Annotated in this window: 113 protein-coding genes, 1 pseudogene and 1 other annotated feature (2 of these 115 running past the window's edge); of the genes and pseudogenes, 109 read left to right on the top strand and 5 right to left on the bottom strand. The window is 41.9% G+C overall.

Going from position 1 to position 115,343, the window contains the following annotated elements; all coding sequences use genetic code 11:
* A protein-coding gene (locus tag UP17_RS07205; RefSeq protein ID WP_061462312.1) for a nucleotidyltransferase crosses the window boundary here: on the bottom strand, positions 1 to 502 show its 5' portion. 704 nt of this gene lie to the left of the window's left edge; the window shows 502 of its 1,206 coding nt (coding positions 1-502); it begins with the start codon at positions 500 to 502; the stop codon falls past the left edge of the window.
* Positions 503 to 720: 218 nt separating this feature from the next.
* Between UP17_RS07205 and UP17_RS07210 the strand changes: the two genes are divergently transcribed.
* The 4 genes from UP17_RS07210 to UP17_RS07225 all read left to right on the top strand — a co-directional run bounded on the left by UP17_RS07210 (position 721) and on the right by UP17_RS07225 (position 3,094).
* Positions 721 to 1,242 carry a YceD family protein gene (locus UP17_RS07210; RefSeq protein WP_061462313.1) on the top strand — a complete coding sequence of 174 codons (522 nt, stop codon included), beginning with the start codon at positions 721 to 723 and terminating at the stop codon, positions 1,240 to 1,242.
* A gap of 65 nt (positions 1,243 to 1,307) precedes the next feature.
* Complete coding sequence (rpmF, locus tag UP17_RS07215) at positions 1,308 to 1,481, top strand: 50S ribosomal protein L32 (RefSeq protein WP_034313929.1); 174 nt, start codon at positions 1,308 to 1,310, stop codon at positions 1,479 to 1,481.
* A 70-nt stretch (positions 1,482 to 1,551) separates the two neighbouring features.
* The gene (locus UP17_RS07220; RefSeq protein ID WP_250211773.1) at positions 1,552 to 2,394 is read left to right on the top strand and encodes an enoyl-CoA hydratase/isomerase family protein; all 843 of its coding nucleotides are present in this window, start codon (positions 1,552 to 1,554) and stop codon (positions 2,392 to 2,394) included.
* Between the two features lie 79 nt (positions 2,395 to 2,473).
* Positions 2,474 to 3,094 (top strand): RsfA family transcriptional regulator, encoded by a 621-nt coding sequence (locus tag UP17_RS07225; protein WP_061462314.1) that lies wholly within the window; start codon positions 2,474 to 2,476, stop codon positions 3,092 to 3,094.
* Positions 3,095 to 3,136: 42 nt separating this feature from the next.
* Here UP17_RS07225 and UP17_RS07230 read toward each other — a convergent pair whose 3' ends face one another.
* Positions 3,137 to 3,625, bottom strand: a complete 489-nt coding sequence (locus UP17_RS07230; protein WP_061462315.1) for an N-acetyltransferase — start codon at positions 3,623 to 3,625, stop codon at positions 3,137 to 3,139.
* Between the two features lie 467 nt (positions 3,626 to 4,092).
* On the opposite strand from UP17_RS07230, the gene UP17_RS07235 reads away from it, so the two are divergent.
* The 8 genes and pseudogenes from UP17_RS07235 to UP17_RS07265 all read left to right on the top strand — a co-directional run bounded on the left by UP17_RS07235 (position 4,093) and on the right by UP17_RS07265 (position 11,983).
* The gene (locus tag UP17_RS07235; RefSeq protein ID WP_061462316.1) at positions 4,093 to 4,977 is read left to right on the top strand and encodes a 2-dehydropantoate 2-reductase; all 885 of its coding nucleotides are present in this window, start codon (positions 4,093 to 4,095) and stop codon (positions 4,975 to 4,977) included.
* Between the two features lie 4 nt (positions 4,978 to 4,981).
* Positions 4,982 to 5,374, top strand: a complete 393-nt coding sequence (locus UP17_RS07240) for a DUF3397 domain-containing protein (RefSeq protein ID WP_061462317.1) — start codon at positions 4,982 to 4,984, stop codon at positions 5,372 to 5,374.
* A gap of 109 nt (positions 5,375 to 5,483) precedes the next feature.
* A complete protein-coding gene (gene bshC, locus UP17_RS07245; RefSeq protein WP_061462318.1) occupies positions 5,484 to 7,112 on the top strand; it encodes a bacillithiol biosynthesis cysteine-adding enzyme BshC in 1,629 nt (542 codons plus the stop codon).
* Between the two features lie 308 nt (positions 7,113 to 7,420).
* A pseudogene (locus UP17_RS27395) lies at positions 7,421 to 7,607 on the top strand (IS5/IS1182 family transposase); the annotation flags it as partial.
* 414 nt (positions 7,608 to 8,021) lie between these two features.
* Positions 8,022 to 8,453, top strand: coding sequence for a division/cell wall cluster transcriptional repressor MraZ (mraZ, locus tag UP17_RS07250; protein ID WP_061462319.1), 432 nt, complete (start codon positions 8,022 to 8,024; stop codon positions 8,451 to 8,453).
* Between the two features lie 52 nt (positions 8,454 to 8,505).
* Complete coding sequence (gene rsmH, locus UP17_RS07255; protein WP_061462320.1) at positions 8,506 to 9,438, top strand: 16S rRNA (cytosine(1402)-N(4))-methyltransferase RsmH; 933 nt, start codon at positions 8,506 to 8,508, stop codon at positions 9,436 to 9,438.
* A gap of 32 nt (positions 9,439 to 9,470) precedes the next feature.
* A complete protein-coding gene (ftsL, locus tag UP17_RS07260) occupies positions 9,471 to 9,827 on the top strand; it encodes a cell division protein FtsL (RefSeq protein ID WP_061462321.1) in 357 nt (118 codons plus the stop codon).
* Positions 9,828 to 9,829: 2 nt separating this feature from the next.
* Positions 9,830 to 11,983: a penicillin-binding protein gene (locus tag UP17_RS07265; RefSeq protein WP_081108752.1), complete on the top strand. Its 2,154-nt coding sequence runs from the start codon at positions 9,830 to 9,832 to the stop codon at positions 11,981 to 11,983.
* 145 nt (positions 11,984 to 12,128) lie between these two features.
* Here UP17_RS07265 and UP17_RS07270 read toward each other — a convergent pair whose 3' ends face one another.
* The gene (locus tag UP17_RS07270) at positions 12,129 to 13,487 is read right to left on the bottom strand and encodes an IS1182 family transposase (RefSeq protein ID WP_061462322.1); all 1,359 of its coding nucleotides are present in this window, start codon (positions 13,485 to 13,487) and stop codon (positions 12,129 to 12,131) included.
* 382 nt (positions 13,488 to 13,869) lie between these two features.
* On the opposite strand from UP17_RS07270, the gene UP17_RS07275 reads away from it, so the two are divergent.
* From UP17_RS07275 to pyrE, 35 genes are all read left to right on the top strand, one after another.
* Positions 13,870 to 15,792 carry a stage V sporulation protein D gene (locus tag UP17_RS07275; protein WP_061462323.1) on the top strand — a complete coding sequence of 641 codons (1,923 nt, stop codon included), beginning with the start codon at positions 13,870 to 13,872 and terminating at the stop codon, positions 15,790 to 15,792.
* A 158-nt stretch (positions 15,793 to 15,950) separates the two neighbouring features.
* Complete coding sequence (locus UP17_RS07280) at positions 15,951 to 17,423, top strand: UDP-N-acetylmuramoyl-L-alanyl-D-glutamate--2,6-diaminopimelate ligase (protein WP_061462324.1); 1,473 nt, start codon at positions 15,951 to 15,953, stop codon at positions 17,421 to 17,423.
* 89 nt (positions 17,424 to 17,512) lie between these two features.
* A complete protein-coding gene (mraY, locus tag UP17_RS07285) occupies positions 17,513 to 18,490 on the top strand; it encodes a phospho-N-acetylmuramoyl-pentapeptide-transferase (RefSeq protein WP_061462325.1) in 978 nt (325 codons plus the stop codon).
* Positions 18,491 to 19,843 carry a UDP-N-acetylmuramoyl-L-alanine--D-glutamate ligase gene (gene murD, locus UP17_RS07290; protein WP_061462326.1) on the top strand — a complete coding sequence of 451 codons (1,353 nt, stop codon included), beginning with the start codon at positions 18,491 to 18,493 and terminating at the stop codon, positions 19,841 to 19,843. It abuts the gene before it with no gap.
* A gap of 156 nt (positions 19,844 to 19,999) precedes the next feature.
* Complete coding sequence (gene spoVE / locus UP17_RS07295) at positions 20,000 to 21,106, top strand: stage V sporulation protein E (RefSeq protein ID WP_061462327.1); 1,107 nt, start codon at positions 20,000 to 20,002, stop codon at positions 21,104 to 21,106.
* 359 nt (positions 21,107 to 21,465) lie between these two features.
* Positions 21,466 to 22,374: a UDP-N-acetylmuramate dehydrogenase gene (murB, locus tag UP17_RS07300; protein WP_061462328.1), complete on the top strand. Its 909-nt coding sequence runs from the start codon at positions 21,466 to 21,468 to the stop codon at positions 22,372 to 22,374.
* 137 nt (positions 22,375 to 22,511) lie between these two features.
* Entirely contained in the window at positions 22,512 to 23,294 is a 783-nt protein-coding gene (locus tag UP17_RS07305) for a cell division protein FtsQ/DivIB (RefSeq protein ID WP_061462329.1), read from the top strand.
* Positions 23,281 to 23,973: a DUF881 domain-containing protein gene (locus UP17_RS07310; protein ID WP_081108753.1), complete on the top strand. Its 693-nt coding sequence runs from the start codon at positions 23,281 to 23,283 to the stop codon at positions 23,971 to 23,973. The genes UP17_RS07305 and UP17_RS07310 overlap by 14 nt, the downstream gene beginning before the upstream one ends.
* Positions 23,974 to 24,015: 42 nt before the next feature.
* The gene (locus UP17_RS07315) at positions 24,016 to 24,726 is read left to right on the top strand and encodes a DUF881 domain-containing protein (protein ID WP_061462331.1); all 711 of its coding nucleotides are present in this window, start codon (positions 24,016 to 24,018) and stop codon (positions 24,724 to 24,726) included.
* Positions 24,726 to 25,091 (top strand): small basic family protein, encoded by a 366-nt coding sequence (locus UP17_RS07320; RefSeq protein ID WP_061462332.1) that lies wholly within the window; start codon positions 24,726 to 24,728, stop codon positions 25,089 to 25,091. Before UP17_RS07315 ends, UP17_RS07320 begins: the two co-directional genes overlap by 1 nt.
* A 260-nt stretch (positions 25,092 to 25,351) precedes the next feature.
* Positions 25,352 to 26,650 carry a cell division protein FtsA gene (gene ftsA / locus UP17_RS07325; RefSeq protein ID WP_061462333.1) on the top strand — a complete coding sequence of 433 codons (1,299 nt, stop codon included), beginning with the start codon at positions 25,352 to 25,354 and terminating at the stop codon, positions 26,648 to 26,650.
* 44 nt (positions 26,651 to 26,694) lie between these two features.
* Entirely contained in the window at positions 26,695 to 27,852 is a 1,158-nt protein-coding gene (ftsZ, locus tag UP17_RS07330; protein ID WP_061462334.1) for a cell division protein FtsZ, read from the top strand.
* 519 nt (positions 27,853 to 28,371) lie between these two features.
* Positions 28,372 to 29,298 carry a sigma-E processing peptidase SpoIIGA gene (gene spoIIGA / locus UP17_RS07335; RefSeq protein WP_061462335.1) on the top strand — a complete coding sequence of 309 codons (927 nt, stop codon included), beginning with the start codon at positions 28,372 to 28,374 and terminating at the stop codon, positions 29,296 to 29,298.
* Positions 29,299 to 29,357: 59 nt separating this feature from the next.
* Complete coding sequence (gene sigE, locus UP17_RS07340) at positions 29,358 to 30,077, top strand: RNA polymerase sporulation sigma factor SigE (RefSeq protein ID WP_053345247.1); 720 nt, start codon at positions 29,358 to 29,360, stop codon at positions 30,075 to 30,077.
* A gap of 150 nt (positions 30,078 to 30,227) precedes the next feature.
* Positions 30,228 to 31,007, top strand: a complete 780-nt coding sequence (gene sigG, locus UP17_RS07345; RefSeq protein ID WP_061462336.1) for an RNA polymerase sporulation sigma factor SigG — start codon at positions 30,228 to 30,230, stop codon at positions 31,005 to 31,007.
* A 231-nt stretch (positions 31,008 to 31,238) separates the two neighbouring features.
* Entirely contained in the window at positions 31,239 to 31,508 is a 270-nt protein-coding gene (locus tag UP17_RS07350; RefSeq protein WP_061462337.1) for a YlmC/YmxH family sporulation protein, read from the top strand.
* A gap of 55 nt (positions 31,509 to 31,563) precedes the next feature.
* On the top strand, positions 31,564 to 32,391 hold the full coding sequence (gene pgeF, locus UP17_RS07355; RefSeq protein ID WP_061462338.1) for a peptidoglycan editing factor PgeF: 828 nt from the start codon (positions 31,564 to 31,566) through the stop codon (positions 32,389 to 32,391).
* A gap of 2 nt (positions 32,392 to 32,393) precedes the next feature.
* Positions 32,394 to 33,065 (top strand): YggS family pyridoxal phosphate-dependent enzyme, encoded by a 672-nt coding sequence (locus UP17_RS07360; protein ID WP_061462339.1) that lies wholly within the window; start codon positions 32,394 to 32,396, stop codon positions 33,063 to 33,065.
* A 21-nt stretch (positions 33,066 to 33,086) separates the two neighbouring features.
* A complete protein-coding gene (locus tag UP17_RS07365; protein ID WP_061462340.1) occupies positions 33,087 to 33,551 on the top strand; it encodes a cell division protein SepF in 465 nt (154 codons plus the stop codon).
* Between the two features lie 6 nt (positions 33,552 to 33,557).
* On the top strand, positions 33,558 to 33,824 hold the full coding sequence (locus tag UP17_RS07370) for a YggT family protein (protein WP_034313862.1): 267 nt from the start codon (positions 33,558 to 33,560) through the stop codon (positions 33,822 to 33,824).
* Between the two features lie 135 nt (positions 33,825 to 33,959).
* A complete protein-coding gene (locus UP17_RS07375) occupies positions 33,960 to 34,733 on the top strand; it encodes a YlmH family RNA-binding protein (protein WP_061462341.1) in 774 nt (257 codons plus the stop codon).
* A gap of 85 nt (positions 34,734 to 34,818) precedes the next feature.
* Positions 34,819 to 35,334 carry a DivIVA domain-containing protein gene (locus tag UP17_RS07380; protein WP_061462342.1) on the top strand — a complete coding sequence of 172 codons (516 nt, stop codon included), beginning with the start codon at positions 34,819 to 34,821 and terminating at the stop codon, positions 35,332 to 35,334.
* Positions 35,335 to 35,397: 63 nt separating this feature from the next.
* Positions 35,398 to 35,640, top strand: a binding site (T-box leader).
* 87 nt (positions 35,641 to 35,727) lie between these two features.
* On the top strand, positions 35,728 to 38,496 hold the full coding sequence (gene ileS, locus UP17_RS07385) for an isoleucine--tRNA ligase (RefSeq protein WP_061462343.1): 2,769 nt from the start codon (positions 35,728 to 35,730) through the stop codon (positions 38,494 to 38,496).
* Between the two features lie 223 nt (positions 38,497 to 38,719).
* Positions 38,720 to 39,190, top strand: coding sequence for a signal peptidase II (gene lspA / locus UP17_RS07390; protein WP_061462344.1), 471 nt, complete (start codon positions 38,720 to 38,722; stop codon positions 39,188 to 39,190).
* Positions 39,183 to 40,100, top strand: a complete 918-nt coding sequence (locus UP17_RS07395; RefSeq protein ID WP_061462345.1) for an RluA family pseudouridine synthase — start codon at positions 39,183 to 39,185, stop codon at positions 40,098 to 40,100. Before lspA ends, UP17_RS07395 begins: the two co-directional genes overlap by 8 nt.
* A 193-nt stretch (positions 40,101 to 40,293) precedes the next feature.
* Positions 40,294 to 40,839 carry a bifunctional pyr operon transcriptional regulator/uracil phosphoribosyltransferase PyrR gene (gene pyrR, locus UP17_RS07400; RefSeq protein ID WP_061462346.1) on the top strand — a complete coding sequence of 182 codons (546 nt, stop codon included), beginning with the start codon at positions 40,294 to 40,296 and terminating at the stop codon, positions 40,837 to 40,839.
* Positions 40,840 to 41,015: 176 nt separating this feature from the next.
* Positions 41,016 to 42,305, top strand: coding sequence for a solute carrier family 23 protein (locus tag UP17_RS07405; RefSeq protein ID WP_061462347.1), 1,290 nt, complete (start codon positions 41,016 to 41,018; stop codon positions 42,303 to 42,305).
* 202 nt (positions 42,306 to 42,507) lie between these two features.
* Positions 42,508 to 43,443, top strand: coding sequence for an aspartate carbamoyltransferase catalytic subunit (locus UP17_RS07410; RefSeq protein WP_061462348.1), 936 nt, complete (start codon positions 42,508 to 42,510; stop codon positions 43,441 to 43,443).
* Positions 43,406 to 44,692 carry a dihydroorotase gene (locus UP17_RS07415; protein WP_061462349.1) on the top strand — a complete coding sequence of 429 codons (1,287 nt, stop codon included), beginning with the start codon at positions 43,406 to 43,408 and terminating at the stop codon, positions 44,690 to 44,692. The genes UP17_RS07410 and UP17_RS07415 overlap by 38 nt, the downstream gene beginning before the upstream one ends.
* Positions 44,689 to 45,795 (top strand): carbamoyl phosphate synthase small subunit, encoded by a 1,107-nt coding sequence (locus tag UP17_RS07420; RefSeq protein WP_061462350.1) that lies wholly within the window; start codon positions 44,689 to 44,691, stop codon positions 45,793 to 45,795. The genes UP17_RS07415 and UP17_RS07420 overlap by 4 nt, the downstream gene beginning before the upstream one ends.
* Positions 45,774 to 48,980, top strand: coding sequence for a carbamoyl-phosphate synthase large subunit (gene carB, locus UP17_RS07425; RefSeq protein WP_061462351.1), 3,207 nt, complete (start codon positions 45,774 to 45,776; stop codon positions 48,978 to 48,980). Before UP17_RS07420 ends, carB begins: the two co-directional genes overlap by 22 nt.
* Positions 48,977 to 49,756 carry a dihydroorotate dehydrogenase electron transfer subunit gene (locus UP17_RS07430; protein ID WP_061462352.1) on the top strand — a complete coding sequence of 260 codons (780 nt, stop codon included), beginning with the start codon at positions 48,977 to 48,979 and terminating at the stop codon, positions 49,754 to 49,756. The genes carB and UP17_RS07430 overlap by 4 nt, the downstream gene beginning before the upstream one ends.
* Positions 49,753 to 50,694 (top strand): dihydroorotate dehydrogenase, encoded by a 942-nt coding sequence (locus UP17_RS07435; protein WP_061462353.1) that lies wholly within the window; start codon positions 49,753 to 49,755, stop codon positions 50,692 to 50,694. Before UP17_RS07430 ends, UP17_RS07435 begins: the two co-directional genes overlap by 4 nt.
* Positions 50,666 to 51,382: an orotidine-5'-phosphate decarboxylase gene (gene pyrF, locus UP17_RS07440; protein ID WP_061462354.1), complete on the top strand. Its 717-nt coding sequence runs from the start codon at positions 50,666 to 50,668 to the stop codon at positions 51,380 to 51,382. Before UP17_RS07435 ends, pyrF begins: the two co-directional genes overlap by 29 nt.
* A complete protein-coding gene (gene pyrE, locus UP17_RS07445; protein WP_061462355.1) occupies positions 51,376 to 52,011 on the top strand; it encodes an orotate phosphoribosyltransferase in 636 nt (211 codons plus the stop codon). Before pyrF ends, pyrE begins: the two co-directional genes overlap by 7 nt.
* A 53-nt stretch (positions 52,012 to 52,064) precedes the next feature.
* Here pyrE and UP17_RS07450 read toward each other — a convergent pair whose 3' ends face one another.
* The gene (locus UP17_RS07450; RefSeq protein WP_061462356.1) at positions 52,065 to 53,786 is read right to left on the bottom strand and encodes an Rqc2 family fibronectin-binding protein; all 1,722 of its coding nucleotides are present in this window, start codon (positions 53,784 to 53,786) and stop codon (positions 52,065 to 52,067) included.
* Positions 53,787 to 54,191: 405 nt separating this feature from the next.
* On the opposite strand from UP17_RS07450, the gene UP17_RS07455 reads away from it, so the two are divergent.
* The 17 genes from UP17_RS07455 (at position 54,192) to spoVM (ending at position 72,217) form a co-directional block, all read left to right on the top strand.
* Positions 54,192 to 56,870, top strand: coding sequence for a calcium-translocating P-type ATPase, SERCA-type (locus tag UP17_RS07455; RefSeq protein ID WP_061466018.1), 2,679 nt, complete (start codon positions 54,192 to 54,194; stop codon positions 56,868 to 56,870).
* A 154-nt stretch (positions 56,871 to 57,024) separates the two neighbouring features.
* Positions 57,025 to 57,900, top strand: a complete 876-nt coding sequence (locus tag UP17_RS07460) for a YicC/YloC family endoribonuclease (protein ID WP_061462357.1) — start codon at positions 57,025 to 57,027, stop codon at positions 57,898 to 57,900.
* 55 nt (positions 57,901 to 57,955) lie between these two features.
* Positions 57,956 to 58,219 (top strand): extracellular matrix/biofilm regulator RemA, encoded by a 264-nt coding sequence (remA, locus tag UP17_RS07465; protein WP_034313813.1) that lies wholly within the window; start codon positions 57,956 to 57,958, stop codon positions 58,217 to 58,219.
* A 10-nt stretch (positions 58,220 to 58,229) separates the two neighbouring features.
* Complete coding sequence (gene gmk / locus UP17_RS07470; protein WP_061462358.1) at positions 58,230 to 58,844, top strand: guanylate kinase; 615 nt, start codon at positions 58,230 to 58,232, stop codon at positions 58,842 to 58,844.
* A gap of 3 nt (positions 58,845 to 58,847) precedes the next feature.
* Positions 58,848 to 59,054 (top strand): DNA-directed RNA polymerase subunit omega, encoded by a 207-nt coding sequence (gene rpoZ / locus UP17_RS07475; protein ID WP_061462359.1) that lies wholly within the window; start codon positions 58,848 to 58,850, stop codon positions 59,052 to 59,054.
* Between the two features lie 262 nt (positions 59,055 to 59,316).
* Positions 59,317 to 60,525 carry a bifunctional phosphopantothenoylcysteine decarboxylase/phosphopantothenate--cysteine ligase CoaBC gene (gene coaBC / locus UP17_RS07480; protein ID WP_061462360.1) on the top strand — a complete coding sequence of 403 codons (1,209 nt, stop codon included), beginning with the start codon at positions 59,317 to 59,319 and terminating at the stop codon, positions 60,523 to 60,525.
* Positions 60,526 to 60,531: 6 nt separating this feature from the next.
* Positions 60,532 to 62,943, top strand: a complete 2,412-nt coding sequence (gene priA / locus UP17_RS07485) for a primosomal protein N' (protein ID WP_061462361.1) — start codon at positions 60,532 to 60,534, stop codon at positions 62,941 to 62,943.
* A gap of 95 nt (positions 62,944 to 63,038) precedes the next feature.
* Entirely contained in the window at positions 63,039 to 63,524 is a 486-nt protein-coding gene (def, locus tag UP17_RS07490) for a peptide deformylase (protein ID WP_061462362.1), read from the top strand.
* Complete coding sequence (gene fmt, locus UP17_RS07495) at positions 63,521 to 64,480, top strand: methionyl-tRNA formyltransferase (RefSeq protein ID WP_061462363.1); 960 nt, start codon at positions 63,521 to 63,523, stop codon at positions 64,478 to 64,480. The genes def and fmt overlap by 4 nt, the downstream gene beginning before the upstream one ends.
* Entirely contained in the window at positions 64,467 to 65,819 is a 1,353-nt protein-coding gene (gene rsmB, locus UP17_RS07500; RefSeq protein ID WP_061462364.1) for a 16S rRNA (cytosine(967)-C(5))-methyltransferase RsmB, read from the top strand. The genes fmt and rsmB overlap by 14 nt, the downstream gene beginning before the upstream one ends.
* Entirely contained in the window at positions 65,819 to 66,913 is a 1,095-nt protein-coding gene (rlmN, locus tag UP17_RS07505) for a dual-specificity RNA methyltransferase RlmN (RefSeq protein WP_061462365.1), read from the top strand. The genes rsmB and rlmN overlap by 1 nt, the downstream gene beginning before the upstream one ends.
* A gap of 4 nt (positions 66,914 to 66,917) precedes the next feature.
* The gene (locus UP17_RS07510; RefSeq protein ID WP_061462366.1) at positions 66,918 to 67,667 is read left to right on the top strand and encodes a Stp1/IreP family PP2C-type Ser/Thr phosphatase; all 750 of its coding nucleotides are present in this window, start codon (positions 66,918 to 66,920) and stop codon (positions 67,665 to 67,667) included.
* A gap of 5 nt (positions 67,668 to 67,672) precedes the next feature.
* Positions 67,673 to 69,703, top strand: coding sequence for a Stk1 family PASTA domain-containing Ser/Thr kinase (gene pknB / locus UP17_RS07515; protein WP_061462367.1), 2,031 nt, complete (start codon positions 67,673 to 67,675; stop codon positions 69,701 to 69,703).
* A gap of 23 nt (positions 69,704 to 69,726) precedes the next feature.
* Entirely contained in the window at positions 69,727 to 70,608 is an 882-nt protein-coding gene (gene rsgA, locus UP17_RS07520) for a ribosome small subunit-dependent GTPase A (protein ID WP_061462368.1), read from the top strand.
* 1 nt (position 70,609) lies between these two features.
* Positions 70,610 to 71,257: a ribulose-phosphate 3-epimerase gene (gene rpe, locus UP17_RS07525; protein WP_061462369.1), complete on the top strand. Its 648-nt coding sequence runs from the start codon at positions 70,610 to 70,612 to the stop codon at positions 71,255 to 71,257.
* 102 nt (positions 71,258 to 71,359) lie between these two features.
* Complete coding sequence (locus UP17_RS07530) at positions 71,360 to 72,013, top strand: thiamine diphosphokinase (RefSeq protein WP_061462370.1); 654 nt, start codon at positions 71,360 to 71,362, stop codon at positions 72,011 to 72,013.
* A 123-nt stretch (positions 72,014 to 72,136) separates the two neighbouring features.
* Positions 72,137 to 72,217, top strand: coding sequence for a stage V sporulation protein SpoVM (gene spoVM / locus UP17_RS07535; protein ID WP_034313769.1), 81 nt, complete (start codon positions 72,137 to 72,139; stop codon positions 72,215 to 72,217).
* A 204-nt stretch (positions 72,218 to 72,421) separates the two neighbouring features.
* On the opposite strand, the gene rpmB is transcribed toward spoVM, so the two are convergent.
* Positions 72,422 to 72,610, bottom strand: coding sequence for a 50S ribosomal protein L28 (rpmB, locus tag UP17_RS07540; RefSeq protein WP_034313767.1), 189 nt, complete (start codon positions 72,608 to 72,610; stop codon positions 72,422 to 72,424).
* A 253-nt stretch (positions 72,611 to 72,863) separates the two neighbouring features.
* Between rpmB and UP17_RS07545 the strand changes: the two genes are divergently transcribed.
* From UP17_RS07545 to fliI, 45 genes are all read left to right on the top strand, one after another.
* Complete coding sequence (locus UP17_RS07545) at positions 72,864 to 73,226, top strand: Asp23/Gls24 family envelope stress response protein (protein ID WP_061462371.1); 363 nt, start codon at positions 72,864 to 72,866, stop codon at positions 73,224 to 73,226.
* A gap of 19 nt (positions 73,227 to 73,245) precedes the next feature.
* Positions 73,246 to 74,916, top strand: a complete 1,671-nt coding sequence (locus tag UP17_RS07550) for a DAK2 domain-containing protein (protein WP_061462372.1) — start codon at positions 73,246 to 73,248, stop codon at positions 74,914 to 74,916.
* Between the two features lie 224 nt (positions 74,917 to 75,140).
* The gene (gene sdaAB, locus UP17_RS07555; RefSeq protein WP_061462373.1) at positions 75,141 to 75,803 is read left to right on the top strand and encodes an L-serine ammonia-lyase, iron-sulfur-dependent subunit beta; all 663 of its coding nucleotides are present in this window, start codon (positions 75,141 to 75,143) and stop codon (positions 75,801 to 75,803) included.
* A 37-nt stretch (positions 75,804 to 75,840) separates the two neighbouring features.
* Positions 75,841 to 76,725, top strand: coding sequence for an L-serine ammonia-lyase, iron-sulfur-dependent, subunit alpha (gene sdaAA / locus UP17_RS07560; RefSeq protein ID WP_061462374.1), 885 nt, complete (start codon positions 75,841 to 75,843; stop codon positions 76,723 to 76,725).
* Complete coding sequence (gene recG / locus UP17_RS07565) at positions 76,722 to 78,773, top strand: ATP-dependent DNA helicase RecG (protein WP_061462375.1); 2,052 nt, start codon at positions 76,722 to 76,724, stop codon at positions 78,771 to 78,773. Before sdaAA ends, recG begins: the two co-directional genes overlap by 4 nt.
* Positions 78,774 to 78,891: 118 nt before the next feature.
* Positions 78,892 to 79,449 (top strand): transcription factor FapR, encoded by a 558-nt coding sequence (gene fapR, locus UP17_RS07570; RefSeq protein ID WP_061462376.1) that lies wholly within the window; start codon positions 78,892 to 78,894, stop codon positions 79,447 to 79,449.
* 24 nt (positions 79,450 to 79,473) lie between these two features.
* The gene (gene plsX / locus UP17_RS07575; RefSeq protein WP_061462377.1) at positions 79,474 to 80,463 is read left to right on the top strand and encodes a phosphate acyltransferase PlsX; all 990 of its coding nucleotides are present in this window, start codon (positions 79,474 to 79,476) and stop codon (positions 80,461 to 80,463) included.
* 24 nt (positions 80,464 to 80,487) lie between these two features.
* Positions 80,488 to 81,435 carry an ACP S-malonyltransferase gene (gene fabD, locus UP17_RS07580; protein WP_061462378.1) on the top strand — a complete coding sequence of 316 codons (948 nt, stop codon included), beginning with the start codon at positions 80,488 to 80,490 and terminating at the stop codon, positions 81,433 to 81,435.
* A complete protein-coding gene (fabG, locus tag UP17_RS07585) occupies positions 81,432 to 82,175 on the top strand; it encodes a 3-oxoacyl-[acyl-carrier-protein] reductase (RefSeq protein WP_061462379.1) in 744 nt (247 codons plus the stop codon). The genes fabD and fabG overlap by 4 nt, the downstream gene beginning before the upstream one ends.
* A 57-nt stretch (positions 82,176 to 82,232) precedes the next feature.
* Positions 82,233 to 82,466: an acyl carrier protein gene (locus tag UP17_RS07590; protein ID WP_034313729.1), complete on the top strand. Its 234-nt coding sequence runs from the start codon at positions 82,233 to 82,235 to the stop codon at positions 82,464 to 82,466.
* 264 nt (positions 82,467 to 82,730) lie between these two features.
* Positions 82,731 to 83,471, top strand: a complete 741-nt coding sequence (gene rnc / locus UP17_RS07595) for a ribonuclease III (RefSeq protein WP_061462380.1) — start codon at positions 82,731 to 82,733, stop codon at positions 83,469 to 83,471.
* A 24-nt stretch (positions 83,472 to 83,495) separates the two neighbouring features.
* On the top strand, positions 83,496 to 87,059 hold the full coding sequence (gene smc, locus UP17_RS07600; RefSeq protein WP_061462381.1) for a chromosome segregation protein SMC: 3,564 nt from the start codon (positions 83,496 to 83,498) through the stop codon (positions 87,057 to 87,059).
* 25 nt (positions 87,060 to 87,084) lie between these two features.
* Positions 87,085 to 88,101 (top strand): signal recognition particle-docking protein FtsY, encoded by a 1,017-nt coding sequence (ftsY, locus tag UP17_RS07605; protein ID WP_061466019.1) that lies wholly within the window; start codon positions 87,085 to 87,087, stop codon positions 88,099 to 88,101.
* 228 nt (positions 88,102 to 88,329) lie between these two features.
* Entirely contained in the window at positions 88,330 to 88,662 is a 333-nt protein-coding gene (locus UP17_RS07610) for a putative DNA-binding protein (RefSeq protein ID WP_061462382.1), read from the top strand.
* Positions 88,663 to 88,673: 11 nt separating this feature from the next.
* Positions 88,674 to 90,014 carry a signal recognition particle protein gene (ffh, locus tag UP17_RS07615; RefSeq protein ID WP_061462383.1) on the top strand — a complete coding sequence of 447 codons (1,341 nt, stop codon included), beginning with the start codon at positions 88,674 to 88,676 and terminating at the stop codon, positions 90,012 to 90,014.
* Between the two features lie 153 nt (positions 90,015 to 90,167).
* The gene (rpsP, locus tag UP17_RS07620; protein WP_034313715.1) at positions 90,168 to 90,440 is read left to right on the top strand and encodes a 30S ribosomal protein S16; all 273 of its coding nucleotides are present in this window, start codon (positions 90,168 to 90,170) and stop codon (positions 90,438 to 90,440) included.
* Positions 90,441 to 90,453: 13 nt separating this feature from the next.
* On the top strand, positions 90,454 to 90,684 hold the full coding sequence (locus tag UP17_RS07625) for a KH domain-containing protein (RefSeq protein WP_048684915.1): 231 nt from the start codon (positions 90,454 to 90,456) through the stop codon (positions 90,682 to 90,684).
* Positions 90,685 to 90,907: 223 nt separating this feature from the next.
* On the top strand, positions 90,908 to 91,294 hold the full coding sequence (locus UP17_RS07630) for a YlqD family protein (RefSeq protein ID WP_061462384.1): 387 nt from the start codon (positions 90,908 to 90,910) through the stop codon (positions 91,292 to 91,294).
* Positions 91,295 to 91,304: 10 nt separating this feature from the next.
* Positions 91,305 to 91,823: a ribosome maturation factor RimM gene (gene rimM, locus UP17_RS07635; protein WP_061462385.1), complete on the top strand. Its 519-nt coding sequence runs from the start codon at positions 91,305 to 91,307 to the stop codon at positions 91,821 to 91,823.
* Positions 91,823 to 92,557, top strand: coding sequence for a tRNA (guanosine(37)-N1)-methyltransferase TrmD (gene trmD, locus UP17_RS07640; protein ID WP_061462386.1), 735 nt, complete (start codon positions 91,823 to 91,825; stop codon positions 92,555 to 92,557). Before rimM ends, trmD begins: the two co-directional genes overlap by 1 nt.
* Before the next feature lie 130 nt (positions 92,558 to 92,687).
* Positions 92,688 to 93,035, top strand: coding sequence for a 50S ribosomal protein L19 (gene rplS, locus UP17_RS07645; RefSeq protein WP_034313702.1), 348 nt, complete (start codon positions 92,688 to 92,690; stop codon positions 93,033 to 93,035).
* A gap of 215 nt (positions 93,036 to 93,250) precedes the next feature.
* Positions 93,251 to 93,811, top strand: a complete 561-nt coding sequence (gene lepB, locus UP17_RS07650; RefSeq protein WP_061462387.1) for a signal peptidase I — start codon at positions 93,251 to 93,253, stop codon at positions 93,809 to 93,811.
* A gap of 17 nt (positions 93,812 to 93,828) precedes the next feature.
* Positions 93,829 to 94,701: a ribosome biogenesis GTPase YlqF gene (gene ylqF / locus UP17_RS07655; protein ID WP_061462388.1), complete on the top strand. Its 873-nt coding sequence runs from the start codon at positions 93,829 to 93,831 to the stop codon at positions 94,699 to 94,701.
* A gap of 188 nt (positions 94,702 to 94,889) precedes the next feature.
* Entirely contained in the window at positions 94,890 to 95,675 is a 786-nt protein-coding gene (locus UP17_RS07660) for a ribonuclease HII (RefSeq protein ID WP_061462389.1), read from the top strand.
* A 5-nt stretch (positions 95,676 to 95,680) separates the two neighbouring features.
* Positions 95,681 to 96,100 carry a hypothetical protein gene (locus tag UP17_RS07665; protein ID WP_155727267.1) on the top strand — a complete coding sequence of 140 codons (420 nt, stop codon included), beginning with the start codon at positions 95,681 to 95,683 and terminating at the stop codon, positions 96,098 to 96,100.
* On the top strand, positions 96,078 to 96,374 hold the full coding sequence (locus UP17_RS07670) for a hypothetical protein (RefSeq protein ID WP_061462391.1): 297 nt from the start codon (positions 96,078 to 96,080) through the stop codon (positions 96,372 to 96,374). Before UP17_RS07665 ends, UP17_RS07670 begins: the two co-directional genes overlap by 23 nt.
* A 9-nt stretch (positions 96,375 to 96,383) precedes the next feature.
* Complete coding sequence (locus UP17_RS07675; RefSeq protein ID WP_061462392.1) at positions 96,384 to 96,599, top strand: hypothetical protein; 216 nt, start codon at positions 96,384 to 96,386, stop codon at positions 96,597 to 96,599.
* Between the two features lie 8 nt (positions 96,600 to 96,607).
* Positions 96,608 to 97,315 carry a hypothetical protein gene (locus UP17_RS07680; protein WP_061462393.1) on the top strand — a complete coding sequence of 236 codons (708 nt, stop codon included), beginning with the start codon at positions 96,608 to 96,610 and terminating at the stop codon, positions 97,313 to 97,315.
* Positions 97,316 to 97,563: 248 nt separating this feature from the next.
* Complete coding sequence (locus UP17_RS07685; protein ID WP_061462394.1) at positions 97,564 to 97,836, top strand: EscU/YscU/HrcU family type III secretion system export apparatus switch protein; 273 nt, start codon at positions 97,564 to 97,566, stop codon at positions 97,834 to 97,836.
* A 493-nt stretch (positions 97,837 to 98,329) separates the two neighbouring features.
* Positions 98,330 to 99,490 carry an ADP-forming succinate--CoA ligase subunit beta gene (gene sucC / locus UP17_RS07690; protein ID WP_061462395.1) on the top strand — a complete coding sequence of 387 codons (1,161 nt, stop codon included), beginning with the start codon at positions 98,330 to 98,332 and terminating at the stop codon, positions 99,488 to 99,490.
* Positions 99,491 to 99,508: 18 nt separating this feature from the next.
* Entirely contained in the window at positions 99,509 to 100,411 is a 903-nt protein-coding gene (gene sucD / locus UP17_RS07695; protein ID WP_061462396.1) for a succinate--CoA ligase subunit alpha, read from the top strand.
* A gap of 131 nt (positions 100,412 to 100,542) precedes the next feature.
* Positions 100,543 to 101,409 carry a DNA-processing protein DprA gene (gene dprA, locus UP17_RS07700; RefSeq protein WP_061462397.1) on the top strand — a complete coding sequence of 289 codons (867 nt, stop codon included), beginning with the start codon at positions 100,543 to 100,545 and terminating at the stop codon, positions 101,407 to 101,409.
* Positions 101,410 to 101,675: 266 nt separating this feature from the next.
* Positions 101,676 to 103,751, top strand: a complete 2,076-nt coding sequence (gene topA / locus UP17_RS07705) for a type I DNA topoisomerase (protein WP_061462398.1) — start codon at positions 101,676 to 101,678, stop codon at positions 103,749 to 103,751.
* A 414-nt stretch (positions 103,752 to 104,165) separates the two neighbouring features.
* Positions 104,166 to 105,473, top strand: a complete 1,308-nt coding sequence (gene trmFO / locus UP17_RS07710; RefSeq protein WP_061462399.1) for an FADH(2)-oxidizing methylenetetrahydrofolate--tRNA-(uracil(54)-C(5))-methyltransferase TrmFO — start codon at positions 104,166 to 104,168, stop codon at positions 105,471 to 105,473.
* Positions 105,474 to 105,532: 59 nt separating this feature from the next.
* Entirely contained in the window at positions 105,533 to 106,435 is a 903-nt protein-coding gene (gene xerC, locus UP17_RS07715; protein WP_061462400.1) for a tyrosine recombinase XerC, read from the top strand.
* Positions 106,436 to 106,455: 20 nt separating this feature from the next.
* Positions 106,456 to 106,983 (top strand): HslVU peptidase proteolytic subunit, encoded by a 528-nt coding sequence (gene hslV, locus UP17_RS07720; RefSeq protein WP_054396900.1) that lies wholly within the window; start codon positions 106,456 to 106,458, stop codon positions 106,981 to 106,983.
* Between the two features lie 12 nt (positions 106,984 to 106,995).
* Entirely contained in the window at positions 106,996 to 108,405 is a 1,410-nt protein-coding gene (gene hslU / locus UP17_RS07725; RefSeq protein WP_061462401.1) for an ATP-dependent protease ATPase subunit HslU, read from the top strand.
* 103 nt (positions 108,406 to 108,508) lie between these two features.
* Complete coding sequence (codY, locus tag UP17_RS07730) at positions 108,509 to 109,288, top strand: GTP-sensing pleiotropic transcriptional regulator CodY (protein ID WP_053345318.1); 780 nt, start codon at positions 108,509 to 108,511, stop codon at positions 109,286 to 109,288.
* Positions 109,289 to 109,978: 690 nt separating this feature from the next.
* The gene (gene flgB, locus UP17_RS07735; protein ID WP_061462402.1) at positions 109,979 to 110,374 is read left to right on the top strand and encodes a flagellar basal body rod protein FlgB; all 396 of its coding nucleotides are present in this window, start codon (positions 109,979 to 109,981) and stop codon (positions 110,372 to 110,374) included.
* A complete protein-coding gene (gene flgC / locus UP17_RS07740; protein WP_208857049.1) occupies positions 110,374 to 110,832 on the top strand; it encodes a flagellar basal body rod protein FlgC in 459 nt (152 codons plus the stop codon). The genes flgB and flgC overlap by 1 nt, the downstream gene beginning before the upstream one ends.
* Before the next feature lie 23 nt (positions 110,833 to 110,855).
* Positions 110,856 to 111,164 (top strand): flagellar hook-basal body complex protein FliE, encoded by a 309-nt coding sequence (gene fliE / locus UP17_RS07745; RefSeq protein WP_061462403.1) that lies wholly within the window; start codon positions 110,856 to 110,858, stop codon positions 111,162 to 111,164.
* A gap of 95 nt (positions 111,165 to 111,259) precedes the next feature.
* Positions 111,260 to 112,849 (top strand): flagellar basal-body MS-ring/collar protein FliF, encoded by a 1,590-nt coding sequence (fliF, locus tag UP17_RS07750; RefSeq protein WP_061462404.1) that lies wholly within the window; start codon positions 111,260 to 111,262, stop codon positions 112,847 to 112,849.
* A gap of 13 nt (positions 112,850 to 112,862) precedes the next feature.
* Complete coding sequence (gene fliG / locus UP17_RS07755) at positions 112,863 to 113,882, top strand: flagellar motor switch protein FliG (protein ID WP_061462405.1); 1,020 nt, start codon at positions 112,863 to 112,865, stop codon at positions 113,880 to 113,882.
* Positions 113,875 to 114,654: a flagellar assembly protein FliH gene (gene fliH, locus UP17_RS07760; RefSeq protein WP_061462406.1), complete on the top strand. Its 780-nt coding sequence runs from the start codon at positions 113,875 to 113,877 to the stop codon at positions 114,652 to 114,654. Before fliG ends, fliH begins: the two co-directional genes overlap by 8 nt.
* On the top strand, positions 114,644 to 115,343 hold the 5' portion of the coding sequence (gene fliI, locus UP17_RS07765) for a flagellar protein export ATPase FliI (RefSeq protein WP_061462407.1). The gene runs 620 nt beyond the window's last position; the window shows 700 of its 1,320 coding nt (coding positions 1-700); it begins with the start codon at positions 114,644 to 114,646; its stop codon lies beyond the right edge, outside the window. The genes fliH and fliI overlap by 11 nt, the downstream gene beginning before the upstream one ends.

A 115,343-nucleotide genomic window follows, 5' to 3' on the forward strand; every position in this document is an offset into this window, starting at 1 on the left:
CCTTTCCAAGAATATTATTAGGCTTCGTCAAATCCAGTGCCGCATCGCCATTGGTGATCGATCGATAGGCCTTGGCAGCACTGGACGGATAACTATTACCGGCATCCATGTACGATTTAATGGCGGCATCGAATGCAGCGGAATTATCCGTAAGAATTCTATGGGCGGTGATGAATGGTTCAATTCTGCCATCCTCACTTCCGAAGCAAAAAGAATCACAGCCAAGGGATTCCAAAAGAGAGATAGATCCTTTTGCAAATATCTCCGCCTTCTGTGTTGCAAAAGCATAGGGAAGCTCGATGACTAGATCTATGCCGCCATTCAAGGCCATTTCGGCACGTGTCCACTTGCTGACGATAGCAGGCTCGCCACGTTGTAAAAAGGGTCCACTCATAACTGCCACAACAATATCTGCCCCTGTTTTTTCTCTACTTTCTCTTGCATGTAAAACATGTCCATTATGAAAAGGGTTATATTCGACAACTAAACCGCAAGCTTTCATTCGTTCACCTCAGAGAAAAACTTTGTATTTTTTCAACTTAGTGCTAAAATAGTATTTCAAGTAAAATTACTATAATGATTCGTCTTGATTTTTTGTTTGAAAAGATTCTTAACCATGGATAATCAGTTAGGATGACTACATTATAGTGTAAAGAAAAAATATTGACAAACTTATAATTGAAAGCTATAATTATTTTTGTTGCCTTGAGGTGATTTCATTTGAAATGGACAATTAGTCAACTTCAAAAAATTCGGGACAAAGATTTACGGTTTGATGAACTGGTGGATGTCTTAGACATTAGAGAAAGAGACCCGCAAATTCGCGATGTTTCTCCGATTAGAGTAGCAGGAAGAGCTGATATAGGCTCTACCGAGATTACTTTTCACTTGCATCTTTCAGGTGAATTAACATTACCTTGCTCCCGAACACTGGTAGACGTTAAATATCCGATTGATATTGATACAAAGGAAACCTTTCTTTTAAAGGCAGATGGCACTGATTTCTACGGAGATGATGTCACTGTTGTGGAAGGTGACGTTGTAGACCTTATACCGGTAATTAAAGAAAATTTATTGCTAGAAATTCCGATGCAGGTTTTTTGTGAGGATGTCGATTCAAACGAAGCTGCTCCTCAATCTGGGAAAGACTGGGCTGTTATTTCTGAAGTAGAAAATGAGCATAAGGTTGATCCGAGATTTGCAAAGCTTGCCGACTTTTTTGACAACAATAAAGAATCTTGATTGGAACGAAAAATCGCTAATCCGATTTTTCCAGCTTTTTTATATTTTTTAAGGAGGTGGGAATAATGGCTGTACCTTTTAGAAGAACGTCGAAAACTGTAAAAAGAAAACGTCGTACACACTTCAAGCTTCAAGTACCTGGTATGGTAGAATGCCCGAGCTGTGGTGGAATGACTCTTTCACATCACGTTTGTAAAGAATGTGGAACATATAAAGGAAAAGAAGTTGTCGCAAAATAATTTCTTGACCTACTTGAGAGCTTTGCTTTCTTGATGCAACACGCTAAAAAAAGCGCAGAGATATATCTCTGTGTTTTTTTTACAAATTTATTTGGCAGAATATTTAGAATCATCTATATTCGATGATGATTTTGGAGAAGGTGAATATGTGTATCAGATGATTAAGGTTGAAAAGGATATACGCGGTATCATGAAGATCCTAATTAATAGACCGGAGAAAAGGAATGCCGTGAATTATCAATTGATGGACGAACTTAAGTCGATATTGTCAAAAGCGGCACACGATGACGAAGTTAAGTTACTGGTCCTGACAGGGGCGGGCTCTGAGGCATTCTGTTCAGGTGGGGATTTAAGTGAATTTCAGGATTTGCATACAGAAGAAGAAGCCTTTACTATGTTATCGAAAATGGGTGAAATACTTTATACACTAGCAGTTTTTCCTAAACCAACATTTGCGCTCATCAACGGAAGCGCAGTCGGCGGGGGATGCGAAATAGCGACAGCTTGTGATTTCAGATTGGCAAAGAGCGGAGCTAAGCTAGGATTTGTACAAGGAACTCTAGGAATCACGACTGGCTGGGGCGGAGCTTCACTTTTGCTTGAAAAAATACCAGAGCAAAAAGCGCTGAAGCTATTATTGGATGCAAAAATACATAAAGCTGAGGAAGCAAAGGAATTTGGTTTCGTAGATGAGATAGTCGGAGAAGGATTGGATGGGTGGGAGAAGTTCGCAGAAGATTTTCTTCGCCATGAGACAGGGGTATTGATGGCTTATAAAAGATTGCTTGTCCATAAATGGGAGTATAGCGGGCTTAGAGGAAGGATGGATGCGGAAATCCGGGAATGTTCTAAACTGTGGGCGAGTGATGAGCATCATGATGCAGTTGGCCGTTTTTTAAATAAGAAAAAATAAATATTACCCGCTCTATATATCTTCTATCTTTCCTAGCATGTGCATATTATGAATTAAAACTTGCTAAGGAGGTAGAGAGATGTCGATTGCGAGACAAGATGCATGGACTCACGATGAAGATTTGTTGTTGGCTGAAGTGGTACTAAGGCATATACGGGAAGGCAGTACACAATTAAAGGCTTTTGAAGAAGTGGGGAAACAATTATCGAGGACATCGGCTGCATGTGGATTCCGTTGGAATTCATTTGTAAGGAAGCAATATAAATCAGGGATTGAGCTGGCGAAAAAACAAAGGAAAGAACAGGTGGTCAATGATCCTGATTTGGAAAGGGATTCCGTTCCAGTGGTGGAAAATAACACTATTGAACAAAAATCGCCCCAGGAGGAAGAAAAAGAATCTATCACCCTCCAGGAAGTTATATTATATTTAACCAAAATGGATGAATTTTTTCAGCTTGAAAATAAGGAAAAAGAACGGATTTTTGAGCAGTCCCTATTACTTGACCGGGAAAATGGACGATTACTGGAAGAGAATTCACTGCTTAAAGAAAACTTGAAAGCGGTAGAGGAAGATTATCGTGCGTTAATGCAGATTATGGAGCGGGCAAGAAAGCTTAGTGTGCAAGAAGATGAAAAAACGAATCCGAAGGTGAGTTTTCAAATGGATAAGAATGGCAATTTGGAAAGGGTAAGTAAATAGAAAATGCGGGTGGGAAAATCCGCCCGCATTTTCTATATTTCCTTATTCTTGTGTATCTACTTCTTTATTTTCTTGTTTGTCAAATGGGCTCCAAATCAGTGGGTTTTCTCCAAGGTCCCTTTCCATATCATAGGAAACTGCAGAAAAGCCCATTTTTTTCCAAAAGTCTTGTGAATGGACTCTTGGGTTGGTTTTGATAGGCATGTTCAGGCTTTTAGCGAATTCGACTAAAGCTTTTCCATACCCCTTTTTCTGATAGTTAGGCAGGACTTCAAGTTTCCAAAGAACAAGGAAGTCCCTTGAATTGTCAAAATACTGGTCAAATTTAGCGCTTCTTTTATACAGGCTCATCCGTGCTACAAGTTTGTCGCCATAAAAGATTCCATAAAAAGGTGACTGGCTGTCATTTTCAATGATGTTACCCTCTAAATCATCTAGCATTGACAGTTCCTGTATCCCGTATTCTTTGAACTTTTTGAATTCCTCAAGCGTTTTAAAATTAACAAGTAATCGTTCCACCTTGTATTCCATAAAAAAGCTCCCCCTTAATTCTGATAAACCTCTTCCCATTACCCATTGAAAGTCATCCCACCGATCTTTACCATGTGGAATTCCAGCTAAAGGCTAAATCTAGTATGACATCGACAGATTTATCCTTGCTGACTAAATGCCTACAGCCTTTTATCCCCCGCCCATTCCCTTCGATTTCTCGATGGTTAAGATTGGGGGTATCTTTGTTCCTATATAGTCTAAAGAATGTAAGCTTTTCCTATATAATATACCATTAAATTATCGCTTGAAGAAGGAAATATATCTTCTAATGGGTATTTAAAATTCTTTTCATTGAATTCCATTGCGACCCTTGTTGATGGGCTGGGGAACTTCATTTAAGTTGATTAGCGGGGTTTTCCAAAGTTGTTGATGTGAAAATTGATGCAGGGTAAAAAGGATAATGTGTTAAAATAGTTAATATATTTCAAATAGTAAGGAAGGTTATTATGAGAATTGGAATCATTGGGGGAGGGGCCATCGGGCTGCTGTTTGCATCTCATTTGAGTGAAAACCATAGAGTGACTCTTTATACCCATACTGCGGAACAGGCCTCCATCATCAATCATGAAGGTATACGTCTTATTGTGGATGGTGAAAGCCGTCTGCTGGCAGGCATCGTTTCAAAGAGCTTGGATGAGGGGATTTCGGATGAGGATCTTCTTATAATGGCCGTTAAGCAATATCACCTGCCGCAAATACTGCCTAGGATCAATGATATCCAGGTTCCGTTGCTTTTCTTGCAGAATGGCTACGGGCATATTTCTTATTTGAAGCAGCTTCAATCCCAAGCCATCTATGTGGGGGTAGTGGAGCATGGGGCATTGAAACATGATTTGAATACCGTAGAACACACTGGATTAGGCATTACAAGGATCGCTTCATTTAAAGGGGAACTTGAACAACTCTCGTTAGTTAATGAAATGTTCGATCAATTCCCCTTCACTAAGAGTGAAGATTATCATACGATGCTGGTGGATAAGCTTGTCGTTAATTCAGTGATAAATCCATTAACAGCGATCCTTGCTGTGGAAAATGGCGGTCTAATCACTAATGCCTATTATTATCAATTGTTTCAAGCCCTTTTTGAAGAAATCTCTGGTATTTTGGAAATCCAAAATAGAACAGAGTCATTTGAACATGTGAAATCCGTTTGTATGGCGACAGCGGAAAATCGATCGTCGATGCTAACAGATTTAGAAAATGGCCGAAAAACGGAAATTGATGCTATTTTGGGTCATATCCTCTCGGAGGCAAAGAGTAAAGGGAAAAGTGATTGCCTGACGTCTTCTCTATATAAGATGGTCAAAGGAAAAGAGTCTCAGGGGGGATGAGAGTGTGCCGAACGTTGTTTCAAGCCTTGCCGCGATATTCATTACCTTGCCTTTCGTAGGGTATATACTTTTTTTTATAAGTGCCAAACAATTCACTGGAAACCATAGGCGCTCCGTTCAATTTGCTATGGACATGAGTACGCTGCTGTTCGTAATATCCGTCCATTATTTAATTATTACAATTTGGGATAAGCAAATTCTTTGGGTGATCATGCTCATCATGATCATCAACGCATTCGTGGTGGTCCTTGTCCATTACAAGGTGAAGGAAGAAATCATTTTCCGTAAGGTATTAAAGGGTTTTTGGAGAGTGAACTTCGCCTTCTTTTTCTTAGCTTATCTTCTGTTATTTTCCATTGGTTTAATTACAAGTATTACTAAGATATTGACTACATAACATAGAACATCGCATCAATTTTCTGCTGCTGGGCAACTTCTTTTGTTTTCTTAAACCGGAATGTTATACTCTAAAAAGAATTGTAGTTGCAGAGAAAGGGAGAACAGAAATGGAGATGAAAGATCTCGCGTTACCATCGTTAAACCGTTTTGCATCGGACTATTTACAAAACCGCCTTGAAACGGAAGATTATTTTCACTATGACTTGTCTAAGCCTGACATTTATCGCAATAGATATAATGAATTGATGAACCGCTCTTTTTTACGTGGTGAATTGTCGGATTACATACAACAATACATGTCTCGTCTTTCAAGCAGTGAGTCCGTTAAGGGAAATATTGAAAGGTTGCGCAGGGATGATTCCGTGGTCGTTATCGGAGGACAGCAGGCTGGGTTATTATCTGGTCCGCTGTATACCATTCATAAAGTGATTTCGGTCATTAAGCTTGCGGAAGAACAGGAAAAAGAACTAGGGCAGCCAGTGATTCCAGTTTTTTGGATAGCTGGAGAAGATCATGATTTAGCTGAAGTCAATCATGTTTATGTAATGAAAAACGGTAAACCCTACAAAAAAACCTATCCTTCCTATCAGCCGTATAAAACAATGGTTTCTGATGTGGAACTGGAAACGGAAAAGGCAGAGAAGTGGTTTGAAGAAATCATTGAAACATATGGTGAAACTGCCTTTACGAATAAACTTCTGATTGATATGAAAGAAACCATCAGGCAATCAAAAACCTTCGTCGATTTTTTCGCCCGGCTGATTCATGAATGGTTCAAAGAATATGGACTTTTACTAGTCGATGCGGGAGATCCGGAATTAAGGCGAATCGAGAGGGCCTACTTCGAATCGATGATCAATGAAAGTGAAAGGATTGCTGAAGTGGTCGAGGAACAGCAGTCATTCTTGCATGCTAAAGGGTATGCAAAAATGATAGAAATGGATAAACAGGCAGCGAATTTATTTTATTATGATCCAGAAAAAAAAGACCGATGTTTACTCGAACGTGTAGAAGGCGGTTTCAGCGGGAAAAACGGGGAGGTATCTTTTTCCAGGCAGGAACTCCTGCAGATAGCCAAAAACCATCCAGAACGATTAAGCAACAATGTCATTACACGCCCACTTATGCAGGAAATGCTTTTCCCTGTTTTGGCTTTCATTTCTGGGCCAGGGGAAATAGCCTATTGGGCAGAATTAAAACAGGCTTTTGAGCTGTTTTCCATGAAGATGCCTCCAATCATTCCTAGGTTAAACATCACGCTTGTGGAGCGCAGTGTCCATGCAGATCTTGAAGAAATGGAACTCAGTTTGGAAACTGTTCTGACTGAAGGAACCGCTAATGCAGTAAAAAGTTATCTCGATTCCGTGAAAGATGAGACGATTGACCAGCTGTTTGGGACGCTGAAATCACAGCTTGAAGAGAACCATGGAAAGCTTTTTGTCCGCGCTGTCTCTATAGATAGAGGACTTGAGCCAATGTTGAATAAAAACATTGAATTCATCCAAAAGCAACTGGATTTTATATATGGGAAAATTGGTGACCGTACAAAGGAACGTCATTCGGTCATATTGAAAAAATATGAACGGATAGCAAATTCGATGTATCCTCTTGGATCACCCCAGGAGAGGATTTGGAATGTTTTTTATTACTTGAATCTATATGGACCAGAGTTCGTTCGGGATATCATGAAATTGGAATACCGGTTCAATAATCAGCATAAATTGATTTTCATGTAGAAAAATCATCCGTTTGGGGAAAAGTGGTGGACTAATCATTTTGAATGAGGATTTCCACATCCCTATCTGACGGAGGGATTGAAAAATGGAAAAAAGACAGGCGTTAAAGCGAGGGCACTGAAAAAGTCCCTTCGGACCAATAGAGGTAGATTTTCTCGTTTATTCTGAGGAAATCTACCTTTTTTTGTTTTATAATCAAAGGTAATATATTTATGTGGGTGAGTACGATGATTCAAAAACAAATGTCTATGGTTTTTAGTCCATATATGGCCATTTATGATGTAGTGGTTTCAAAGGATAACGTGTTACGCAAGACCTATTCTGTAAGTATTAAATCCAATGAACATACAGAACAGTCTACATTCCGGGATAGGGAGTAGTATTTTAAAGAAAAATTAAAAGAACGTTATAAAATAGGAGCGAAAAACAGAATTGAAACAAAGACACGGGTATGATGTTGCAAAATCCTCGGGTCTACTTGGCATGGAATTATAAGGAGCAATGGCTATATTCACCGTTAACTTGAAAAGAATATTGAAATTAATGGCCTGAAAAAGTGACAAACAGAAGCAAAAAAAGACGATTTCCATTCAAGTATCGAATGAGAATTGTCTTTTTTTAGTTTGATTTACCGTACTAGTTAAAAAAGCGTGAGTTTTTCAGCAGCCTCGTTAAAGCCTGTCTTTTTTTTGGTTCCAGGGCACTTGACTGGCAGTACTTCGACAGAAATAGTGGGACTGCGTCTTAGTCTGAGTCCATTCGAGTGGAATGCAGGTTTCAATAAATAAATTGACTAAATAAACTTAAGTTGAAAAGAAGGTAATTTTTACTTGGAAGGAGAAAGTAAAAACAAGTGGAGAAAGGTGGGGGAATGTGGTACATTGAGATTAGAATGTGGGGGTAGTGGGTATGTTCATGGGAGAGTACCATCATAACATCGATATAAAGGGCCGTTTGATAGTTCCAGTGAAATTCAGGGACGATCTCGGGGAGCAATTTGTCCTTACCCGCGGACTCGATCAATGTTTATTTGGTTACCCTATGGAAGAGTGGAAGCTGCTTGAAGAAAAGCTTAAAGCCCTGCCTTTAACAAAAAAAGATGCCCGTGCCTTTACCCGTTTTTTCTTTTCTGCAGCTACAGAATGCGAAATTGATAAACAAGGGCGAATTAATATCCCCACGCCGCTTACTTCATATGGCCAATTGGAAAAAGAATGTGTAATTCTTGGTGTTACCAATCGTATTGAGATTTGGAGCAAATCCCTTTGGGAAAACTATTTTTCAGCTTCGGAGGATTCTTTCGCTGAGATAGCAGAAAATATGATTGGCTTTGATATTTAAAGCTGCCCTCAAAAATAGAGTCACTCAATAACTGATTGGAAGGATGTCTAGCATGTTTCAACATACAACAGTGTTATTAAAAGAGACGGTTGATGGATTGAACATCAAACCTGATGGAATTTATGTGGATTGTACTTTAGGAGGAGCCGGTCACAGCGAATACTTACTTTCACAGCTCTCTGACAATGGTAGGCTTTATGCTTTTGATCAGGACGAAACGGCAATTCGGAATGCTAAGGAAAAGTTGGAAAGATTTGGCGAACGCATTGTTCTTGTTCCTAATAATTTTAAATACTTAAAAGAAGAATTGAATGCCCGGGGAATCGAGAAAGTAGACGGGATTCTTTATGATTTAGGTGTGTCATCCCCACAATTGGATACACCGGAACGTGGTTTCAGTTATAACCATGATGCTCCTTTGGATATGAGGATGGACCAAAGTGCTGCCATTTCTGCCTATGATGTCGTGAACACCTGGTCATTCCATGATTTGATGAGAATTTTCTTTCAATATGGAGAAGAAAAATTTTCGAAGCAAATTGCCAGGAAAATTGAAGCGGCTCGTGAAATAAAACCGATTGAAACGACCTTTGAGCTTGTAGAACTAATTAAGGATGGGATACCGGCCCCAGCAAGGCGTAAAGGCGGACACCCTGCAAAACGAGTATTCCAAGCAATAAGAATCGCTGTGAATGATGAACTTGGTGTCTTTGAAGATTCCTTAGAGCAGGCCATATCGCTTTTGGATAAAGAAGGAAGAATATCTGTCATTACATTCCATTCTCTTGAAGATAGAATTTGTAAAACGGTATTTAAAAAAGCAAGTAGCTTGCCAGACCTTCCACCGGGACTTCCAGTTATCCCGGATGAATTCAAACCGCCTATGAAAATAATTACGAGAAAACCGATTTTACCTTCAGAAGAAGAATTGGAAGGAAATAATCGTTCCCGATCGGCTAAGCTAAGAATCGCCGAAAAGCAATAATTACAGAAAAAAATCAGTAAGGGGGAACATGAATGAGTTCCATAGCCAAAAAAATACAAGAACAGCAAAATGAAGACCAACAGCAGCAACAGACACATCAGACAGTGGTCATCCGTAAAGCGAAGATATCCATTGGTGAAGTTTTCTTACTATGTGCCCTTGCTATCATGGTTACTTTTATGGGAGTGAAAATAGTCTCTAATCAAGCGGACATTTATGAAACGAATAAAGAAATACAGCTAGTGGAAAATTCAATTGAAGAACAAGGAAAAGTGAATGATGATTTGAAAGTGCAGGTTGCTGAACTTAGTACATACGAAAGAATTTGGAAAAAAGCTGCAGCTCTAGGGTTCAAGTTAAATGAGAATAATGTGAAGGGTGTGCAGTGATAATGCAGAAACAAAAAAATATGAAGCATGGGGCAGCCGGATTATTTTTCTTATTCGGCCTGCTCTTTTTTGTATTAATCTGCCGCTTTTTGTATATTGAGGTGACTGGTACCGCAGGCGGGGAAGTACTTGCTTCGAAAATCGACAAGAAATATCAAAAAACACAGAGCATAAAAGCAAAAAGAGGTAGCATACTCGATACAAAAGGTGAAGTCATCGCCGAGGATACTTCCTCCTATATTTTAAGGGCTGTACTCAGTGAAAAGGAACCTGAGCATGTCAAAGATCCGGAGATGACTGCGAAAAAGCTTGCTAAATATATCGACATGGATGAACAGGACATCTATGAAAGGTTAACGAAAAAAAAGGCATACCAGGTAGAGTTCGGTAGTGCCGGCAAGGATCTGACTCAGGTCGTCAAGCAGAAAATAGAAAAATTGGAACTGCCGGGAATTACATTCGGAAGAACCAATAAACGTTTTTATCCTAATGGAATCTTCGCATCCCATCTGATTGGCTATGTAGAAAAAGATGAAAAAACGGGAGAAACGGCTGGTAAGTTCGGCATTGAAAAGTACCTCAATAAACAATTGCAGGAAACAAACGGGGAGCTGACATATGACAGTGACTCTTGGGGCTTCCTTTTGCCGGATACAAAGGAAAAGGTGGTTGCTCCGGATAATGGCAATGATGTCATGCTTACCATCGACAAGAAAATACAAACGCTCCTGGAAGATTCGATGAGCAAAGTGCAACAAAAATACGATCCCGAGGAAATCATAGCGATTGTTTCCAATCCCAAAACAGGGGAGATTATGGCGATGGGGCAAAGGCCTTCCTTCAACCCAACAACGAGAGTCGGGCTAACGGATACATGGCGTAACCTGGCTATTGAAGACTCCTTTGAACCGGGATCAACCATGAAAACATTCACCCTTGCCGCGGCTGTTGAGGAAGGGGTCTTTAATCCAAATGAAACTTTTGTTGCAGGAACTTATAAAGCGGGTTCAGGGGAAATTCATGATCATAGCGGAATCGAAAGAGGGAAGAGCATGACCTTTCTAGAAGGGGTTCAACGTTCTTCTAACGTCGCTTTTGCTACTCTTGCAATGGATAAGATCGGAGCGGATACTTTTCGTGAGTATTTGACAAAGTTCGGTTTCGATAAAAAAACTGGGATAGATTTGCCGAACGAGATAACCGGTAAAATTCAATACAAGTATAAGCTTGAAAAAGTTACCACTTCCTTTGGACAAGGTTCGACCGTTACGCCGATTCAACAGATCCAGGCTGCTTCCGCAATAGCGAATGACGGTAAAATGATGCAGCCGTACGTGATAAAAAGCATTTCCGATCAGGATACCGGAAAAGTTTTGAAAACGACAAAGCCGAAAGTGACAGGGGAACCGATTTCGGCAGAAACTGCAAAACAAGTCCGAGACTATTTGGAAACGGTAATTTCTGCGAAAAACGGAACAGGGAAAAAATATGCCATTGATGGATATGAAGTTGCAGGGAAAACAGGAACGGCACAAATTGCTGGTCCGACAGGTAAATATTTAGAAGGGAAGAATAACTATGTATTCTCCTTTTTAGGTATGGCTCCAAAAGATGACCCGGAGTTGGTCATGTATGTGGCGGTCAAGCAGCCGAAATTAGGTGTATCTTATGTCGGGGCTGATCCTTTGTCAGAGATATTTAACCCTGTCATGCAAAATAGCCTGCAATATCTGAACATAAAACCTTCTGATGTTAAAAAACAAAAAGCCAATAAAATCGTTGACTATACGAATCAAACCGAGAGTTCAGCGGTCAAAGAGCTGAAGGATCTTGGCTATGATGTAAGTACGATCGGAAGTGGGCGTAAAGTGCTCGATCAATCCCCGAAAGCCGGTAGTACCCTATTACAGGGTGAAAAAATAATCTTGAAAACCGAAGGGGAAATGAAAGTTCCTGAGATGAAGGGATGGTCCTTGCGCGATGTCATGAAATTAGCTAAGGTTGCAAAACTGGATCTGAAAACTACAGGAACTGGCTATGTGAGTAAACAGGGTATCGAAGCTGGGAAAAAGATGAAGGAAGGAGATACCTTCAATATTGAATTAACCCAGCCTAAAGCTGCAGAGGATATACCGAATAAAGAGAAAACAGAGTGATGATAAAGAGGGAATCCAAACGGATTCCCTCTTTCAGTTTGTAGACAAAAGGGGTTCGGAATTAAAAAATTCCGAACCCCTTTTTGAGATTCCCTTTGAATTTTTGCCTGAAGTTAGGAGATTGGGGCTCTACGAGCCCACTATGTTAGGCCATTTTTGGACCTCCCCATGTCCAATTGGCCATCTTCTTTAAATTAATGGCAGCGAAAGTAAGCATCGCCTGCATCGACAATTTTTTAAGTCCCCTTAAAGTTGTCCAACGCATACCATGCTTTTCTTTTGCATCTGCGAATACACGCTCAATCGTTTCTTTACGTTTCGCATATATAGTTTTTACATCTTGATGATGACGCAGATGATCTGCTTCTTCCACATATGTTTGCCAAATATGCCGTGTCACCACTTTTTGATGGTCTTTGCTTTCTGTACACTGAGATAAAAATGAGCATGCCGCACAAGTGTGTTTGGGTGATTTATACTCGCGATAGCCCTCTTTATTGGTTGTTGAGTACTTTAATAGCTCTCCCGAAGGACAAAGGTAACAATCAAAATGTTCATCGTATACATAGTCCTGTTTGCGGAAAAATCCTTCTTTGGTGCGAGGACGTGTATAAGGTAAAGCCGGTATGATTTCTTTGTTAAATAGGTAGCTTGTAATCGCTGGTGTTTTATAAGCTGCATCTGCGGCAACGGCTTCCGGTTTTCCAATTTTCTCAATCACTTGTTCAACTAGTGGCTCTAAGATCTGACTGTCATGTATATTTCCAGGTGTTACAATCGTTCCCAATACAAAACCGTTGCGGTCTGCGGCCGCGTGGAATGAATAGGCAAACTGTTTTGTTCGTTCATCTTTCACATAGTAGCCACTCTCAGAATCCGTTGTACTTTCTTTAATCTCTTTGGTCTCTTCTTTATCAAATTTATCTGATGGAAAAGGCTTCTTTCCATGGTTTTCACGATCTTGATTGATTTCTTCTTGAAGACGCCCTTGATACGCTCGTGTTTCTTTACGAACGATTTTCTTTTCAAATTTCCGTTTATTCGCACTGGCTTTCACATGTGTGGAATCCACGAAAACGTGTTCAGCACTTATTAACTTTTTATTAGCAGCTGTCATTAAAATGCGATAGAAAATCTGTTCAAACAGGTCTGTATCTTTAAAGCGTCGCTCATAATTTTTCCCAAACGTAGAGAAATGAGGTACTTTATCATGGAAACCATAGCCTAAGAACCAACGGTAAGCCATATTAGTTTCAACTTCTTCAATCGTTTTACGCATGGAACGAATACCGAAGGTATATTGAATGAATGTCAGTTTAACTAAAATAACTGGATCAATAATTGGGCGTCCTACCTCTGAATACATATCTTTCACCAAGTCATAAATGAAAGTGAAGTCAATGGCAGCCTCTAGTTTACGAACCAAATGGTTCGGTGGCACCAGTTGATCTAACGTAATCATTTCAAGTTGATCTCGCTGAATAGAATCATGTTTCGAAAGCATCCTCATCACCTCAAGTTTTAATACTTCTATTTTAAAACAAAAGCGACTCAGGGCAAAAGTGTTTATCTAAAAGATAAGACAAAGTTGATTGGAACGGAAGGTACGAGACTCCTGCGGGAAAAGCGCGTCTATGGGAGACCCCGCAGGCGAAAGCCGAGGAGGCTCCCCGACCGCCCGCGGAAAGCGAGTGCCTGGAGTGGAAATCAACGGCCAAATTGTCCAACTCATAAAAAATAGACAAACTCGATTTTCCTCGAGTTTGTCTACAGTCTGAAAGAGGGAATCCAAACGGATTCCCTCTTTATTTCTTTAAAAGTTTCTTAGTCTAGCATCGAGCAGACAAGCATATATTGAACCATGTATGAAATGGAGGTGCCTGTTTTTGCGTGTTTCGAATGTTACTGTCCGAAAACGGCTGGCAATCGCATTGGCAGTGGGTATCATTGTTTTTTTTATCATTGATGTCCGTTTGGGAATTGTACAATTTTATTTAGGGGATAAGCTGACGGGGCTGGCTAAAGATTCCTGGAGCAGGAATATTCCTTTTGAAGCTAAACGAGGTGAAATCCTGGATCGGAATGGTGTCGAGCTGGCAACGAATATTTCTGCCCCAACAGTCTATGTCATCCCAAGACAGATTGAGAATCCTGGGGAAACGGCGGAACAGCTTGCTTCAATATTGGATATGACAAAGGAAAAGGCTTATCAATGGCTAACGAAACAGGCGATGAGCGTCAGAATCCCGGAAGGCAGAAAGATATCTCACGAAAAGGCGAAGGAAATTAAAGCATTAGGGATAAAGGGTGTTTATATCGCTGAAGATTCAAAGCGTCATTACCCATTTGGTGAATATCTTTCGCATGTTCTTGGCTTTACGGGCTCCGATAATCAAGGGTTGATGGGAATTGAATTGTCTTATGATAAGGAACTAAGTGGGGAAAAAGGATTTGTTAAATTTTATTCCGATGCGAAAGGGAAAAGGCTCGAAAATATGGCCGATGACTATAAGCCCCCTGTTGATGGTGATAACTTGAAGCTTACGATCGATAGCAAAATCCAGACAATCGTGGAGAGGGAGCTCGATAATGCGGAGGCGACATATAACCCCGATGGTCTAATTGCCATTGCCATGGACCCGAATACAGGGGAAATATTGGCGATGTCGAGCAGGCCAACCTTTGACCCAGCTAATTTTCAAAATGTACCTTCAGAAGTGTATAACCGCAATTTACCAGTTTGGAGTATATATGAACCAGGTTCGACTTTTAAGATCATCACCCTTGCTGCAGCTCTGGAGGAAGGGAAGGTCGACTTACAAAAGGAACATTTTTATGATTCAGGACATGTGGAAGTGTCAGGTTCTACACTGCATTGCTGGAAAAGCGGAGGACATGGGGATCAAACTTTTCTTGAAGTCGTCGAGAACTCATGTAACCCTGGTTTTGTAGAATTAGGGAACCGGCTTGGTAAAGACAAGCTGTTTAAATATATAAATGATTTCGGGTTTGGACAAAAAACGGGAATTGATTTAACCGGAGAAGGAAAAGGAATCATGTTCAACATGGATCGAGTGGGTCCTGTTGAGCAGGCAACCACTGCATTTGGACAAGGTGTTGCCGTAACGCCCATTCAGCAGGTGACAGCGGTATCGGCGGCTGTGAATGGCGGTACGTTGTATACGCCCTATATCGCAAAGGAACTGGTAGATCCAAAAAATGGAGAAGTACTGATGCGAAAGACCCCGCAGGCGAAGAAAAAAGTAATTTCAGAAGCAACCTCGAAGAAAGTCCGAGAAGCACTTGAATCCGTTGTTGCTAAAGGGAGCGGTAAAGGAGCATTCGTGGAGTCGTACCGAGTCGGCGGGAAAACGGGTACAGCACAAAAAGCTGAAAATGGCCGATACCTTGAAAATAATTATATTCTCTCATTCATTGGTGTCGCTCCAGCGGATGATCCGCAAATCGTTGTCTATATAGCGGTGGATAATCCGAAAGGAACAGTGCAATTCGGTGGGGTCGTTGCTGCTCCGATCGTAGGGAATATCATGGAGGATTCACTTAGGGCCATGGGCATCAAGCCAAGAAAAAACCAGATTGAGAAGGAAACTGTTTGGACGGATCCTGTCATGGTTGAGGTACCTGACGTTGTGGGACTCAGCAAAAAAGAGTTGCAAACCCAGCTCATCGACCTTAAGCTGGATATTGCCGGCAATGGGGATAAAGTCATAAATCAAGCTCCGGATCCAGGTGTTAAAGTAAAAGAAGGGTCCACGATAAGAATTTATCTTGGCGAAAATACAGAATAAGTATAAAATAATATATGAATAGTTAAAGCGGCTGAAGAATCATCAGCCGCTTTGTTTACGGAGTCGTGATAACCCCGTATAATTGAAATTGGCTTCTCGACAAGCCAAGACTAATCACATATAATGAATCCTCAAATTAAGTTGAGAGGGATGGAAAAATGAAGCTTCACAAATTACTATCTTATTTACACTCCTTATTTACGTATGAAGGAGAAAATCCTGATATCACCTCCATTGAAAATGATAACCGTAAAGTCATAGACGGAAGTTTATTTGTTTGTATAAAAGGTTATACAGTCGATGGTCATGATTTTGCCCAATCTGCTGTAGAACATGGAGCTGCAGCAGTCATTGCAGAAAGGCCGCTCGATCTCGATGTTCCCGTGATCGTTGTCAGGGATTCAAGCAGGGCGATGGCAATGCTTGCCGATGCATTTTATGGCCATCCTACGCAAAAGATGCGCTTGATTGGAATTACAGGTACGAATGGAAAAACGACCACCAGTCACTTATTGGAAAAGATTTTCGAGGATCGAAATGAAAAAACAGGATTGATTGGCACGATGTATACAAAAGTTGCCGATACGGTATACGAAACTAAGAATACGACGCCAGATAGCGTTACACTGCAGAAGGCTTTTCATGAAATGGCCGAAGCGTCTGTTTCCACGGCCATTATGGAAGTTTCTTCGCATGCACTTGAGCTTGGTCGCGTCCATGGCTGTGATTATGATATTGCCGTTTTTACGAATCTCACACAGGATCATTTGGATTTCCATAAAACTATGGACAGATACAGGCAGGCAAAATCATTATTTTTCTCCCAGCTCGGCAATGCCTACATAGAAAACCGTCCAAAATATGCTGTTCTTAATGTTGATGATGAGGCAACAGCTGATTTCATTAAAGTGACCGCTGCTACAGTCGTTACATACGGGATAGACAAAGAAGCGGATATCAGGGCCAAGGACATAAAAATTGATGCAAATGGCACATCATTCACCTTGACAGCGGGCAAAGAGGAGCGTTTCATTCAGCTGAAGCTAATTGGTAAATTCAGTGTTTATAATGTTCTCTCGGCCATCTCAGCCGCTCTGTGCGCGGGTAACGATCTAGATGAGACCATTAGATCAATTGAGGATATAAAAGGTGTTGCAGGCCGTTTTGAGCTTATTACAGCAAATCAGTCCTTCCCGGTCATAGTTGACTATGCCCATACACCGGACAGTTTAGAGAATGTCCTAAAGACTGTTGGTGAGTTTGCTGAAAAGAAAATTTTTGTGATAGTGGGCTGCGGCGGGGACCGAGACAAGACAAAGCGTCCTATCATGGCCGAAATTGCATGCAGGTTGGCGACTGACCCAATTTTCACCTCGGATAATCCACGCAGTGAAGATGCTGCCCAAATCCTGCGGGATATGGAAGCTGGTGTAGCAGGCAAAGAATATACGGTTATCGAAGACCGCAAGCAGGCGATTAGTTATGCAGTTGCCAAGGCGGATGAGGGAGACGTTATTTTAATTGCTGGAAAAGGTCATGAAACATATCAATTGGTTGGTGACGAGGTGCTTCACTTCGATGACCGTGAAGAGGCAGAAAAGGCGATTCAAAGTCGTTTGGGTTCAGTATGAACCAGCGGTGAATTTGTCCCGTCAACAAACAAGAAATGACAACAAGCAGAATTTTATTTTGAATTGTGTTAGGAATGAGGGAGTAAGGAATGTTGGAACAAGTAATTTTTTATACGATTTTGGTGGCGTTTTTAGTAACCGTTCTTCTTTCGCCGGTTTTCATCCCGTTTTTACGAAGATTGAAATTCGGGCAAAGTATCAGGGAAGAAGGCCCACAATCGCATCTGAAGAAAACGGGAACACCCACAATGGGCGGTTTGGTCATATTACTATCTGTTACTATCGCTACACTTGTCATGACTTTTAAATTTTCGGAACCATCAACCGAAACTTATTTATTATTATTCGTTACATTAGGATTTGGTTTATTAGGTTTCTTGGACGATTTCATCAAAGTGGTGATGAAACGTAATCTAGGACTGACTTCAAAGCAAAAGCTGCTTGGACAAATTGTGATTTCGGTCATCTTTTACTTCGTCTTTAAGCAGACAGACCGTTTTAATCCTGAATTGACGATTCCAGGTACAGACTATGCTGTTGATTTTGGCTGGTTTTATCTCTTCATCGTTATTTTCTGGCTGGTAGGTTTTTCGAATGCCGTCAATTTGACGGATGGGCTTGATGGACTTGTCTCAGGCACATCAGCCATTGCTTTTGGTGCTTTTGCCATTTTGGCCTGGAGTCAGTCACAATATGATGTCGCTATATTTTCTGTTGCGGTTGTCGGTGCAGTACTAGGATTTTTGGTATTCAATGCCCATCCTGCAAAGGTATTCATGGGGGATACAGGTTCCTTGGCACTTGGAGGAGCCATCGCTACCATCGCCCTGTTAACCAAGCTTGAAATCCTCCTGGTAATCATTGGCGGAGTCTTCGTCATTGAGACCCTCTCTGTCATCTTACAGGTAGGATCTTTTAAAACGACTGGTAAACGTATTTTTAAAATGAGTCCGCTTCACCACCATTATGAGCTTTCTGGCTGGTCGGAATGGCGTGTCGTCGTGACTTTCTGGACAGTGGGGCTGCTGTGTGCGGTACTCGGAATCTATTTAGAGGTGTGGATATAATTGAAAGAGACTGCAAAGTATTCAGAGAAAAAGATATTGGTATTAGGATTGGCAAAAAGCGGAGTGATGGCAGCTTCGCTTCTACATAAATTAGGTGCTTTCGTGACGGTTAATGACATGAAGCCATTATCGGAAAATCCTGAAGCCCAAGGACTTCTTGAACAGGGAATCAAAGTCATCTGCGGAAGTCATCCGATTGAGCTACTTGATGAAGGTTTCGAGTTGATCGTGAAAAACCCGGGAATCCCCTATCGGAATCCTATTGTAAAAGGGGCATTGGAAAAAGGGATTCCAGTTATCACGGAAGTTGAACTGGCCTATCAGATCAGTGAGGCCCCTTTCATAGGCATCACTGGTACAAATGGAAAAACGACTACGACAACATTGGTATTCGAAATGTTGAAAATCGGTGAAAAATCCCCGCTTATTGCTGGAAATATCGGTACAGTCGCTTCTGGTGTTGCTGAAAAAGCAAAATCCGATGACTCGATCGTCATTGAATTATCATCATTCCAGTTAATGGGGATAGAGGAGTTTCGTCCTGAAATCTCGATCTTGACTAATCTGTATGATGCGCATTTGGATTATCATAGCTCCAAACAGGAATATGCAGAAGCAAAAGCTGCGATTACGAAAAATCAAATAGGCTCAGATTTCATGATTTTTAATGCAGATCAGGATGCCGTTTTATCCATGGCGAAAAAGACCAAGGCTGAACTTGTTCCTTTTTCAACTGAAGTGAAACATGAGAATGGCGCCTATGTTGAAGACGGTGCCGTTTATTTCCGAGGAGAAAAAGTCATTGATGTTTCTGAGATAGCCCTTCCTGGAAAACATAATTTGGAAAATGTGCTTGCAGCCATCTCGGCGGCCAAACTGAAGGGTGTCGCTAACGAAGCCATTCAGACTGTCCTAAAAACATTTTTTGGTGTGGAACACCGTCTGCAGTATGTAGCGACGATCGAAAACCGTAAGTTTTATAATGATTCGAAAGCGACGAACATCCTAGCTGCATCCAAAGCGCTAACATCCTTTACGGAACCTGTCATCTTATTGGCAGGCGGGTTGGATCGCGGAAATGAATTCGATGAGTTAAAACCGGCTATGAAAAATGTCAAAGCCGTGATAACTTTTGGCGAAACGGCAGAAAAAATTGAGCGGGTAGCCAAAGAAATAGGAATAGCGAATATAAAACGTGTCGATAATGTAGAAAAGGCCGTACCGGCAGCATTTGAATTTTCAAATGAAGGCGACTGCATTCTTCTCTCCCCTGCTTGTGCAAGCTGGGATCAATATAAAACTTTTGAGCAAAGAGGAGACATGTTTATGGAGGCCGTGCATAAACTTAAGTAAGAGCTTTCGCAAAAGAGAAGTGAACCTGCTTCTACGTTGACACCTTGGAAAAAAGCGATAATGAGCCGTTATTGCTTTTTTTTTGGCTAAAGTGCTGACAAGCAATCAGCATTGATGTTTATATTCGTACAGGCTCGAAAAACTTCCTCGAGGTGGATGTCCGTGCCATTAAAAAAATCGAATCCCGATCTTATTCTCATTATCGTCACCTTAAGTCTTTTGACCGTTGGATTAATCATGGTTTACAGTGCTAGTGCCATTTGGGCAACATATAAATTTGATGATTCGTTTTATTTTGCTAAAAGGCAGTTGCTGTTTGCCTGCGTTGGCGTCATAGCCATGTTTTTCATCATGAATGTGGATTATTGGACGTGGCGGACTTGGGCCAAGATTCTCATCATCATATGTTTCATTATGTTATTGGCGGTGCTTGTACCAGGTATAGGGATGGCAAGAAATGGATCGAGGAGCTGGATTGGTGTAGGTGCCTTTTCGGTACAGCCATCTGAGTTCATGAAACTAGCGATGATCGCTTTTTTGGCTAAGTTTTTATCCGAACGGCAAAAGCTGATCACCTCTTTTAAAAAAGGGATGCTTCCATCCTTGGGTTTAGTGTTTTTGGCATTTGGATTGATCATGTTACAGCCCGACCTTGGAACGGGAACGGTAATGGTAGGAACATGCATCGTTATGATTTTTATTTCCGGGGCAAAAATCAGCCATTTTGTCGGCTTGGGGCTAATAGGGGTAGTAGGTTTTATCGGCCTGATTTTGTCAGCGCCGTACAGGATAAAAAGGATCACATCTTTTCTCGATCCTTGGGAAGACCCTTTGGGCAGTGGCTTTCAAATGATTCAATCGTTTTATGCAATCGGGCCCGGTGGATTGTTCGGACTGGGACTCGGGCAAAGTCGCCAAAAGTTTTTCTATTTACCAGAACCGCAGACCGATTTCATTTTTGCCATACTTTCCGAGGAACTTGGCTTCATCGGAGGCTCTCTGGTCATATTGTTATTTGCACTCATGCTTTGGCGGGGCATACGGATCGCACTTGGTGCCCCTGATTTATATGGGAGCCTTGTAGCGGTGGGAATCATTGCAATGGTCGCCATTCAAGTGATGATCAATATAGGGGTAGTAACGGGATTGATGCCAGTTACGGGTATCACCTTGCCTCTTTTAAGTTATGGCGGTTCATCTTTGACACTTATGTTGATGGCGATCGGAGTGCTCCTGAATATTAGCCGTTATTCAAGGTTTTGACATCAGAAAAATATATGGTTGGCAAAGGGAAGCCCTGTTAAACGCAGGGTTTTCCTTTTTTTATTCTTACGATAAAAACCCTTGCAGGAAACTGATTTTGGAGGATACCTTGCCGGAAATTAGAAATAAATGAAATGCCGCTTAAATATTACCATGTATGAATGTGGGGGAATCCATAATAAATATTGGCAATACTGCTTTGTTTAGACTATAGTATAAGAGGGTTAGGCCGTACCGGGGCTTGCTTCTGCTCATTTTTCTGTTTAAAAGGTATTATCAATCTTGTAAAATAAATGACCTCATGTAAGAGGAAATGAAAATCATAACTTGGGATTTTTGGAACAACAAGGAGGTTTATCATGGATAAAGTGATAAAGCAATTAACTGAAATGAAAATCGGCAAAGTTCTTGAACGAGAACCGCTTGCGAATCATACAACTATGAAAATTGGGGGGCCGGCTGATTTATTCATCGTGCCATCATCCATTGAAAATATAGAAAAAACGATGCAGGTCATCAAAGAACATGGGATACCATGGAGGGCGATTGGCAGGGGCTCGAACTTACTTGTAAGTGATGGCGGAATTGAAGGTGCCGTACTTAAATTGGGTAAGGGACTTGATCATTTCGAGTTGAATGGCTGCGAGATTAAAGCGGGAGCTGGGGTGTCACTTGTCAGCCTTTCCGTTCAAATCAGTAAAAAAGGATTTGCAGGATTGGAATTTGCCAGTGGGATCCCAGGTTCGGTCGGCGGAGCTGTCTATATGAACGCTGGTGCGCACGGTTCCGATATGAGTGTAATCCTCAAGAAGGCGCATGTCCTTTTTGAAGATGGAACCCTAGCTTGGCTTTCGAAGGAAGAAATGGAGTTTTCATATCGAACCTCTCTACTTCAAAAGAAACGACCTGGAATCGTACTGGAGGCCATTTTTCAATTGACAGAGGGTAATAAAACCGAAATCGTTGAAAGAATGCAGAATAACAAGAATTATCGAAAAGAAACCCAGCCGTATAATCTGCCATGTGCCGGTAGCATATTCAGGAATCCACTCCCACATCATGCAGGTAAATTGGTGGAGAATGCCGGCCTGAAGGGACACTCGATTGGCGGAGCGCAGATTTCACCGATGCACGGAAACTTTATCGTTAACACAGGTACTGGAAGTGCTGCGGATGTTCAAGCCTTGATACAGCATGTGAAGGATACTGTGTATGATAAATTTGAAATTGAAATGGAAACAGAAGTGGAAATTATCGGCCGGAAATAGCAGAGGATTTATTCTTTATATCCAAATATTGTGTTATAATGTGATACCTTTTAAAGTTTATTAAAAACAAATTTTAAGTTTGTCTTGAATCGTACTGTGTCATAAACCATCCATTTTTTCAGGAAGAGGTGAATGGGATGGAAAAGGGAAAAATCGTTTCCATTGAGGACCGCATCCCGAAATTAAAACAATTAAGAAAAAGCAAAGCAAACAGGCGACTTGTTCTTTTGCTTTCCCTTTTCTTCATTCTGGTTGCTTGTGTGCTGTATTTCTTATCCCCGTTGAGCTACGTGAAATCCGTGCAGGTAGAGGGGAATCGTTATTTTACTTCCAAGCAGATCATTAAATTGAGTAAGGTGAAGAAGGATCAAAGCATCTGGAAGGTTGATACAGGGACCGCCGCCGCTAATATCAAAAAAAATAAGGAAATAAAAAGCGTACAGGTAACACCTGTATTTCCTAATTCCATTAAAATTACGGTTTCGGAACATAATAGGATGGCATATCTGTCCAATAATGGTAAGTTTGCTCCAATTTTGGAAAACGGGTCGGTTTTGGAGGAATTAGCAACAGGCGAAATTCCAGTATTTGCCCCGGTTTTAATTGGTTTCAAAGAGGGTAAAGCATTAAAGTTGCTTTTAGAAGAGCTGGACAAGCTTCCTGTCGAGATTCAGAATGCCATATCTGAAATTCATTATGCTCCAACCAAAACCGATGACTACCATATCGTCATGTTTATGAACGATGGGTTTGAAGTAAGTGCGACAAGCCGGACTTTATACGAGAAAATGATCCACTACCCATCGATTGTCAGCCAGTTGGATCCAAAGGTAAAGGGAGTCATTGATCTGGAAGTGGGTTCTTATTTTAAAGCATATGAAGACGCTGAACAAAAGGAAGGCACCAATGAGGAAAATTAATGGCAAACGGGTGGTCTTACCCCTAGTTTGCGTTGTTCTCGGATTTATGATTGCCTTCTCTTACAATCTGACCAAAGATGGTAAAGGAGTAGTGAAGGATAAAGCCTGGGATCAGGAATATGAGCTAAGGCAGCAACTGATCGAACAAGAGAAACAGAACAGGGATCTTCAGAATGAACTCCTTCAAAAGCAAGAAAATGTATCCAAAATTGAAAAAGACCTAGCGCAGGAAAAGCAGTTATTTTTCAATTTGGCCAAGGATACGGAAAAATACCGGATGTTTCTTGGAAAAGTGAAAGTGAAAGGCACAGGCCTTCAGGTGACTCTTGAAGATGGTACAGATATGGACTCAGAGGCCAATGTTAATAACTACCTGGTTCATGAACAGCATGTCTTCAAGGTCGTCAATGAACTATACATATCAGGTGCAGAGGCTGTTGCGATTAACGGTCAAAGGTTAAATCATGATTCTTACATAGTATGTAATGGGCCTGTGATCACAATCGATGGCCATCAGCATCCAGCTCCATTTATCATTTCTGCGATTGGGGACCCTGATGTCCTGGGTGCTTCACTGGACTTACCCGGTGGCATAAAGGAACAGCTTGTTAATGAGAATATTATCTTTACAGTGGAAAAGCAAAAGAATATCATTTTTGATCCAATTATTGGAGGGTGATTAGATCCCCGGATTCGATGAAAGATTGGTGAGAAGCTGGAAATGAAAAAAAAGCTTTCTTTTAGTTTGGTTACGTTGATTGCTGGCTTCATGCTCGCAATTCAATTCAATTTGGTGAATCACCCTGTCGTTTCCGATACAAGGGATATGTGGGAGCTGAAAAATGATTTATTGAAAGAACAGCAGACCCAGGCGGAATTAATAGAGGGTATCAGTAAGCTTGAGGGGAAAATTGCATCCTATGAAACAAAGAAAAATGAGAGTAAAGAGGAAGTATTACGTGACACCCTGACCGAATTAAAGACTGATGCAGGTTTGACTGAAATAAAAGGTAAAGGGGTAATCGTGTCTATACAGCCTATAAAAGAAGAAATCCTTCTTGGTAAGAGGATCGAGTATATTTCACCTGTATTGATCATTCGGCTCATAAATGAAATGTATAGGTTTGGCGCTGACGAAATTTCCATTTCAGGACAAAGGTATATTTCAACATCTGTTATTCGTGATATAAATGGGCAGCCGAAAATAGACGGATACCCTCTAGTTGATTACCCGGTCGAAATAAAGGCAATTACCGTTAATCCAACGAAATTGAAGCAGCGTATTGAAGGATCTGAACTTATGGATGATTTCTTTATAGATAATTTTGAAGTGCTGATTAAGGCACCTTCTGGTGAGTTGACATTGCCGGCCTACCAAAATGCTATTAATGTGGAACATATGGAACCCATTATGGATGGGGGGGAATCGTAATGTGGTTGCCAGTTTTTGGACTCTTGATTGGAATCACCCTTGGTTTTTTTGTGGATTTCGATATCCCCCATGAATATTCAAATTATCTCTCCATTGCCGTGCTTGCTGCTTTTGATACCTTATTTGGAGGCATAAGGGCTCATCTGCAAAACCTTTATGATGAAGTTGTATTTGTAACAGGATTCTTCTTTAATATTATTTTGGCCGCAGGTTTGGCTTTTCTAGGTGTACATCTTGGTGTAGACTTGTATTTAGCCGCAATCTTTGTGTTCGGCGTAAGGCTCTTTCAAAATATCGCCCTGATTAGAAGGATACTAATTGAAAAATGGTCCATTTCCCGGAAAAAGCAGAAAAAAAATCTATAATTTTAAAGGGAATTAAGTTGTAAATGACGAATAGTTTATGGCAGTATCTAGTTTAGAAATGATATCAGTTATGTTGAGAAGCGAACAATAAGCACTTGAAAACAGAAGAATCTACGAGTTTGTTTGGGAAATGATAAATGAACCGCATAATGAATTAGCGAGTTTTTGTAATCAGTTCTGTTATTTTATAATGAATAAGTCTTTAGATATAAAAATGTTATTCTACTAATACATGTAAAACCTGAAGGAGGTGCCATGGAATGAACAGCAACGAAATATACGTAAGTCTTGACATCGGTACATCCAGTGTAAAAGTTATCATTGGGGAAATGGTCAATGACACATTAAATATAATCGGCGTTGGAAATGTTAAATCAGAAGGGCTCAAAAAGGGTTCAATCGTCGGTATAGATGAAACCGTCCAATCCATTCAAAAGGCTGTCGAACAAGCAGAACGGATGATTGGGATGGAGATAACAAAGGTAATCGTCGGTATAAGTGGAAATCACGTGACGCTTCAGCCTTGTCATGGGGTAGTAGCGGTATCCAGTGACAATAAAGAAATTACTGAGCATGACGTTTTCCGTGTCAGGGAAGCGGCGGAGTTAATAACGATACCGTCCGACAGGGAAATTATCGACGTGGTGCCGATTCATTACAAAGTTGATGAACTTGATGAAATCAGTGATCCAAGGGGCATGATAGGTGTTCGGTTGGAAATGAGAGGGATTTTAATCACAGGTCTTCGGACAATTTTACATAATACGCTGCGTTGTGTGGAAAGGGCAGGGTTAGAAATAACCGATATCGCTCTTCAGCCCTTAGCCGCAGGTTCCCTTGTTTTATCCAAGGATGAAAAAGAACTTGGTGTGGCACTTGTCGATATTGGGGGAGGTTCCACGACTCTTGCAATTTTCGAACAAGGCTATTTACAATATACGTCTGTTATACCTATAGGCGGGGAAACACTTACGAAGGATCTTTCAATCGTTCTAAGGACAACGATGGAAGAAGCTGAGAAAATAAAGGTAAAGCACGGACATGCCTTTTATGATGACGCGTCTGAAGATGAAGTATTCCAAATACCGATCATCGGCAGCGACCAGCAGCAGCCCTGCAACCAGTTAATGCTTTCGGATATCATTGAAGCGCGTGTGACCGAAATATTCGAGTTGATTCAAGATGACTTGAGAAGACTTGGCTTCCAGGATATTCCGGGTGGTTTTGTGTTGACCGGGGGCGTAGTTAAGATGCCGGGAGTCCTGGAGCTTGCTCAATATGTGTTCCAAAACCGCGTCAGGACAGCTGAACCGAACTACATCGGTGTTAGGGAACCACATTATACGACAGCTGTTGGTCTGATTAAACACGCATGCAAGAAAGAGAGAATGCAAAAAAACACCGCTAATAAAACTCCTGTAGCAGCTGGACAAGCACAAGAAGATAATGACCAGCGCAGCCAAAAGGTTTCTCAGAAAAGCAAAGAGAACACGGCTAAAAACCAAGGTGAAAAAGGTGAATCTAAATTCAAAAAAATCCTGGGTTACTTTTTTGAATAACAATCATTAAGAATCGGGAATTTCGTCAAAATAGGAGGATTGTCATGTTGGAGTTTGATTCTAATTTAGAACAATTAGCAACGATAAAAGTAATAGGTGTTGGCGGCGGCGGAAACAATGCGGTAAACAGAATGATCGAGCATGGTGTACAGGGTGTCGAGTTTATTTCTGTCAATACAGACGCACAGGCACTTAATCTATCAAAAGCAGAAATTAAAATGCAAATCGGTGGGAAGCTTACACGCGGTTTAGGTGCAGGCGCCAATCCGGAGGTAGGAAAAAAAGCTGCAGAAGAAAGCAAAGAGCAGATTGAAGAAGCGCTTAAAGGTGCCGATATGGTATTCGTAACTGCTGGAATGGGCGGCGGTACTGGTACGGGAGCGGCTCCTGTCATCGCTGGCATTGCTAAAGATTTAGGGGCTCTTACAGTGGGTGTTGTTACTCGTCCATTTACTTTCGAAGGCCGAAAACGTGCAACACAGGCTCAAGGCGGCATTTCATCCATGAAGGAATCGGTTGACACACTAATCGTCATTCCGAACGACCGTCTTCTTGAAATCGTCGATAAAAGCACGCCAATGCTTGAAGCGTTCCGTGAAGCCGATAATGTTCTGCGTCAAGGGGTACAAGGGATTTCAGATTTAATTGCAGTTCCTGGTCTTATTAACTTGGACTTTGCCGATGTTAAGACCATCATGTCCAACAAAGGTTCCGCTCTTATGGGAATCGGGATTTCCTCCGGGGAAAACCGTGCAGCAGAGGCGGCAAAAAAAGCCATCTCCAGCCCGCTGCTTGAAACATCGATTGATGGTGCCCAAGGCGTACTGATGAATATAACAGGTGGAACGAACCTAAGTCTTTTTGAAGTCCAGGAAGCGGCCGATATCGTGGCTACTGCATCCGATCAAGACGTAAACATGATTTTTGGTTCGGTTATCAATGAAAACCTTAAAGATGAAATCGTTGTTACAGTGATTGCCACAGGCTTTAACGAGGTTGAAGCTTCAATAAGGCCTACTGGACGTCCCACACTCGGACAACAGCAGCAATCAAGACCTCAGGCACAACAAACGCCACAGTCAAACGTGAAGCGTGAAGTGAAGAGAGAAGAAGTCAATGAACAGCCTGCACGTAATGCTAATCAAGGTGAAGAGGCTTTGGACATTCCAACCTTCCTCCGTAACCGTAATAGACGTCGTTAATATCGACGTCATATGCCGTTCCCATTTGGGGACGGTTTTTTGCCGTTTAAAAGATGCATGCCTAAAAAAGCACTCGATTCCAAGGACTTTGGAATAATGGGACTTTTCTCGAGCGATTTCACTCGATTCCAAGGCCAGCTGAAATCTTAATAATAGCATCCTTGATTGATGTCTAAATGTCCCTATGCGGTGGAAGACCTGTTTCCACTGCATGATGGAGTATCTGGGGTAAGTACCCTCTTTTCGTTAAGCTTTCGTTCACTTTTCATACGTAAATGAAAAAAGAAAAGAGCATCGAGAAATTATTAAACTTTTATAACATAAATCGACAGAAGTAAAAGGGAGCAGGATAGACTCTAAGACAGTATTGAAAATATCAATAGCTGTTTTTCTACAAAAAGGGTAAAAATGACTGAAAAACTCTTAAGTTTTCAGTACAAAAAGTGACACACTTTCTTAGGGCAGGTACGCTATACTTTTTGCTAGTGGAAGGTTAGCTCTTAAAAGGAGGGTAGGTATTTGACCTTATATTTAGATGTGATCTGGTTATTGAATTGGTTATTTGATTGCCTCCTTTTATATTGGACCGCCATCATCCTCAAACGAAGGGTAGCTCTTTGGCGGGTATGCATCGGCGGGCTGATAGGCTCCCTCATTATCGTATTGGCATTCACTCCTTTTTATGCAATTGCCGACCGAGTGTACATGAAGATTTTAGTATCCCTGGTCATGGTGCTGGCAACCTTTGGGCTTAATAGGTTAAAACTTTTTATGAAATCGGTGGCCACCTTATATTTTGTGACGTTTTTATCGGGGGGAATCCTTCTTGGACTTCACTACCTATTTGAATTTCAAATCGTTTCCAAGGACCCTGGCCAATATGCAGGAATCAATCGTTTTGGTGACCCTGTCAGCTGGATATTTGTAATGATTGGCTTCCCGCTCGCTTGGCAATTTTCCAAGAGGACACTTGAAGGGATGGAGATGACAAAGCTTTCGCATGAACAAATGGTTTCGGTCTCGGTTAAAATTTCTGACTTTGAAGGTACGTTTCATGGATTGGTGGATAGCGGCAATCAATTATATGATCCGATTACACGTTCCCCAGTCATGATCATTTCACTTTCAGGCGGGGAAGCGGGAATTCCAGACGATATGCTAGAGCTCTTTAAAAACCCTGATAACCTGATTAGCCAGGAAGTACAGCCCGAGTATTCATGGACTGGTAGAATGCGTGTCATCCCTTTTAAAGTCGTTGGTCATGAACACCAGCTGTTAACCGCAATCAAACCGGATTACATTAAAATCTTAAAAGGAGAAAAAGAATATCATGTTAAGCAGGGTCTCGTATCGTTTACCTTTCAGCAACTCTCTCCCGACAATAGCTATCAATCTATCGTTCATCCGAAAATGTTAACCGGGATACCGGTGCAAAATGCCTCCTGAACTTTTTGATTCACTCTAAATTTAGACCCATAATCCGTTTATTAGAAGGGAGAATTATTTTGAAGAAATTCATTCTTCGGCTCACTTATTTTTGGTACAAACTATTGTTCAAGCTCGGATTGAAAACGGACGAAATATTTTATATAGGAGGGAGTGAGGCACTGCCACCGCCCCTTTCAAAGGAAGAAGAGGCAATACTGATCAATAAATTACCCAAGGGCGATGAAGCTGCACGATCGATCTTAATTGAACGGAATTTAAGACTGGTTGTTTATATTGCCAGGAAATTTGAAAATACGGGCATCAATATTGAAGATTTAATTAGCATTGGTACCATAGGTTTGATCAAAGCTGTGAATACATTCAATCCTGAAAAGAAAATTAAACTCGCTACATATGCTTCGAGATGCATCGAGAATGAAATATTAATGTATTTACGAAGAAATAATAAAATCCGTTCTGAAGTTTCTTTTGATGAACCCCTGAATATTGATTGGGATGGAAATGAACTTCTGTTATCCGATGTTCTTGGAACTGACGATGACATTATCACGAAAGACCTCGAGGCAAACGTTGACCGCAAGCTGTTGACGAAAGCACTTACGCAGTTATCCGAGCGTGAAAAACAGATAATGGAACTTCGGTTTGGACTTGCAGGCGGAGAGGAAAAAACCCAAAAGGATGTTGCCGATATGCTGGGGATTTCCCAATCTTACATTTCACGTTTGGAAAAAAGGATTATTAAGAGGCTTCGAAAAGAATTTAATAAAATGGTGTAAAAAAATAAAGTGGATAAATGCCAATTAAATCAATACTTTGGCAGCCATAATGAAAAATAATGGTGATTTTCAGTTCTAGCCATGTGCATATTTTTTCCTCCCGCGGAAATACTGTTTTTTGTACAGCGCTCCTGTGAGGAGGGAATAATTTTGTCTCGTAATAAGGTTGAAATCTGCGGTGTGGATACATCAAAATTACCGGTTTTAAAGAATGAAGAAATGAGAAAACTCTTCAAAGAACTGCAAAATGGCGATATTTCAGCAAGAGAGAAACTGGTAAACGGGAATCTTCGACTCGTTCTAAGCGTCATTCAACGCTTCAACAATCGGGGAGAGTATGTAGATGATCTATTTCAGGTAGGCTGTATAGGGTTGATGAAGTCGATAGATAACTTTGACCTAGGTCAAAATGTTAAGTTTTCAACGTATGCTGTACCGATGATTATTGGAGAAATCAGAAGATATCTTCGTGACAATAATCCTATTCGGGTATCCCGTTCTTTGAGAGACATCGCTTACAAAGCTTTACAGGTAAAAGAAAAGCTCATAAGCCAGACCCTTCGTGAGCCGACAGCTGAAGAAATCGCCAAGGTGTTGGAAGTACCTCATGAAGAAATTGTTTTTGCACTAGATGCTATACAAGATCCAGTTTCCCTTTTTGAACCGATTTATAATGATGGCGGGGATCCGATTTATGTACTCGACCAACTGAGTGATGAAAAAAATAAAGATAGTACCTGGATTGATGAGATAGCTATAAATGAAGGAATGAGACGGTTGAATGACCGGGAAAAAATGATCCTTCGCAAACGTTTCTTCCAAGGGAAGACGCAAATGGAGGTAGCCGAGGAAATTGGCATTTCACAAGCGCAGGTATCCCGATTGGAAAAAGCGGCAATCAAACAAATGAATAAAAATATCCAACAGTAGAAGCTGGACATGAGAAAAAGTTAGCTGAAGCGGGTAGGGCAAATGCCGATTACCCGCTTATCAGCAACTTTTCCATAGCGGCTTTTTTATTTTGTGAAAAACCCCTTTCAGAAGGGAAGTCATGAAATGAATGGACGTTTATTTATCGTATTCTTCATCCTTGAGTGAATCATGTCATATACATAGGAATAGGACCAACATCTATGATGAAATTTTGAGGAGCTGAGTGATGTGACCAGGATTTCCGAATTTCAAATTAAGGATATCGTCAATATAGCGGATGGAAAGAAACTAGGTAATATGTCAGATCTTGAAATCAATACGTCCACAGGGAAAATAGAGGCCATCATCGTTTCAAATGGAACAAGGCTAATGGGCTTCTTCGGCAGGGAACAGGATATAGTAATCCCATGGCGCAAAATAAAAAAAATAGGTGCGGATGTCATTCTTGTTGAACATCAGACAGTATTTCAAGCTGAGCTGAAAGATGAACGGTTTTAAAGGTACATGGCGCAATTATATGATACACTAGACTAAAAAATAAAGAGGTTAAAGGATGAAAGAGCCATTTGTTTTAATAAAAGACCAATATATGCTCATTGACAGCTGGAGACAACAAAATCTCCAGCTCGTAGCGGGCTTCACCACAAAGAATGGGGGAGTCAGTTCAGGGGATTTCCAAACATTGAATACCGGTTTTCATGTCAAGGATAAGCTTGAAGATGTCCAGGGAAACCGCAGGATTTTAGCCGATAAGCTGTTGTTTCCGCTTAATGAATGGGTAGGGGCCGAGCAGACGCATGAAACGAAAATCCATCATGTTACCGAACGCGATGGCGGGAGGGGTTCAATGGATTATGATTCAGCCTTTAAGGCAACTGACGGATTCTATACGAAGGATCAAAATGTTTTATTGACTCTTTGCTATGCGGACTGTGTGCCTTTATACTTTCTTGCTCCGGCACATGGTTTGATTGGGGTGGCACATGCCGGCTGGAAGGGTACCGTTAATGGAATTGCACGAAAAATGGTTGAGGCATGGCTAAATGAGGGTATAAAGGCAACGGAGATATTTGCTGTTATTGGGCCGTCGATTTGTTCTAAGTGCTATGTAGTTGATGCTAAAGTCATCGATTTAGTGCAGAATTTGCTGGTAGATAATGACGAAAAGCCCTATAATTTAATCAGTGAAGGACAATATCGATTGGATCTTAAGCAACTTAATGCATTGATTCTTCAAAAATCAGGAATTCCAAAAAGTCAGATCGACGTTTCATCATACTGTACAAGCTGTGATCATGAATTGTTTTTTTCACATCGCCGCGATAACGGAAAGACAGGTAGATTGATGAGTTTTATCGGTTGGAAGGAGGATTTAGGGTAACAGTGAAAGTAGTGGACAATTTAAAAAACATCGAAGAAAAAATAAATATAGCATGTGAAAATAGTGGCAGGGACCGTGAAGGTATAAAATTAATCGCAGTGACAAAATATGTTTCGGTCGAGAGAGCAAAGGAAGCATTGGAAGCGGGAATAAGCGATTTGGGTGAAAACCGTGACGAAGGGCTATTGAATAAATATGAAGTGCTGAAGGACAAGCCCAACTGGCATTATATTGGCTCCATGCAAACACGCAAAGTAAAAAATGTCATCGATAAAATTGCGTATATCCATTCATTGGATCGCATTTCTTTGGCAGAAGAAATTCAAAAACGTGCAAATGAGCCGATAAACTGTTTAGTGCAGGTGAACGTTTCAGGTGAAGAATCAAAACATGGCTTGAATCCTGAAGCGACAATGGATTTCATAAAAGGGTTATCTCATTTTGATAAGGTGAATGTTGCAGGATTGATGACGATGGCTCCATTGACTGATGATCAACAGGTTTTGCGGGAGTGCTTCCGGAAACTAAAGGGCATCCAGGCGGAGATACAAAATGCCGGTTTGAAGCATGCTCCCTGCACTGAATTGTCCATGGGGATGTCCAATGATTTCATGATTGCCATTGAGGAAGGCGCTACAATGATTAGGATTGGTACTGCACTTGTAGGCGAATAATTTTAAGGAGGTACGCTATAGATGTCATTCGTATCAAAATTTAAATCTTATTTCGCGCTGGATGATGAGTATGAGTACAAGGATGAAGAGTTGGAAGAAGAGGAGGCTGAACCTAAAGCCGTGAAGTCAGCTAAACAACAGCAGCCCGCTTCTGCAGGGAATAATACCAATCAGAATATCGTAAGTTTGCAAAGCGTACAGAAATCTTCTAAAGTAGTATTATTGGAGCCTCGAGCTTATGCAGAAGCCCAGGAGGTAGCTGACCATTTAAAAAATAGACGTGCAGTAGTTGTGAACCTTCAACGAATCCAGCATGATCAAGGAAAGCGAATCATCGATTTTCTAAGTGGGACTGTCTATGCAATCAGCGGGGACATCCAAAAAATCGGAACAGATATATTCTTATGTACCCCGGACAACGTCGATGTTTCCGGTAATATTACCGGCTTCGCCGCCGATGAGGAGTACGAAGAAGCGAGGTGGTAATGGTTAATGGGTTTAGTGCTTCAAGGTTTATATTATTTAATTGAAATTTATTCAATGGCATTAATCGTTTACATATTGATGTCATGGTTCCCCAACGCAAGGGAGACATCGATTGGTCAATTCCTGGAAAAGATTTGCGAACCGTATTTAGAACCGTTCAGAAAGTTCATACCGCCACTTGGCATGATTGATCTTTCACCGCTTGTGGCCCTGCTGGTGCTTAACTTTGCCAGCGGTTATGGAATCTATTACCTACAGACTTTAATAGGATGATCAACAACAATTAACCTGACATGCATATTACTACACAGTCGGAAAATTTCCGCTGTGTAGTAGCAACGAAGAACAATTTAATCAATTCCTTATGATCGACCATTAATTTGATAACTAAGGAGCATTTATTCAATCATGAGTATTTATCAGCATTTCAGGCCGGAGGAAAAAGATTTTATTGATCAGGCAATGAATTGGATCGATCAGGTCAAGAATTCCTACGCTCCGAAACTATCTGATTTTCTTGATCCGCGCCAGCAGGAAATCCTTACTTCCTTATTAGGGAATGATCCGGATGCAAAACTGCAATTTAATGGCGGGAGCGATTTCGTAGAGCGAAAGCGTGTGCTCATTTACCCTGATTATTACTCTCCTGAACCATCGGATTTCAATATCTCCTTATACGATATCTCCTATCCAAAAAAGTTTGTTACGCTTGAACATAGGCAAATACTTGGAACCTTGATGTCACTAGGGGTAAAACGTGAAAAATTTGGTGATATAATAGTGACGGAGGAGCATATTCAATTTATCGCTGCCGGAGAGATGGATTTATACCTCACAGGAAACCTGGAAAAAATAGGTAGCGCTTCCGTTTCAATCAAAAGGCTTCCAATCGAGAATATCATCCAAGTTAATGAAAAATGGGAAGAGCAAGTCACCACAGTCAGTTCCCTTAGGCTTGACAGTGTCCTATCGTCCGTCCTGAATATGTCCCGTCAAAAAACCCAGGCCTTGATAACATCAGGAAAAGTAAAGGTTAATTTCAAGCAAACGGAAAACGTCTCGGAAGAATGCCGTGAGGGTGATACACTTTCAATCAGAGGTTTTGGCAGATGTAAAATAGCTTCAATTGATGGGAAAACCAAGAAGGATAAGTGGAGAATCTCGTTAGGCAGACAAAAATAATTCAATATCAAGCAGGATTCATACATTTATTGTCGAATATAGAGTTTTAACATACTAGAGTAGAAACCGTTCTGGAGGTGCCGTAATGCCCTTAACCCCGATAGATATACATAACAAGGAATTTAACAAAGTATTTCGAGGGTATGATGAAGATGAAGTAAATGAATTTCTCGATCAGGTCATTAAGGATTATGAATTGATTTTGAGAGAGAAGAAAGAACTTGAGGATAAGCTGAACGAGACTTATGATCGTTTGGGACATTTTACGACAATCGAGGGTACACTTAATAAGTCGATTATTGTCGCACAAGAGGCAGCCGAAGAATTAAGGCGCAATGCCCAAAAAGAAGCGAAACTGATCATAAAGGAAGCAGAGAAAAATGCGGACCGGATCGTCAATGAGTCACTTGTGAAAGCAAGGAAAATAGCGATGGATATCGAAGATTTGAAAAAGCAATCCAAAGTATTCCGGACACGTTTTAAAATGCTTGTCGGAGCGCAGCTGGATTTGCTGGACAATGACGATTGGGACCATCTGCTGGATTATGAAGTAGATGCGACTGAAATAGAATTAAATGAGAAAGTGGAAGAGGAAATTTAAACGATTCCTTGACTTTGAACACTTTTTTCGCATATAATTTTTTAACAATACTATTCATTATGACATTAGACGATGACAGGGAAAGTAAATTCTTCACACACTTATTTTTAGCGAACCGGGGATGGTGAAAGCCCGGAATAAGCGAAGATATTGAAGATCACCCTTGAGTTCTGAGTTGAACCTGCTTTTGCAGAAAGTAAATGAAGCGTTTCATTCACGTTACGAATGCTCGAGAGGTTGGATTCACTTTGTGAATCTTTCTAACCAGGGTGGTACCGCGGGAAGCAAAGCTTTCTCGTCCCTTTTTTAGGGATGAGGGGGCTTTTTATTTTGGCCGGATATCAAGTCATCGGTTCGAATGAATTTTTATAAAGATGGATGGAGGATTTTATAATGGAATACAAAGATACCTTATTGATGCCTAAAACTGAATTTCCAATGCGGGGGAATTTACCGAAACGTGAGCCGGAAATCCAAGAAAAATGGAATGAAATGAACATCTATAAAAAAGTGCAAGAACAAACGGAAGGACGGCCTTTATTCATTTTGCATGATGGACCACCATATGCTAACGGCGATATCCATATGGGCCATGCAATGAATAAGGTTTTAAAGGATTTCATTGTCCGTTTTAAATCGATGAGCGGTTTTCAAGCACCGTATGTACCTGGCTGGGATACGCATGGGTTGCCAATCGAAACGGCATTGACAAAAAAAGGCGTGAAACGGAAAGAAATGAGCGTTGCCGAATTCAGAAAGCTTTGTGAAGAATATGCTTACGTTCAGATTAACAATCAACGTGAGCAGTTTAAGAGAATTGGGGTCCGTGGTGATTGGGATAATCCTTATATCACATTAAAGCCTGAATATGAAGCACAGCAAATCAAGGTCTTCGGTGAAATGGCGAAAAAAGGCTATATTTATAAAGGAAAAAAACCTGTTTACTGGTCTCCATCAAGTGAATCGGCCCTTGCCGAAGCTGAAATTGAGTATCAAGACAAACGTTCTGCATCGATCTATGTTGCTTTTGAAGTCACAGATGGCAAAGGTGTAATCGAAGAAGGCGTAAAGATCATCATCTGGACAACAACTCCTTGGACGATCCCGGCTAACCTTGGTATCTCATTGCATCCGCAATTAAATTACGTAGTAGTGGCTGTCGAAAATGAAAAATTCTTAATTGCCGAAGCGCTACTTGAATCGGTTACAGAAACTTTAGGCTGGGATAACCCGTCTATCTTGAAAACAGTAAAAGGGAGCGAGTTGGACCGCGCTGTTGCCAAACATCCTCTTTATGACCGCGAATCTTTAGTGATGTTGGGTGAGCACGTAACAACTGAAGCTGGTACGGGTTGTGTTCATACTGCACCTGGACATGGTGAAGATGACTTTATCATTGGGCAAAAATACGGCTTGGACGTACTTTGTCCTGTAGATGAAAAAGGGGTCATGACGGAAGAGGCAGGAGAATTTGCTGGATTATTTTATGATCAAGCTAATAAACCAATTACTGAAAAATTAACAGAAGCAGGCGCGTTATTGAACTTGACGTTCATTACACACTCTTATCCACATGACTGGCGGACGAAGAAACCAACGATCTTCCGTGCAACGGCACAATGGTTCGCCTCAATCAAAGACTTCCGCAGTGAACTTCTGGAAGCAATTGAAGAAACAAAATGGGTACCCGCTTGGGGTGAAACGCGCCTATTCAATATGGTCCGTGACCGCGGGGATTGGTGTATTTCCCGTCAACGTGCATGGGGCGTGCCAATTCCAGTCATTTATGCAGAAAATGGCGAGCCGATCATTACGGATGAAACCATCAACCATATTTCAAACCTATTCCGCGAACACGGTTCAAACATCTGGTTTGAGCGTGAAGCGAAAGATCTTCTGCCTGAAGGCTATACACATGAAGGCAGCCCGAATGGTATCTTTACGAAAGAAACGGATATCATGGATGTATGGTTCGACTCCGGTTCTTCTCATCAGGCGGTACTTGAAGAAAGAGACGACCTGCAGCGGCCTGCTGATCTTTATTTAGAAGGTTCCGATCAATACCGCGGCTGGTTTAACTCATCACTTTCAACAAGTGTTGCGGTCACAGGCAAAGCGCCATATAAAGGCGTGCTGAGCCACGGGTTCGCATTGGATGGCGAAGGTCGTAAAATGAGTAAGTCGATTGGGAACGTCGTCCTGCCATCTAAGGTCATGAACCAACTTGGTGCAGATATTTTACGCCTTTGGGTTGCTTCGGTGGATTACCAATCGGATGTCAGGGTTTCCGATCCTATTTTAAAACAAGTTTCTGAAGTGTACCGGAAAATCCGTAATACATTCCGCTTCTTGTTAGGGAACTTGGATGGATTCAATCCAGAAACCGATAAAGTGGCAGTCCAAGAATTACCTGAAGTAGACCGTTACATGCTAGTTAAATTGAATAAGCTGATCACACAATCGAAGCTAAGTTATGAAAATTATGAGTTTGCCACAATTTATAATATGGTCAATAATTTCTGCACACAGGATTTAAGTTCGTTCTACCTTGATTATGCGAAAGACATTCTTTATTGTGAAGCACCAAATGGAAAAGAGCGTTTGGCCATTCAAACGGTTCTTTACGAATCATTGGTCAGCTTAACGAAATTGGTGTCACCAATCCTCTCACATACAGCTGATGAAGTATGGGCTTTCATTCCGGGAGTGACGGAAGAAAGTGTACAGTTGACATTGATGCCTAAGGAAATTTCCATCGATGATGCTGAAATCATTGAAGAAAAATGGACTGCGTTCATGAATGTCCGTGATAATGTGCTGAAAGCATTAGAAGAAGCCCGGAACCAAAAAGTCATCGGAAAATCACTGAACGCAAAAGTGATGGTATATGTTAATGAAGAAACGAAGAATTTGCTCGATAGCATTAAGGAAAGCTTTGAACAGTTATTCATCGTTTCCGAATTTGAAATCGCTGGCAATGTTGCAAATGCCCCGGCAGAAGCGGTTAAACTAGAGGATATTGCGATCCTTGTCACAAAAGCAGAAGGTGAAACGTGTGAACGTTGCTGGAATGTTTCGAAAGAAGTAGGTCAAGTGGAAGAACATCCAACACTTTGCCCACGTTGTGCAACAGTCGTGAAGAAGCATTATGTGAATCAATAATTCCAAAAGGAAGGCCGGTCCCTTATGAAGGGACCGGCTTTTTTGTGGGAAATAGAACAGAAAGGGCTGTAAGCATCCTACATTAGGGAATGTTGACCTTTTCTTCATTATCCAGGTATTATCCGTACTATAAAAAACAGACTTCTGTTTTTCGTATTAGTTATTATTTCTAGTTTATGCTACAATTCAAAAGTGAAGATTTGATTAGTTTGGGGGAAAAAGTGTGTTTTATTATTTAATAGCCCTTTTGGTCATAGCTTTCGATCAGCTGACAAAATGGATGATTGTGCAAAAAATGGAGTACGGAGAAAGCATTGAAATTATTGAAAACCTTCTATATATCACCTCGCATCGTAATCGTGGGGCAGCATGGGGAATTCTACAAGGTCAAATGTGGTTTTTCTACATCATCACCATCGCTGTCATTATTGGACTTGTCTATTATATTCAGAAGATGGCGAAGGAAAGCCGTTTGCTTGGAGTTGCACTTGCTCTCATGCTAGGCGGTGCGATTGGTAATTTCATCGATCGTGTTGCTCGTCAGGAAGTAGTGGATTTCGTTCATACCTATATTTTCAGCTACAGTTTCCCGGTATTTAATGTTGCTGATGCTTCGCTTTCAATTGGTGTCGGATTGCTCGTGATTCATATGTTTTTAGAAGAAAAAAAAGCTAAGGAGAAAGATAATGGATAAAAGGTTATACAGCATCGATGAAACACTAAAAGGAGTTAGGATTGATAAGGCTCTTTCCACTTTGAATGAGGAATGGTCACGTACTCAGGTCCAGCAATGGATTAAAGATGACCATGTTTTAGTAAATGGCTCGGCTATAAAGACGAATTACAAAGCTATTCCTGGCGATACGATCGAAGTGACGATTCCTGAACTTGAGGAATTGGATGCAGTAGCAGAGGAAATGAATTTGGATATCTATTATGAAGATGCTGATGTACTCGTGGTTAATAAACCGAGCGGTATGGTCGTCCACCCAGCACCTGGACATGTATCAGGCACGCTTGTAAATGGCTTGATGGCTCACTGCAACGATCTTTCTGGAATCAACGGTGTGATGCGACCTGGAATCGTCCATCGAATCGACAAAGATACATCAGGTCTATTGATGGTTGCAAAAAATGATATGGCACATGAAAAACTTGTGCAGCAGCTTGTTGACAAAACGGTTACCCGTAAGTATCAAGCTGTAGTTCATGGAGTGATCCCTCATGACTTCGGAACAATTGATGCACCGATCGGCCGGGATAAAAAGGATCGCCAAAGCATGACTGTCACAGATTCAAATTCCAAAAATGCTGTTACACATTTCCGGGTCATTGAACGTTTCAATGACTTCACTTTGGTGGAATGCCAGCTTGAAACAGGCAGGACGCATCAAATCCGTGTTCACATGAAATACATTGGGTTCCCACTTGCCGGAGATCCGAAATATGGTCCGAAAAAGACCCTGAAATTAGATGGACAAGCATTGCACGCTGGTCTTCTGGGTTTCATTCATCCACGTACAAATGAGTATATGGAGTTCGAAGCTCCGATTCCGGAAGAGTTTGAAAATCTAATTAATCAATTGCGTAGAAGTAAGGATTGACAAATACGTTTTTCTGATATATTATAATAACAACTTAATAAGAACCTTTAACACAGTTCAGAGAGACTGAGAAGGAAACGGATGCGCAAATTGGGATAATTCTACCCATGGCGATAAAATCCTCATGCCTTCTTGGCATGAGGATTTTTTATTGAAGAAAACCAATCAGAAATAGGGAATCGGGGTGGCCGACATGTTGAATGAGAAAGCCATAGTACTTGATGAACAGGCCATTAGCAGAGCCTTGACGAGAATTGCCCATGAAATTATTGAAAAAAATAAGGGTATTGAAAATTGCGTCTTAATCGGGATCCGTACACGCGGGATTTTCCTCGCCGACCGGCTTGCAAAGCGCATCAATCAAATAGAAGGTAAGGAAATAGAGCTGGGTGAACTGGATATTACACTTTATCGCGATGACCTCTCGAAAAAGTCCAATGATGGGGAACCCGTAGTAAAAGGTTCAGACATTCCGGTCAATATCAGCAACAAGAAAGTGATTTTAGTGGATGATGTTCTTTTTACCGGCAGAACCGTTAGAGCGGCAATGGATGCTCTGGTGGATTTGGGAAGACCTTCGCAAATCCAGCTCGCGGTATTAGTTGACAGGGGACATAGGGAACTGCCGATACGTGCGGATTTCGTTGGGAAAAACGTTCCGACTTCCCAATCTGAAAAAATTACAGTTACTTTAACAGAAGTAGATGAAATAGATCAAGTCACTATATTAGAAAAATAAACAACATGAAAATTTCATAACCCTTTTAAAGACAGTCCAGAGAGGCTGGCAAAGGGAGTCAATCGGGAGAGTTGTGTCTATGTATAGGCATTCCGCCTTCTGAGAAACCCTCTTTGTATAAACTGCAAAGAGGGTTTTTGCAGTCTTGATGCAATTTTCATGAGGGGGATTCGGAAATGGAAGAAACAAAAAGGGACATCGTACTGGATGTCGAGGACGTGCCAAAGGCTGGCCAGTGGATAACGTTAAGCATCCAGCATCTGTTCGCCATGTTCGGAGCAACGGTACTGGTTCCATTCTTGGTTGGGTTAAGCCCGGCGGTAGCACTGGTTTCAAGCGGATTAGGAACACTTTCATACTTATTGATTACCAAAGGTCAGATTCCTGCATATCTCGGTTCATCTTTTGCCTTCATTACGCCAATCATTGCGGCAAAGGCTTTAGGAGGACCGGAAGCGGCCATGATCGGCTGTTTTTCAGCAGGGTTCATATATGGGATAGTAGCTTTGATTATCCAAAAAGTAGGATTGCGCTGGCTAATGAATTTGCTTCCTCCGGTTGTGGTTGGCCCAGTTATCATTGTAATCGGGTTAAGCCTCGCTGGAACGGCCGTGGACATGGCGATGTATGATCCGCAAAAAAATTACAGTGTCACTTATATTATAATAGCGCTAATAACTTTAGCGGTAACCATCATCTGCAACGTGTTCTTTAAGGGGTTCATTAACTTGATTCCTATATTAATGGGAATAATAGTTGGCTACAGCTGTTCAGCAGTTGCGGGAATTATAGATTATGAACCAATTAAATCTGCACAATGGTGGGAAATGCCGAAATTCATGTTTCCTTATATAACCTATACACCGACCTTCTCATGGGAAGTCATTGCGATCATGGTCCCTGTGGCCGTCGTCACTTTATCAGAACATATCGGGCACCAGATGGTACTGAGCAAAGTAGTCGGAAGGAATTTTTTGGAAAAGCCTGGTTTGCATCGCTCGATTTTAGGAGATGGGGCAGGAATCATGATTGGTTCCTTAATCGGTGGGCCACCGCTCACATCATACGGTGAAAATATTGGGGTCCTGACCATGACAAAGGCATTTAGTGTTTATATCATCGGGGGGGCAGCGTTAACTGCAATCATCTTTGGCTTTAACGGTAAGATTTCAGCAGTCATCAGCTCGATACCTACAGCAGTGATGGGCGGCATTTCCATCTTACTCTTCGGAATCATCGCATCAAGTGGCTTAAGGATGCTGATTGATAATAAGGTTGATTTTGACAAGAAAAGAAACCTGATGATAGCTTCAGTCATACTGGTGTTAGGAATCGGAGGCGCGTTTGTACAACTATCGAAAACAGTATCGCTTTCCGGCATGGCACTTTCAGCCATCGTCGGGATCCTTCTTAACTTGATTCTTCCGGACCGGGAAAAAATATCCGGAGACATCTTTGAAAAATAAGTGAAACTGCATCAAAACAATAGATCACCTTTTAAAAGAAGTCCAGAGAGGCTTAAAAGGGTGTTGCTATAAAGATGAATGAGAACGGGATAAAATGATGAACCATTCCTCGTACTCACAATTCTTTATGACCTACACCCTATCCTTAATGGCGGGGTGTTTTTTTATCCCCCGCATCACAAATGTGAAGGGAGCAGGATCGATGAAAATGTTATTTACGATGAATGAATTGACTATAACTGACATTGAAAAAATATTACATGAGGCTGAAGGATTTGCCAACGGATCTGGCTGGAATCCAAAACAGCAGACCACAGTTGCCAATCTGTTCTTTGAACCAAGCACACGAACAAAATCAAGCTTTGAAATGGCTGAAAGAAAACTGGGTCTTGAGGTCATTCCTTTTGATGCGGGTACATCATCCGTGTTAAAAGGGGAAACCTTATATGACACTGTTAAAACGTTCGAAGCAATAGGCGTCAATGCCTTGATCATCCGTCATGAGCAGGATAATTATTTTGACGAGTTGAAAGAGAAAATCGGTATTCCGATAATCAATGCAGGGGATGGATGCGGAAATCATCCAACCCAGTCATTACTTGACTTATTGACGATAAAACAAGAGTTTAAAAGTTTCGAGGGTCTGAAGATTGCGATAATCGGGGATGTGAGGCATAGTCGGGTTGCAAAATCGAATGCAGAAGCATTGACTCGTTTAGGAGCGAATGTCGTATTTTCAGGTCCGCCTGGATGGTTTGACAGAACCAACAGTTTAGGAAGATATGAAGACATCGATCAAGCGATGGCGACATCGGATGTAGTCATGCTGCTTAGAATCCAGCATGAAAGGCATATCGAAAAATACGACCAGGCAAATGGAGATTATCTGGAGAATTTTGGTCTGACCAAACAACGTGAAAAAAATATGAAACCGGGTGCGATCATCATGCATCCTGCACCAATAAACCGTGGTGTTGAAATAGACAGTGAATTAGTCGAATGCAGCCGCTCAAGAATTTTTAAACAAATGGAAAATGGCGTGTTCATAAGAATGGCCGTATTGAAAAATGTGCTTGAACAATCCGAAGGGGGAATCAACCATGAAAACTGTAATCAAAAATGGAGTATTGCTAGATAATCAAAATTCATTCAAAAAAGCGGACATTGAATTAGAAGGAAAGGTCATCACAAAAATCGGCGAGAACTTATCAACGGAAAATTGTAAGGTTGTTGACGCTGAAGGGTTACTTATTACATCAGGGTTTATTGACCTGCATGTCCATTTGCGCGAACCGGGCGGTGAACATAAGGAAACAATCGCAAGTGGAACGCTTGCAGCGGCAAGAGGCGGTTTCACTACGGTAGCGGCAATGCCTAATACAAGGCCAGTTCCTGATACAGTGGAAAATCTTGAAGCTCTTAACCGAAAAATTGAAGAAACGGCGCATGTCAGGGTCCTCCCTTATGCATCCATAACGATTAGGGAAGCCGGCAAGGAGTTGACCGACTTTTCTTCATTAAAACAAACGGGTGCTTTCGCCTTTACGGACGATGGCGTAGGAATTCAAGAAGCCGGGATGATGTTTGAAGCGATGAAACGGGCAGCCGCACAGGATATGGCCATAGTCGCTCATTGTGAAGATAATAGCTTGATCAATAAAGGCTCCGTCCATGAAGGAAGATTCTCAAAGGAACAGGGGATCAATGGAATTCCGTCAGTATGTGAAGCTGTACATATTGCCCGGGATATCCTCCTTGCGGAAGCGGCAAACTGTCATTATCACGTTTGCCATATATCCACGAAGGAATCGGTTAGAACGGTGAGGGATGCCAAACGTGCAGGTATTCGTGTCACAGCCGAAGTTACACCGCATCATTTATTATTGTGTGAAGATGATATACCGGGACTTGATACGAATTATAAAATGAACCCGCCATTAAGGGGTCGTGAAGATCGGGACGCGCTGATAGAAGGACTGCTTGACGGAACCATCGATTTTATAGCAACAGACCATGCACCGCATGCGGCTGAGGAAAAAGCGCAGGGAATGCAGCTAGCTCCTTTCGGAATAGTGGGATTGGAAACGGCCTTCCCGTTGCTTTACACCGAATTGGTTAAAAAGGGCGTCCTAACATTAAAGCAATTGGTCGATTTCCTGACGGTCAAACCAGCTGAAAGTTTCTCGCTTCCTTATGGAGAGCTAAAGGAAGGTGCTACAGCCGATATCGTGCTCATCGATTTGGAAACGGAAAAAGGAATTAATAATGAAGAGTTTGCTTCAAAAGGAAAAAATACACCTTTTAATGAAAAGAAATGTTATGGCTGGCCAGTCATGACGATTGCAGAAGGAAAAACAGTTTGGGAAAAAGGACGTGTTCAAGGATGAAAAGACAACTAATTTTAGAAGACGGTACGGTTTTCCTTGGGGAAGCATTCGGAGGGGACGTAGAAAAAATAGGTGAAGTCGTTTTTAACACAGGAATGACAGGGTACCAGGAGATTCTATCCGATCCATCTTATTGCGGTCAAATCGTTACACTTACGTATCCATTGATCGGGAACTACGGGATAAACCGGGATGACTTTGAATCCATAAATCCGGCGATATCAGGATTCGTCGTTAAGGAAACAGCAGAACTTCCTTCAAACTGGCGAAACCAATCATCTCTTGATGAATATCTGAAAATGAAGAACATACCTGGAATAAGCGGAATCGATACGAGAAAGCTGACAAGGATCATCAGGAAATCTGGTGCACTTAAAGGAGCGCTCTGCAATATCAATAAAGATGCCGAAGAGGTTGTTTCCCAATTGAGAGCAACGGTAATTCCTTCTAATCAAGTGAAACAGGTTTCAACAAAAACACCTTATTCAAGCCCGGGCAGAGGCCCGCGGGTAGTTCTTGTAGACTATGGCATGAAGCATGGGATTTTACGTGAGTTAACGAAGCGGGGCTGTGATGTCGTGGTTGTGCCTTATAACGTTACCGCTGAGGAAGTTATGCAATATCACCCAGATGGTGTGATGCTTTCAAACGGTCCTGGAGATCCGAAAAGTGTTCATGAAACGCTTGAAATGATTCGTACAATCCAAACGGAAGTGCCGTTATTCGGAATCTGTTTAGGACATCAATTATTCGCACTTGCAAACGGGGCGGATACGGAAAAATTAAAATTCGGTCATCGAGGCTCTAACCATCCGGTTAAAGACCTTCGTACCGGGAAGATATCCATCACATCTCAAAATCATGGATACACAGTTGAAGAGCTTTCCATTAAAAAGACTGATCTTATTGTGACACATACAGCATTGAATGACGATACGATTGAAGGGCTGCGCCATAAAAAATACCCGGCTTTCACCGTACAATATCACCCGGAAGCATCACCAGGACCGGAAGACGCCAACTACTTATTCAATGAATTCTTACAAATGATTGAAGCTGCAAACACCAAGGGGGAAAAAACATGCCAAAACGCACTGATATAAAAAGCATCCTAGTAATTGGTTCCGGTCCGATCGTCATCGGACAGGCCGCCGAGTTCGATTATGCAGGAACCCAAGCATGTATAGCCTTAAAAGAAGAAGGTTATCGAGTGATCCTGATTAACTCTAACCCGGCTACAATCATGACAGACAGTGAAATGGCCGATGCGGTTTATATCGAACCGATCACATTGGAATTTGTCAGCAAAATCATTCGTAAAGAGCGTCCAGATGCACTATTACCTACCCTGGGCGGACAGACTGGATTGAACATGGCAGTCGAGCTTGCCGAAGCAGGAATCCTTGAAGAATGCAATGTGCAAATTCTTGGAACGAAACTTTCCGCTATCCAACAAGCCGAAGACCGTGACCTTTTCCGTACCCTAATGAACGATCTTGGGGAACCAGTACCTGACAGCGACATAATTCATAATTTGGAAGAGGCTTATACATTCGTGGAACGAGTCGGTTATCCGGTCATTGTTCGTCCGGCCTTCACGCTTGGCGGAACAGGCGGTGGGATTTGTGATAACGAAGAGCAACTGATCGAGATTGTTGAGGGTGGCCTGAAAAGCAGTCCGGTTCACCAATGTCTGCTTGAGAAGAGCATTGCCGGTTGCAAAGAAGTGGAATATGAAGTGATGCGTGATTCCAATGATAATGCAATTGTCGTTTGTAATATGGAAAACTTCGACCCTGTAGGTGTCCATACAGGCGATTCAATAGTTGCCGCACCAAGCCAAACATTAAGTGACAGAGAGTATCAAATGCTTAGAAATACGTCTTTAAAAATTATCCGTGCCTTGAAAATTGAAGGTGGGTGCAATGTTCAGCTTGCGCTTGATCCGAACAGCTATCAATATTATGTCATTGAAGTGAACCCTAGGGTCAGCCGTTCGTCAGCACTAGCTTCAAAAGCAACAGGATATCCAATTGCGAAGCTAGCAGCAAAGATAGCAGTCGGTTTAACGCTTGATGAAATGATGAACCCCGTCACAGGCAAAACCTATGCGAGCTTCGAACCGGCACTAGACTATGTAGTTACGAAGATTCCGCGTTGGCCTTTCGATAAGTTCGAGAGCGCAAATCGCAGGCTTGGGACACAAATGAAAGCGACCGGAGAAGTTATGGCAATCGGCCGTACATTCGAAGAATCCATCTTAAAAGCTGTACGTTCCCTTGAAGCAGGTATATACCATCTTGAATTGAATGACGAGTTTGAGGATGGAAAAATAGAGAAGCGGATCCGAAAAGCGGGAGATGAACGGTTATTCTATATCGGCGAAGCATTAAGAAGGGGGAAAACGATCGAAACCATTCACGAATGGAGCCAGATCGATTTATTCTTCTTGCACAAGTTGAAAAAGATAATCGACTTTGAGAAGGAGCTTCAAGAACATTCTTTTGATCGTGAAGTTCTGCAAAAGGCTAAAGAACTAGGGTTTTCTGATAAAACGATCGCAGAAATTTGGGAAGTTCCCGAAATTGACGTCTATGAGTACCGGAAACAACAAGGGATCATCCCTGTTTACAAAATGGTCGATACATGTGCTGCGGAATTCGAATCGGAAACACCGTATTTTTATGGGACATACGAAGATGAAAATGAATCCATCGTTACTGAAAAGAAAAGTGTCATTGTCCTGGGGTCTGGCCCAATTCGTATAGGACAAGGTGTAGAGTTTGATTATGCGACAGTACATTCAGTATGGGCCATCAAAGAAGCGGGGTATGAAGCGATCATCATCAACAACAATCCCGAAACAGTTTCGACGGATTTCAGTATCTCCGACAAACTTTACTTCGAACCATTGACTCTTGAAGATGTCATGCATGTCATCGATTTGGAAAAACCAGAAGGGGTCATTGTCCAGTTTGGTGGACAGACGGCGATTAACCTTGCAGATGGTCTTGTTGAAAGAGGAGTGAAGATCCTTGGTACTTCACTTGAAGACCTGGATAGGGCGGAAAACCGTAATAAGTTCGAAAAGGCCCTTAAGGATTTAGACATTCCGCAGCCGAAGGGTAAAACCGCAACATCGGTTGATGAAGCGATCGTCATTGCTGAAGACATTGGTTACCCGGTATTAGTAAGGCCTTCGTATGTACTCGGGGGAAGAGCGATGGAAATCGTCTATAAACAAGAGGAATTACTGCATTACATGAAAAATGCTGTGAAGATAAATCCAGATCATCCTGTCCTGATAGATCGCTACTTAACAGGTAAGGAAGTCGAAGTCGATGGAATTTCCGATGGAGAAACGGTCATAATCCCAGGAATAATGGAGCATATCGAACGTGCCGGCGTCCATTCCGGTGATTCGATTGCAGTCTATCCGCCTCAAAATCTAACGGAAAAACAAAAAGAGGTAATCATAGACTATACGACAAGATTGGCAAAAGGCTTGAATATAATTGGTCTCTTGAACATTCAATATGTCATCAGCAATGAAGAAGTGTATGTCATTGAAGTAAATCCACGTTCGAGCCGAACCGTTCCATTCTTAAGTAAAATTACGAATGTGCCGATGGCTAACTTAGCCACCAAGGTCATCCTGGGCCACTCACTTAAAAGCCAGGGGTATGAATCCGGATTAGTGCCAGAACAAACTGGGGTCTATGTAAAAGTTCCGGTCTTCTCTTTTGCAAAATTAAGAGGTGTGGACATTTCACTCGGACCTGAAATGAAATCGACTGGTGAAGTAATGGGAAAAGATAGCACACTTGAAAAGGCTTTATATAAAGGGCTGGTCGCTTCCGGCTTCAAGATTGAGGGGCATGGTTCGGTATTATTGACGATATCTGATAAAGATAAGCAAGAAGCGCTTCTTTTAGCAAAACGCTTCCATAATATCGGTTTCAAGCTGATAGCCACCAGCGGAACTGCTGCCTTATTGGAGCAATCCGGAATACCGACTGCGATTGTTGGTAAAATTGGCGAAGTAGGCACAAACCTCTTGGATGTTATCCGAAACGGGGAAGCACAATTCGTCATAAACACTTTGACCAAAGGGAAGCAGCCGGAACGCGATGGTTTTAGAATCCGACGTGAATCGGTTGAGAATGGAGTGACATGCCTTACATCCCTCGATACGGCAGAAGCCATTTTAAGAGTGATAGAATCCATGACCTTCTCGGCAGAGGCAATGGGAAAAACGGAAAAAAGTCGTGAGGTGAGCCATATATGATCAAGAAGGAAAGAATGAAGGTGTTAACTCATAAAGAACTGGCCCCATCCATCTTTGAACTTACTCTTCAAGGAGAACTGGTTTCAGAGATGAAACAACCAGGCCAGTTTGTCCAAGTCAAGACAACAGAAGGCACAGAGCCATTGTTAAGACGCCCGATTTCAATTTCTTCTTATAACAGCAGTGAAAAACAGTTCACGATGATATACCGGGCTGAAGGTAAAGGAACGACGCTGTTATCACAGCGTAAACAGGCAGAAGCGGTCGATATCTTAGGTCCTCTTGGCAACGGATTCCCTGTTCATGAAGCGAAAAAAGGCGAAACGGCATTATTGGTTGGTGGTGGGATTGGTGTCCCACCCCTGTATCAATTATCAAAGATGTTGGTTGCAAATGGTGTCAGGGTGATCCATGTATTGGGCTTCCAGACCAAGTCAGCCATCTTTTACGAGAAAGAGTTTAGTGAATTAGGTGATACCCATATTGCCACAGTGGATGGTTCATATGGGACAAAGGGATTTGTTACGACTGTGATTGACAACCTGGAACAGGAGTTTGCAACGATCTTTTCATGCGGGCCTACACCAATGCTAAAAGCATTGGAAGCGGGCTATCGTGAAAAAAAGCTTTACCTGTCCCTCGAGGAAAGGATGGGGTGCGGCATCGGTGCTTGCTTTGCCTGCGTATGTCATACAGGGGATGATCCAACTGGTTTCAGTTACAAAAAGGTATGCAGCGATGGACCCGTATTCCGGGCAGGAGAGGTGGTATTATGAGCAGGCTTTCAGTTGAGTTACCAGGATTACACTTGAAAAATCCAGTCATGCCAGCATCTGGATGCTTTGGGTTCGGCCGTGAATACAGTCAATTTTTTGACTTGGATATTCTTGGGGCGATCATGATTAAAGCGACCACTCCTGAGCCGAGGTTCGGTAACCCGACTCCGCGTGTTGCGGAAACCTCTTCGGGAATGCTGAACGCCATCGGTCTGCAGAATCCAGGTTTAGAAAAAGTCATCAGTGAAGAACTGGCTTGGTTAGGTGGATATGATGTCCCTATCATCGCTAACGTTGCGGGTTCACAAATAGCTGACTATGTAAAGGTTGCCAGTGACATAAGTAAGGTGGGGAATGTAAAGGCACTCGAATTGAATATCTCTTGTCCGAATGTTAAAGAAGGAGGCATAGCTTTCGGTACGGTACCGGAAGTTGCCAAAGAGGTAACCAAGGCGGTCAAGGAAGTATCTTCGGTTCCTGTATATGTGAAGCTTTCACCGAATGTCAGTAATATTGTGGAAATGGCCAAAGCTGTAGAAGAAGGCGGGGCTGACGGGTTGACAATGATAAACACATTAGTCGGCATGCGTTTGGATTTAAAAACCGGCAGGCCGATTCTTTCGAACAGAACGGGTGGGTTATCTGGTCCTGCAATAAAACCTGTTGCGCTCCGGATGATTTATGAAGTGAGCCAGCAAGTGTCGATTCCAATAATCGGAATGGGCGGAATCGCTACAGCAGAAGATGTCATTGAATTTTTCTATGCAGGTGCCAGTGCTGTTGCGGTGGGAACCGCCAACTTCGTGGATCCCTTTGTATGCCCGACCATCATCGAAGAATTACCGAAATTGTTGGATGAGCTTGGGTTTGACCATATTTCAGAATGTACCGGAAGGAGCTGGAAGCAGAATGAAGCAGTCACTAATTATCGCCCTTGATTTCCCGGACCTCATTCAAACGGAAAGATTTTTGAGTCAGTTCCCCTCCGAAAAACTCGCTGTAAAAGTGGGGATGGAATTATTTTATCAGAATGGACCAGCAATTATTTCTTACGTAAAAGAGCAAGGCCATGATGTGTTTTTGGACTTGAAACTTCATGATATTCCGAATACGGTCAAAATGGCCATGACAGGTTTGGCAACTTTAGGAGCTGACATGGTCAATGTACATGCTGCGGGTGGTCAAAAGATGATGGAAGCAGCTATGGAGGGTCTGGATAAAGGAACGTCAGCTGGAAAAAAACGTCCTTTATGCATAGGGGTTACCCAACTGACAAGCACGTCACAAGAACAAATGAACGTTGAGCAAAACATTGCCGGTTCTCTGGAGGACTCGGTCCTCCATTATGCAAAGCTTACTCAACAGGCAGGATTGGATGGCGTTGTCTGTTCCACTCATGAAGTAAAGAACATACATGAACGAATCGGACTTGAATTCTTAACAGTCACACCTGGAATCCGAAGTGCAGGTGGACAGACGCATGATCAAAAGAGAATTGCCACGCCTGAACAGGCAAGGGATTTTGGAGCGGATGCCATCGTTGTCGGGAGAGCCATAACGGGAGCTAAAGATCCATTAAAGGCCTATTTGGATATGAAAGCAGCTTGGGAGGGAATTTCATGTTAAATCAAAAGATAGCTGAACATTTATTGGAAATAAAAGCAGTGTACCTACAGCCGAATGACCCCTTCACTTGGGCATCTGGAATTCAATCACCCATTTATTGCGACAACCGCTTGACCCTTTCGTACCCAGAAGTCCGGAAGGAAATAGCGGAAGGGTTGAAAGGGTTGATTGAACAGCATTTCCCTGAGGCTGAACTGATCGCAGGCACAGCAACTGCCGGCATTCCGCATGCAGCTTGGGTGAGTGAAAAATTAAATGCACCCATGTGCTATGTTCGCTCCAAAGCTAAGGAGCACGGAAAGGGCAATCAAATCGAAGGCCGAGCTATTCCAGGACAAAAAGTTGTAGTTGTGGAAGACTTGATTTCAACCGGAGGCAGTGTAATTACTGCTGTTAACGCACTAAAAGAAGCTGGCTGTGAGGTTCTTGGAGTTGTTTCGATCTTTACTTACGAATTGGAAAAGGGAAAAGAAAAATTCAATGCTGAGGGTATCACTAACCATTCGTTGAGTGACTACTCGACTTTGATAAAAGTCGCAAATGAAAAAGGGTATATCACAGCAGATGAATTGGAAAAGCTAAAAAAATGGCGGGAGAATCCGGCAGATACTGCTTGGATTTCAGCATGAAAATGGAGGTGGCCCAATCACTCAGGATTGGGTCACCTCTATTTTTTTACCATTTAATCCTTTACTTCTTCCTTTAAGCGAATGACAATATCGGCATCTGGAGTAATATATAAGGTTTGCTGCTGATCATAGATCACGAAACCAGGCTTTGAGCCATTCGGTTTCTTAACATGGCGAACTTGTGTAAAGTCAACGGGCACTGAGCTCGATTGCTTTGCTTTACTGAAGAAAGCTGCTAATACGGCCGCTTCTTTAATCGTTTTTTCACTTGGTGATTCATTTCGAATCACTACATGTGAGCCAGGGATATCTTTGGTGTGAAGCCAAATCTCATCACGGCGAGCGAACTTATTCGTTAGGTAATCATTTTGTTTATTATTTTTCCCAACAAAAATGAGATCTCCATCGGTAGCATAATATGTTTCAAGCTGAGGTTTTGCATTTGCAGGCTTTTTCATGCCTTTTTTCTTTTTTTGCCGGATGTAGCCTTCTTCCTGAAGTTCTTCGCGAATCTCCTCTATATCTTTGGGGGAAGCTGATTGGAGCTGCTGATGCAAGGCATCAAAGTAGGCCAATTCCAATTTTGATTTTTCGATTTGCTCTTGAACGACACCGACTGCATTTTTAGACTTTTGGTATCTCGAGAAGTACTTTTGTGCATTATCGGATGGATTTTTTAATGGATCAAGCGGGATGATGACCGTACCTTGTTCTTCATCATAATAATTGACGACTTCAATTTCCTTCATGCCTTTTTTCATTTGATATAGATTAGCTGTAAGCAGCTCACCGAACAACTGATACTGTTCCCCGCGTTCCGTATCTTTTAATGTTCGTTCAAGCTTCCCGATTTTTTTTGAGTTCTTTTCCATTTCATTAGTAATGAAACGTTCTACATCCTGGCTCTTTTGCTTAACCCGATCACGTTCTGCCTTTCCGAAATAATAACGGTCGAGCATTTCGCTTAATGAAGAGAAAGTACGCTGTTTTCCTGTCAGATGCTCTAGTGAAAGCATATAAAAAACTTCTTTATTGCCATCTTGTTTGATCGTCGCGGCATAGTTATGTTCTGAGATTTCTTGGATAAGCCCTGAAAAAGCTGATGGAAGGGTGGTGCTGTTGGCCAATCCAGCCCGGTAAACGGCTTCCTTTGCAGCTAAAGGTGAAATTCCTGAAAAATGGGCAACAAGCTGTTTATCTAGTTTTCCTGCATTGAAGTCAATATTCTTCCTGATATCGTCCTCCGTAGCATTGAAGGGATTATCCTTTTCTTGTGCGGGTGGCACCTTATATTCCTGGCCGGGCAATATCGCCCGATAGCTGTTCACTGCATAGGAAACATGCTTAATGCTATCTAAAATCATATTCCGTTCTTTATCGACTAAAACAATGTTGCTGTGACGCCCCATGATTTCAATGATTAACTGCTTTTGAGAAACATCTCCAAGCTCATTGCGGCCTTTCACCTCAAAGATGATCATCCTATCAAGTTCATATTGATAAATATCTTCTATCGTATAGCCTTCGAGGTGCTTCCTAAGAAGCATACAGAACATGGGTGCTTCTTTAGGATTTTCATAACTTTCTTCGGTCAATTGCACCCTTGAATAACTTGGGTGGGCTGATAATAAGAGTTTATGGTTCTTACCTCCAGCACGAACAACCAGTATTACTTCATTTTTATAAGGCTGATGTACCTTATTGATTCGTCCACCTTTTAATATAGAAGCGATTTCTTCCGTCATCGCTTTCGTAAATAATCCATCAAATGACATTCTATTTTTACTTCCTTTACATAAGATTTTCTATGATACTAAATTCTGCAGGGCGTTATCGATGTATCAGGATCGGCCCAGTTTAACTGTATTCACTAATTCAGTTGAACTGGGTGAAAAGCTGGAGTTGCAGTTCAGGAATATTGAATGGATGCGATTTTAATAGATTCGTGATATTAATTACAAAGTTTGTCCATTCATTATATTATCCGGATCGTTCTTCTTTCCGCAATTCTGTTTAATTATAGCATTATTTTGGACGAGTCTGAATAATCATGGAAGAAGAGCAGGTTGTTTTATGTATCGGTAAGCGGGCAGGTGTTGTTGGATGAGTAAAGCGAGAGCGCCTGTTGAGATGGATACAGGAGCCTATTTCATTCTATTCAAAGGGATGTGTGATACTTGATGGAGTTCAGGAAAATGAATAATCAAGAAATGGAGAAAGCGCTTCAAACAAACGTTACACACGGTTTGGACGATGATGAAGTAAAGGACAGGCTGCGAAAGAATGGCTTTAACGAATTGAAGGAAGGTGAAAAACAGTCAGCCATCCTGTTATTTTTCGCACAATTCAAGGATTTCATGGTCATAGTTTTACTTGCCGCGACCTTAGTCTCCGGGATTTTGGGCGAATATATCGATGCGATTGCCATCATGGCCATTGTTTTTTTGAATGGATTACTTGGTTTTTTTCAAGAACGGAAGGCTGAAAAATCCCTGGATGCCCTAAAGGAAATGGCAGCGCCGCAGGTCAACGTACTTCGGGATGGACACTGGCTGAAAATCCCTTCGAGAGAAGTTGTTGTGGGGGATATTCTGAAGTTTTCGAGCGGTGACCGAATTGGTGCCGATTTACGGATCGTCGACCATTCAAGCCTTGAAATTGAAGAGTCTGCCCTTACCGGTGAGTCACTCCCGGCTGTTAAATGTTCTGATCCATTGATGAATGAGGTCGAAGGTATCGGTGATCAGGAAAATATGGCTTTTATGGGAACGATGGTTACAAGAGGGAATGGAGTTGGAATCGTAATCGCTACAGGAATGAATACGGCGATGGGAAAGATTGCGAACCTCCTGCAGACTGCAGAAACAAAAGAAACACCTCTTCAAAAGCGATTGGAGCAGTTAGGGAAAATTTTGATCGTCACGGCTTTAATATTAACCGTGATTGTGGTGCTGACTGGCGTCATTCAAGGACATGACCTCTATACGATGTTTTTAGCCGGGGTATCTTTGGCTGTTGCGGCGATTCCTGAAGGCTTGCCAGCCATTGTTACTGTAGCCTTGTCTTTGGGCGTACAACGTATGATCAAACAAAAAGCGATAGTCCGCAAGCTTCCTGCAGTAGAAACGCTTGGCTGTGCAACGGTAATTTGCTCAGATAAAACAGGTACACTGACGCAAAACAAAATGACGGTGACGAAGGTTTGGAGTGGGGGGAAAACTTGGGATGTCGGCGGGACTGGTTATAATCCTGTCGGTGAGTTTTCTTTTGAGGGAGTTTCAGTTGCTCCGAAAAACCAAAATGCCTTGCTTCAAATAATTACATTCGGTATGCTCTGTAACAAAGCTGAGTTAAATGAGAATGGCAAACGATATATATTAGAAGGTGATCCGACAGAAGGGGCGATGTTGGTCGCGGCAATGAAAGCGGGTTTGACAAGGGAACACTTATCTAAGCGGTTTACGGTAGTCAAGGAGTTTCCATTCGACTCGAGCCGCAAAATGATGAGTGTCATAGTGAAGGATGATAAAGATAATCATTTTGTCATCGTAAAAGGGGCCCCTGACGTATTGATCGCCCAGAGTGACACGATTCTATGGGAAGGAAAGTCGGAAATATTGAATCGCGAGAGTAAGGAAAGGGTGCAACAGGACATGAATGAACTTGCCTCACAGGCACTTCGAATGATTGCTGTTGGTTATAAACCCCTTCCCAAAGGAACGATTTTGCTTCATGAAACAGAAGCTGAGCGCAATTTGACCTTTATGGGACTGCAGGGCATGATTGATCCCCCCCGCCCAGAAGTGAAGCAGGCAGTTAAGGAATGCAGGGATGCTGGGATCAAAACAGTCATGATTACTGGTGACCATGTAATAACCGCAAAGGCAATAGCTAAAGAACTTGGTATTTTAAAAGGAAAAGACCGTGTACTTGAAGGAAGGCAACTGGCTGGTATGGAAGTTGGGGAACTTGAGGAAGTTGTTGAAAGTGTGTCGGTATTTGCCCGCGTTTCCCCAGAACATAAATTAAAAATCGTAAAAGCCTTGCAAAATAAAGGACATGTCGTCGCAATGACAGGGGATGGTGTCAATGATGCACCTGCGATAAAATCAGCGGATATAGGTATATCAATGGGTATAACTGGGACTGATGTCGCTAAGGAAGCATCTTCCTTGATATTGGTTGACGATAATTTTGCCACCATTAAATCGGCCATCAAAGAAGGCAGGAATATTTATGAAAACATCAGGAAGTTCATCCGTTATTTGCTTGCTTCCAATGTTGGGGAGATTTTGGTCATGTTTTTTGCGATGCTATGTGCCTTGCCATTACCTTTGATACCAATCCAGATTTTATTCGTGAACCTTGTTACGGACGGTCTGCCTGCGATGGCGTTGGGCCTGGATTCCCCAGAAGAAGATGTAATGAAAAGAAATCCAAGAAATGCAAACGAAGGTGTTTTCGGACGAGGGCTTGGCTGGAAGATCATCTCACGCGGATTTCTGATTGGTATTTCTACATTGATAGCATTTTATGTGGTATATCGTGCAAATCCGGGTAACCTTGCTTATGCACAAACAATCGCGTTTGCAACCCTGGTACTAGCTCAGCTAATACATGTTTTCGATTGCAGAAGTGAACGTTCGATCTTCTCGAGAAATCCATTCGGTAATTTTTATCTAGTGGGGGCAGTACTGTCCTCCCTGTTATTAATGCTAGCAGTCATGTATGTGCAGCCTTTGCAAACCATCTTCCACACTGTACCGATTTCAGGAAGGGATTGGCTATTGGTAATAGGAATGTCATCCATCCCAACTTTTTTACTGGCTGGAACCTTTTTAGCAAGAAAAGCACAATGAAATATGATATAATCTTTAAGGTGGTAGAGTTTTGCTCTATTGCCTTTTTATTTTTGTAGTATTTTATTTGTAAGCTAAAGTTTTCATGCTGTAGCTAATATATAATGAATGTTAACGCGAAATTACTACATTATGCTTGATAGGATGTGGAACCATGGTTACCAGTATGACGGGCTATGGAAGAGAAGAAGCGGAAAACGAACAGGTCAAGGTTTTTGTCGAGATTAAGACGGTGAACCATCGTTTTTGTGAATATACGATTCGAATGCCGCGCCAGCTTTTGGTTTTGGAAGAAAAGGTGAAGAAAAAGGCGAATCAATACATAAGAAGAGGACGAGTGGAAATCTTTATTACGGTGGAAGGTGAGAGCCTGGTTGCCAAAAAGGTGAAGATCGATTGGGAGCTTGCTGATCAGTATGTGGGATTGATGGATGAAGCCAAGGGAAAATACAATCTGGAAAGTTCCATTACCTTACAGGATTTACTGCAACTTGAATCGATTTTCATGACGGAAGAAGTACCTGCAGTTCCTGCCGATTTGGAAGCCTTGTTATTGAAGGCTGTCATGGGGGCATTGGAAAATCTGAAAAAAATGCGGACTCTGGAAGGTCAGGAACTTGCCCTGGACATGAAATACCAGCTTGAAAAGTTTGGTGAGATTGTTGTAGGGCTCAAAAACTATGCACCTTCAGTCGTCGAGAAATATAAAGCCCGGTTGGAAATCAAACTAGCCGAGTTGACAGAAGGATTGATTGAAGATAGCCGTATTGTGACAGAAGCGGCCATTTTTGCCGATAAGTGTGATATAAATGAAGAACTGACCAGACTCGAAAGCCATGTACAGCAATTTTCAAGGACGCTTACCCATAGTGAACCAATTGGAAGAAAACTCGACTTCCTTGTCCAGGAAATGAATAGGGAAGTTAATACGATTGGATCAAAGGCAAATGATTCGGCCATTACCAAAGATGTGGTGGAAATGAAAAGTCTGCTTGAAAAATTAAAAGAACAGGTTCAAAATATCGAGTAGTCGGTTTATGATGAACCGAACAAGGTGACAATAGAAATATGAATGGGGGACAAAAATGTCAATTAAGCTCATTAATATTGGCTTTGGCAATATCGTTTCCGCAAACCGGATCGTATCCATCGTGAGCCCTGAGTCTGCTCCGATTAAAAGGATTATCCAAGATGCCCGAGACCGCGGATCCTTAATAGATGCTACATATGGTAGAAGAACCAGGGCCGTTATAATTACAGACAGCGACCATGTTATCTTATCTGCCGTTCAACCGGAAACGGTTGCCGCACGGCTTCAAGATAGAGATGACAGCGTAGAAGAGGGGTAACTGAAACAATATGAGAGAAAAAGGTTTATTAATCGTTTTATCCGGTCCATCCGGTGTTGGTAAAGGAACAGTAAGGAAGGCGATTTTTTCTCAGCCTGGAACGGCATTTGAATATTCAATTTCGATGACGACACGGCTGCCCCGCCATGGGGAAGTTGACGGAGTGGACTATTTCTTCAAAAAACGCGAGGAATTCGAAGCATTGATCGCAGAAGGCAAATTGCTAGAATATGCAGAGTTCGTCGGGAATTATTATGGAACGCCCGTGGATTATGTCCGTGAAACAATTGATTCCGGAAAAGATGTATTTCTGGAAATTGAAGTTCAAGGAGCTAAACAGGTCCGGGAGAAATTCCCTGAAGGACTTTTCATTTTCCTTGCTCCTCCAAGCTTGACCGAACTCGAAAGCCGCATCGTTACTCGCGGAACCGAGACGGAGGAAGCGATAAAAGGACGGATGAAAGTGGCCAAGGAAGAAATAGAACTTATGGATCTTTATGATTATGTTGTTGAAAATGATCATGTGGATGCTGCATGTGCCAGAATTAATGCAATTGTAATTGCTGAGCATTGCCGTCGGGAAAGAGTTGCTGTTTTATATAAAAAAATGTTGGAGGCGGAATAAACTATGTTATATCCATCAATTGATTCGCTATTACTTAAAATCGATTCTAAATACTCGCTTGTATCAGTGGCAGCTAAACGTGCAAGGGAAATGCAAATTAAAGATAATTGCCTTATAACCAAACCGGTTTCCCATAAATCCGTAGGTCGTGCCCTAGAAGAAATTCATACCGGTAAATTGACTTACGATAATTCTTACGAAGAAAACTAAGAGAACAAATAAGCTTGACCCATCGGGCCTGACACCCTAAAGCAAACAGGATGCGTTACATTTGGAAAGTTGCTTCCTTCCTGCGGCCAAGGTGTCAGGCCTGTTTGTTTTGATTTCTCAAAGATAACGATGCCATTGATGAAGCAGGCATAGATATGAAATGTTTAAGGAAATCCATAAGTTATTGCGCATTTCAAATGAAATATCTTCAGTTATCGTTCATAATTAATAAAAATAGAATGTATAGTTAGGGGAAATTTGCATGCTTATCGATAAAAAAGTACTTCTTTGTGTCACCGGCGGGATTGCTGTATTTAAGGCTGCTGCCCTGACAAGTAAATTAACTCAAGAAGGTGCGCATGTTAAAGTGATCATGAGTGAATCGGCACGAAAGTTCGTGACGCCGCTTACTTTTCAAGCACTTTCGAGAAATGATGTGTACACAGATACATTTGATGAGAAGGATTCTTCAGTCATTGCCCACATCGACTTGGCTGATTGGGCTGACATTATCCTAGTAGCTCCAGCTACAGCGAATGTCATTGGCAAGATAGCCAATGGAATCGCGGATGATATGATCACGACCACACTTCTGGCAACAGTGGCACCTGTTTGGGTGGCGCCGGCAATGAACGTGCACATGTACGCCCACCCGGCGGTTCAGAAAAACATGGAGACACTTCGTACGTTCGGATATCAATTCATTGAACCAGGTGAAGGGTATTTGGCTTGCGGTTATGTAGGAAAAGGACGATTGGAGGAACCGGAAACGATCGTGGCACATCTCATTCATTATTTTGGTGAACGGAAATCACAGCCTCAGCTTCTTAAAGGAAAGAAATATTTGATAACGGCAGGGCCGACTCGTGAAGCAATCGATCCGGTGCGTTACGTGACGAATCATTCCAGCGGAAAAATGGGATATGCCCTAGCTGAGCAGGCAATTGAATTGGGCGCTGAGGTGACATTGATCACTGGCCCTGTGAACTTGACGCCGCCTTCCAAGGCCAGAGTAATACCTGTGGAATCGGCAGCAGATATGTATGAAGCGGTTTTCGGTCAGTTCGATTCCAGTGACGTTGTAATCATGACGGCTGCGGTGGCAGACTATAAACCGAAGAATTATCATGCTCAAAAGATGAAAAAGCAGCCAGGGGAAAATGTAATTGAATTTGAACGTACAAAGGATATCCTTAAGGAACTTGGTGAAAATAAAACCCATCAGATTTTGGTAGGCTTTGCGGCTGAAACGAACAATGTTGAAGAATACGCAAGAGGGAAATTAGTGAAAAAGAATGCAGACATGATCGTTGCCAATAATGTTACCGTCGCTGGGGCAGGATTTGGAACGGATACGAACATTGTGACCATTTACGATAAAAATGGAAGTGCTACAGAACTTCCAAAAATGAGTAAAGCGGATATAGCTAAAAGCATCCTGGCAGAAGTATCTCGCATGCAAAAGGAATGATGTCTTATGGATATTGCATCGGTCATAGTGGATGTACCTGCTAAACAAACGGATCGAGAATTTGACTATCGTATACCTGAAAAGTGGAACCTAGTCATCAAGCCCGGAATGCGGGTCATTGTGCCATTCGGTCCAAGAATGGTGCAGGGGTTCGTCACCGGATTAAAAGCTAAAAGCGACTTTGCGAAATTACGATATATAAAAGAACCAATGGATTTGGAGCCCATCCTTAATGATGAATTGCTTCAGCTGGGTGACTGGTTGACCAAAGAGGCCATGTGTTTTAAAATTTCAGCCCTACAGGCCATGCTTCCGGCAGCAATGAAAGCAAAGTATGAAAAAGTGATCAATGTCATTGAAGATAAAAAGAATCAGCTCCCACCCTTCATTCAAAGTCTTTTCGGAAAGAATGATGCATTATCTTGGAAAGAAGTGATTGAAGGGGAGAATGCCTCACTTTTTCAAAAGGAAATACAAAATGGCAATCTAGAGCTTGTGTATAATGTGAAAAACCGACTTAATAAGAAGACCGTCCGTGTCATTAAATCCCTGCTTTCCTCTAAGGAACTGAAAGAAATGGCATCAGCCATTTCCAGCCATGCAAAAAAACAACAGGAACTCCTTCAATACTTTATTGAACATCAAGAGCCAGTTCCGTTAAAGGAATTGCTTGAATTGATCAACACATCAAGCAGTACCGTCAAATCCCTAGTGTCAAAAGGCGCCTTGGCGGAAATGGATCAGGAAATATACCGTGATCCTTATGAAAATCGTGTATTCAAAAAATCCAATCCCTTTACTTTAACAGAAGAGCAAGCAGCTGCCTTGAAGCCCATCCATGAGAAAATAAATCATGATGAACATGATGTCTTCCTTTTATATGGTGTGACCGGGAGCGGGAAGACGGAAGTGTATCTGCAGGCAATTGCCTCTGTCATTGAAAAAGGGAAGGAAGCAATCATGCTGGTACCTGAGATCTCCTTGACGCCACAAACGGTGAAGAGGTTTAAAGAACGATTTGGAGAGCAGGTCGCTGTCATGCATAGCGGTTTATCCGTAGGTGAAAAATATGATGAATGGCGGAAAATTCACCGCAAAGAGGTAAAAGTTGTGGTGGGCGCGCGCTCAGCCGTGTTTGCTCCTTTTGAAAACCTGGGACTGGTCATCATTGATGAAGAGCATGAATCCAGCTATAAGCAAGAAGAAACGCCAAGGTATCATGCTAGGGATGTTGCCATTGAAAGAGCGAAATCTTATCAGTGTCCGGTAATTCTAGGTAGCGCCACTCCTACACTTGAATCTTTTGCGCGAGCCAAGAAAAACGTCTATAAATTACTGACCCTTAGTCAAAGGATGAATAAAAATGCATTGCCAGCAGTGGATATTGTAGATATGAGGGAAGAACTAAGGACGGGAAATCGTTCCATGTTTTCGGAACTGCTCTTCACCAAGCTGAAAGACCGGCTTGAAAAAGGGGAGCAAACAGTATTGATGCTAAATAAACGGGGACATTCTTCCTTTGTGATGTGTCGAAGCTGCGGATTGGTCATCAACTGCCCTAATTGTGACATTTCACTCACCTATCATCGCTTTAATGATATAATGAAATGCCATTATTGTGGGTTTGAAGAGGGAATGCCTTCTGTTTGCCCTGAATGTGAAAGTGAACATATAAGGTTCTTCGGTACAGGCACCCAAAAGGTTGAAGAAGAGCTTGCAAAAATTCTCCCTGATGCACGGGTGATACGAATGGATGTCGATACAACGAGTAAAAAGGGTTCACATGAGCGTTTGCTGAATGCCTTTGGTGAAGGAAAGGCTGATATATTGCTAGGCACCCAAATGATTGCCAAGGGCCTTGATTTTCCTAATATCACGCTTGTTGGAGTCCTTTCAGCGGATACTATGCTTCATCTGCCTGATTTCCGTTCTTCGGAAAAGACATTCCAGCTGCTGACACAGGTCAGCGGAAGGGCAGGACGTCATCAGCTTCCGGGAGAAGTGGTCATCCAAACCTATACACCTGAGCACTATAGCATCGAGCTTTCTGCCTTGCAGGATTATGATGCTTTTTATGAACGGGAGATGCATCTACGGAGGCAAAGTCATTATCCTCCCTATTATTACGTTGTCCTTATAACCGTTTCTCATGAAGACTTAATGAAGACGGTGAGTGTTACTGAGAAAATAACCAATTATTTAGGTTCTCGATTGAATCGGGATTCTATCGTTCTCGGTCCTGTTGCTTCGCCCATTAGCCGAATCAACAATAGATATCGTTATCAATGTCTGATAAAATACAAACGAGAGCCGGACCTTAATCAGCATTTACGTACACTTTTAGAGCATTATCAAAAAGAAACGGCTCAAAATCTTCTGCAGATTTCAATAGATTTAAATCCACAGATCATGATGTAATTGATTAAGAAATGGATGGTTTATGCGAGCTGTTAAAGCTTGCGTTTTTATATAATGAAGTGCTGTTTTTCATATCTAGGAGGGTACCTTTAATTTTGGCTATTTTACCGATTGTCATGTTTCCTGAAAAAATTTTACAACAAAAATGCGATAAAATAACAAGTTTTGATAAAAAGTTGGCAAAGATGTTAAATAACATGTACGAAACGATGGTGGAGGCGGATGGCGTTGGTCTTGCAGCACCTCAGGTTGGCGTGAAAAAGCAAGTGGCCGTCGTCGAAATAGAGGAAGGATCAGGTGTAATCGAACTGATTAATCCAGAAGTGCTGGAAATGGAAGGCGAACAGACTGGTGTTGAAGGATGCTTGAGCTTCCCAAGTTTATATGGTGAAGTTACTCGCCCATACCGCGTAAAAGTGCGGGCACAAGACCGTAAAGGATCTTTTTTCGAGTTAGAAGCGGAAGATTTCCTCGCAAGGGCCCTTCAGCACGAAATCGATCATCTTCAAGGGGTTTTATTCACGAGTAAGGTCTCTCGTTATATTTCGGAAGAAGAGTTAGAAAGGTATGAAGAAGAATGACAAAAATTATCTTTATGGGAACACCGGATTTTTCAGTGCCGGTATTGAAAAGAATCATCGATGAAGGGTATGACGTGATTGCTGTCGTCACACAGCCCGATCGTCCAGTAGGCCGCAAAAAGGTGCTAACGCCGCCGCCAGTTAAGGTCGAAGCCGAAAAGCAGGGGATTCCTGTTTATCAGCCAGAAAAAATCCGTGAACAAGAAGAACTTGAAAAGATCATTGCATTGAATCCTGACTTAGTGGTGACGGCTGCTTTTGGACAAATCCTTCCGAATGAATTGTTGGATGCTCCTAAGTACGGATGTATTAATGTACACGCCTCCCTGCTTCCTGAACTACGTGGAGGGGCGCCCATCCATTATTCCATTTTGCAGGGGAAAGAAAAGACTGGGATCACCATCATGTATATGGCGGAGAAATTGGATGCCGGGGATATATTGACTCAGGCGGAAGTTGCCATAGGGGAAGAAGACAATGTCGGCACACTGCATGATAAATTAAGCAAGATAGGGTCAGATTTACTTGCAGAGACTCTGCCAAAACTTTTAAATGGGGGTTTACAGGCGATCAAGCAAGATGAGAATAAAGCGACTTTTGCGCCTAACATTAAACGGTCGGAGGAAAAAATCGACTGGTCGAAATCAGGGGAAGTCATCTATAACCAAGTGCGTGGCCTGAATCCTTGGCCTGTTGCCTATACAACCTTAGACGGATCCACTTTAAAAATTTGGCAGGCAAAGAAACGTGAAGAGGGCAATCGTGCCGTGCCAGGCACTGTCATTGAAGTACGAAATGATGGTTTCATCGTCTCGACAGGCAACGAGACGGCAATACTAGTTACTGAATTGCAGCCTTCAGGAAAGAAAAAAATGCCGGCCAAAGATTACTTGCGCGGAGCCGGGTCGTTCATTAAAGCAGGCATGAAGTTAGGAGAACAGAATGAAGCAAACTAAAAAGGGAGTACGTGAAATCGCTCTCGATATTTTGGAATCTGTGGAGAAAAACCAATCCTACAGTAACCTATTACTGAACAACTTGATTAAAAAGCATCAGTTATCCGGTGTGGACAGCGGTTTGCTTACAGAGATAAGCTACGGTACCATACAGCGGAAGATGACTTTGGATTACTATTTGAACCCGTTTATTAAACAACCTAAAAAAACGCAAAGCTGGGTCATCAATTTACTTAGGCTTTCCGTTTACCAAATGGTCTATTTAGATAAAGTGCCAGATCATGCGATTATTTTTGAAGCTGTCGAAATTTCAAAAAAGCGCGGACATAAAGGGACTTCTTCAATGGTCAATGGCGTGCTTCGTAATATTCAAAGAAATGGGGTTCCATCTTTTGATGATATCAAAGATGATCTGGAACGGCTTTCAATCGAAGTAAGTCATCCAATTTGGTTGATCAAGCGTTGGGTAGAGCAATTTGGTTATGAAAAAACCAAGGAAATGTGTGAAATCAACTTGACTGCACCATTACAGACGGGACGGGCTAATTTAAAGAAGATTTCACGCAGCGAACTAATCAGCATTTTAACGGAAGAAGGATATGATGTTGAAGCAAGTGAAGTCGTTCCCGAAGCCATCGTCAGCTATAAAGGTAATCTTGCTCATTCAGAAAGCTATAAATTGGGGTATTTATCGATTCAGGACGAAAGTTCAATGCTTGTAGCCCATGCATTGGGTGCAAATGAAAATGATGCTGTACTCGATTGCTGTGCTGCACCTGGAGGGAAAACGACACATATCGCAGAAGGCTTGACCACTGGTCAAGTATATGCTCTTGACCTTCATGAGCATAAGGTCAAACTCATCAAAGAGCAGGCGGAGCGCCTAAAACTCAGAAATAATATTAAGACAATGGCCCTTGATAGCAGAAAAGTGCGAGAACACTTTAATAAGGAGGGGTTTGACAGGGTCCTGATCGACGCACCATGTTCAGGGTTGGGAGTCATGCGCCGGAAGCCTGATGTAAAGTATACAAAAACAAAAGATGATATAATGAAACTCTCAAGTATACAAAAACAATTATTGGAAGCTGCCGCCCCGCTCGTAAAGCAAGGTGGACGGTTAGTATATAGTACCTGTACGGTGGATAAAGAAGAAAATGACAAAGTCGCTGCAGCATTTTTGGAAAGCCATCCGGATTTTGAAAGCGATGCGACCCTGTCTGCAAGAATGCCTGAAAGCGTTCAGCCATTTATCGAGGGTCATACACTGCAAGTTTTTCCGCAATATTTTAGCAGTGACGGATTCTTTATTGCGAGTTTTAGAAAGAAGGTGCTGTAATGGCAGAAATCACAAAATCATCTAGAGTAAAAAAAGACACAACACCAGAAAAACCATCGATCTACTCATTAGAGCTTCACCAAATTAAAGAATGGCTTATTCAAAATGACGAGAAGGCATTCCGGGCCGATCAAGTTTATGACTGGCTTTATAAAAAGCGTGTCTCCAGTTTTGAAGATATGTCCAACCTTTCGAAATCTTTACGAGATAAGCTGGAATCACAATTCACCTTCACGACATTGAAAACTTTGATTCAGCAAACGTCCAATGACGGAACGATGAAGTTTTTATTTGAACTTCATGATGGATACTCGATTGAAACGGTGCTGATGCGCCATGAATACGGAAACTCCATTTGCGTGACAACACAGGTAGGGTGTAGAATTGGCTGTACATTCTGTGCCTCGACACTTGGCGGTTTGAAGAGAAATCTTGAATCGGGAGAAATTGTTGCCCAAGTCGTAAAAGTTCAGCAAGCACTTGACGAAGTGGAAGAACGTGTTAGTTCTGTCGTAATCATGGGAATCGGTGAACCGTTCGATAACTACGATAATATGATGTCATTCTTGAAGAATATAAATCATGAAAAGGGCTTGAACATCGGGGCACGTCATATTACCGTTTCCACAAGTGGAATCATTCCAAAAATCTACAAATTTGCCGAAGAAAGCATGCAAATCAACTTTGCTGTTTCCCTGCATGCACCGAACACGGAATTGAGAAGTAAATTGATGCCGATCAACAAGGCCTACAAACTTCCGGACTTGATTGAAGCCATCAAATACTATACAGAAAAAACAGGGCGCCGTGTAAGTTTTGAATATGGTCTATTCGGTGGCGAAAATGATACAGTGGAACACGCCGAAGAATTGGCAGATTTAATAAGCGGGATAAAATGCCATGTCAATTTAATTCCGGTTAACTATGTACCGGAACGCAACTATGTACGTACACCTCGGGACCAAATTTTTGAGTTTGAAAAAACATTGAAGAAGCGCGGCATTAATGTAACGATCCGAAGGGAACAAGGCAGTGATATTGACGCAGCCTGCGGCCAGCTTCGGGCCAAGGAGCGCAAAGAAGAGACGAGGTGACCCTATGAGGGCAATATTTAAAACAGACCGTGGAAAAGTCCGCCAGCATAATGAAGATAATGGCGGAATTTTTAAGAACTCGGAAGGCGTTCGCCTTGCCATCGTTGCAGATGGCATGGGCGGCCACCGTGCCGGGGATGTAGCGAGTGCAATGACGATAGACCTTTTGAAAAAAGGCTGGGAAGTATCAAGCGGGATCGAAACGGCAAATGATGCTGAGGATTGGCTGAAACAGCAAATCGTCTTGGTCAATCAGTTGCTTTTTGAACATGCCGAAGCAAATACGGAATGTAAGGGTATGGGGACAACGATTGTTGCAGCCATTTGCACCGACAAGTTTGCTACCATTGCCAACATCGGGGACAGCCGATGTTATTTGTATAATGAGAGCGGTTTTAAGCAGGTCACGGAAGATCATTCACTTGTTAATGAACTGGTCCGTTCTGGGCAGATTTCGAAGGAAGATGCCGAGAACCATCCACGAAAAAACGTTTTATTACGAGCCTTGGGGACAGAATTGCAAGTGGAAATGGACATTACGACGGTCATCTTTGAGGAAAATGATTTACTATTGCTTTGTTCGGATGGTTTGACGAATAAAGTGAGTGAACAGGAACTTGAAGATACGATAACCAATGGGCAGCCACTTGAAGAAAAGGCGAATTCATTAATAGATATGGCCAATCACTACGGTGGGGAAGATAATATCACTCTTGTGCTTGTTCAATTTACTGAAGAAAGTGAAAGCAGGTGAATTGAATGTTGATTGGTAGAAGAATCAACGGCCGTTATAAACTGATCGAGATGGTCGGTGGCGGCGGTATGGCGAATGTTTACCTTGCAAGGGATATGATTTTAGATAGGGATGTTGCATTGAAAATCCTTCGCATGGATTTTAATAACGACGAAGAGTTCATCAAGCGCTTCAATCGGGAAGCTCAATCGGCAACCAGTTTGGCCCATCCCAATATCGTAAGCATTTATGATGTCGGTGAAGAAGAGTCCATCTATTATATTGTAATGGAATACGTGGACGGTTTTACACTTAAGCAATACATACAAAAATATTATCCCATTCCAGTTGATAAAGCCTTGGATATCATGAAGCAAATCACGGCAGCTATTTCCCATGCCCATCATAATGGGATCATCCATCGTGACATCAAGCCACAGAACATTTTGATTGATAAAGAAGGAACCGTCAAGATTACGGACTTTGGAATTGCATTGGCCCTGAGTGCAACAAATATAACTCAGACTAACGCAGTCTTAGGCTCTGTTCATTATTTATCTCCAGAACAGGCTAGAGGCGGAATGGCCAATAAAAAGTCGGACATTTATTCACTTGGCATCGTCATGTTTGAATTACTGACGGGGAGATTGCCTTTTTCGGGTGAATCTGCCGTTTCGATAGCTCTTAAACATTTACAATCGGAAACTCCTTCGCCAAAACGCTGGAACTCTGAAATACCTCAGAGTGTGGAAAATATCATCTTGAAAGCGACAGCCAAAGATTCATATTACCGCTATGAGAGCGTAGACTCAATGGAAGATGACATTCGGACGTCACTTAATCCTGAACGTTCAAATGAACTGCCTTTTGCGATTCCTGAAGATCATGATGCGACCAAAGCCATCCCTGTCATTACGGACGATCAGCTTTCAAGCATAGATGAGACTATCATTAGAGGTCCGGAAAAAAATACTTTAGTCTATGCGGATGATGGGGAAAGTGGATCAGAAGCAGAGAGTAAATCGAAGAAACAAAAGAAACAGAAGAAACAGAAAAAACAAAAAACGAAGTCGGAACAAAAAGATAAAAAGCGAAAGAAAATGCCTGCCATTTTGGTGACCACCTTTTTAGTACTTGCCCTACTTGCTGTTTTATCTGTCACTGTTTTACCTTCCCTCTTTGGTTCGAAGGAAGTGACGATCCCTGACCTTAAAGGGAAAGAATTGGATGATGCCATTACTGAATTGCTTAAATTGGATTTGGTCATCGGAGATACGATTGGGATTGAAGATGAAGAGGTTGATGCGGACCTTGTGATCAAAACCAACCCTAAGGCAGGTAAGACTGTCAAGGCAGGTGCAGAAGTCAATATTTACCAAAGTATTGGTAAAGAAACGATTTCATTGTCCAGCTATGAAGGTCGAGATTACTCAGATGTCAAATCATTGCTTGATAAAATGGGATTCAAAAACATAATCGTGACCGAAAAATATGATGACAGTGCTCCCGGTACAATCATAGAACAAAGGCCTTCGGGTGCCACTGATATCGTACCATCGGAAACGGAGCTTGAGTTAACGGTCAGTAAAGGGGAAGATTTATTGAGCTTGAAGAACTTAACAGGGTTCAATGAAACTGGCCTTAATGATTATTCCAGTGATAGTGGAATAAAGGTCGATGTGGAAAAAGAAGTCTATGATGATTCCGTTGCAGAGGGGCTTGTCATTTCCCAGTCACCAGAACCGGGTACGAAGGTGGAAAGGGGCGGTACGGTGAAAGTGGTCCTTTCAAAAGGGAAAGAAGAGATTCCTCCTAAGAAGGTAACGGAGGAAATCAAAATCGAGTATGATCCGGTTGAGCCGGGCAAAGCCCAAAAGATACAAATTTTCATTGAGGATATCAACAATAGCATGACGGAGCCTAAAGAAACATTCTTTATCGTGGAAAATGCCAAGCGAACGATCGAATTAACGGTTTCCCCGGATAAGAAAGCAGGATATAAAGTCATGCGGGATAATCAGGTCATCATCGACCAGGCCGTCTCTTATCCAGAATAAATTTAATAATTAGGAGTGTGGTTATGCCCGAAGGAAAAATTATCAAAGCATTAAGTGGATTTTATTATGTCCTTGATGGAGAAGAGGTCTATCAATGCCGGGGACGGGGAGTATTCAGGAAAAATAAGGTAACTCCACTTGTAGGTGATTATGTTGTTTTTCAAGCGGAAAATAAAACGGATGGGACCGTTACCGAAATAAAACCGCGAAAGAATGAATTGATCCGACCGCAAATATCAAATGTAGACCAAGCCATCCTAGTCTTTTCGGCAGTAGAACCTGAATTCAGTCCAGCTTTGCTTGATCGATTTCTCGTACTAATTGAAGATAACGAGATCGAACCCATTATCGTTGTGACCAAACTTGACTTGGTTACTTCTGAAAACCAGCAGAAATTGTCTCAGTATATCAAGGACTACCAGAAACTTGGCTATACTGTACTGGAGACATCTTCAGTTACCGCTGGAGGCATTGAAGGACTAGTACCGTATTTAGAAGGAAAAACGAGTGTATTTGCCGGTCAGTCCGGTGTTGGGAAATCGTCTTTGTTGAATGCAATCAATCCTGAATTGGCTTTAAAGACAGATGATATTTCGTCACACCTAGGACGTGGGAAGCATACCACCCGCCATGTTGAATTGATTCACATTGGCTCTGGGCTTGTCGCGGATACACCAGGTTTCAGTTCACTTGAATTCATGGAAATGGAAGCTGAACGGTTATCCTATTGCTTCCCGGAAATGCATAAGCATGGGGAGGACTGTAAATTTCGGGCTTGTCTGCATGATAAAGAACCGAAGTGCGCTGTGAAGGGTGCGGTGGATTCCGGGGAAATTCCACTTTATCGATATGAGCATTATATGCAATTCTTAGAGGAAATCAGAGATAGAAAGCCGAGGTATTAAAATGGTTAAAATCGCACCATCCATTTTATCAGCTAACTTTGCAAAATTGGGGGAAGAAATTCTAGATGTAGAAAGGGGCGGAGCGGATTTAATCCATATAGATGTCATGGATGGACATTTCGTGCCGAATATTACGATAGGTCCGTTAATCGTCGATGCTATCCGACCGGTGACGAAACTTCCGCTTGATGTTCACTTAATGATTGCACAACCTGATCGTTATATCGAGGCATTTGCGAAAGCAGGAGCCGATTATATAACTGTGCATTTAGAGGCATGCACCCATTTGCATCGGACGATCCAATTGATTAAATCTTTTGGTGTAAAGGCAGGAGTGGTGCTTAATCCAGCCACACCAGCTTCCTTGATCCAACCTATAATTGAAGATATTGATATGGTATTGTTGATGACAGTTAACCCGGGTTTTGGCGGGCAAAAGTTCATTACATCCGTACTGCCCAAAATTGCCGAGGTGAAGGCGATGGCAGAAATGTATAATCAAAATCTGGAAATAGAGATTGATGGTGGAGTAAACGAAGAAACGGCTAAACTATGTATTGAACAAGGGGCGACAGTCCTGGTGGCCGGATCGGCAATCTATAATCAAGAAGATCGACACGCAGCAATTCAAAAGATTCGGGGAAAGTGATATAAGCCGACACTATCATATTCATATGATAGTGATCGGCTTTTTTTATCAATTAAACAAAGGCATCTTGGATATGAATATACATAGAAAAGGATGATTTCGATGATTATTAGTATAATGGCTGGAGGTCCGGAATGTTTTTGGCCGGATCTGACGTGGTATAAGGAGATGACTGATCTTTGGGTCGGGGTTGACAGGGGAGTCTGGGCCTTGCTTGAAAAAGGTATCGAACCTAAGTACGGTTTTGGGGATTTTGATTCAGTTTCGGAAGATGAATATAAGAAGATTGAGCAAACACTGGAACAAATCAATCTATATTCTTCAGAAAAGGATGAAACGGATTTAGAAATTGCATTTAAATGGGCTCTAGGGCAAAAACCAAGTGAAATTCACATTCTGGGCGGTACAGGGGGAAGAATGGATCATTTTCTTGGTAATATCCAGCTGCTCCAAAAAGAAAGTGTCCTCCCTTTTCATGAAGACATTGATATATACATAGTCGATCAGCAAAATATATTCACAGTGAAAACAGCGGGTTCATATGAGGTCGCTGCTTTGAAAGATAAGAAATACATGTCATTGCTCCCAGTAACGGCGGAAGTCAGCGGCATTACACTATCAGGCTTCAAATACCCACTGAGTGATGCAAGCCTGGAAATGGGTTCGACGCTTTGCATCAGCAATGAACTAATTTCCGAATCTGGGAATGTTTCATTTGAGAAAGGCATATTAATGGTGATAAGAAGCAGTGATTAAAATTCATGCTTAGAGCAGATTCGGATATAATTTTCAATCATCCTATATCCGCTTAAAAGCTTATGTTGTAATAGAAAAATTCCACTTCATCTTTTATTGTGGGATGCAAAGAGGAGGGGCATGATGAAATTTTATACGATTAAATTGCCAAAAGTTCTGGGCAGTTTGGTAAGGGCTATGCTCGGAGCGTTTAAAAAAGGCTGATACTTATCTCCATGACACCTCTCAAATTTAGGGAGGTGTTATTCTTCGGGATTTCTGGGGGATGATGAAAGGGGTTGGCCATCTATTAATGGGTGATGACTTCTTTTCTTGATGCAGACTAGACCTGATCATCAAAATAAAACCATCCCCATTAAAATGCCGGCCAATACAAGTAAAAAGGCATCCTAAGAGGATGCCGTAACATTATACGCGTTCTACTTTGCCCGATTTAAGAGCTCTTGCAGAAACGTATACACGTTTAGGTTTACCGTCAACTAAAATACGTACTTTTTGAAGGTTAGCGCCCCATGTACGCTTGCTAGCGTTCATTGCGTGAGAGCGGCTGTTACCAGAACGAGTTCTTCTTCCAGTGATTACACATTTACGTGCCATGTTAAATTCCCTCCTAACTACAACAAGCTTAAGTTTTTCGCAGTCGTCTTAAGTCTTTGTAAAATACTTTAATAATTTATCATACCTACCGTTAGAATGCAATACTTCAGTTAATTACTTTCAAGAAAAATACCTTGACATACATACTTTAAAATTGAATTATATAAAGTGCCGTACGACATTTACTTTTAAAACCATTGACATTATAGTAAAATGTCTATAGTTGACTTGATTTTTTGGGAGGGAAAAGAAAATGTCTATCGAATTACAAACGAAATATGGACAAATTGATATCTCTAATGATGTTATCGCTACTGTAGCAGGCGGCGCAGCTGTGGATTGCTACGGAATTATAGGAATGGCTTCCAAAAAACAATTTAAAGACGGCATTGCCGAAATTTTAAGAAAAGAAAACTTTACTAAGGGTGTAATAGTCCGTCAAGAAGAGGAAGAAGTTCATATCGATATGTTTATTATCGTAAGTTATGGAACGAAAATCTCGGAAGTTGCTCATAATGTGCAATCAAAGGTAAAATACACTTTGAACAAAACTGTAGGATTGGCTGTTGATTCCGTTAACATTTTTGTACAGGGTGTTCGTGTGACGAACCCTTAAGTAATAGGAGGAAAGTTTTGTGTCAATTACAAGTTTAAACGGAAAGCGCTTTGCCGAAATGATCATTCAAGGTTCCAACCATTTAGCGGCAAACGCCCAAATGGTTGATGCGTTGAATGTTTTCCCTGTTCCAGATGGAGATACTGGGACGAATATGAATTTATCGATGACTTCCGGAGCGAAGGAAGTGCAAAATAACGTCCAGGAACATATTGGGAAAGTGGGTACATCTCTTTCAAGAGGACTGTTAATGGGCGCTCGCGGGAATTCAGGTGTTATCCTTTCTCAACTTTTTCGCGGTTTTGCTAAAGCGATTGAACATAAATCGGAAATCAATAGTGAAGAATTCGCCCAAGCTTTTGAAGCTGGGGTTCAGACAGCTTATAAGGCAGTAATGAAACCTGTTGAAGGAACCATCTTAACGGTTGCAAAAGATGCAGCAAAGCAAGCGGTTTCATCAGCAGCAAACCACCAAGACCTTATTCAGGTAATGGAAGAAATCGTTACGGAGGCCAATGCTTCATTAAAACGTACACCGGATCTTCTTCCGGTCCTAAAAGAAGTGGGAGTCGTAGACAGCGGCGGGCAAGGGTTAGTGTTTGTATATGAAGGCTTCCTTGCTGTGCTGAAAGGTGAGGCACTTCCAGTCCGTTCTGCTAATGGCCCAAGTATGGATGACATGATCAATGCCGAACACCATATGAACGTACAAGGGCATATGAATACGGAAGATATCTTGTATGGTTACTGCACGGAATTCATGGTCCGATTGGAAAGTGAAAAACTTGCCAATAAATCGTTTGATGAAGAAAAATTCCGAAATGATTTAAGTGAATACGGAGATTCCTTATTAGTCATCTCTGATGATGAAGTTGTCAAAGTACATATTCACTCTGAACAGCCTGGCACGTGCCTGAATTATGGACAGCAATACGGTAGTTTAATCAAACTGAAAATCGATAATATGCGTGAACAGCATACTGCGATAGTAGGTGAATCGAATACATCGCTTCAAACGAAACCGTCAACCAAAGAGAAGTACGGTGTAGTGTCCGTAGCTATGGGTGCTGGCATAAGCGAGTTATTCAAAAGCATCGGCGCTAAGTCTGTCATCGAAGGCGGGCAAACGATGAATCCTAGCACGGAAGATATTGTTAAAGCGGTTGAAGAGGCATATGCAGATCATGTCATCATCTTGCCTAACAATAAAAATATCATCATGGCGGCCAATCAAGCTGCAGATGTACTTGGTGATCATGTGACTGTTATACCAACGAAAACGGTACCACAGGGAATGGCAGCATTGTTGGCTTTCAACCCTTCACTAGATGCTGAAGAGAATAAAAAAGCGATGATTGAAGCTCTTTCGCATGTGAAAACGGGCCAGATTACTTATGCTGTGCGGGATACCAGCATTGACGGCCTTGCAATTGAGACCGGTGACTTCATGGGAATCGCTGAAGGAACCATCAAAGTCAAGGATAAAGACATGACTCAAGCGGCAAAAGACCTTCTCTCCGATATGATTGACGAAGAATCCGAAATCCTTACCATTTTATATGGAGAGGATGCAACGGCAGAAGATGTCGAAGGTCTTGTTGCGTTTTGTAATGAGAATTTCGAAGACGTTGAAGTTGAAGTCCATAATGGGAAACAACCTTTATATTCTTTCATTTTTTCAATTGAATAAAAAGAGTATCATAAGATAAGTGAGACTTCATCGACTCTTTGTTTGAAGGACCTGAAAAAAATAAAAGGCAATAAACTGCATAAGTCATTAGGCTATGCAGTTTTATTTTTGTGAAATGAAGGATTACGAACAGCATGAATGGAATTACAATAAATTTGGCGTTATTATTAAACTAACTCCCAGTGTTTCCCTTGGGTTCAGTTCTAAAAAAGGAGGAGCGATTCATGAAATATAGAAGTGTGTTCGATATAATTGGTCCTGTTATGATTGGTCCCTCTAGTTCCCATACAGCAGGGGCTGCAAGAATCGGTAGGGTTGCCAGGCATTTATTCGACCGGGAACCTAAATGGGCCCATATTTCTTTTTACGGATCGTTTGCTAAAACCTATAAAGGCCATGGAACGGATGTAGCCATTGTAGGAGGCTTACTTGATTTTGATACATTTGATGAGAGAATCAAAGAATCGCTGGAAATAGCCCGGAAAAAGAAAATGAAAATCACTTTTCGTGAAGAAGAAGCCGTGCCGGAACACCCCAATACAGCAAAAATAACGGTGGGGGATGATGATGGCGAACTGGAACTTGTCGGTATATCGATTGGCGGGGGGAAAATTGAAATTGTCGAACTGAATGGGTTTAAATTGAGGCTATCCGGCCACAATCCTGCCATACTCGTCGTTCATGATGATCGATTTGGTGCCATTGCCAATGTTTCAAACATTTTAGCCAAGCATCAAATCAATATTGGACAGATGGAAGTCTCCCGTAAAGAGAAAGGGAAGATGGCCTTGATGACCATTGAAGTGGATCATAACTTGGAGGATCAGGTCATCAACGAAATAACAGCGCTCCCCAATATCACTCAAGTAGCGAGGATTGTTGATTGATAGGGCAATCGTTTCCACTTAGGAAGGAGAAGGTATCATGTTTCGAAATGTAGCGGAATTAGTAGAATTGGCTGATTCAAAGCAGAAAAAAATATCTACACTGATGATAGAACAAGAAATAGAAGTAACGGGAAAAAGCCGTGAACAAATCATCCACCAGATGGGAGTCAATCTGGATGTAATGGAACAGGCAGTTGAAAAGGGACTCCAAGGTGTACGATCCGTTTCCGGGCTGACGGGCGGGGATGCAGTCCTTCTTCAGAATTACATTAAATCCGGAAATTCCTTATCCGGTGAGATGCTGTTGGATGCGGTCAGCAAAGCCGTGGCAACAAACGAAGTGAACGCAGCGATGGGAACGATTTGTGCGACGCCCACTGCCGGATCTGCGGGTGTTGTGCCTGGAACCCTGTTTGCTTTGCAAAATAAATTAAAACCGAATCGGGAGCAGAAAATTGAGTTCCTATTTACAGCAGGGGCATTTGGTTTTATTGTAGCGAATAATGCTTCGATTTCTGGAGCCGCAGGGGGATGTCAGGCAGAGGTCGGTTCTGCTTCGGGCATGGCAGCGGCAGCAATTGTTGAAATGGCAGGAGGGACACCGGCACAAAGTGCAGAAGCAATGGCAATAACCTTAAAGAACATGCTAGGTCTTGTATGTGATCCTGTTGCTGGGCTTGTGGAAGTGCCTTGTGTGAAGCGGAATGCCATGGGGGCAGCCAATGCTATGGTTGCCGCAGATATGGCGCTAGCGGGTATCACAAGCCGCATACCGTGTGATGAAGTGATTGATGCGATGTACAAAATCGGGCAAACGATGCCATCGGCTCTTAGAGAAACTGCACAAGGAGGATTAGCGGCTACACCGACTGGACGGGAGTTGGAAGCGAAAATCTTTGGCTTGCCGCTGAATAAGAAGTGAACTCCACTTTACAGGAACCCATAACAGCAGTAAAAGGCATTGGGGGCGAAACAGCGGCAGCTTTGGAGGAAATGGAGATCCATACCGTCGCGGATCTCCTTGAGCACCTTCCATATCGCTATGAAGATTATCGATTGAGGGATTTAGAAACGGTCGAGCATGATGAGAGGGTTACTGTAGAAGGAAAGGTTCATACGGTGCCCACGTTAGGATACTTTGGGAAGAAAAAATCCAGACTTACGATTAAATTATTGACTGGGAGATATTTAATAAATGTCATTTTTTTTAATCAGCCATATCTGAAGCCCAAGCTTGCAATAGGCGAAACTGTTACTGTAACTGGGAAATGGGATCGTCATCGCCAAACCATTACAGGCTCGGAATGCCACGTTGGTGATCATAGCAGGGAGAAAGAGTTCGAACCTGTGTATTCAGTAAAGGGCAGCATTACTGTTAAAGGGCTACGCCGCTTTATCTCCAATGCATTTTCTCAGTACGGAGCAATGATAGAAGAAAATCTGCCCCCGCAATTGTTGGCGACATACAAACTGATGCCGCGTAACGATGCTCTTCGTACCATGCATTTCCCTCTTTCGGCTAATGATGTAAAAAAGGCTCGACGCCGTTTTGTATATGAAGAATTTTTATTGTTTCAACTTAAAATGCAGGCGCTTCGTAAAGTGCAGCGAGAACAGTCAAAAGGGATTGGTCAGGAGTTTGATGTGGGGCAAGTGGCGGCCTTCGTTGAGACTCTCCCCTTTCCATTGACGAACGCTCAGCGAAGGGTCGTCGAGGAAATATTGAACGACATGAAATCCCCCTATCGGATGAATCGCCTACTTCAAGGGGATGTCGGTTCAGGAAAAACTGTGGTTGCCGCCATATGCTTGAAGGCGACGATTACAGCAGGTTTTCAAGGTGCACTTATGGTCCCGACGGAAATCTTGGCTGAGCAGCATACACAATCCCTTAGGGCCATGTTGGAACCTAGTGGAGTAAAGGTCGCATTGTTGACTAGTTCGGTAAAAGGCAAAAAGCGCAAGGAACTATTGCAATTGCTAGAGTCCGGGGAGCTTGATCTTTTGATAGGAACACATGCATTGATACAGGATGAAGTGAATTTTCGGAACCTTGGTCTTGTCATAACGGATGAACAACATCGTTTCGGAGTGGAGCAGCGCCGGATCCTTCGTGAAAAAGGTGCAAATCCAGATGTTCTATTCATGACGGCAACACCGATTCCCCGAACGCTGGCAATTACAGTGTTTGGGGAAATGGACGTCTCAACGATAGACGAAATGCCGGCAGGGCGTAAAGCGATAGAAACCTATTGGGCGAAACACCAAATGCTCGATCGGATTTTAACTTTCGTCGAAAAGGAACTAAGGCGAGGGAGACAGGCTTACGTCATCTGTCCTTTGATTGAGGAGTCGGAGAAACTTGATTCATTACAAAATGTTCTTGATGTTCATGCAATGCTTACACAATACTTTACGAACATGTATAAAGTGGGGCTCATGCATGGACGTCTGCCTACGGATGAAAAAGACGAAGTGATGCAGCAGTTTAGTGCCAATGAAGCACAAATCCTTGTCTCCACAACGGTTGTTGAAGTTGGGGTGAATGTTCCTAATGCAACGGTAATGGTCATTTATGATGCGGAGCGCTTTGGGCTTTCACAGTTGCATCAGTTACGGGGGAGAGTCGGAAGGGGGAGTGATCAGTCCTTTTGCATCCTCCTGGCTGACCCGAAAACGGAAGTCGGCAAAGAACGGATGAAAATCATGACCGAGACAAACGATGGTTTTGCTCTTTCCGAGAAAGATTTGGAACTTCGGGGCCCTGGTGATTTCTTCGGTAAAAAACAAAGCGGCCTTCCTGAGTTCAAAGTAGCCGACATGGTCCATGATTACAGGACCTTGGAAGTGGCAAGGATGGATGCTTCAAAATTGATCGCCTCACAAAGCTTTTGGCATTCCCCGGAGTATGCACCGCTACGGAACTATTTAGAGGGTACGGGCGTATTTACGGGAGAAAAGCTGGACTGATCTGAATGAAAATCCATTAGCAGATTGCGAGAATTTTTTCAATATCTTGCAATCTGTTTTTAAAATATATATACTACTATTAGTACCTAGTCATAATACTACGGATGGTGACCTTCAGATGCGAAGAAGTAAGAAGGAACGCCAGCAATTATTAATCGAAACGATTAAACAGAATCCTTTTGTAACGGATGAGGAGCTGGCTGAAAAATATTCGGTGAGCGTCCAGACTATTAGGCTTGATCGTCTTGAATTATCGATACCGGAACTGCGTGAACGTATTAAAAGCGTGGCTGAGAAGAAATTCAGTGACGAAATTAGGGCTTTGCCTTTGGATGAAATCATCGGGGAAGTAATTGATCTTAATTTAGATGACAATGCTATTTCGATTTTGGATATAAATAAAGAGCATGTCTTTAAGCGGAATGGAATTGCAAGGGGGCATCATCTTTTTGCCCAAGCGAATTCATTGGCTGTAGCGGTCATTAATGACGAACTGGCATTAACTGCAAAAGCATCCATTTTATTTACTCGTTCTGTAAAGGAAAATGAAAGAGTGATAGCTAAAGCGAAGGTTAAAAACGTGGACCACACCAACGATCGTTCCGTGGTGGAAGTCAGAAGCTACGTTGGTAATGAACTGGTTTTTAAAGGCGAGTTCGAAATGTATCGCTCTTAACTTTCTAGTAAAGGATGAAAGAAAATGAAGATAACGATAGATGCAATGGGTGGCGATAATGCTCCCAAGGCACAGGTTTTAGGAGCGATGAAAGCTGTTGAGGCTTTTTCCGATGTGGAAATTACCTTGGTGGGCAATGAAGCGGAGATAAATCAATACTTAACGAAACATGGCCGAATAAAGGTTGTACATACTGATGAAAAAATATTAAGTACCGATGAACCGGTTCGTGCGGTTCGCCGCAAGAAAAGTGCCTCGATGGTATTAGCTGCACAACAAGTGGCTGATGGAGAAGCAGATGCATGCATTTCTTCAGGCAATACTGGTGCGCTAATGGCTGCAGGCTTGTTTGTTGTTGGAAGGATAGAAGGCATTGAACGTCCGGCATTGGCTCCAACCCTTCCGACAATCGATGGTAAAGGTTTCGTATTTCTGGATGTAGGTGCGAACTCTGATGCGAAGCCGGAGCATCTGCTGCAATTCGCAATAATGGGATCTGTTTATGCACAAAAAGTGCGGGGAATTGAAAAGCCACGGGTCGGACTCCTGAATATCGGAACAGAAGAAAAAAAGGGGAATGAACTGACTAAGCAGGCTTTTACATTGCTACAGCAATCATCGGAGATATCCTTTATAGGTAATGTAGAGGCCAGGGACCTTCTAAATGGACCGGCAGATGTTGTCGTTACGGACGGCTTCACGGGAAATATGGTGTTGAAGACACTTGAAGGTACTGCTATGGGTGTATTTAAAATGGTGAAAACGGCCTTGATGAGCAACTTCAAGAGTAAGATGGCTGCAGCAATGGTCAAACCGGAACTAAAGGGCATTAAAATTAAAATGGATTATTCGGAGTATGGCGGTGCTGGCCTATTCGGTTTGAAGGCCCCTGTCATAAAGGCGCATGGTTCTTCAGATGCGAACGCGGTCTATAATGCGATACGCCAGACTCGCGATATGGTGGGGAATGACGTCATATCGACCATTGCAAAGACAATAGAAAAACAAAAATAAATCAAAGAGGCAGGGGAGTAACAGATGGGTAAAATTGCTTTTGTCTTTCCAGGGCAAGGTTCACAGTCAATAGGAATGGGTCATGGCTTATTTCAGGAAAACGAGCGTGCTCAGCATATTTTTCGAAAAGCCGATGAAAAACTTGATTTTCAACTTTCCGAACTGATCTTTAATGGCACACAACAAGAATTAACGGTAACCTATAATGCACAGCCAGCTTTATTGACCACGAGCTATGCCTTTGTCAAGGAGTTAGAAGAAGCGGGAATCAAACCTGATTATACAGCAGGGCATAGTTTAGGTGAATATACGGCTTTAGTGGCATCAGGTGCAATTTCTTTTGAAGATGCCGTTTATACTGTGCGTAAGCGCGGTGAATTCATGGAAGCTGCGGTACCGAATGGTCAAGGTTCAATGGCTGCGATACTGGGAATGGACCGTGAAGCTCTATCTGAAGTGACTTTTGAAATAACAGCAACAGGGGAATCCGTTCAATTAGCCAATATTAATTGTCCAGGCCAAATCGTCATTTCTGGAACTTCAGAAGGGGTTAAACTCGCAAGTGCAAAAGCCAAGGAGAATGGGGCTAAACGGGCTCTTCCTCTTGAAGTGAGTGGACCGTTCCATTCGGAATTGATGAAACCAGCGGCAGAAAAGTTACAGGGTGTCCTTGATGAAGTAAGCTTCAAACAGGCACAAATTCCTGTCATTTCAAACGTAACGGCTAAGCCCATTACTGCACCTGCTGAAATAAAAGAAAAATTAATCGAACAGCTGTATTCACCGGTCCTATGGGAGGACAGTGTGAAAACCCTGCTTGAATTGGGAGTGGATACGTTCATCGAGGTAGGCCCTGGGAAAGTATTGGGTGGATTAATAAAGAAGATCGATCGTTCCGTTCAAATTCACTCGGTCTCCGATATAGAAACACTAACAAAAACAATTGAAACATTGAAGGGGGCAAAAGCATGATCCTCGAAGGTAAAAAAGCACTTGTAACAGGGGCGTCAAGAGGTATTGGCAGGGAAGTTGCATTAGAACTTGCCCGTCAAGGAGCAGACGTTGCCATCAACTATTCTGGCAGTGAAACGAAAGCGAATGAAGTGGTGGAAGAAATCAAGGCATTGGGCCGTAAAGCATTTGCCATCCAGTGCGATGTTGCAAATAGTGACTCGGTGACAAGCATGATCAAAGAGGTCATCGAACAGTTTGGCAGAGTGGATATTTTGGTTAACAATGCCGGTATCACACGAGATAACCTATTGATGCGAATGAAAGAAGAGGAATGGGATTCAGTGATCAATACGAATCTTAAAGGAGTTTTCCTTTGCACAAAAGCGGTCACAAGACAAATGATGAAGCAGCGTAGCGGCAGGATCATCAATATGGCATCGATCGTCGGCGTCAGCGGAAATGCAGGTCAGGCAAATTATGTTGCGGCCAAGGCTGGTGTGATCGGACTGACCAAAACTACGGCAAAGGAACTTGCTTCAAGAGGGATTACGGTAAATGCGATTGCTCCTGGTTTCATCTCGACGGATATGACTGGGGAATTGCCTGAAGATGTCCGAAAAGCCATGTTGGACCAAATTCCGCTTGCACGGTTCGGTGACCCAAAAGATATCGCTGCAGTGGCGTCTTTCCTCGCTTCTGAGGCAAGCAAATATATGACTGGACAAACTCTTCATGTAGATGGCGGCATGGTCATGTAAGTTTTCTTTGATTTTTTCCGAAATTAATTTATAATGTTTTGAGGGGAGGTGAACACATTGGCAGATGTATTAGAAAGAGTAACGAAAATCGTTGTAGATCGTTTGAACGTAGAAGAATCAGAGGTTAAACTTGAAGCTTCTTTCAAAGAAGATCTTGGTGCCGATTCCCTAGATGTAGTTGAACTAGTCATGGAATTCGAAGACGAGTTTGATATGGAAATTTCGGACGATGACGCTGAAAAAATCGCCACAGTAGGTGATGCTGTGAATTACATACAAAGCACTATGTAATGTATTGTCGTTTGACTAAAAGCTCCGTTTTTTAACGGGGCTTTCTCTTATTCTTAAAGAAGGTTTGATGCAGCGGCAGATATAAGGGAATGAGATGCCCCAGGTAGCCCCGCCTGCATTGCAGTGGTCTTTTTCCGTTAGTTTTCTTTAAGCGGATTATAATGTATGATGTACATAGGAAAGCTTGACAGGAATTCCTGCCAGGTTTCTTTTTAATATATTGGAAAAATATGCTTTTTGAACCGTTGTGGAGGGTTTTGTGTGATGCGTAGGAACGGAAATAATCGTAAACCATCAATCAAGGATAATAAATTTAAACAGTTGCAGGAAAGTCTGGGTTTTCATTTTCAGGATGAAAATTTATTGAAACAAGCTTTTACACATTCATCGTATGTGAATGAGCATCGCCGTAAGCCTTATGAAGATAATGAAAGGCTTGAATTCTTGGGAGACGCTGTGCTTGAACTGACCATCTCTAAATACTTGTATCAAAAATATCCGATGATGAGCGAAGGTGAACTTACCAAATTAAGGGCAGCCATTGTGTGCGAGCCTTCACTTGTCGCTTTTGCCAATAGCCTTTCTTTCGGGGAATATGTTTTACTCGGAAAAGGGGAAGAAATGACAGGTGGACGAGAACGCCCTGCCATGCTTGCGGATGTATTCGAAGCCTATATTGGGGCTTTGTACCTTGACCAAGGATTAGAGCCAGTTGTGCAGTTTTTGAAGCATGTTGTATTTCCGAAGATAGACGAGGGTGCTTTTTCTCATGTGATGGATTATAAGAGCCAGCTTCAAGAGCTGATTCAGCGTGATGCCATCGGTGTCCTGCAATATAAGATCTTGCAGGAAAAAGGACCAGCCCATAACCGGGAGTTTGTTTCGACCGTTTCTCTGAATGGGGAAGAACTGGGCTCTGGTTTAGGAAAGTCAAAAAAAGAAGCGGAGCAGCATGCTGCCGAGCATGCATTGATCGTTTTAAAAGAAAAAAAATCAACAAGATAGTTGAACAGTAGAGGAGGAAAGGTCATGTTCCTCAAACGCTTGGACGTTGTAGGATTTAAATCTTTCGCAGAGAAAATTTCGATTGATTTTGTACCTGGAGTCACGGCAGTGGTTGGACCAAACGGAAGCGGCAAAAGTAATGTGACCGATGCAGTCCGATGGGTACTTGGAGAGCAGTCTGCGAAATCGCTGCGTGGAGCAAAAATGGAAGATATCATCTTTTCGGGAAGTGACACGAGGAAAGCGTTGAATTTTGCAGAAGTTTCATTGACCCTTGATAACGAGACGAATTCCCTGCCGATTGATTTTCATGAAGTCAGTGTGACTAGACGGGTATACCGATCGGGAGAAAGTGAATTTTTCATTAATAATCAAGGCTGCCGACTGAAGGACATCATAGATCTTTTCATGGATTCTGGTCTTGGGCGTGAAGCATTTTCCATAATCAGCCAAGGGAAAGTGGAAGAAATCCTAAGCAGTAAGGCAGAAGAAAGACGAGTGATCTTTGAAGAGGCAGCAGGTGTCCTGAAATATAAAACAAGAAAACGAAAAGCGGAATCGAAGCTGACGGAAACGCAGGATAACTTAAACCGTGTCCATGATATCCTCCATGAATTGGAAGGGCAAGTGGAACCGCTGAAAATTCAGTCTTCCCTCGCCAAGGAATTTTTGGAGAAGAAAGAAGAGCTTGAGCAAATAGAAGTAGCTTTAACCGTTTTTGAAATAGAAGAACTTTATGAAAAATGGGAAAACCTATCCAAGGAACTTGAAAAACATAATGAAATGGAACAGCAAATGGCAGGGCAGCTTCATGACAGGGAAGCGCATCTCAAAAAGCTTCGGGATAGTCTTGCAACTCTTGAGACATCGATCAATGAACTTCAGGAAATTCTCCTGAATGCCAGTGAAGAACTTGAAAAGCTTGAAGGCCGTAAAGAAGTTTTGAAAGAGCGGAAAAAAAATGCCGCCCAAAACAAGTCACAGCTTGAAAAAGCGATTGTGGAAGGTGAGGCTGCTGTCGAGCGCTTGTCCCTGCAAAAGGAACGAGAAACGGAACTCCTGAATGCTCTGAACTCGGAAGTGAAAGGGATACAGGAAACCTTAAATGAAAAACAAAAAAGCTTAGGCCTATTCAATAGTGATATCGAAGCGATGATTGAAGTGAAAAAGAGTGACTATATCGAGTGGTTGAACAAGCAGGCATCGGCTAAAAATGAAAAACAGTACCTGCTTCAGCAGCTAACACAGCAGGAACATAAAAATGCTAAACTTGATATGGAAAATGAAAAGTTCTTAACCGAGCGAATGGGTATCACTGCTAAAAAATTGGAATATTCAAAGCTGATGGAAAATGTGACCAAGCAGCTTGAAGAGCATGTCTCTTATTTCCGGAATCAACAGAACAAATTGAATGCGGCAAAGGATACGTATCAAAAACAGGAAACCACCCTTTATAAGGCCTATCAATTCCTTCAACAGGCAAAATCACGTAAGGAACTTCTTGAAGAAATGGAAGAGGATTATGCAGGCTTTTTTCAGGGAGTTAAAGAAGTTTTAAAAGCGAAAGAAACCCTTCAAGGCATAGAAGGGGCAGTTGCGGAATTGATAAAGGTTCCAAAGGAATATGAAACGGCCATCGAAACGGCTCTGGGCGGAGCGATGCAGCATGTGGTCGTTGAACGCGAAGAGCATGCACGAGAGGCCATTTCCTTCTTGAAGAAACATAAGTATGGACGTGCGACGTTCTTGCCTTTATCGGTCATTAAGGCAAGAGAGATTTCAGTAAGCCAATTATCGATGCTAAAGAGCCACTCAGCTTTTGTGGGGACGGGCTCCTCATTGATCCAATATGATGACAGGCATGCAGCAATTGCGGAAAACCTGTTAGGGACTGTCATAATCACGACAGATCTAAAGGGTGCAAATGACTTGGCGAAAATGATGCAGCACCGTTTCCGCTTCGTAACCCTCGAAGGGGATATCGTCAATCCAGGTGGTTCAATGACTGGTGGCGCATTAAAGCAAAAAACAACCTCCCTGCTTTCGAGGAAAACGGAATTGGAAGAGCTCCATCAAAAACTAGCCGCCATGGAAGCGAAAACGAATCAGCTAGAAAAGCAGGTCAAACAGCTCAAAGTGGATGTGGGTGTTCAAGAGCAAACGCTTGAACAAACCAGAAAAACAGGGGAGAGCCTTCGATTGCAAGAACAAACCCTGAAGGGCGAACTTCGTGAAGTGGAGCTACAGGAAAGAAATGTGAATGAACGGCTGCATCTTTATGATTTGGATAAAAATTCATATTTAGAAGAACAACAGCAAAAAACGGCAAGACTTGAAGAGCTGGAAGCACTTTTGGAATCATGTAAAATGGAAATTGAAGGGCTTGACCGGCTGATTTCCGACATGACGGAACAAAAGCAATCCCAACAATCCTCAAAAGAGAGCCTTGCCGAAGAAACGAATGAACTGAGGGTAACACTGGCCTCTAAGCGTGGGCAGCTACAAAACCAAAAAGAGAAGATGGAACGCATTGATTCGGATCTTTCAAAGGAAACTAGCAGGCTTGACGAAAACAAAGATGATTTGGGGCTCCTGACCAATGAAATGACAGACAGTTCAAGCGGGGAAGAATCCCTGGAAGATATGGCACAGCAGAAATTGCTCGATAAAAATGGGGCAATTGAAGGAATCACTATAAAAAAACAGGAAAAAAACGAGCTTCTAACACAAGTTGAAACACTTGAACTGGCCTTGAAAGAAGAAAACCGACTTTATAGAGGCATTGTTGAAGTGATGAAGGACGAAGAAGTAAAATTAACCCGTCTGGATGTGGAATTGGAAAATCGTCTCGACCACTTGAGAGAAGAATATACGCTTTCCTTTGAAGGTGCAAAAGAACAGTATCCATTGATGATGCCTGCAGAAGAAGCCCAAAAAAAAGTGAAGCTCATCAAGCTTGCAATAGAGGAATTAGGGACGGTAAATTTAGGTGCGATTGATGAATATGCACGTGTAGCTGAACGCTATGAATTCCTCCTTAGTCAAAAGGAAGACCTTCAACAGGCGAAAGATACATTATTCCAAGTCATCGATGAAATGGATGATGAAATGAAGCGGCGCTTTGCAGATACCTTTTATTCGATCCGTGAAGAATTCGAACAAGTCTTCAAAGCATTATTTGGCGGAGGGAGAGCTGAGCTTAAACTGACGAATCCGGATGATTTACTAAATACAGGGGTAGATATCATTGCACAGCCGCCTGGGAAAAAACTGCAGAATTTGAGCCTCTTATCCGGAGGAGAACGGGCACTGACGGCCATAGCCCTTTTATTCTCCATTCTGAAAGTGCGGCCGGTGCCTTTCTGTATTCTTGATGAAGTCGAGGCAGCCCTTGATGAGGCGAATGTAGTTCGGTTCAGCCAATTTTTAAGGAAGTTCAGCAGGGAAACACAGTTTATCGTGATTACTCACCGTAAAGGCACGATGGAAGAGGCTGATGTACTATATGGCATTACGATGCAGGAGTCAGGAGTTTCCAAACTTGTTTCTGTCCGGATGGAAGAATCAGAAAACTTTATTGAAGTTTAAATTCATTATTAGAGGAAGTGGGACAATGAGTTTTTTCAAAAAGCTAAAAGAGAAATTTACGAACCAGGAAGAAAAAGAAAAAGAAGTTGAAGCAGAAGTATCCATAGGTGAAAAATTCAAGCAAGGCTTGACAAAGACAAGGAATTCCTTTACTGGAAGGGTTAATGAACTTGTTGCCCGTTATCGGAAAGTGGATGAGGACTTTTTTGAAGAACTTGAAGAAATCCTGATACAGGCTGATGTAGGCTTTGATACTGTGATGGAACTAATTGATCAATTAAAAATGGAAGTCAAGCTTCGCAATATCTCTGATACAAGGGAAGTGCAATCCGTCATTTCCGAAAAGCTTGTCGAAATCTACCAAGGTGATGAAGAAGGGACTCCGAGCCTGAATATACAAGAAGAAGGTTTGACGGTCATTTTGTTCGTAGGGGTTAATGGGGTAGGTAAAACGACGACAATCGGTAAACTTGCTCATAAATTCAAGGCAGAAGGCAAGTCTGTCGTATTGGCAGCCGGGGATACGTTCCGTGCAGGTGCAATTGAACAGCTCGAGGTATGGGGAGAACGTGTTGGTGTCAGTGTAATCAAGCAAGGAGAAGGCTCTGACCCTGCTGCGGTCATGTTCGATGCCATTCAGGCTGCCAAGGCTCGTAAAGCGGATATCCTGATTTGTGATACAGCTGGACGTTTACAAAATAAAGTGAATTTAATGAAGGAATTGGAAAAGGTGAAACGTGTAATTGAACGTGAAATACCTGGTGCGCCACATGAAGTGTTGCTTGCCCTTGATGCAACAACTGGACAAAATGCACTTATTCAGGCCAAGACCTTCAAGGAAGCGACCAATGTTTCCGGTATTGTTTTAACAAAGCTTGATGGCACGGCAAAAGGTGGAATTGTTTTGGCAATTCGCAATGAACTGGCCATTCCCGTTAAATTTGTCGGGCTTGGTGAAAAAATGGACGATCTGCAGGAATTCGATGCAGAGAAATATGTTTATGGCCTGTTTGCTGATATCATCGATAAAGAAGAGGTTTAAGCAAAAAATGTCCGGAAGAGATTTTTCTCTTCTGGAATTTTTTTGTCTTTTTTTTATGAGGCAGCAACATTGTTACAGGATTCACTGTGAACTTCTAGAAGTAAGAAAACGAAAAAAATAGTGCTTTGCAAACAAGTGGTAAGGAGTTTGACTTGACATCAAATAAACAAGGCTTTACAATATAAACTTGTAAAGGGTTTTCACTTAACAGCAGGGAGGCTTGCTAAGATGCTTGAAAAGACAACGCGGATTAATTATTTGTATGACTTTTACCAATCGTTGTTAACAGAGAAGCAGCAGAGCTACATGTCCCTCTACTATCTGGATGATTACTCTCTTGGCGAGATTGCCGATGAATACGAAGTAAGTAGGCAGGCAGTCTATGATAATATAAAAAGAACAGAAGCGATGCTTGAGGAATATGAAGCGAAGCTATTGTTATTTCAAAAATTTCAAGAGCGTAACCAGTGGATTGCGAATATGAAGGGACTCATAGAAAAGGATTCCTTTTCAAAAGAGAAGCTGCTAGACGCAATCACAACGCTTGAGAAGTTGGATTAGGAGGCGGCAATATGGCATTTGAAGGATTGGCCGACCGACTGCAGAGCACGATGCAAAAGATCCGTGGAAAAGGTAAGGTCAACGAAGCGGACGTTAAAGAAATGATGCGTGAAGTTCGATTGGCCCTGCTTGAAGCGGATGTTAACTTTAAAGTCGTGAAGGATTTTGTAAAACGTGTTAGTGAACGTTCGGTAGGTCAGGAAGTGCTGAAAAGCTTAACCCCCGGTCAACAGGTAATTAAAGTAGTTAAGGAAGAATTGACGGAGCTGATGGGCGGCGAACAAAGCAAGATTGCCGTTGCCTCGAAACCACCGACCGTCATTATGATGGTAGGGCTTCAAGGTGCTGGTAAAACGACGACCACCGGAAAGCTTGCCAATCTTCTTAGAAAAAAATACAACCGCAAGCCATTGCTCGTTGCGGCTGATATTTACCGTCCGGCGGCGATTAAGCAGCTTGAAACACTTGGCAAACAATTAAGCATGCCTGTTTTCTCCCTTGGGGACCAGGTCAGCCCTGTTGAAATTGCCAAACAGGCGATTGAAAAGGCTAAGGAAGAACATCATGATTATGTGTTGATTGATACCGCAGGCCGCCTTCATGTTGATGAGAACTTGATGGGTGAACTGAAGGATATCAAAGAATTGACAAAACCCGATGAAATCTTCCTGGTTGTCGATGCGATGACAGGTCAGGATGCGGTCAATGTGGCCCAAAGCTTTAATGAACAGTTAGGCCTGACTGGAGTCGTACTTACGAAACTTGATGGGGATACACGTGGTGGTGCGGCACTTTCGATTCGTTCAGTCACCAACACGCCGATAAAATTCGTCGGTATGGGAGAAAAATTGGATGCACTTGAAGCATTCCATCCAGAACGGATGGCGTCAAGGATCCTCGGCATGGGTGATGTATTGACCCTTATCGAAAAAGCACAGGCCAATGTAGATGAAGAAAAAGCGAAAGAATTAGAGAAAAAGATGCGTACAGCCACTTTTACCTTTGATGATTTCCTTGATCAGCTTGGTCAGGTGCGGAATATGGGTCCGCTTGATGATATTCTGAAAATGATTCCTGGTGCGAACAAAATGAAAGGGATGGATAACCTTCAGATCGATGAGAAACAGATCGGTCATGTCGAAGCTATCATCCGTTCAATGACGACGCAAGAAAAGGAACATCCAGAAACCATGAATGCATCCCGTAAGAAACGGATTGCCAAAGGAAGCGGCAGATCGATTCAAGAAGTGAACCGCCTATTGAAGCAATTCGAAGAAATGAAAAAGATGATGAAACAGGTTACGAACATGCAAAAAGGGAAGAAAAAGGGATTCAAATTCCCGTTCATGTAAGGTTTATTTTAGGTTGAAACTAAGGGGAAATACGGGTTAAAGCCATGTGTTTCAACACTTTTTTCACCTGTTAAGAAAAAAACCTTTACAAACATACAAGACATTTGATATTATACTATCTTGTGTGAAACTATTCGGAGGTGCTTATTTAAAATGGCAGTAAAAATTCGCTTAAAACGTATGGGAGCTAAAAAATCTCCTTTCTATCGTATTGTAGTTGCAGATTCTCGTTCACCACGTGACGGACGTTACATTGAAGTGGTAGGAACTTATAACCCGGTGACTCAACCAGCTAAAGTTGAAATCAACGAAGAGCTTGCTCTTAAATGGTTACAAGATGGAGCTAAACCATCTGATACAGTTCGTAACTTATTCTCAACACAAGGCATCATGGAAAAATTCCATGTTGCAAAAAACAGCAAGTAATCGACGTTAGTTGATGAAAGCACTAATTGAAACGATTGTTTCAGCACTTGTGGATTATCCGGAGGAGGTCATCGTGACCTCCAAGGAAGAGTCCGACCGGATTGTTTATATCCTCTCCGTTCATAAAGAGGACATGGGCAAGGTCATCGGTAAACAAGGGCGTGTTGCTAAGGCGATTCGGACTGTGGTATATGCAGCAGGATCTTCACAGCAGAAGAAAATCTATTTGGAGATTTCCGAATAAGGAGGGCTAATACCCCTCCTTTTTTTGTACTTCAAGAAAGTGAAATTCCGACTTTGATCCTATTTGGATCTGACCCGGAGTTTAAACTTTACGCCTTTTTAAGACGCATCTTTTATCGATTTACGTTATACTTAAGAGAATGACCCCCTTTTTCAAAAAGATTACCCTATCATACATATTTTTTGACGGAAATAAGAAATCATAGATAATAGGAGGTGCTGGAATGAAAATTCTCCAAAATGTAATCGTTAACCAAGTATTAACGGAATCCAGCAAGAATCAGCTCCTCGAGAAGTACAAGTCAAAACGCCTTCAGCTTCAAAAAGAGAGTGAACAGCTTCGCTTTGAACTGAAAAAGCTTGAAAAAACAAGAAATCTCCAGCCTGCTAGTCTCCGTGCTCATTTCGAAAAAGAAATAAACCAGAGGCAAGAAAAAATTAAACTGCTTGAATTTCAAATGGAGCAGTTGGAGATCCTTCCCACTGGAAGCGAATTGAAGGAACGGGAAGTTCAAAGTATCATTGATGTGGAAATTGGGGCAGATTGGGACGATATTATGGCAACGAAGACTATTGTCATTAAAGATGGAATCGTCTCGGAAATTCGTTAGAGGTGAAAGAATGGAAAAATGGTTTAATGTAGGTAAAATTGTCAACACACATGGTCTTTTAGGAGAAGTGCGTGTCATTTCTTCAACAGACTTTCCGGAAAAACGATTCAAAGTGGGAAATACACTGCATTTGTTTAGGGACACGGATAAAAAGCCTTTGCCGCTTATCATCAGGTCACATCGTACCCATAAAAACTTTAACCTATTGACGTTCGAGAACTATTATAACGTCGGGCAGGTCGAGGCTTTTAGAAACGGGGTACTAAAAGTGAAGGAAGCACAGCTTGGTAAATTGGACGAAGGTGAGTTCTACTTCCATGAAATCATCGGCTGTTCTGTATTTACGGATGAAGGTTTGGAAGTTGGGGAAATCATTGAGGTTCTTACGCCTGGTGCCAATGATGTTTGGGTCATTAAGAAAGCTGGCAGTAAGGATATTCTGATCCCGTATATTGAACAAATTGTAAAAGAAGTAGATATTTCCGCTAAAAAGGTCATCATTACACCGATGGAAGGACTTTTAGACTGATGAAAATCGATGTGCTTTCGCTTTTTCCAGAAATGTTCGAAGGGGTATTTGGCTCGTCCATCTTAAAAAAGGCTGCGGAAAAGCAGGCTGTCAGCTATAAGGTGACCAATTTTCGAGACTATGCAGATAATAAGCACTCGACGGTAGACGATTATCCGTATGGCGGAGGTGCCGGAATGGTATTGAAGGCACAACCGATTTTTGATGCTGTAGAAGCTCTAAAAGGCCAAGCTGAGCTAACCCCAAGGGTAGTCCTGCTTTGTCCTCAGGGAGAGCGTTACACGCAGAAAAAAGCTGAAGAGTATGCAAATGAAGAACATCTCATTTTCATATGCGGACATTATGAAGGATACGATGAGCGCATCCGGGAGCATGTCGTAACGGATGAAATATCGATTGGTGACTTTGTTCTTACAGGCGGGGAATTGGGCGCAATGGTCATTATTGACAGCGTAGTTCGCTTGCTTCCCGGCGTTCTAGGAAATGTTGACTCCCCGATTCTTGATTCCTATTCTTCTGGTTTGTTAGAGCATCCCCATTATACTAGACCTGCAGATTTTCGGGGGATGAAAGTTCCCGATCCGCTAATATCCGGAAATCATAAAAAAATCGATGAATGGCGGATGAAGGAATCTTTGCGCAGAACGTGGATGCGGCGTCCTGATTTGCTCGATAGTTATGAACTATCGGAACTTGAAAAAAAATTATTGTCCGAGATTAAAAAAGAAGACTGATGCCTATTGCATCGACGTTTATAGTATGATAGGATATACCTTGTGACTTGGGCAAAATGCTCAGTCTTATAACGATGTTCCGCTGCAAACAATAAGTATTTGCAAGAGCGTCCAGGAGGAGTTGAAATCGATGCAAAATCTTATTAACGAAATCACAAAAGAACAACTTCGCTCAGATCTTCCATCATTCAGACCTGGTGACACAGTACGTGTACACGTAAAGGTTATTGAAGGAACTCGCGAACGTATCCAGTTGTTTGAAGGCGTTGTAATCAAACGTCGTGGCGGCGGAGTTAGTGAAACTTTCACAGTGCGTAAGATCTCTTACGGCGTTGGAGTAGAACGTGCTTTCCCTGTTCACACACCAAAAATTGCGAAACTAGAAGTTATCCGTCACGGTAAAGTACGTCGTGCGAAACTTTATTACCTACGCGAACTTCGTGGTAAAAAAGCACGTATTAAAGAAATTCGTCGTTAATTCTTCGAATATCTTCATGCGGGTTTACCATGATCCACATAAGGTGAATAACCAAACAGTATCAAAAAGGGAGCTTGTTTTTCAGGCTCCCTTTTTGCACTGCAAGAAACCATTAATGCACATATACGGTGAAAACTATATAGAATCCCGCTCGCTATAGCGTCCGCAACATGTTAAAATAATTGTTGATATGCTTTCTAAAAGGGTGGGTAAGGATGGCGAAAAAGAAAAATGAATTGTGGGAATGGACAAAGGCGGTCATAATCGCGGTTATAGCTGCGACACTGATTCGTTATTTCCTCCTGGCTCCAATTGTTGTGGACGGTAATTCCATGATGCCGACATTAAAGAATACGGACCGCATGCTTGTTAATAAAATCTCCTATTCGATTGGTGAACCGAAAAGATTCGACATTATCGTTTTTGAAGCTCCAGAAGGCAAAGATTACATAAAGCGGGTCATCGGATTGCCAGGGGAAAAAGTGGAATATAAAGATGATACTCTGTACGTGGATGGAAAAGCTTATGATGAGCCATACTTGGATGAATATAAAAAACAATTGATAGATGGCGGGGCTTTGACGGAACCTTTTACATTAAGTGATGTAATAGAACAAGGAACGGTGCCTGAAGACCATCTATTTGTCTTAGGGGATAATCGTCGTGTTAGTAAGGATAGCCGCTATATTAGCGTTGGCGTCGTTCCTTACGATAAAGTGTTAGGAAAAACTAAATTAGTTTATTGGCCGATTGAAGACTTTCGATTGGCGGAATAGTAGGAAGGTGGATTCCATTGACAATACAGTGGTTCCCTGGCCATATGGCCAAAGCAAGACGGGAAGTAACAGAGAAATTAAAACTGATCGACATCATCTTTGAACTTGTGGATGCCCGGATTCCGGCATCTTCACGAAATCCGATGATCGATGAAATCATACAGCATAAACCGAGGGTTATCCTTTTGAATAAAGCTGATATGGCCGATCCGGTGAAAACGAATATGTGGCTTGAATATTATAAATCACAGGGGAAAACGGCGATTGCCATTAACTCGCAGGCAGGAAACGGTTTAAACCAGATTACAGCTGCTTCTAAAAAACTTTTAAAAGATAAGTATGACAGGATGGAATCAAGAGGAATAAAGCCAAGAGCCATCCGCGCCATGATAGTCGGGATTCCGAATGTAGGGAAATCAACTTTAATCAATCGACTTGCCAAAAAGAACATTGCCAAAACAGGGAATACACCTGGTGTCACGAAGGCGCAGCAATGGATAAAAGTTGGTAAGGAATTGGAACTGTTGGACACGCCGGGGATCCTCTGGCCTAAATTCGAGGATCAGGAAGTGGGCTTGAAGCTTGCATTGACGGGAGCGATCAAGGATACGATCTTAAACTTGCACGAGGTCTCTTTATACGGTCTGCGCTTTTTGGAAAAGGAATATCCGGATAGATTGAAATCCCGTTATAACCTGAGTGCAATTCCTCAGGAAACGCTTGAACTATTCGATGCCGTCGGAAAGTTCAGGGGCTGTTTAGCATCCGGTGGCTTCATTGATTATGACAAAACCGCAGAGTTGGTCGTACGTGAAATCCGTTCAGAAAAGATGGGCCCTCTTACGTTTGAGGTCCCTAAGGATTATGAAGAGGATAATATCCCCGAATAACATTAAGTAGAGATTGCAAGACACTGACCTGATTTTTGAAGAAGGTCGGTGAAAAGGGTTGATACGGAGCTGGAGTTGGATGTCGAAAAGGTTTTTAACTTTTGATGTCTCTTTTCCGCTCCGTATTTTTGTTTGAACTGTAGAAAAGGAGCAAGACTGCCGATAATTAATATGATGGGTGATAAATGATGAAAACTGCAATGAGCATTAAGGAAATCTCCTCAAAGTTAAAGACTATAAGAGAGCCAGATGATTTATTTTTACAAGAATGCCGGGAAGACAGCCGAAAGGGAGTAACTGACTTAGTGAGCAAATGGCAAAGAGCCTATGAAAAAGAGCGACAGGTAAAGGATGCTTTCACGGAAATGACGGAGTTTGAACGGCAATTGCGCAAACAAGGGTTTTCTATTCTTGCAGGTATCGATGAAGTAGGAAGAGGACCGTTGGCAGGACCAGTTGTGACAAGTGCTGTCATCTTGCCGGAATCTTTTTATTTGCCAGGACTGAATGATTCTAAAAAGATTCCAGAGTCAAAAAGGGAACTGTTTTATGAGATGATTTTTAAGGAAGCACTTTCCATAGGAGTGGGTGTTGTACATAGCGAAGTAATCGATGAAATCAATATATATCAAGCTACGAAAAAGGCAATGGTGGCCGCAGTGAACGATCTGTCAGAACTTCCTGATCATTTGTTGATTGATGCGATGGAACTGGATGTGCCGATTCCGCAGCTTTCGCTCATAAAGGGGGATTCAAGAAGCATTACCATCTCTGCGGCATCCATTATAGCGAAAGTGACTCGTGACAGGATGATGAAGGAATATGGTGAAGAATATCCGGAATATGGTTTCGGAAAGCACATGGGATATGGGACAAGCCAACATTTAGAAGCGCTCGAGAAGCACGGGCTTACACCTTGGCATAGAAGAAGTTTTGCACCAGTTAAGGAAATCGCTGCACGTACGAAGGACTAGGGAGGATGATGCAATCGACAACAAGCGGTCAACCCGTATCTTCACCAATTGAAATACAAGGAACTGCGAGTTTGAAAAACGGTCAAATCCTTTTCGGGAAAGTGAATAAGGTTTTTGCTAACCAAACGGCCGAGGTACAGATTGGCCATCAAAAAATGATTGCCGCTCTGGATATCCCGCTTCGGGCAGGAGAAAGGTATTGGTTTCAAATTCAGCCACCAAATGAGGGGAAGGTCGTGTTAAAAGCTTTAGATTCCGAATTTGAACTGTTCCAGCTTAGATGGCACAGCTGCACAATTGATCGCTCATCTCGGCATAACGCCCGAACCTGCGGCGGCAAAGCTTGCCGAATATCTCCTGAAAAACCGTCTCCCTATAACCAAGGAAACTTTTCAGTCCGCTTTGCAATGGCTGAAAACTGCTGATGCAGAAGTTGGTCTGCCTCTGATAAAAACAATGTTCATTCAGCAATTGCCGTTTGTAAAAGATGTATATGATGCATTATTTTCACATGCCAAAGGCGAACCTTTTCACAAATTGCTCAGCGGCCTCAAGCAGCAACTGCAGGATGGGGGAGTTGTAACGAGGACGGCTTTCAAGCTTATGGATGTATTGGACTCCTTGCATGTGGCTAAACAGAGCCAGCTTCAACAATTCGGTTTGCAAAAACTAGTGACCATTTGGCTGGTTTCGGATTAAACACCTGAAATGAAATCCGGCGCATTTTCCCTGCTTAAAAAGACAGGTTTCGTCCCAAAGGGCATTACAGAATCTGTCTTTCTGGAGAAGTTAATTGATGGAGCTGAGGCGAGGTCCGGAATTCCTAAGAACTCAGCGATTGAAAAATTACACCAAGGATTGCATGTACTTTCCAAGGCAAAAAGCGGAGCATTTGGAAAAATTGACGAAATCAAATTAATATAAATCGGATATTGAACGGCGTTGATCATAAAGCGACAAAAATGCCAACTGATATCCAATCGTTTCAGAAAAAAATTTCTGCAGAAAAACTTTCCCATCTTGCCTTTCATTTGCTTGAGAGTGCTTTTGCAGAAGCAACAGCCGGAAAAAAAGCATTAGGCGGAAATCTAGAAGTGAATGACCTTTTAGGCTATTCGAATATGGATAGAGAGCAGGTAGTTGAGTCGAAGGGTAAGGCGGCCAAACTACTGTTTCAGTCACTTAAACAGCTGTCTGAGGCCCAGTTCGTTAGGAATAATGAGAGGCTGGTCCTTGCCCAGGTATTTGAAGCTGAGTTTCAAACAATCGATTTTACTAATGGTCCATCTGTTGCACACCAACTAAAAGAGTGGACGAAGATCCTTGGTCTTCAGCTGGAACATGCACTTGTTAATCTTACTAGAGATGAAATGGAGTTCTCGAAGGATTTGGATACACTTAAACCGCTGCTGCTTAAATTGCTGAATGAGCAAACTCCGGCAGCCATTAAGGAGATCGCAGAACAAATCCTAAATCGGGTCACTGCCCAACAGATCCTTGCACAAGAAAATGGGCCGATTCAGAATTTGCTCCTTACACTTCCAATCAATCTGGGCTCTACACAAACGGACCTAACGTTACAATGGAGCGGAAGGAAAACAAAAGATGGCAAGATAGACCCGGAATACAGAACGCCTTAAAGAGATTATCATCGATATGCAGGTACAAAATCGAATCATAAAGGTGACGGTCATCAATGGGCATGGAGCAGTCCTTGAAGAGACAGCAAATAATATCTTGAACTCCTGAGAGAGAATCTGGAAAAAATGGATTACAGATTGTCAGGTGTTTCATTTGTAAACATGGGAAGCGGAAAAGAGAGGGGCCACGGGTTGAAATCCGTTCCTTTTTCAGAATCTGGTTCATATAGTGGTGTGGATATTCGAATATGAAAAATGATAGGCGAAAAGAAGCGATTGCCTTAAAGTATGATCAAAAGACATCCAAAGCTCCCGTCATATTGGCGAAGGGGAAAGGTAAAACGGCTGAAAATATTCTGGAAAGGGCTATGAAGCTGGATATACCGGTCCAAAAGGATGAGTCGCTTGCTGCACTTTTAGGTCAATTGGATATAAATCAAACGATACCGGAAGAATTGTACGGAGCTGTTGCAGAGGTATTTGCATTCATTTATAAAGTCGACAAGGACATGAATCGGTAGGCGCCTGATTATGCACGTGATTTCACCAAAATGGATTCTTGTTGATTTTTGTAGAAAATTAGGGAAATTGTTAATAAATTTTCATTATATTAAAAACATACTAAACTATCAGCAAAAGGACAAAGCCATGGCTTTGTCCTTTTGCTTTTCCTTTGAGTCAAAACAAGGATAAATGTAATTTCTCTGAGGTGTTTTCTGGATTAATATGGTGGAAAAGGGTGTATCAGGGTGTGTTTTCGCTGGATTTATAAGAGAAAAGGCTTTTTAAAAGAATAGAATGATAGAAAAAATATAATTGATTTTCACTAGTAAGAAACACAACGGCCAAGCAGTTTTTTCCATTTAATACAAGAGTAAAAAAAGTATATTATGATAATATTCACAAAATTATGTGAAAGAATATTATGCACCAAGGAGAATTTTGTTGTAATATGGTAGAGAAAACAGGCATTAAATTTAAAAGTTGGTTTTTAGTAGATAAGGAGGATGGGAAATGAATATCCATGAGTATCAGGGAAAAGAGATATTGCGACAATACGGGGTATCCGTTCCAAATGGCCGGGTTGCCTTTACTGTAGATGAAGCAGTGGAAGCAGCGAAGGAATTAGGTACGGAAGTTGTTGTCGTCAAAGCTCAAATTCATGCGGGCGGCCGCGGGAAAGCCGGCGGAGTTAAGGTAGCGAAAAATCTTGATGAAGCACGTACATATGCAGAAGAGATTCTTGGTAAGACGCTGGTGACCCATCAAACAGGACCGGCAGGCAAGGAAGTTAAGCGTTTACTTATTGAAGAAGGCTGCGACATTACGAAGGAATATTATATCGGGCTGGTCCTTGACCGTGCTACGAACAGTGTCGTATTGATGGCTTCTGAAGAAGGCGGAACGGAAATTGAGGAAGTGGCTGAAAAGACACCAGAGAAAATTTTCAAAGAAGTAATCGATCCGGTTGTCGGCCTGACTGGCTTCCAGGCACGTAGGATTGCATTCAATATCAATATTCCGGCTTCACTTATAAATAAAGCTTCCAAACTGATGGTTAACTTATATACAGCTTTCGTTGAAAAAGATTGCTCAATCGCTGAAATCAACCCATTAGTGGTAACGGGCGATGGCAATGTAATGGCACTGGATGCTAAATTGAATTTCGATGATAATGCGATTTACCGCCATAAAGACATCGCGGAGTACCGTGATTTGGATGAAGAGGATGCGAAAGAGATTGAAGCATCAAAACATGGCCTTAGTTACATATCGCTTGACGGAAATATCGGATGTATGGTTAATGGTGCCGGACTTGCTATGGCAACGATGGACATCATTAAACATTATATGGGAGATCCGGCTAACTTCCTTGACGTTGGTGGCGGCGCTACTGAGGAAAAAGTAAAAGAGGCTTTCAAAATCATCCTATCCGATCAAAATGTTAAAGGCATCTTCGTTAATATCTTCGGGGGGATCATGAAATGTGACATCATCGCGACAGGCGTAGTAGCTGCTGCTAAAGAGCTTGGCCTGGATGTCCCTCTTGTTGTTCGTCTTGAAGGTACGAATGTGGACCTTGGTAAAAAGATACTTAAAGAGTCAGGTTTAAATATTACGGCTGCTGAATCAATGGCAGATGGAGCACAAAAAATAGTATCACTTGTAGGATAATAGGCAGGGGGGAACATAATGAGCGTTTATATTAATAAAGATACGAAAGTGATCGTTCAGGGAATCACTGGTTCAACAGCATTATTTCATACAAAACAAATGTTGGAATACGGCACGAAAATCGTTGGAGGAGTCACTCCGGGCAAAGGCGGAACAGAAGCGGAAGGGGTACCTGTATTCAATACAGTTTCCGAAGCTGTCACTGAAACCGGAGCGAATGCATCGGTTATCTACGTACCGGCTCCATTTGCTGCAGATGCGATTCTTGAAGCCGTTGACGCAGAACTAGATCTTGTTATTTGTATCACGGAACATATTCCTGTCCTGGATATGGTCAAGGTGAAGCGTTACATGGAAGGTAAAAAGACTCGCTTGATCGGACCGAACTGCCCGGGTGTCATTAGCCCGGAAGAATGTAAGATTGGTATCATGCCAGGATATATCCACAAAAAAGGCCATGTAGGTGTAGTTTCTCGTTCTGGAACTTTAACGTACGAAGCCGTTCACCAATTATCACAAGCAGGCATTGGGCAATCTACGGCTGTCGGTATCGGTGGGGATCCCGTTAACGGAACGGACTTCATTGATGTACTGAAAGCATTCAATGAAGATCCGGAAACACATGCGGTGATCATGATCGGGGAAATCGGCGGCACGGCAGAAGAAGAAGCGGCAATCTGGGTGAAAGAAAATATGACTAAGCCAGTTGTAGGTTTCATTGGTGGCCGTACAGCTCCAGCTGGTAAACGTATGGGACATGCTGGTGCCATAATTTCAGGAGGAAAAGGTACAGCTGACGAGAAAATCCGCGTTATGAACGAATGTGGAATTAAAGTTGCTGAGACTCCATCCGTAATGGGTGAAACATTGATCTCCGTCCTGAAGGAAAAAGAAATCTACGAACCTTGTAAAACGCATTGATTTAAGTTGGGCCGACCTGTTTTTTGGGTCGGCCTTTATTTCACTCCAAATTCCTCGGGAAACACATTTCGATTACTTTGACCATCACAATCAACCTACCTTTAAAAATATCCGATTAGGGGTGCTTCCAATTGAATAAAACAGAAAAATTAATCCACCTCCATCATTGCCGCGGAGCAGGATGGAAAACAATCCAAATTATCATGTCAAATGACCCGTCCTTATCTTCCCTTTTCACTATGAATCATGAGGAATGGGTAAAAATCCTCCCTATCCCTTCAAATAAGCTTACCCTCTTTCTCAAAGATTTACATTCACTCAATACCATCGATAAACTTAAACGATACGAAGATTGCCAAATTCATTGCTTGACGATCTTCGATGATGATTATCCTTTTTTGCTGAAGCAAATATTCGATCCCCCATGGGTTCTTTATTTAAAAGGCGATAAGAAGCTTCTAACGAGGAGGAGCACGCTAGGTGTTGTTGGAACTCGTAAGCCAACCTCGTATGGACTGGAGGCCTTAAAAACGATTCTATTACCACTTGTAAAGAAAAAATTCGTGATCATAAGTGGGGTGGCGGCTGGAATCGATGCAGAGGCACATAAAATCACTTTGGGGGAAGGCGGAGATACGATTGGGGTTTTAGGAGGAGGTCTTTTGCAAATATACCCAAAATCCAATATTTCCCTTGCAGGGGAAATCATCAATAAAGGGTTACTTTTATCTGAGACTCCACCGGAAAAGAGAGCGGAACCTTGGATGTTTCCGCTCAGGAATCGAATCATCAGTGGATTATCACTGGGAGTATTCGTGGTCGAGGCCAAAGAAAAAAGCGGTTCCCTTATTACGGCACAATCCGCTTTGGAACATGGCAGGGAGGTATTTGCGCTTCCTGGCAATGTAACGAGTCCAGAATCATTAGGGACCAATCAATTGATTCAAGATGGTGCCAAACTTGTTTTGAGTTCTAAGCAGATTGAGGAAGAATTTTGAACGATATAATATAGAAGATAGACGGAGAATTAAACGGAAAAATAGAAAAAAAAGGTGTTTTTTTTTAAGGAATTGTTGAAATTTTAGACAAAAAGGTTGAAAATATTGTAAAACTGTTATAAGTTTTGCAAATGGCACCTCTTGTCAAAATACTTATAAATAAATAAAATGACATGCTTTGAAAAGTAAAGAGGTGTTGACAAATGTTTTTTGAATGATTAATAATAGTGAAGATTTATATTACCTCTTTGAGGAGGATTTATTGGATGTCAGAATACTTAGTGATTGTGGAATCGCCCGCAAAGGCGAAAACAATAGAACGTTACTTGGGAAAAAAATATAAAGTAAAGGCTTCCATGGGGCATGTACGCGATTTGCCTAAAAGCCAAATGGGTGTCGATGTTGAACATGAATATGAACCTAAATATATAACTATCCGCGGCAAAGGCCCGGTTTTAAAAGAATTGAAAACTGCTGCAAAAAAAGCGAAAAAAATCTATCTCGCGGCTGACCCCGACAGAGAAGGGGAAGCCATTGCCTGGCATTTGGCTCACAGTCTCGATGTTGACATTAATTCTGATTGCCGCGTGGTATTCAACGAAATCACGAAAGAGGCTATCAAAGAATCATTTAAATCACCGAGGCCAATAAATATGAAATTGGTTGATGCGCAACAGGCAAGAAGGGTCTTGGATCGTTTGGTCGGATACAATATTAGCCCGCTTTTGTGGAAAAAAGTGAAAAAAGGCTTAAGTGCGGGACGGGTCCAATCGGTTGCTGTACGGATGATCATTGACCGGGAAAAAGAAATCAAAGATTTTATCCCGGAAGAGTATTGGACAATCAAGGCAGATTTTGTAAAAGGAAAAGAACAGTTTGAAGGTTCCTTTTTCAGCCTGGGCGGTGAGCGGAAAGAATTAAATACAGAAGAGGACGTCAAAAAAGTACTCGGTTCTTTAAATGGCGGCGAATTTACGATAGGGGCAGTGGCTAAAAAGGAAAGAAGGCGTAATCCAGCTGCACCTTTTACGACTTCTTCCCTGCAACAAGAAGCGGCTCGAAAATTGAATTTCCGTGCAAAGAAAACAATGATGCTTGCTCAGCAGCTTTATGAAGGAATCGAGCTTGGAAAGGAAGGGACAGTCGGGTTAATCACTTATATGAGAACCGATTCGACCCGGATTTCCGATGTTGCGAAACAGGAAGCCCATACCTTCATTGAAAATAGTTATGGTAAAGATTATGTTCAGGTTGAGCAGCGGAAAGAGAAAAAACAGACTAATGCCCAAGATGCCCATGAAGCGGTAAGACCAACGAGCACATTACGTGAACCGGGCGTAGTCAAGGAGTTTTTATCCAGAGATCAATTCCGTTTATATAAGTTGATTTGGGAGCGATTCGTTTCAAGTCAAATGTCTTCTGCGGTCATGGATACGATGAGCATCGACCTGCATAACGAAGATGTCATCTTCAGGGCCAATGGTTCAAAAATTAAATTTCCGGGCTTCATGAAGGTATATGTTGAGGGATCCGATGACTCAGTGGAAGAAAAGGAAAATGCTCTCCCTGATGTGAAAAAAGGAGATCAATTCTTTTCAAAAGATGTAGAGCCTAAGCAGCATTTCACACAGCCTCCACCCAGATATACAGAAGCACGTCTTGTCAAAACCCTAGAAGAACTGGGAATAGGCCGTCCTTCCACATATGCTCCTACCTTGGATACGATTCAAAAACGTGGTTATGTTACTTTGGATAATAAACGGTTCATCCCCACAGAGCTTGGTGAGATCGTTCTTGAATTGATACGTGAATTCTTCCCGGATATTCTTGATGCAGAGTTCACTGCCAAGATGGAACAGGAATTCGATAGCGTCGAAGAAGGAAGCATCGAATGGATTAAGGTCATCGATGAATTTTATAAAGAATTTGCTGTTCATTTGGCTAAAGCTGAAGTCGAAATGGAGAAAATTGAAATCAAAGATGAGCCTGCAGGTGAAGATTGTGTAGAATGCGGACATGAGATGGTCTTTAAGATGGGGCGTTATGGTAAGTTCATGGCATGCAGTAATTTCCCCGATTGCCGTAACACAAAACCAATCGTAAAAGAAATAGGTGTGAAATGCCCGAAATGTAAGGAAGGAAACATCATTGAAAGGAAAAGTAAAAAACGCCGTTTATTTTACGGGTGTGATACCTACCCTGGATGTGACTTCATTTCTTGGGATAAACCGCTACCGCGGAGTTGTCCAAAATGTGAAGGTACGCTTGTTGAGAAAAAACTCAAAAAAGGAGTCCAGGTCCAGTGCATGGATTGTGACTTCAAAGAAACTCCTCAAGCATAGAAAAGTCTGTGAAATCGTTTACTTTCCCTTTGTACATTTGAGAAACTCTAAATATAAATTGACTCGGCATTTGCCGAGTTTCTTTATGTTCGGCGAAGTATGATATCATGGTAACGTGTGGATTTACTTCTTTGAAGAAAATGGATAATGCTTGAAACTTTTTTATTTAGGTGATGTGATGTAAAATTCAGTGGACAAGTGCATTCTTTTAAAGATATAATTCCTCTTTGTGTCCATTATCCCTTTTAGTACAGATGAAATGCTGGATTTGTGGCATATGCTTGAAATTTTCGTAGCAGTAATGGGTATTTTGGGTATAAATACATAGATATCGTTAAAAATGAAACACTTATGAAAGCAATTTTAATGATAAATGCTCCTGTCTTATCATATCTATACATGGAGGTTCGAAAAATGAAAGAAACAAAAGTAAGTGTAATCGGTGCTGGGCTTGCTGGAAGTGAAGCGGCGTGGCAGTTAGCTAAAAGAGGAATCAAAGTCGATCTATACGAAATGCGCCCGGTAAAACAAACGCCAGCACATCATACCGATAAATTCGCTGAACTTGTTTGTTCCAATTCACTTCGGGCAAATACGTTAACAAATGCGGTTGGTGTCTTAAAAGAAGAAATGCGTATATTGGATTCGGTCATCATGTCCGCAGCAGATGCTTGTGCTGTACCGGCTGGCGGTGCTTTAGCTGTCGATCGCCATGAATTTGCCGGTCTTGTGACGGAAAAGGTCAAAAATCATCCCAATGTAACGGTCATTAATGAAGAAGTGACGGAAATTCCGGAAGGCCCTACCGTCATTGCAACAGGACCACTTACAAGTCAGTCACTATCTGACAGCTTAAAGCAAATCATGGATGAAGAATACTTGTATTTCTATGATGCTGCCGCTCCAATTCTTGAAAAAGACAGCATCAACATGGATAAAGTATACTTAAAATCCCGCTACGATAAAGGGGAAGCAGCTTATTTGAACTGTCCGATGACGGAAGAGGAGTTTGACCGTTTTTATGAAGCATTGATTGCTGCCGAGACAGTACCACTTAAAGAATTTGAAAAAGAAATCTTTTTTGAAGGTTGCATGCCGATTGAAGTAATGGCATCACGTGGGAAGAAAACGATGTTATTTGGTCCTTTGAAGCCTGTCGGATTAGAAGATCCGAAAACAGGAAAGCGCCCTTTTGCAGTAGTTCAATTGCGCCAAGATGATGCGGCAGGAACACTCTACAACATTGTTGGTTTTCAGACACATTTGAAATGGGGGCCGCAAAAAGAAGTATTGCAGCTCATCCCTGGATTGGAAAATGCGGAAATTGTCCGTTATGGAGTTATGCATCGCAACACTTTCATAAACTCACCTAATGTTCTGAAGCCTACGTACCAATTCAAAAATCGGGACGATTTATTCTTTGCAGGTCAGATGACTGGCGTCGAAGGTTATGTAGAATCGGCAGCATCAGGACTGGTTGCAGGTATCAATGCTGCAAGGATCGTCCAAGGATTGGAGCCTGCCATTTTTCCTGCTGAGACGACAATGGGCAGCATGGCAAGGTATATAACATCGACAAATGGAAAGAGCTTTCAGCCGATGAACGCCAACTTCGGATTGCTTCCAGACCTTGAAGTGAGAATCAAATCAAAAAAAGAACGGAACGAAACACATGCTAAACGCGCTTTGGACACAATTCAGAACTTTGTGAAAAATTTGTAAAATATTTGCCTGCTGTTTTAAAGTATGATACTATTTATTAGCCTTTGCGAGGTGTTTCCATGATTAATCAAAAAAAGGCATTATCATCCTTCATCGAATATTTACAAATTGAAAAAAACAGTTCACATTACACCATTGAAAATTACAAGCGTGATATTCACGAATTTTTCCTGTTCCTAAATGAACAGGGTATCAGCGATATCACGTCTGTTGAATATTTTGATGTCCGGTTGTTTTTAACGAATTTATATGAGAAAAAACTTTCTAAGCGCACTGTAGCAAGAAAAACTTCTTGCTTGCGGAGCTTTTATAAATTTTTATTACGTGAAGGTGATGTGAAGGATAATCCTTTTTCTCTTGTTTCTTTACCTAAAAAGGATCAAAGACTGCCACGTTTTCTATATGAGAAGGAAATGAAACAGTTGTTTTCTTCTTTAAATAAAGATTCACCGATAGGAATAAGGAACAATGCATTACTGGAATTACTGTATGCGACAGGCATTCGCGTAAGTGAATGTTGTGAGATTAAATTGCAGGATATCGATCTTTCCTTAGGTACAGTACTGGTTCATGGAAAAGGAAAAAAAGATCGCTACGTTCCGGTTGGTAGATATGCTCAAGAAGCGATAGATATATACATACGTACAGCCAGGATGGAAATGACTTCGTCTGACGCCAAAGCGAATGTTTATTTATTTGTTAATTTTCGTGGAGACCCTCTGACACCTAGGGGAGTTCGCTATATATTGAATGAATTGATTAAAAAGTCAGCCGCAGATGGAAGTCTTCATCCCCATATGCTAAGGCATTCCTTTGCTACACACCTTTTGAATAATGGGGCGGACATTCGCACGGTTCAGGAATTGCTTGGTCATTCTAAAATTTCATCAACGCAAGTGTATACGCATGTTACAAAAGACCAATTAAAAAAAGTCTATAATGCAACACATCCGCGGCCTTAAATGTTGAAAGGGGACACTTTATGACAACGATATTTGCAGTGCATCATAAAGGTGAATGTGCCATGTCCGGTGATGGGCAGGTTACTTTAGGAAATTCAGTAGTGATGAAGCATACAGCAAGGAAAGTAAGAAAAATCTTTAAAGGTAATGTTCTTGCAGGTTTTGCAGGTTCTGTTGCAGATGCATTCACTTTATTTGAGATGTTCGAAGCTAAGCTTGAAGAGTATAATGGCAATCTTCAGCGTGCTGCCGTCGAAATGGCAAAGCAATGGAGAAGTGACAATGTACTGAGAAAGCTGGAAGCCATGCTGGTTGTGATGGATAAGAACCATTTACTGCTCGTTTCTGGTACCGGGGAAGTAATTGAGCCGGATGACGGGATTCTCGCCATAGGATCTGGAGGGAATTATGCACTGGCTGCCGGCAGGGCGTTAATGCGGTTTTCAAGTGACCATTTATCGGCAAAGGAAATCGCTCAATCATCTTTACAAATTGCAGCGGAAATTTGTGTATTTACGAATACGAATATAATCGTGGAAGAGTTGTAAGGAGGAGCGCAAATGTCAAAAAAAGCTAATTTAACACCGAGGCAAATCGTTGAAAAACTGGATCAGTATATCGTTGGGCAGGGTGAAGCAAAACGGGCAGTGGCAGTGGCTCTTCGGAATCGCTACCGACGTTCCCTTCTCTCGGACCAACTTCGTGATGAAGTCGTTCCGAAGAACATATTAATGATTGGACCGACAGGCGTTGGGAAAACAGAAATAGCTCGGAGAATGGCTAAATTGGTAGGTGCTCCTTTTATAAAAGTTGAAGCAACGAAATTTACGGAAGTCGGATATGTCGGCCGGGATGTGGAGTCCATGGTTCGTGATTTGGTGGAGACTTCCGTTCGCCTCGTGAAGGAAGAAAAGATGGCGAGCGTAAAGGAACGGGCAGAAGAAAATGCAAATCGCCGTTTAATAGAGCTATTAGTGCCATCAACAAAAAAACAGAGTAATTTCAAGAATCCTCTTGAAGTCTTTTTTGGAGGCAATAACAATCAAGACGAACAGGATTCGGAAGATAATTCCGAAGATTTAAGTTTGCAAGAAAAAAGGAAAATCGTCGCCGAAAAGCTGGCTAATGGTGAGCTGGAAAGTGAAATGATTACGGTTGAAGTGGAAGAACAGGCTGCTTCGATGTTTGATATGCTCCAAGGTTCGGGAATGGAACAAATGGGAATGAACATGCAGGACGCTTTAGGAAGCCTGATGCCGAAAAAAAGCAAGAAGCGCAAATTGAAAGTAAGTGAAGCGAGAATCGTTTTAACAAATGAAGAAGCGGCAAAATTGATCGATATGGATGAAGTCACTTCTGATGCAGTATACGGAGCTGAGCAAAATGGGATCATTTTCATTGATGAAATCGACAAAATTGCCAGTAAGCAGTCCGGAAGTTCATCAGCGGATGTTTCAAGGGAAGGTGTCCAAAGGGATATACTGCCAATCGTCGAAGGCTCGACAGTCGTGACTAAATACGGTTCAGTTAAAACGGATCATGTCTTATTCATTGCGGCAGGGGCCTTCCATATGGCTAAGCCCTCCGACCTTATCCCTGAATTACAAGGTAGATTCCCGATCCGTGTAGAGTTGAACAAACTGACAGTAGATGACTTTGTAAGGATTCTTCATGAACCGGATAATGCCTTGTTAAAACAATATGTTGCTTTGTTAGAAACAGAAGGTATAGAAATTGAATTTTCTGACGATGCTGTTCGTAAGATAGCTGAAGTGGCCTTCGAAGTGAATCAAAATACAGACAATATTGGTGCAAGAAGACTTCATACCATTTTAGAACGGCTGCTTGAAGACTTATCTTTTGAAGCACCGGAAATTACGATGGAGAAGATTACAATTACTCCCCAATATGTCGAAGGAAAGCTTGGTTCTATCGCCCGGAACAAAGATTTAAGCCAGTTTATCCTTTAATTAAGAAACAATGGCAATAATTTGCCTAGCATGAAAATAAAATTACGGAAATACAACTTCATAGTTATTGTGAACCATGGTATTTTTAGGAGGAACAAATCAAATGAACTTATTAGCAAAAACAAGAAAAATCAATGCAATGCTCCAAAAAGCAGCAGGTAAAGCAGTTAACTTTAAGGAAATGGCTGAAAGTTTAAGTGAAGTTATCGAAGCAAATGTATTCGTCGTCAGCCGCCGTGGGAAATTACTAGGCATAGCGGTAAGTCAGCAAATCGAAAATGAACGCATGTACAAAATGTTGGAAGATAAACAATTCCCTGAAGTGTACACAAAAAACCTATTTAATATTCCCGAAACATCTTCCAATCTTGATATCGAAAGCGAATACACTGCTTTCCCAGTTGAAAACAAAGAGCTTTTCGCAACGGGATTAACAACTATCGTACCGATTATGGGTGGGGGGGAACGTTTAGGAACATTGGTTCTTGCTCGATTACAAGAAAAATTTCATGATGATGATTTAATTTTGGCTGAGTATGGCGCGACAGTGGTAGGTATGGAAATCCTTCGTGAAAAGTCAGAAGAGATTGAAGAAGAAGCTCGTAGTAAAGCTGTTGTTCAAATGGCAATTTCCTCGTTATCGTACAGCGAATTGGAAGCTATTGAGCACATTTTTGAAGAGCTTAAAGGTAATGAAGGTCTGCTTGTAGCTTCAAAAATTGCAGACCGTGTAGGCATCACTCGATCCGTAATCGTCAATGCGCTTAGAAAGCTAGAGAGTGCAGGAGTAATTGAATCACGCTCTCTTGGAATGAAAGGTACTTATATAAAAGTATTGAACGATAAATTCCTACTTGAATTAGAAAAGCTTAAAAATAATTAACAAACAAAAAAAGGCAGTCCTTTAAATAGGGCTGCCTTTTTTTGTGTGCGTATATTGGGGTAAGTTGTCTAGGACTGAAAAGCTACGAAAGGAAGGAAGAAAAAAGAGGTAATTCGGAATAAAGATCTTAAATGGAAATGTGAATATATGCGTGGTTTTTTATGCAAGGTAAATATATTATTATAACTTTTGAAATATGCAAACAGTGATAATAGAACGGGACGGCCTTTCTTTATGATAAGAGGAATTTGTCGAATGGATCGCCATTTTGAAAAAAGTGTTTTTTAAAAAAAGTACATGTACCATTTGTTTTTTAATAATCCTTTATTTTAAAGGGTGGAATCAGGTGAGTGGAAATAATTACTTGAAATTAATCGTTAAAATTAGTTCTAAAGTATCAGGTATATTGGTTCGTTTTTCGATATGCTAAATAAGCTAATACAAGTAAAATTTGGTTAAAATGTAGAATCCACTAATAAAATGTAATATAAGGTAATGTTAATCCTTGAATAATACTAAGAAAAACGTCAAATTTGAGCAAAATGTGACATTTTTCGACTGTAATAGGTCTAAAGTCTTTGTGTTTTTATGGACATAGTTATTATGTTTCTTTAAAATTAAACCATAAATGAATTGGGTTAATTTATTGATAAAGCAACTATTTACTAAATATTGAAAGAGGTGACCGATATGGAACTATTTTCAAGTACTTTTCAATCACTAGAAAATGCTCTTAATTATTCTAATACAAAACAAAAAGTCATTTCACAGAACATAGCCAATTCGGATACGCCTAACTATAAAGCTAAAGAGGTCGACAAAACACAATCATTTAAAGCAGAGCTGGGATCTTTCCTAAAGTCATATCGGACCGATGAAAGACATTATACCTTTAAATCAGAAGGGGGTCATGCTTCTCCCATCGTATTTCAGAAAAATGTCCAATATAACAATAACGGAAATAGTGTGGACGTTGATAAGGAAATGACGGATCTTGCTGCAAATCAGATTTATTATAATGCAGTCTCTGATAGGCTTTCAGGAAAGTTTCAATCATTGGAGAATGTAATTAGAGGAGGTAAGTGATGGGAATCTTCCAAAGTATGAAAATGGCTGGATCTAGCTTGACCAGTCAAAGGTTAAGGATGGATGTAATCTCTGCGAATATGGCAAATGCCGATACGACCAGGGCGGAATATGACGCGGAGTTGAAAACATGGAAGCCATACACAAGAAAAGCGGTAGTGCTGCAAAGTAAGGAAGAAGATTTTTCAAGCTTCTTAAACGCAGCATCCGGAAAAACTAGCGGGATAGGGAATGGAGTAAAGGTGACTGGAATAGTAAAGGACAGAACACCCTTTGAACTGGATTACAATCCGGAACACCCTGATTCCAATGAAAATGGTTATGTTGAAATGCCGAATGTCGACCCACTTAGGGAAATGGTCGATTTAATGAGTGTAACACGTTCATATGAAGCAAATGTAACAGTTTTAAATGCATCAAAGGGAATGATGATGAAAGCGTTGGAAATCGGAAAATAACAGTTTGAAAGGAGAGTGTTGATATGGAGGGGATTTCTCTTTCGGCAGTGAATAATGCAGGTAATGTGCTGAAAAAAGATCAGAACAAGACTAATACACCATACGAATCACAGCGAAATTTTGCGTCCGTATTAAAAGAATCAATAAATAAAGTTAACGAAACACAAATGGCATCAGATGACCTTACGACCAAACTGGTTAATGGAGATGATGTTGAGCTGCATTCGGTGATGATAGCTTCACAAAAAGCCAGCATTACCATGCAGGCTACATTAGAGGTTCGGAATAAGGTTGTAGAAGCCTACCAGGAAATGATGAGAATGAGCATATAGCATTCATTTTTAAACCTCATTAATATAAAGAAAAAATGATCAGGGGGAAAACGAATCTCCCACTCATAAATTCATAGACTGACCGGGGGATTTAAATGAATGAAGTAATAGAGTTTAAAAATAAAGTGGCTGCTTACTGGATGAGCCGCAGTAAAAAACAAAAAATCATGATGATTGGATCAGCAGCATTGATTATCATCATCATTACGGCTGTTTCACTTTTAACCACGCGTACGACGCTGGTGCCCTTATATTCAAATTTAACTCCATCGGAGACAGGGAGCATCAAAGAATATTTGGACAGTAAAGGGATTAAAAACGAAGTTTCTGAAAATGGTACGACCATAAAGGTTCCTGAAGAAAGCCTGGATTCACTTAAAGTGGAACTGGCAGCTGAAGGAGTTCCGGACTCGGGGAGTATCGACTATTCTTTTTTTAGTCAAAGTGCTGGTATCGGAATGACTGAAAATGAATTCAACGTCATAAAACTGGACTCGATGCAAACGGAATTGGCCAGTTTAATAAAAAAGATTGATGGAGTAGAAGATGCCAGCGTAATGATCACTCTTCCTGATAAAGGAGTTTTTGTCAGTGATACGACTGGGGAAGCGTCCGCATCCATTGTATTGAAAACGAAATCCGGTTATAAATTTGAAGAAAGTCAAATCAACTCCCTTTATCATCTGGTCTCAAAAAGTGTACCGAATCTTCCTACAGATAATATCGTCATTATGAATCAAGACTTTGAGTACTTTGACCTTGAAAATGAAAATTCATCTTTCGCGTCCGCATTTGCTACTCAAAATCAAATAAAAAAAGAAATAGAACGCGATATTCAAAGACAGGTACAAAATATGCTTGGAACGATAATGGGTAGAGACAAAGTTGTTGTTTCTGTCACGACAGACATTGATTTCACTCAAGAAAACCGAGAAGAGAATTTAGTCGAACCGGTCGATGAAGAAAATATGGCTGGAATCGAGATTTCTGCGCAAAGGATCAATGAATCGTATAGTGGGGACGCTGCAGGAGGCGTTCCGCAAAGTGAGGATTCCTCAGATTCATTGGGGACCCAATATGCTGAAGGCACAAACGGTTCCGGTGATTATGAAAAAGTGGATGAAACGATAAATAGTGAAGTGAACCGAATCAAGAAGGAAATAGTCGAAAGCCCGTATAAAGTTAAGGATTTAGGTATTCAGGTCATGGTCGAACCGCCCACCGCTGACGATCCGAATTCTTTAACTCAACAGAGTGTGGATGATATCACACAAATCCTTGGTACGATAATACGAACGACAATCGAGAAAAAAGCTGAAGGGGAAGAACTTACGGACGAGGAGCTTAATAATAAAATTGCAATTTCCGTTCAACCGTTTAACGGAAAAATGACGTTGCCAATAGAGGAAACGAGTCCATTGTTACCAATATGGGCATACATCGTCGGTGGCGTGCTAATACTTGCCATTATCATTCTCTTAATCTTATTCTTCCGTTCCCGAAAGCCAGTTGAATTGGAAGAGGAATACGTGGTCGAAGAAGAGGAAGTCGCATTTGATCTTCCTGATTTAAACAAAGAGAAGGAAACGGAAGCATCTTTAAAAAGAAAACAACTTGAGAAACTTGCAAAAGAAAAGCCAGATGAATTTGCAAAATTATTAAGAAGCTGGATAGCAGAAGACTAGGAGGCTTTAGAAAGTGAACGATAGAAAAAAAAAGGCCAGATTGACTGGCAAACAAAAAGCTGCCATCCTCCTTATTTCCTTAGGGCCGGATGTTTCTGCATCCGTTTATAAGCATCTTTCTGAAGAGGAAATTGAGAGATTGACCCTTGAAATTTCTGGGGTGAGAAAAGTGGACTCCCATGATAAAGAAGAAATTCTGGAAGAATTCCATAATATTGCTTTAGCACAGGATTACATCTCTCAGGGCGGGATAGGATACGCAAAGCAGGTACTTGAAAAGGCACTAGGCTCTGATCAGGCAACTGCGATCATTAACCGGTTAACATCTTCCTTACAGGTTCGTCCATTCGATTTTGCACGAAAAGCGGATCCTGGACAAATCTTGAATTTCATCCAGAACGAGCATCCGCAAACTATTGCATTAATCTTATCCTATCTTGATCCTGCACAGGCTGGACAAATATTGTCTGAACTTCCGGAAGAGGTGCAGGCCGATATTGCAAGAAGGATTGCTTTGATGGATGGCACGTCGCCAGAAATCATCAATGAGGTGGAGCAAATACTCGAAAGGAAACTTTCTGCGACCGTGACCCAAGATTATACACAGACTGGTGGAGTAGAAGCGGTTGTAGATGTGTTGAATGGTGTTGATCGCTCGACGGAACGAACGATTTTGGAAGAACTCGAAATTCAAGATCCAGAGCTTGCCGAGGAAATCAAGAAACGCATGTTTGTTTTTGAGGATATCGTGACACTTGATGGCAGAGCGATTCAGCGCGTAGTCAGGGAATCTGATAACGAAGACCTTAAACTTTCTCTTAAGGTGGCAAGTGATGAAGTGAAGGAAATCGTTTTCCGAAACATGTCAAAACGTATGGTCGAAATGTTCCAGGAAGAAATGGAATATATGGGGCCTGTACGTTTGCGTGATGTAGAAGAAGCACAATCGAGAATCGTTGCTGTTATTCGCCGTTTGGAAGAAACTGGGGAAATTGTGATTGCCCGCGGCGGAGGGGATGATATCATTGTCTAGGATTATAAAATCCCAGCAAGCTCATCAGGAGAAAAGCAAAAAGATAGCGATAAAAGTTCGCACGTTTGACTTTCTTCAAAATGAAAAAGCAGATGAGGGGATAAACCTTCAACATTTTCAATCTGATCAATTTCAGAGGGATGCTAAACAGGAAGCCGAAAGGGTATTACTGGATGCTAAACAAAAAGCCCAAGCGATAGCTGCTGAAATCCAGCAAGACCGAGAACATTGGGAGCATCAAGAAAAAGTGATGTTTATTGAACAAGCTCAAAAGGAAGGGTATCAGCAAGGAGTCGAAGATGGCTTCCAAAAGGGTTATAACGAAATTGCAGGGGATATAGCTTTTGCAAAAGAAGTGGTGGAGTCCTCTAAAAAAGATTATCGTCAACATATCGAATCATCTGAAACCGTTATTTTGAATCTTGCCGTGAAGATCGCGGAGAAAATTATCGGGCACCAGCTTGAAAAAGATGAAGAGTCTTTTTTATCCATTGTCAAGAGAGCCATCAAAGAGGCGAGGGATTATCGTGAAGTGCAATTGCATATCCATCTGGTCCAATATCAATCGATTCTATCTCATAAGGAAGAGTTGATTGCAATCTTTCCAAAAGATACTGAGTTGTACATCTTTCCGGATGATGAAATTGAAGAAAACAGCTGTATTATCGAATCAGAAAATGGAAGGATAGATGCCAGTGTCAACAGTCAGCTGCAGGAAATAAAAGTGAAACTAACTGAGCTGCTGCGGGAGGGGAGTAACGATGAAAACTAGAGACCTATTGCCCTTAGTTGATGAGGTTGATTCATTCAAACATTATGGACGGGTCAAACGTGTCGTAGGGTTAATGATAGAATCTCAAGGCCCTGAAAGCTCTGTTGGCGACGTTTGTTATATCTATACAGGTATACAAAAAAAGAAAAACCGAATATTAGCCGAAGTTGTCGGTTTCCGTGATGAAATGGTTATTTTAATGCCATTTACAGCTGTTAGTGATATAGCACCGGGATGTATCGTGGAAGGAAGCGGACGGAGCCTTGAGATAAAGGTGGGAGGAGGGCTCATTGGCAAGGTAGTCGATCCATTGGGACACCCCATTGATGATTCATTGCTCCCAAAGGGTCTAGCTACCGTTCCTGTGGATCAAGATCCGCCAAATCCGATGAAACGCCCTCCCATTAATGAGCCGATAGATGTAGGAGTGCGTGCGATTGATAGTTTATTAACAGTTGGAAAAGGTCAACGTGTTGGTATCTTTGCTGGGAGCGGTGTTGGGAAAAGTACGTTGCTTAGCATGGTAGCAAGGAATACGACGGCTGACTTGAACGTAATCGGTCTTGTTGGAGAACGTGGACGTGAAGTTCGTGAATTCATTGAGAAAGATCTTGGACCAGAAGGGCTGGCACGATCAATCGTTGTTGTGGCGACATCTGATCAGCCAGCGTTGATGAGGATAAAAGGTG

Source organism: Peribacillus simplex (assembly GCF_001578185.1).
Taxonomy (GTDB): domain Bacteria; phylum Bacillota; class Bacilli; order Bacillales; family DSM-1321; genus Peribacillus; species Peribacillus simplex_A.

Excerpts from the sequence above, each read along its gene's own strand:
- rpmF (WP_034313929.1), top strand. The coding sequence starts at position 1,308 with ATGGCTGTACCTTTTAGAAGAACGTCGAAAACTGTAAAAAGAAAACGT.
- UP17_RS07225 (WP_061462314.1), top strand. The coding sequence starts at position 2,474 with ATGTCGATTGCGAGACAAGATGCATGGACTCACGATGAAGATTTGTTG.
- UP17_RS07230 (WP_061462315.1), bottom strand. The coding sequence starts at position 3,625 with ATGGAATACAAGGTGGAACGATTACTTGTTAATTTTAAAACGCTTGAG.
- UP17_RS07235 (WP_061462316.1), top strand. The coding sequence starts at position 4,093 with ATGAGAATTGGAATCATTGGGGGAGGGGCCATCGGGCTGCTGTTTGCA.
- bshC (WP_061462318.1), top strand. The coding sequence starts at position 5,484 with ATGGAGATGAAAGATCTCGCGTTACCATCGTTAAACCGTTTTGCATCG.
- mraZ (WP_061462319.1), top strand. The coding sequence starts at position 8,022 with ATGTTCATGGGAGAGTACCATCATAACATCGATATAAAGGGCCGTTTG.
- rsmH (WP_061462320.1), top strand. The coding sequence starts at position 8,506 with ATGTTTCAACATACAACAGTGTTATTAAAAGAGACGGTTGATGGATTG.
- ftsL (WP_061462321.1), top strand. The coding sequence starts at position 9,471 with ATGAGTTCCATAGCCAAAAAAATACAAGAACAGCAAAATGAAGACCAA.
- UP17_RS07265 (WP_081108752.1), top strand. The coding sequence starts at position 9,830 with ATGCAGAAACAAAAAAATATGAAGCATGGGGCAGCCGGATTATTTTTC.
- UP17_RS07270 (WP_061462322.1), bottom strand. The coding sequence starts at position 13,487 with ATGCTTTCGAAACATGATTCTATTCAGCGAGATCAACTTGAAATGATT.
- UP17_RS07280 (WP_061462324.1), top strand. The coding sequence starts at position 15,951 with ATGAAGCTTCACAAATTACTATCTTATTTACACTCCTTATTTACGTAT.
- mraY (WP_061462325.1), top strand. The coding sequence starts at position 17,513 with ATGTTGGAACAAGTAATTTTTTATACGATTTTGGTGGCGTTTTTAGTA.
- spoVE (WP_061462327.1), top strand. The coding sequence starts at position 20,000 with ATGTCCGTGCCATTAAAAAAATCGAATCCCGATCTTATTCTCATTATC.
- murB (WP_061462328.1), top strand. The coding sequence starts at position 21,466 with ATGGATAAAGTGATAAAGCAATTAACTGAAATGAAAATCGGCAAAGTT.
- UP17_RS07305 (WP_061462329.1), top strand. The coding sequence starts at position 22,512 with ATGGAAAAGGGAAAAATCGTTTCCATTGAGGACCGCATCCCGAAATTA.
- UP17_RS07310 (WP_081108753.1), top strand. The coding sequence starts at position 23,281 with ATGAGGAAAATTAATGGCAAACGGGTGGTCTTACCCCTAGTTTGCGTT.
- UP17_RS07315 (WP_061462331.1), top strand. The coding sequence starts at position 24,016 with ATGAAAAAAAAGCTTTCTTTTAGTTTGGTTACGTTGATTGCTGGCTTC.
- UP17_RS07320 (WP_061462332.1), top strand. The coding sequence starts at position 24,726 with ATGTGGTTGCCAGTTTTTGGACTCTTGATTGGAATCACCCTTGGTTTT.
- ftsA (WP_061462333.1), top strand. The coding sequence starts at position 25,352 with ATGAACAGCAACGAAATATACGTAAGTCTTGACATCGGTACATCCAGT.
- ftsZ (WP_061462334.1), top strand. The coding sequence starts at position 26,695 with ATGTTGGAGTTTGATTCTAATTTAGAACAATTAGCAACGATAAAAGTA.
- pgeF (WP_061462338.1), top strand. The coding sequence starts at position 31,564 with ATGAAAGAGCCATTTGTTTTAATAAAAGACCAATATATGCTCATTGAC.
- UP17_RS07365 (WP_061462340.1), top strand. The coding sequence starts at position 33,087 with ATGTCATTCGTATCAAAATTTAAATCTTATTTCGCGCTGGATGATGAG.
- UP17_RS07370 (WP_034313862.1), top strand. The coding sequence starts at position 33,558 with ATGGGTTTAGTGCTTCAAGGTTTATATTATTTAATTGAAATTTATTCA.
- UP17_RS07375 (WP_061462341.1), top strand. The coding sequence starts at position 33,960 with ATGAGTATTTATCAGCATTTCAGGCCGGAGGAAAAAGATTTTATTGAT.
- UP17_RS07380 (WP_061462342.1), top strand. The coding sequence starts at position 34,819 with ATGCCCTTAACCCCGATAGATATACATAACAAGGAATTTAACAAAGTA.
- ileS (WP_061462343.1), top strand. The coding sequence starts at position 35,728 with ATGGAATACAAAGATACCTTATTGATGCCTAAAACTGAATTTCCAATG.
- UP17_RS07395 (WP_061462345.1), top strand. The coding sequence starts at position 39,183 with ATGGATAAAAGGTTATACAGCATCGATGAAACACTAAAAGGAGTTAGG.
- pyrR (WP_061462346.1), top strand. The coding sequence starts at position 40,294 with ATGTTGAATGAGAAAGCCATAGTACTTGATGAACAGGCCATTAGCAGA.
- UP17_RS07405 (WP_061462347.1), top strand. The coding sequence starts at position 41,016 with ATGGAAGAAACAAAAAGGGACATCGTACTGGATGTCGAGGACGTGCCA.
- UP17_RS07410 (WP_061462348.1), top strand. The coding sequence starts at position 42,508 with ATGAAAATGTTATTTACGATGAATGAATTGACTATAACTGACATTGAA.
- UP17_RS07415 (WP_061462349.1), top strand. The coding sequence starts at position 43,406 with ATGAAAACTGTAATCAAAAATGGAGTATTGCTAGATAATCAAAATTCA.
- UP17_RS07420 (WP_061462350.1), top strand. The coding sequence starts at position 44,689 with ATGAAAAGACAACTAATTTTAGAAGACGGTACGGTTTTCCTTGGGGAA.
- carB (WP_061462351.1), top strand. The coding sequence starts at position 45,774 with ATGCCAAAACGCACTGATATAAAAAGCATCCTAGTAATTGGTTCCGGT.
- UP17_RS07430 (WP_061462352.1), top strand. The coding sequence starts at position 48,977 with ATGATCAAGAAGGAAAGAATGAAGGTGTTAACTCATAAAGAACTGGCC.
- UP17_RS07435 (WP_061462353.1), top strand. The coding sequence starts at position 49,753 with ATGAGCAGGCTTTCAGTTGAGTTACCAGGATTACACTTGAAAAATCCA.
- pyrF (WP_061462354.1), top strand. The coding sequence starts at position 50,666 with ATGAAGCAGTCACTAATTATCGCCCTTGATTTCCCGGACCTCATTCAA.
- pyrE (WP_061462355.1), top strand. The coding sequence starts at position 51,376 with ATGTTAAATCAAAAGATAGCTGAACATTTATTGGAAATAAAAGCAGTG.
- UP17_RS07450 (WP_061462356.1), bottom strand. The coding sequence starts at position 53,786 with ATGTCATTTGATGGATTATTTACGAAAGCGATGACGGAAGAAATCGCT.
- UP17_RS07455 (WP_061466018.1), top strand. The coding sequence starts at position 54,192 with ATGGAGTTCAGGAAAATGAATAATCAAGAAATGGAGAAAGCGCTTCAA.
- UP17_RS07460 (WP_061462357.1), top strand. The coding sequence starts at position 57,025 with ATGGTTACCAGTATGACGGGCTATGGAAGAGAAGAAGCGGAAAACGAA.
- remA (WP_034313813.1), top strand. The coding sequence starts at position 57,956 with ATGTCAATTAAGCTCATTAATATTGGCTTTGGCAATATCGTTTCCGCA.
- gmk (WP_061462358.1), top strand. The coding sequence starts at position 58,230 with ATGAGAGAAAAAGGTTTATTAATCGTTTTATCCGGTCCATCCGGTGTT.
- rpoZ (WP_061462359.1), top strand. The coding sequence starts at position 58,848 with ATGTTATATCCATCAATTGATTCGCTATTACTTAAAATCGATTCTAAA.
- coaBC (WP_061462360.1), top strand. The coding sequence starts at position 59,317 with ATGCTTATCGATAAAAAAGTACTTCTTTGTGTCACCGGCGGGATTGCT.
- priA (WP_061462361.1), top strand. The coding sequence starts at position 60,532 with ATGGATATTGCATCGGTCATAGTGGATGTACCTGCTAAACAAACGGAT.
- fmt (WP_061462363.1), top strand. The coding sequence starts at position 63,521 with ATGACAAAAATTATCTTTATGGGAACACCGGATTTTTCAGTGCCGGTA.
- rsmB (WP_061462364.1), top strand. The coding sequence starts at position 64,467 with ATGAAGCAAACTAAAAAGGGAGTACGTGAAATCGCTCTCGATATTTTG.
- rlmN (WP_061462365.1), top strand. The coding sequence starts at position 65,819 with ATGGCAGAAATCACAAAATCATCTAGAGTAAAAAAAGACACAACACCA.
- UP17_RS07510 (WP_061462366.1), top strand. The coding sequence starts at position 66,918 with ATGAGGGCAATATTTAAAACAGACCGTGGAAAAGTCCGCCAGCATAAT.
- pknB (WP_061462367.1), top strand. The coding sequence starts at position 67,673 with ATGTTGATTGGTAGAAGAATCAACGGCCGTTATAAACTGATCGAGATG.
- rsgA (WP_061462368.1), top strand. The coding sequence starts at position 69,727 with ATGCCCGAAGGAAAAATTATCAAAGCATTAAGTGGATTTTATTATGTC.
- rpe (WP_061462369.1), top strand. The coding sequence starts at position 70,610 with ATGGTTAAAATCGCACCATCCATTTTATCAGCTAACTTTGCAAAATTG.
- UP17_RS07530 (WP_061462370.1), top strand. The coding sequence starts at position 71,360 with ATGATTATTAGTATAATGGCTGGAGGTCCGGAATGTTTTTGGCCGGAT.
- spoVM (WP_034313769.1), top strand. The coding sequence starts at position 72,137 with ATGAAATTTTATACGATTAAATTGCCAAAAGTTCTGGGCAGTTTGGTA.
- rpmB (WP_034313767.1), bottom strand. The coding sequence starts at position 72,610 with ATGGCACGTAAATGTGTAATCACTGGAAGAAGAACTCGTTCTGGTAAC.
- UP17_RS07545 (WP_061462371.1), top strand. The coding sequence starts at position 72,864 with ATGTCTATCGAATTACAAACGAAATATGGACAAATTGATATCTCTAAT.
- sdaAB (WP_061462373.1), top strand. The coding sequence starts at position 75,141 with ATGAAATATAGAAGTGTGTTCGATATAATTGGTCCTGTTATGATTGGT.
- sdaAA (WP_061462374.1), top strand. The coding sequence starts at position 75,841 with ATGTTTCGAAATGTAGCGGAATTAGTAGAATTGGCTGATTCAAAGCAG.
- fapR (WP_061462376.1), top strand. The coding sequence starts at position 78,892 with ATGCGAAGAAGTAAGAAGGAACGCCAGCAATTATTAATCGAAACGATT.
- plsX (WP_061462377.1), top strand. The coding sequence starts at position 79,474 with ATGAAGATAACGATAGATGCAATGGGTGGCGATAATGCTCCCAAGGCA.
- fabD (WP_061462378.1), top strand. The coding sequence starts at position 80,488 with ATGGGTAAAATTGCTTTTGTCTTTCCAGGGCAAGGTTCACAGTCAATA.
- fabG (WP_061462379.1), top strand. The coding sequence starts at position 81,432 with ATGATCCTCGAAGGTAAAAAAGCACTTGTAACAGGGGCGTCAAGAGGT.
- rnc (WP_061462380.1), top strand. The coding sequence starts at position 82,731 with ATGCGTAGGAACGGAAATAATCGTAAACCATCAATCAAGGATAATAAA.
- smc (WP_061462381.1), top strand. The coding sequence starts at position 83,496 with ATGTTCCTCAAACGCTTGGACGTTGTAGGATTTAAATCTTTCGCAGAG.
- ftsY (WP_061466019.1), top strand. The coding sequence starts at position 87,085 with ATGAGTTTTTTCAAAAAGCTAAAAGAGAAATTTACGAACCAGGAAGAA.
- UP17_RS07610 (WP_061462382.1), top strand. The coding sequence starts at position 88,330 with ATGCTTGAAAAGACAACGCGGATTAATTATTTGTATGACTTTTACCAA.
- ffh (WP_061462383.1), top strand. The coding sequence starts at position 88,674 with ATGGCATTTGAAGGATTGGCCGACCGACTGCAGAGCACGATGCAAAAG.
- rpsP (WP_034313715.1), top strand. The coding sequence starts at position 90,168 with ATGGCAGTAAAAATTCGCTTAAAACGTATGGGAGCTAAAAAATCTCCT.
- UP17_RS07625 (WP_048684915.1), top strand. The coding sequence starts at position 90,454 with ATGAAAGCACTAATTGAAACGATTGTTTCAGCACTTGTGGATTATCCG.
- UP17_RS07630 (WP_061462384.1), top strand. The coding sequence starts at position 90,908 with ATGAAAATTCTCCAAAATGTAATCGTTAACCAAGTATTAACGGAATCC.
- rimM (WP_061462385.1), top strand. The coding sequence starts at position 91,305 with ATGGAAAAATGGTTTAATGTAGGTAAAATTGTCAACACACATGGTCTT.
- trmD (WP_061462386.1), top strand. The coding sequence starts at position 91,823 with ATGAAAATCGATGTGCTTTCGCTTTTTCCAGAAATGTTCGAAGGGGTA.
- rplS (WP_034313702.1), top strand. The coding sequence starts at position 92,688 with ATGCAAAATCTTATTAACGAAATCACAAAAGAACAACTTCGCTCAGAT.
- lepB (WP_061462387.1), top strand. The coding sequence starts at position 93,251 with ATGGCGAAAAAGAAAAATGAATTGTGGGAATGGACAAAGGCGGTCATA.
- UP17_RS07660 (WP_061462389.1), top strand. The coding sequence starts at position 94,890 with ATGAAAACTGCAATGAGCATTAAGGAAATCTCCTCAAAGTTAAAGACT.
- UP17_RS07665 (WP_155727267.1), top strand. The coding sequence starts at position 95,681 with ATGATGCAATCGACAACAAGCGGTCAACCCGTATCTTCACCAATTGAA.
- UP17_RS07675 (WP_061462392.1), top strand. The coding sequence starts at position 96,384 with ATGAAATCCGGCGCATTTTCCCTGCTTAAAAAGACAGGTTTCGTCCCA.
- UP17_RS07685 (WP_061462394.1), top strand. The coding sequence starts at position 97,564 with ATGAAAAATGATAGGCGAAAAGAAGCGATTGCCTTAAAGTATGATCAA.
- sucC (WP_061462395.1), top strand. The coding sequence starts at position 98,330 with ATGAATATCCATGAGTATCAGGGAAAAGAGATATTGCGACAATACGGG.
- sucD (WP_061462396.1), top strand. The coding sequence starts at position 99,509 with ATGAGCGTTTATATTAATAAAGATACGAAAGTGATCGTTCAGGGAATC.
- topA (WP_061462398.1), top strand. The coding sequence starts at position 101,676 with ATGTCAGAATACTTAGTGATTGTGGAATCGCCCGCAAAGGCGAAAACA.
- trmFO (WP_061462399.1), top strand. The coding sequence starts at position 104,166 with ATGAAAGAAACAAAAGTAAGTGTAATCGGTGCTGGGCTTGCTGGAAGT.
- xerC (WP_061462400.1), top strand. The coding sequence starts at position 105,533 with ATGATTAATCAAAAAAAGGCATTATCATCCTTCATCGAATATTTACAA.
- hslV (WP_054396900.1), top strand. The coding sequence starts at position 106,456 with ATGACAACGATATTTGCAGTGCATCATAAAGGTGAATGTGCCATGTCC.
- hslU (WP_061462401.1), top strand. The coding sequence starts at position 106,996 with ATGTCAAAAAAAGCTAATTTAACACCGAGGCAAATCGTTGAAAAACTG.
- codY (WP_053345318.1), top strand. The coding sequence starts at position 108,509 with ATGAACTTATTAGCAAAAACAAGAAAAATCAATGCAATGCTCCAAAAA.
- flgB (WP_061462402.1), top strand. The coding sequence starts at position 109,979 with ATGGAACTATTTTCAAGTACTTTTCAATCACTAGAAAATGCTCTTAAT.
- flgC (WP_208857049.1), top strand. The coding sequence starts at position 110,374 with ATGGGAATCTTCCAAAGTATGAAAATGGCTGGATCTAGCTTGACCAGT.
- fliE (WP_061462403.1), top strand. The coding sequence starts at position 110,856 with ATGGAGGGGATTTCTCTTTCGGCAGTGAATAATGCAGGTAATGTGCTG.
- fliF (WP_061462404.1), top strand. The coding sequence starts at position 111,260 with ATGAATGAAGTAATAGAGTTTAAAAATAAAGTGGCTGCTTACTGGATG.